The sequence below is a fragment of the Delftia sp. UME58 genome (assembly GCF_014170385.1).
Lineage (GTDB): Bacteria > Pseudomonadota > Gammaproteobacteria > Burkholderiales > Burkholderiaceae_C > Comamonas > Comamonas acidovorans.
This window is the reverse complement of sequence record NZ_LZZV01000011.1, coordinates 115,344-226,842: the sequence shown is the minus strand read 5'-3', so window position 1 is coordinate 226,842 and position 111,499 is coordinate 115,344. Positions and strand designations below refer to the sequence as shown.

106 protein-coding genes, 1 tRNA gene and 1 riboswitch (1 of these 108 running past the window's edge) are annotated in these 111,499 nt (G+C 67.8%); of the genes, 55 read left to right on the top strand and 52 right to left on the bottom strand.

What is annotated here, in order from left to right; genetic code table 11:
- From A9976_RS02995 to A9976_RS02985, 3 genes are all read right to left on the bottom strand, one after another.
- Positions 1 to 322 carry the beginning of a multidrug efflux RND transporter permease subunit gene (locus tag A9976_RS02995; protein ID WP_183017745.1) on the bottom strand. Its footprint begins 2,840 nt before the window's first position, so only the first 322 of its 3,162 coding nucleotides appear in the window; it begins with the start codon at positions 320 to 322; its stop codon lies off the left edge, out of view.
- A 345-nt stretch (positions 323 to 667) separates the two neighbouring features.
- Positions 668 to 3,805: an MdtB/MuxB family multidrug efflux RND transporter permease subunit gene (locus A9976_RS02990; RefSeq protein WP_183017744.1), complete on the bottom strand. Its 3,138-nt coding sequence runs from the start codon at positions 3,803 to 3,805 to the stop codon at positions 668 to 670.
- Between the two features lie 46 nt (positions 3,806 to 3,851).
- Positions 3,852 to 5,495, bottom strand: coding sequence for an efflux RND transporter periplasmic adaptor subunit (locus tag A9976_RS02985; RefSeq protein ID WP_183017743.1), 1,644 nt, complete (start codon positions 5,493 to 5,495; stop codon positions 3,852 to 3,854).
- Positions 5,496 to 5,917: 422 nt separating this feature from the next.
- Between A9976_RS02985 and A9976_RS02980 the strand changes: the two genes are divergently transcribed.
- Positions 5,918 to 6,304 (top strand): nuclear transport factor 2 family protein, encoded by a 387-nt coding sequence (locus tag A9976_RS02980; RefSeq protein WP_183017742.1) that lies wholly within the window; start codon positions 5,918 to 5,920, stop codon positions 6,302 to 6,304.
- Here A9976_RS02980 and A9976_RS02975 read toward each other — a convergent pair.
- The 7 genes from A9976_RS02975 to A9976_RS02945 form a co-directional block, all read right to left on the bottom strand.
- Positions 6,301 to 7,371, bottom strand: a complete 1,071-nt coding sequence (locus A9976_RS02975) for an XdhC family protein (RefSeq protein WP_183017741.1) — start codon at positions 7,369 to 7,371, stop codon at positions 6,301 to 6,303. The two genes, A9976_RS02980 and A9976_RS02975, sit on opposite strands and share 4 nt — an antisense overlap.
- Positions 7,372 to 7,667: 296 nt before the next feature.
- The gene (locus tag A9976_RS02970) at positions 7,668 to 8,399 is read right to left on the bottom strand and encodes a CoxG family protein (RefSeq protein WP_043824113.1); all 732 of its coding nucleotides are present in this window, start codon (positions 8,397 to 8,399) and stop codon (positions 7,668 to 7,670) included.
- A gap of 38 nt (positions 8,400 to 8,437) precedes the next feature.
- On the bottom strand, positions 8,438 to 9,694 hold the full coding sequence (locus A9976_RS02965; RefSeq protein WP_183017740.1) for a VWA domain-containing protein: 1,257 nt from the start codon (positions 9,692 to 9,694) through the stop codon (positions 8,438 to 8,440).
- Positions 9,691 to 10,632: a MoxR family ATPase gene (locus A9976_RS02960; protein WP_096915597.1), complete on the bottom strand. Its 942-nt coding sequence runs from the start codon at positions 10,630 to 10,632 to the stop codon at positions 9,691 to 9,693. Before A9976_RS02960 ends, A9976_RS02965 begins: the two co-directional genes overlap by 4 nt.
- 157 nt (positions 10,633 to 10,789) lie before the next feature.
- Entirely contained in the window at positions 10,790 to 11,581 is a 792-nt protein-coding gene (locus A9976_RS02955; protein ID WP_183017739.1) for a xanthine dehydrogenase family protein subunit M, read from the bottom strand.
- Between the two features lie 10 nt (positions 11,582 to 11,591).
- Positions 11,592 to 13,982: a xanthine dehydrogenase family protein molybdopterin-binding subunit gene (locus tag A9976_RS02950; protein ID WP_183017738.1), complete on the bottom strand. Its 2,391-nt coding sequence runs from the start codon at positions 13,980 to 13,982 to the stop codon at positions 11,592 to 11,594.
- Between the two features lie 29 nt (positions 13,983 to 14,011).
- Positions 14,012 to 14,488, bottom strand: a complete 477-nt coding sequence (locus tag A9976_RS02945; RefSeq protein ID WP_013803615.1) for a (2Fe-2S)-binding protein — start codon at positions 14,486 to 14,488, stop codon at positions 14,012 to 14,014.
- 265 nt (positions 14,489 to 14,753) lie between these two features.
- Here A9976_RS02945 and A9976_RS02940 point away from each other — a divergent pair, with 265 nt between their 5' ends.
- The 3 genes from A9976_RS02940 (at position 14,754) to A9976_RS02930 (ending at position 18,552) form a co-directional block, all read left to right on the top strand.
- Positions 14,754 to 15,920 (top strand): helix-turn-helix domain-containing protein, encoded by a 1,167-nt coding sequence (locus A9976_RS02940; protein ID WP_183017737.1) that lies wholly within the window; start codon positions 14,754 to 14,756, stop codon positions 15,918 to 15,920.
- A 176-nt stretch (positions 15,921 to 16,096) separates the two neighbouring features.
- Positions 16,097 to 16,705, top strand: a complete 609-nt coding sequence (locus A9976_RS02935) for a TRAP transporter small permease subunit (protein WP_183017736.1) — start codon at positions 16,097 to 16,099, stop codon at positions 16,703 to 16,705.
- Between the two features lie 17 nt (positions 16,706 to 16,722).
- On the top strand, positions 16,723 to 18,552 hold the full coding sequence (locus tag A9976_RS02930) for a TRAP transporter large permease subunit (protein WP_183017735.1): 1,830 nt from the start codon (positions 16,723 to 16,725) through the stop codon (positions 18,550 to 18,552).
- 146 nt (positions 18,553 to 18,698) lie between these two features.
- Here the strand turns inward: A9976_RS02930 and A9976_RS02925 are convergent, their stop codons facing one another.
- From A9976_RS02925 to xseB, 5 genes are all read right to left on the bottom strand, one after another.
- A complete protein-coding gene (locus A9976_RS02925) occupies positions 18,699 to 19,778 on the bottom strand; it encodes a TRAP transporter substrate-binding protein (protein ID WP_126311788.1) in 1,080 nt (359 codons plus the stop codon).
- 366 nt (positions 19,779 to 20,144) lie between these two features.
- The gene (locus tag A9976_RS02920; RefSeq protein ID WP_183017734.1) at positions 20,145 to 21,227 is read right to left on the bottom strand and encodes a TRAP transporter substrate-binding protein; all 1,083 of its coding nucleotides are present in this window, start codon (positions 21,225 to 21,227) and stop codon (positions 20,145 to 20,147) included.
- A 234-nt stretch (positions 21,228 to 21,461) separates the two neighbouring features.
- Entirely contained in the window at positions 21,462 to 23,342 is a 1,881-nt protein-coding gene (gene dxs, locus A9976_RS02915; protein WP_183017733.1) for a 1-deoxy-D-xylulose-5-phosphate synthase, read from the bottom strand.
- Between the two features lie 203 nt (positions 23,343 to 23,545).
- Positions 23,546 to 24,496 (bottom strand): polyprenyl synthetase family protein, encoded by a 951-nt coding sequence (locus tag A9976_RS02910; protein ID WP_183017732.1) that lies wholly within the window; start codon positions 24,494 to 24,496, stop codon positions 23,546 to 23,548.
- 8 nt (positions 24,497 to 24,504) lie between these two features.
- Positions 24,505 to 24,741: an exodeoxyribonuclease VII small subunit gene (gene xseB / locus A9976_RS02905; RefSeq protein WP_012204163.1), complete on the bottom strand. Its 237-nt coding sequence runs from the start codon at positions 24,739 to 24,741 to the stop codon at positions 24,505 to 24,507.
- A gap of 340 nt (positions 24,742 to 25,081) precedes the next feature.
- On the opposite strand from xseB, the gene A9976_RS02900 reads away from it, so the two are divergent.
- From A9976_RS02900 to flhC, 5 genes are all read left to right on the top strand, one after another.
- A complete protein-coding gene (locus tag A9976_RS02900; RefSeq protein ID WP_183017731.1) occupies positions 25,082 to 26,221 on the top strand; it encodes an aromatic ring-hydroxylating dioxygenase subunit alpha in 1,140 nt (379 codons plus the stop codon).
- A 300-nt stretch (positions 26,222 to 26,521) separates the two neighbouring features.
- Positions 26,522 to 27,427: a DMT family transporter gene (locus tag A9976_RS02895; RefSeq protein ID WP_183017730.1), complete on the top strand. Its 906-nt coding sequence runs from the start codon at positions 26,522 to 26,524 to the stop codon at positions 27,425 to 27,427.
- Between the two features lie 93 nt (positions 27,428 to 27,520).
- Positions 27,521 to 28,435, top strand: coding sequence for a sulfurtransferase (locus A9976_RS02890; RefSeq protein WP_183017729.1), 915 nt, complete (start codon positions 27,521 to 27,523; stop codon positions 28,433 to 28,435).
- A 318-nt stretch (positions 28,436 to 28,753) separates the two neighbouring features.
- On the top strand, positions 28,754 to 29,080 hold the full coding sequence (gene flhD / locus A9976_RS02885) for a flagellar transcriptional regulator FlhD (protein WP_012204159.1): 327 nt from the start codon (positions 28,754 to 28,756) through the stop codon (positions 29,078 to 29,080).
- A gap of 27 nt (positions 29,081 to 29,107) precedes the next feature.
- Positions 29,108 to 29,650 carry a flagellar transcriptional regulator FlhC gene (gene flhC, locus A9976_RS02880; protein ID WP_183017728.1) on the top strand — a complete coding sequence of 181 codons (543 nt, stop codon included), beginning with the start codon at positions 29,108 to 29,110 and terminating at the stop codon, positions 29,648 to 29,650.
- Between the two features lie 51 nt (positions 29,651 to 29,701).
- On the opposite strand, the gene A9976_RS02875 is transcribed toward flhC, so the two are convergent.
- Entirely contained in the window at positions 29,702 to 31,810 is a 2,109-nt protein-coding gene (locus tag A9976_RS02875) for an EAL domain-containing protein (protein ID WP_183017727.1), read from the bottom strand.
- Between the two features lie 102 nt (positions 31,811 to 31,912).
- Positions 31,913 to 34,762, bottom strand: coding sequence for a phosphoenolpyruvate carboxylase (gene ppc, locus A9976_RS02870; protein WP_183017726.1), 2,850 nt, complete (start codon positions 34,760 to 34,762; stop codon positions 31,913 to 31,915).
- Between the two features lie 111 nt (positions 34,763 to 34,873).
- Between ppc and hemC the strand changes: the two genes are divergently transcribed.
- From hemC to A9976_RS02835, 7 genes are all read left to right on the top strand, one after another.
- Positions 34,874 to 35,812 carry a hydroxymethylbilane synthase gene (hemC, locus tag A9976_RS02865; protein ID WP_013803628.1) on the top strand — a complete coding sequence of 313 codons (939 nt, stop codon included), beginning with the start codon at positions 34,874 to 34,876 and terminating at the stop codon, positions 35,810 to 35,812.
- Between the two features lie 13 nt (positions 35,813 to 35,825).
- Positions 35,826 to 36,635 (top strand): uroporphyrinogen-III synthase, encoded by an 810-nt coding sequence (locus tag A9976_RS02860; protein WP_183017725.1) that lies wholly within the window; start codon positions 35,826 to 35,828, stop codon positions 36,633 to 36,635.
- Positions 36,632 to 37,774: a uroporphyrinogen-III C-methyltransferase gene (locus A9976_RS02855; protein WP_183017724.1), complete on the top strand. Its 1,143-nt coding sequence runs from the start codon at positions 36,632 to 36,634 to the stop codon at positions 37,772 to 37,774. Before A9976_RS02860 ends, A9976_RS02855 begins: the two co-directional genes overlap by 4 nt.
- Positions 37,775 to 37,793: 19 nt before the next feature.
- Entirely contained in the window at positions 37,794 to 39,101 is a 1,308-nt protein-coding gene (locus A9976_RS02850; RefSeq protein ID WP_183017723.1) for a heme biosynthesis HemY N-terminal domain-containing protein, read from the top strand.
- 246 nt (positions 39,102 to 39,347) lie between these two features.
- Positions 39,348 to 39,941 (top strand): cytochrome b, encoded by a 594-nt coding sequence (locus tag A9976_RS02845; RefSeq protein ID WP_183017722.1) that lies wholly within the window; start codon positions 39,348 to 39,350, stop codon positions 39,939 to 39,941.
- Between the two features lie 81 nt (positions 39,942 to 40,022).
- Positions 40,023 to 40,595, top strand: a complete 573-nt coding sequence (locus A9976_RS02840; RefSeq protein ID WP_034391259.1) for a YceI family protein — start codon at positions 40,023 to 40,025, stop codon at positions 40,593 to 40,595.
- A 69-nt stretch (positions 40,596 to 40,664) separates the two neighbouring features.
- Positions 40,665 to 41,243, top strand: coding sequence for a YceI family protein (locus A9976_RS02835; protein ID WP_012204149.1), 579 nt, complete (start codon positions 40,665 to 40,667; stop codon positions 41,241 to 41,243).
- A gap of 64 nt (positions 41,244 to 41,307) precedes the next feature.
- Here A9976_RS02835 and A9976_RS02830 read toward each other — a convergent pair whose 3' ends face one another.
- Positions 41,308 to 42,816 carry a PLP-dependent aminotransferase family protein gene (locus A9976_RS02830; RefSeq protein ID WP_259649084.1) on the bottom strand — a complete coding sequence of 503 codons (1,509 nt, stop codon included), beginning with the start codon at positions 42,814 to 42,816 and terminating at the stop codon, positions 41,308 to 41,310.
- A gap of 101 nt (positions 42,817 to 42,917) precedes the next feature.
- Between A9976_RS02830 and A9976_RS02825 the strand changes: the two genes are divergently transcribed.
- The 3 genes from A9976_RS02825 to A9976_RS02815 are packed head-to-tail and all read left to right on the top strand — an operon-like array spanning position 42,918 to position 44,357.
- Entirely contained in the window at positions 42,918 to 43,547 is a 630-nt protein-coding gene (locus A9976_RS02825; RefSeq protein WP_088166766.1) for an FMN-binding negative transcriptional regulator, read from the top strand.
- Between the two features lie 34 nt (positions 43,548 to 43,581).
- Positions 43,582 to 43,953 (top strand): antibiotic biosynthesis monooxygenase, encoded by a 372-nt coding sequence (locus A9976_RS02820; protein ID WP_183017720.1) that lies wholly within the window; start codon positions 43,582 to 43,584, stop codon positions 43,951 to 43,953.
- Positions 43,950 to 44,357 (top strand): DUF2809 domain-containing protein, encoded by a 408-nt coding sequence (locus A9976_RS02815; RefSeq protein ID WP_065346821.1) that lies wholly within the window; start codon positions 43,950 to 43,952, stop codon positions 44,355 to 44,357. Before A9976_RS02820 ends, A9976_RS02815 begins: the two co-directional genes overlap by 4 nt.
- Positions 44,358 to 44,372: 15 nt before the next feature.
- Here A9976_RS02815 and A9976_RS02810 read toward each other — a convergent pair whose 3' ends face one another.
- The 3 genes from A9976_RS02810 to A9976_RS02800 are packed head-to-tail and all read right to left on the bottom strand — an operon-like array spanning position 44,373 to position 45,925.
- Positions 44,373 to 44,726, bottom strand: coding sequence for a hypothetical protein (locus A9976_RS02810; protein WP_183017719.1), 354 nt, complete (start codon positions 44,724 to 44,726; stop codon positions 44,373 to 44,375).
- A 19-nt stretch (positions 44,727 to 44,745) separates the two neighbouring features.
- A complete protein-coding gene (locus A9976_RS02805) occupies positions 44,746 to 44,994 on the bottom strand; it encodes a DUF1272 domain-containing protein (protein ID WP_183017718.1) in 249 nt (82 codons plus the stop codon).
- A gap of 37 nt (positions 44,995 to 45,031) precedes the next feature.
- The gene (locus tag A9976_RS02800) at positions 45,032 to 45,925 is read right to left on the bottom strand and encodes a cation diffusion facilitator family transporter (RefSeq protein ID WP_183017717.1); all 894 of its coding nucleotides are present in this window, start codon (positions 45,923 to 45,925) and stop codon (positions 45,032 to 45,034) included.
- A gap of 248 nt (positions 45,926 to 46,173) precedes the next feature.
- Between A9976_RS02800 and A9976_RS02795 the strand changes: the two genes are divergently transcribed.
- From A9976_RS02795 to galU, 3 genes are all read left to right on the top strand, one after another.
- Positions 46,174 to 46,803 carry a VOC family protein gene (locus A9976_RS02795; protein ID WP_183017716.1) on the top strand — a complete coding sequence of 210 codons (630 nt, stop codon included), beginning with the start codon at positions 46,174 to 46,176 and terminating at the stop codon, positions 46,801 to 46,803.
- Positions 46,804 to 46,969: 166 nt separating this feature from the next.
- Positions 46,970 to 49,882 carry a valine--tRNA ligase gene (locus tag A9976_RS02790; protein WP_183017715.1) on the top strand — a complete coding sequence of 971 codons (2,913 nt, stop codon included), beginning with the start codon at positions 46,970 to 46,972 and terminating at the stop codon, positions 49,880 to 49,882.
- Positions 49,883 to 50,120: 238 nt separating this feature from the next.
- The gene (gene galU / locus A9976_RS02785) at positions 50,121 to 51,008 is read left to right on the top strand and encodes a UTP--glucose-1-phosphate uridylyltransferase GalU (protein ID WP_012204138.1); all 888 of its coding nucleotides are present in this window, start codon (positions 50,121 to 50,123) and stop codon (positions 51,006 to 51,008) included.
- 84 nt (positions 51,009 to 51,092) lie between these two features.
- Here the strand turns inward: galU and A9976_RS02780 are convergent, their stop codons facing one another.
- The 3 genes from A9976_RS02780 to cysM all read right to left on the bottom strand — a co-directional run bounded on the left by A9976_RS02780 (position 51,093) and on the right by cysM (position 52,932).
- Complete coding sequence (locus A9976_RS02780; RefSeq protein WP_012204137.1) at positions 51,093 to 51,320, bottom strand: sulfurtransferase TusA family protein; 228 nt, start codon at positions 51,318 to 51,320, stop codon at positions 51,093 to 51,095.
- Between the two features lie 26 nt (positions 51,321 to 51,346).
- Positions 51,347 to 51,949: an NUDIX domain-containing protein gene (locus A9976_RS02775; protein ID WP_183017714.1), complete on the bottom strand. Its 603-nt coding sequence runs from the start codon at positions 51,947 to 51,949 to the stop codon at positions 51,347 to 51,349.
- A 77-nt stretch (positions 51,950 to 52,026) separates the two neighbouring features.
- Positions 52,027 to 52,932 carry a cysteine synthase CysM gene (cysM, locus tag A9976_RS02770; protein WP_017407070.1) on the bottom strand — a complete coding sequence of 302 codons (906 nt, stop codon included), beginning with the start codon at positions 52,930 to 52,932 and terminating at the stop codon, positions 52,027 to 52,029.
- Between the two features lie 39 nt (positions 52,933 to 52,971).
- Between cysM and A9976_RS02765 the strand changes: the two genes are divergently transcribed.
- A tRNA-Leu gene (locus A9976_RS02765) sits at positions 52,972 to 53,056 on the top strand.
- Positions 53,057 to 53,700: 644 nt separating this feature from the next.
- Here the strand turns inward: A9976_RS02765 and A9976_RS02760 are convergent.
- A complete protein-coding gene (locus A9976_RS02760; protein ID WP_183017713.1) occupies positions 53,701 to 53,922 on the bottom strand; it encodes a hypothetical protein in 222 nt (73 codons plus the stop codon).
- Between the two features lie 252 nt (positions 53,923 to 54,174).
- Between A9976_RS02760 and A9976_RS02755 the strand changes: the two genes are divergently transcribed.
- Both A9976_RS02755 and A9976_RS02750 read left to right on the top strand, forming a co-directional pair.
- Entirely contained in the window at positions 54,175 to 54,552 is a 378-nt protein-coding gene (locus tag A9976_RS02755) for a CidA/LrgA family protein (protein WP_183017712.1), read from the top strand.
- On the top strand, positions 54,549 to 55,295 hold the full coding sequence (locus A9976_RS02750) for an LrgB family protein (protein WP_183017711.1): 747 nt from the start codon (positions 54,549 to 54,551) through the stop codon (positions 55,293 to 55,295). Before A9976_RS02755 ends, A9976_RS02750 begins: the two co-directional genes overlap by 4 nt.
- 120 nt (positions 55,296 to 55,415) lie before the next feature.
- Here A9976_RS02750 and A9976_RS02745 read toward each other — a convergent pair whose 3' ends face one another.
- Positions 55,416 to 56,363: a LysR substrate-binding domain-containing protein gene (locus A9976_RS02745; RefSeq protein ID WP_183017710.1), complete on the bottom strand. Its 948-nt coding sequence runs from the start codon at positions 56,361 to 56,363 to the stop codon at positions 55,416 to 55,418.
- A 240-nt stretch (positions 56,364 to 56,603) separates the two neighbouring features.
- Here A9976_RS02745 and A9976_RS02740 point away from each other — a divergent pair, with 240 nt between their 5' ends.
- The 5 genes from A9976_RS02740 to A9976_RS02720 all read left to right on the top strand — a co-directional run bounded on the left by A9976_RS02740 (position 56,604) and on the right by A9976_RS02720 (position 61,080).
- Positions 56,604 to 57,800: an acyl-CoA dehydrogenase gene (locus A9976_RS02740; protein ID WP_183017709.1), complete on the top strand. Its 1,197-nt coding sequence runs from the start codon at positions 56,604 to 56,606 to the stop codon at positions 57,798 to 57,800.
- A gap of 189 nt (positions 57,801 to 57,989) precedes the next feature.
- On the top strand, positions 57,990 to 59,237 hold the full coding sequence (locus A9976_RS02735; protein WP_013803646.1) for a CaiB/BaiF CoA-transferase family protein: 1,248 nt from the start codon (positions 57,990 to 57,992) through the stop codon (positions 59,235 to 59,237).
- Between the two features lie 137 nt (positions 59,238 to 59,374).
- Positions 59,375 to 60,349 (top strand): tripartite tricarboxylate transporter substrate binding protein BugE, encoded by a 975-nt coding sequence (locus tag A9976_RS02730; RefSeq protein ID WP_012204128.1) that lies wholly within the window; start codon positions 59,375 to 59,377, stop codon positions 60,347 to 60,349.
- A 160-nt stretch (positions 60,350 to 60,509) separates the two neighbouring features.
- Complete coding sequence (locus A9976_RS02725; protein WP_183017708.1) at positions 60,510 to 60,779, top strand: type II toxin-antitoxin system RelB/DinJ family antitoxin; 270 nt, start codon at positions 60,510 to 60,512, stop codon at positions 60,777 to 60,779.
- Positions 60,751 to 61,080, top strand: a complete 330-nt coding sequence (locus A9976_RS02720) for a type II toxin-antitoxin system YafQ family toxin (protein ID WP_183017707.1) — start codon at positions 60,751 to 60,753, stop codon at positions 61,078 to 61,080. Before A9976_RS02725 ends, A9976_RS02720 begins: the two co-directional genes overlap by 29 nt.
- On the opposite strand, the gene A9976_RS02715 is transcribed toward A9976_RS02720, so the two are convergent.
- Positions 61,077 to 61,943 carry a LysR family transcriptional regulator gene (locus A9976_RS02715; RefSeq protein WP_183017706.1) on the bottom strand — a complete coding sequence of 289 codons (867 nt, stop codon included), beginning with the start codon at positions 61,941 to 61,943 and terminating at the stop codon, positions 61,077 to 61,079. The genes A9976_RS02720 and A9976_RS02715 overlap by 4 nt on opposite strands.
- A 117-nt stretch (positions 61,944 to 62,060) precedes the next feature.
- Between A9976_RS02715 and A9976_RS02710 the strand changes: the two genes are divergently transcribed.
- Together A9976_RS02710 and A9976_RS02705 are read left to right on the top strand one after the other, a co-directional pair.
- On the top strand, positions 62,061 to 62,522 hold the full coding sequence (locus tag A9976_RS02710) for a nucleoside deaminase (protein ID WP_183017705.1): 462 nt from the start codon (positions 62,061 to 62,063) through the stop codon (positions 62,520 to 62,522).
- 4 nt (positions 62,523 to 62,526) lie between these two features.
- Positions 62,527 to 63,765: a cyanate transporter gene (locus A9976_RS02705; RefSeq protein ID WP_183017704.1), complete on the top strand. Its 1,239-nt coding sequence runs from the start codon at positions 62,527 to 62,529 to the stop codon at positions 63,763 to 63,765.
- A 6-nt stretch (positions 63,766 to 63,771) separates the two neighbouring features.
- Here A9976_RS02705 and A9976_RS02700 read toward each other — a convergent pair whose 3' ends face one another.
- The 3 genes from A9976_RS02700 to A9976_RS02690 all read right to left on the bottom strand — a co-directional run bounded on the left by A9976_RS02700 (position 63,772) and on the right by A9976_RS02690 (position 66,215).
- A complete protein-coding gene (locus tag A9976_RS02700; RefSeq protein WP_183017703.1) occupies positions 63,772 to 64,995 on the bottom strand; it encodes a sugar transporter in 1,224 nt (407 codons plus the stop codon).
- 97 nt (positions 64,996 to 65,092) lie between these two features.
- Positions 65,093 to 65,482, bottom strand: a complete 390-nt coding sequence (locus A9976_RS02695) for a VOC family protein (protein WP_016448965.1) — start codon at positions 65,480 to 65,482, stop codon at positions 65,093 to 65,095.
- Between the two features lie 79 nt (positions 65,483 to 65,561).
- Entirely contained in the window at positions 65,562 to 66,215 is a 654-nt protein-coding gene (locus tag A9976_RS02690) for an NAD(P)-dependent oxidoreductase (protein ID WP_183017702.1), read from the bottom strand.
- 123 nt (positions 66,216 to 66,338) lie between these two features.
- Here A9976_RS02690 and A9976_RS02685 point away from each other — a divergent pair, with 123 nt between their 5' ends.
- A complete protein-coding gene (locus tag A9976_RS02685; protein ID WP_183017701.1) occupies positions 66,339 to 67,274 on the top strand; it encodes a LysR family transcriptional regulator in 936 nt (311 codons plus the stop codon).
- Positions 67,275 to 67,342: 68 nt separating this feature from the next.
- Here A9976_RS02685 and A9976_RS02680 read toward each other — a convergent pair whose 3' ends face one another.
- Together A9976_RS02680 and A9976_RS02675 are read right to left on the bottom strand one after the other, a co-directional pair.
- Complete coding sequence (locus A9976_RS02680; protein ID WP_071954671.1) at positions 67,343 to 68,482, bottom strand: branched-chain amino acid ABC transporter substrate-binding protein; 1,140 nt, start codon at positions 68,480 to 68,482, stop codon at positions 67,343 to 67,345.
- A gap of 175 nt (positions 68,483 to 68,657) precedes the next feature.
- Positions 68,658 to 69,200 (bottom strand): 6,7-dimethyl-8-ribityllumazine synthase, encoded by a 543-nt coding sequence (locus A9976_RS02675; protein WP_183017700.1) that lies wholly within the window; start codon positions 69,198 to 69,200, stop codon positions 68,658 to 68,660.
- A 109-nt stretch (positions 69,201 to 69,309) separates the two neighbouring features.
- Positions 69,310 to 69,478: riboswitch (FMN riboswitch) on the bottom strand.
- 278 nt (positions 69,479 to 69,756) lie between these two features.
- Here A9976_RS02675 and A9976_RS02670 point away from each other — a divergent pair.
- Both A9976_RS02670 and A9976_RS02665 read left to right on the top strand, forming a co-directional pair.
- Positions 69,757 to 70,416 carry a hypothetical protein gene (locus A9976_RS02670; protein WP_183017699.1) on the top strand — a complete coding sequence of 220 codons (660 nt, stop codon included), beginning with the start codon at positions 69,757 to 69,759 and terminating at the stop codon, positions 70,414 to 70,416.
- A gap of 96 nt (positions 70,417 to 70,512) precedes the next feature.
- Positions 70,513 to 71,217: a DUF4124 domain-containing protein gene (locus A9976_RS02665; protein ID WP_183017698.1), complete on the top strand. Its 705-nt coding sequence runs from the start codon at positions 70,513 to 70,515 to the stop codon at positions 71,215 to 71,217.
- A gap of 1 nt (position 71,218) precedes the next feature.
- Here the strand turns inward: A9976_RS02665 and A9976_RS02660 are convergent, their stop codons facing one another.
- Positions 71,219 to 72,238 (bottom strand): SDR family oxidoreductase, encoded by a 1,020-nt coding sequence (locus tag A9976_RS02660; protein ID WP_183017697.1) that lies wholly within the window; start codon positions 72,236 to 72,238, stop codon positions 71,219 to 71,221.
- 69 nt (positions 72,239 to 72,307) lie between these two features.
- Between A9976_RS02660 and A9976_RS02655 the strand changes: the two genes are divergently transcribed.
- Positions 72,308 to 73,360 (top strand): CDP-6-deoxy-delta-3,4-glucoseen reductase, encoded by a 1,053-nt coding sequence (locus A9976_RS02655; RefSeq protein ID WP_012204115.1) that lies wholly within the window; start codon positions 72,308 to 72,310, stop codon positions 73,358 to 73,360.
- A gap of 91 nt (positions 73,361 to 73,451) precedes the next feature.
- Entirely contained in the window at positions 73,452 to 74,420 is a 969-nt protein-coding gene (locus A9976_RS02650) for a tripartite tricarboxylate transporter substrate binding protein (RefSeq protein ID WP_180288371.1), read from the top strand.
- Between the two features lie 9 nt (positions 74,421 to 74,429).
- Here the strand turns inward: A9976_RS02650 and A9976_RS02645 are convergent, their stop codons facing one another.
- The 5 genes from A9976_RS02645 to hda form a co-directional block, all read right to left on the bottom strand.
- Positions 74,430 to 76,055 (bottom strand): glycosyltransferase family 39 protein, encoded by a 1,626-nt coding sequence (locus A9976_RS02645; protein ID WP_183017696.1) that lies wholly within the window; start codon positions 76,053 to 76,055, stop codon positions 74,430 to 74,432.
- A 145-nt stretch (positions 76,056 to 76,200) separates the two neighbouring features.
- Positions 76,201 to 76,740 carry a 2-amino-4-hydroxy-6-hydroxymethyldihydropteridine diphosphokinase gene (folK, locus tag A9976_RS02640; protein ID WP_183017695.1) on the bottom strand — a complete coding sequence of 180 codons (540 nt, stop codon included), beginning with the start codon at positions 76,738 to 76,740 and terminating at the stop codon, positions 76,201 to 76,203.
- On the bottom strand, positions 76,715 to 78,304 hold the full coding sequence (gene pcnB, locus A9976_RS02635) for a polynucleotide adenylyltransferase PcnB (RefSeq protein ID WP_012204111.1): 1,590 nt from the start codon (positions 78,302 to 78,304) through the stop codon (positions 76,715 to 76,717). Before pcnB ends, folK begins: the two co-directional genes overlap by 26 nt.
- Positions 78,301 to 79,002: an HAD family phosphatase gene (locus A9976_RS02630; protein ID WP_043824060.1), complete on the bottom strand. Its 702-nt coding sequence runs from the start codon at positions 79,000 to 79,002 to the stop codon at positions 78,301 to 78,303. Before A9976_RS02630 ends, pcnB begins: the two co-directional genes overlap by 4 nt.
- A gap of 88 nt (positions 79,003 to 79,090) precedes the next feature.
- Positions 79,091 to 79,789 (bottom strand): DnaA regulatory inactivator Hda, encoded by a 699-nt coding sequence (gene hda, locus A9976_RS02625; protein WP_026062235.1) that lies wholly within the window; start codon positions 79,787 to 79,789, stop codon positions 79,091 to 79,093.
- 323 nt (positions 79,790 to 80,112) lie between these two features.
- Between hda and purM the strand changes: the two genes are divergently transcribed.
- A complete protein-coding gene (gene purM / locus A9976_RS02620) occupies positions 80,113 to 81,165 on the top strand; it encodes a phosphoribosylformylglycinamidine cyclo-ligase (RefSeq protein ID WP_013803658.1) in 1,053 nt (350 codons plus the stop codon).
- 17 nt (positions 81,166 to 81,182) lie between these two features.
- Positions 81,183 to 82,241 carry an AI-2E family transporter gene (locus A9976_RS02615; RefSeq protein ID WP_012204107.1) on the top strand — a complete coding sequence of 353 codons (1,059 nt, stop codon included), beginning with the start codon at positions 81,183 to 81,185 and terminating at the stop codon, positions 82,239 to 82,241.
- 30 nt (positions 82,242 to 82,271) lie between these two features.
- On the opposite strand, the gene A9976_RS02610 is transcribed toward A9976_RS02615, so the two are convergent.
- Entirely contained in the window at positions 82,272 to 83,117 is an 846-nt protein-coding gene (locus tag A9976_RS02610) for a SirB1 family protein (RefSeq protein WP_183017694.1), read from the bottom strand.
- A gap of 58 nt (positions 83,118 to 83,175) precedes the next feature.
- Entirely contained in the window at positions 83,176 to 84,765 is a 1,590-nt protein-coding gene (gene murJ / locus A9976_RS02605) for a murein biosynthesis integral membrane protein MurJ (RefSeq protein WP_183017693.1), read from the bottom strand.
- Between the two features lie 157 nt (positions 84,766 to 84,922).
- On the opposite strand from murJ, the gene rpsT reads away from it, so the two are divergent.
- A complete protein-coding gene (gene rpsT, locus A9976_RS02600) occupies positions 84,923 to 85,222 on the top strand; it encodes a 30S ribosomal protein S20 (protein WP_220808475.1) in 300 nt (99 codons plus the stop codon).
- Positions 85,223 to 85,451: 229 nt separating this feature from the next.
- Here rpsT and A9976_RS02595 read toward each other — a convergent pair whose 3' ends face one another.
- Positions 85,452 to 85,769 (bottom strand): DUF3579 domain-containing protein, encoded by a 318-nt coding sequence (locus A9976_RS02595; RefSeq protein WP_012204103.1) that lies wholly within the window; start codon positions 85,767 to 85,769, stop codon positions 85,452 to 85,454.
- Positions 85,770 to 86,117: 348 nt separating this feature from the next.
- Here A9976_RS02595 and A9976_RS02590 point away from each other — a divergent pair, with 348 nt between their 5' ends.
- Together A9976_RS02590 and argF are read left to right on the top strand one after the other, a co-directional pair.
- Entirely contained in the window at positions 86,118 to 87,314 is a 1,197-nt protein-coding gene (locus tag A9976_RS02590) for an aspartate aminotransferase family protein (RefSeq protein ID WP_183017692.1), read from the top strand.
- A gap of 10 nt (positions 87,315 to 87,324) precedes the next feature.
- On the top strand, positions 87,325 to 88,257 hold the full coding sequence (argF, locus tag A9976_RS02585; protein ID WP_183017691.1) for an ornithine carbamoyltransferase: 933 nt from the start codon (positions 87,325 to 87,327) through the stop codon (positions 88,255 to 88,257).
- An 86-nt stretch (positions 88,258 to 88,343) separates the two neighbouring features.
- Here argF and A9976_RS02580 read toward each other — a convergent pair whose 3' ends face one another.
- Genes A9976_RS02580 through A9976_RS02570 form a run of 3 tightly spaced genes read right to left on the bottom strand, consistent with a single transcriptional unit; the run spans position 88,344 to position 90,828 of the window.
- Positions 88,344 to 88,538: a hypothetical protein gene (locus A9976_RS02580; RefSeq protein WP_034391191.1), complete on the bottom strand. Its 195-nt coding sequence runs from the start codon at positions 88,536 to 88,538 to the stop codon at positions 88,344 to 88,346.
- 14 nt (positions 88,539 to 88,552) lie between these two features.
- On the bottom strand, positions 88,553 to 90,490 hold the full coding sequence (locus tag A9976_RS02575; RefSeq protein WP_183017690.1) for a ferrous iron transporter B: 1,938 nt from the start codon (positions 90,488 to 90,490) through the stop codon (positions 88,553 to 88,555).
- Positions 90,487 to 90,828, bottom strand: a complete 342-nt coding sequence (locus tag A9976_RS02570; RefSeq protein ID WP_183017689.1) for a FeoA domain-containing protein — start codon at positions 90,826 to 90,828, stop codon at positions 90,487 to 90,489. The genes A9976_RS02575 and A9976_RS02570 overlap by 4 nt, the downstream gene beginning before the upstream one ends.
- Positions 90,829 to 91,033: 205 nt before the next feature.
- On the opposite strand from A9976_RS02570, the gene A9976_RS02565 reads away from it, so the two are divergent.
- Entirely contained in the window at positions 91,034 to 91,354 is a 321-nt protein-coding gene (locus A9976_RS02565; RefSeq protein ID WP_183017688.1) for a YkgJ family cysteine cluster protein, read from the top strand.
- A gap of 47 nt (positions 91,355 to 91,401) precedes the next feature.
- On the opposite strand, the gene A9976_RS02560 is transcribed toward A9976_RS02565, so the two are convergent.
- Entirely contained in the window at positions 91,402 to 91,872 is a 471-nt protein-coding gene (locus A9976_RS02560) for an Lrp/AsnC family transcriptional regulator (protein ID WP_012204096.1), read from the bottom strand.
- Between the two features lie 138 nt (positions 91,873 to 92,010).
- Between A9976_RS02560 and A9976_RS02555 the strand changes: the two genes are divergently transcribed.
- The 9 genes from A9976_RS02555 (at position 92,011) to kynU (ending at position 101,193) form a co-directional block, all read left to right on the top strand.
- Positions 92,011 to 93,426, top strand: a complete 1,416-nt coding sequence (locus tag A9976_RS02555) for an amino acid permease (RefSeq protein ID WP_183017687.1) — start codon at positions 92,011 to 92,013, stop codon at positions 93,424 to 93,426.
- 74 nt (positions 93,427 to 93,500) lie between these two features.
- Complete coding sequence (locus tag A9976_RS02550; RefSeq protein ID WP_183017769.1) at positions 93,501 to 94,706, top strand: amino acid aminotransferase; 1,206 nt, start codon at positions 93,501 to 93,503, stop codon at positions 94,704 to 94,706.
- Complete coding sequence (gene kynA, locus A9976_RS02545) at positions 94,703 to 95,563, top strand: tryptophan 2,3-dioxygenase (protein ID WP_183017686.1); 861 nt, start codon at positions 94,703 to 94,705, stop codon at positions 95,561 to 95,563. The genes A9976_RS02550 and kynA (A9976_RS02545) overlap by 4 nt, the downstream gene beginning before the upstream one ends.
- A 172-nt stretch (positions 95,564 to 95,735) precedes the next feature.
- Complete coding sequence (locus tag A9976_RS02540) at positions 95,736 to 96,113, top strand: RidA family protein (protein WP_013803668.1); 378 nt, start codon at positions 95,736 to 95,738, stop codon at positions 96,111 to 96,113.
- 105 nt (positions 96,114 to 96,218) lie between these two features.
- Positions 96,219 to 96,839, top strand: coding sequence for a LysE family translocator (locus tag A9976_RS02535; RefSeq protein ID WP_183017685.1), 621 nt, complete (start codon positions 96,219 to 96,221; stop codon positions 96,837 to 96,839).
- A 24-nt stretch (positions 96,840 to 96,863) separates the two neighbouring features.
- Positions 96,864 to 97,649 carry an AraC family transcriptional regulator gene (locus A9976_RS02530; RefSeq protein WP_183017684.1) on the top strand — a complete coding sequence of 262 codons (786 nt, stop codon included), beginning with the start codon at positions 96,864 to 96,866 and terminating at the stop codon, positions 97,647 to 97,649.
- Positions 97,650 to 97,778: 129 nt separating this feature from the next.
- The gene (locus tag A9976_RS02525) at positions 97,779 to 99,176 is read left to right on the top strand and encodes an amino acid permease (RefSeq protein WP_183017683.1); all 1,398 of its coding nucleotides are present in this window, start codon (positions 97,779 to 97,781) and stop codon (positions 99,174 to 99,176) included.
- Positions 99,177 to 99,180: 4 nt separating this feature from the next.
- Positions 99,181 to 99,813, top strand: a complete 633-nt coding sequence (gene kynB / locus A9976_RS02520) for an arylformamidase (RefSeq protein ID WP_183017682.1) — start codon at positions 99,181 to 99,183, stop codon at positions 99,811 to 99,813.
- A gap of 75 nt (positions 99,814 to 99,888) precedes the next feature.
- Positions 99,889 to 101,193 carry a kynureninase gene (gene kynU / locus A9976_RS02515; protein WP_183017681.1) on the top strand — a complete coding sequence of 435 codons (1,305 nt, stop codon included), beginning with the start codon at positions 99,889 to 99,891 and terminating at the stop codon, positions 101,191 to 101,193.
- 18 nt (positions 101,194 to 101,211) lie between these two features.
- On the opposite strand, the gene A9976_RS02510 is transcribed toward kynU, so the two are convergent.
- Positions 101,212 to 102,198, bottom strand: coding sequence for a DNA-3-methyladenine glycosylase (locus A9976_RS02510; RefSeq protein WP_183017680.1), 987 nt, complete (start codon positions 102,196 to 102,198; stop codon positions 101,212 to 101,214).
- Positions 102,195 to 103,115 (bottom strand): bifunctional DNA-binding transcriptional regulator/O6-methylguanine-DNA methyltransferase Ada, encoded by a 921-nt coding sequence (gene ada / locus A9976_RS02505; RefSeq protein ID WP_183017679.1) that lies wholly within the window; start codon positions 103,113 to 103,115, stop codon positions 102,195 to 102,197. Before ada ends, A9976_RS02510 begins: the two co-directional genes overlap by 4 nt.
- 163 nt (positions 103,116 to 103,278) lie before the next feature.
- On the opposite strand from ada, the gene kynA (A9976_RS02500) reads away from it, so the two are divergent.
- Together kynA (A9976_RS02500) and A9976_RS02495 are read left to right on the top strand one after the other, a co-directional pair.
- Complete coding sequence (gene kynA / locus A9976_RS02500; RefSeq protein ID WP_012204084.1) at positions 103,279 to 104,154, top strand: tryptophan 2,3-dioxygenase; 876 nt, start codon at positions 103,279 to 103,281, stop codon at positions 104,152 to 104,154.
- A 91-nt stretch (positions 104,155 to 104,245) separates the two neighbouring features.
- A complete protein-coding gene (locus A9976_RS02495; protein ID WP_183017678.1) occupies positions 104,246 to 105,547 on the top strand; it encodes a nitrate/nitrite transporter in 1,302 nt (433 codons plus the stop codon).
- Positions 105,548 to 105,565: 18 nt separating this feature from the next.
- Here the strand turns inward: A9976_RS02495 and A9976_RS02490 are convergent, their stop codons facing one another.
- The 4 genes from A9976_RS02490 to A9976_RS02475 form a co-directional block, all read right to left on the bottom strand.
- Positions 105,566 to 106,774 (bottom strand): FAD-dependent monooxygenase, encoded by a 1,209-nt coding sequence (locus A9976_RS02490; RefSeq protein ID WP_183017677.1) that lies wholly within the window; start codon positions 106,772 to 106,774, stop codon positions 105,566 to 105,568.
- A gap of 45 nt (positions 106,775 to 106,819) precedes the next feature.
- On the bottom strand, positions 106,820 to 107,029 hold the full coding sequence (locus A9976_RS02485; RefSeq protein WP_183017676.1) for a hypothetical protein: 210 nt from the start codon (positions 107,027 to 107,029) through the stop codon (positions 106,820 to 106,822).
- A gap of 123 nt (positions 107,030 to 107,152) precedes the next feature.
- Positions 107,153 to 107,443 carry an H-NS family nucleoid-associated regulatory protein gene (locus A9976_RS02480; protein WP_183017675.1) on the bottom strand — a complete coding sequence of 97 codons (291 nt, stop codon included), beginning with the start codon at positions 107,441 to 107,443 and terminating at the stop codon, positions 107,153 to 107,155.
- A gap of 100 nt (positions 107,444 to 107,543) precedes the next feature.
- A complete protein-coding gene (locus tag A9976_RS02475) occupies positions 107,544 to 108,857 on the bottom strand; it encodes a hemolysin family protein (protein WP_183017674.1) in 1,314 nt (437 codons plus the stop codon).
- 24 nt (positions 108,858 to 108,881) lie between these two features.
- Here A9976_RS02475 and A9976_RS02470 point away from each other — a divergent pair, with 24 nt between their 5' ends.
- On the top strand, positions 108,882 to 109,727 hold the full coding sequence (locus A9976_RS02470) for a symmetrical bis(5'-nucleosyl)-tetraphosphatase (RefSeq protein WP_183017673.1): 846 nt from the start codon (positions 108,882 to 108,884) through the stop codon (positions 109,725 to 109,727).
- 172 nt (positions 109,728 to 109,899) lie between these two features.
- Here the strand turns inward: A9976_RS02470 and A9976_RS02465 are convergent, their stop codons facing one another.
- On the bottom strand, positions 109,900 to 111,408 hold the full coding sequence (locus A9976_RS02465; RefSeq protein ID WP_183017672.1) for a DEAD/DEAH box helicase: 1,509 nt from the start codon (positions 111,406 to 111,408) through the stop codon (positions 109,900 to 109,902).
- Between the last annotated feature and the right edge of the window lie 91 nt (positions 111,409 to 111,499).

The following is a 111,499-nucleotide window of genomic DNA, read 5'->3' as shown; positions in this document are numbered from 1 at the left end:
CGCTGTCCACCGTGCGCGACAGATCGAACTGCAGCGTGATGCGCGTACTGCCCAGGCTGGAGCTGGACGTGATCTCATTGACCCCCGCAATCGCCCCCAGCGCCCGCTCCAGCGGCGTCGCCACCGTGGCAGCCATGGTGTCGGGGCTTGCACCCGGCAGGCTGGCCGACACCGAAATCGTCGGATAGTCCACCTGCGGCAGCGGCGCCACCGGCAGCAGGAAGTACGACACCGCCCCCGCCAGCGCCAGGCCGATGGTCATCAGCATGGTGGCAATGGGCCGGAAGATGAACGGCGCCGAGAGATTGGACAGCTGGCTCATGATCCAGCCCCAAAAATCCCAGGCCGAGCGAAGCGATGGCCCGAGCAAACTCCCCTTCTGCCCGCGCCTGCGTCGTGGTGCTTGCGGGGTTGCAGTCCTGCCGAAGGACAGGACTGCTTCGTCATCTGGCTCGCCGTGATTGTCTGAACGCAGCGCGCCAGCGCGAAGTGAGTTTCACGGCGAACCCCGCAAGCACCACGACGCAGGTGGCCCCGCAGCGAAGCGAAGGGGTCGCGGGCAGTGGGGCGCGCTTCTTTGCCTACTTTCTTGTCGCGCGACAAGAAAGTAGGTCGGCCGCCGGGCCGAACCCCGGCCAGCGGCGCCAGCCAAAAGCGCAGATCAAGCTCAAGCATGGGCCTGCTCCGAAGAAGCACCCCGACGATCCCGCCACCTCTGCGCCCACCCCTCAAACGTCAAATAAATCACAGGCGTAGTGAACAGAGTCAGCAACTGACTCACCAGCAAGCCCCCCACCAACGTCACCCCCAACGGATGCCGCAACTCACTGCCCACCCCCGTCCCCAGCATCAACGGCAAGGCCCCCAGCAAAGCAGCCAAGGTCGTCATCAAGATAGGCCGGAACCGCAGCAGGCAGGCCTGGTAGATGGCCTCGCGCGGCGTATGCCCCTCCTCGCGCTGCGCCTCCAGCGCGAAGTCGATCATCATGATCGCGTTCTTCTTGACGATGCCGATCAGCAGCACGATGCCGATGATGGCGATGATGTCCAGGTCCAGCCCCGCCAGCAACAGGGCCAGCAGCGCGCCCACGCCGGCCGAGGGCAGCGTGGACAGGATGGTCACCGGGTGGATGGTGCTCTCATAGAGCACGCCCAGCACGATGTACATGGTGATCACCGCCGCCAGCACCAGCAGCAGCGTGTTGGACAGCGAGGCCTGGAAGGCCAGGGCCGCGCCCTGGAAGGCGGCGTCCACCGACAGCGGCATATGGCCCTCGGTGCGCAGCTGGGCCATCAGGTCCTGCACGGCCTTGACCGCATGGCCCAGCGACACGCCGGGCGCAGTGTTGAACGAAATGGTGGCGGCCGGCAGCTGGCCCACATGGTTCACAGCCAGGGCCATGGGCCGCTCGCTGACCGTGGCCACCGAGGACAGCGGCACGGGCGCGCCCGCGCTGGAGGCCACATAGATGGCCTGCAGCGACTCGGGCCCGATCTTGAACTGCGGCGCCACTTCCAGCACCACGCGGTACTGGTTGGACTGCGTGAAGATGGTGGAGATCAGCCGCTGGCCGAAGGCGTTGTACAGCGCCGTGTCGATGGCCGCGACCGTCACGCCCAGCCGGCTGGCCTGGGCCCGGTCGATCTGCACGAAGGCCTGCAGGCCCTGGTCCTGCAGGTCGCTGCCCACGTCCACCAGCTCGGGCAGGTCGTGCATGCGCTCGACCAGGGCCTGGGTGCTGGTGGTCAGCTGCGCCATGTCGGGCGAGGACATCAGCAGCTGGTACTGGGTGCGTGCCACGCGGTCCTCGATGGTCAGGTCCTGCACGGGCTGGGCATACAGGCGTATGCCGGGCACCTGCTGCGCATCATCGGACAGGCGGCGCAGCACGGCGGGTGCGCCGTCGCGCTGGCCGTGGGGCTTGAGGTCGATCAGCAGCCGGCCCGTGTTCAGCGTGGTGTTGCTGCCGTCCACGCCGATGAAGGACGAGATGCTCTGCACGGCCGGGTCCTTGAGCAGCAGCTCGGCCAGGGCCTGCTGGCGCTCGGCCATGGCGGCAAACGAGATGGACTGGTCGGCCTCGGTCGTGGCCTGGATGGTGCCCGTGTCCTGGTCCGGGAAGAAGCCCTTGGGCACGGCAAAGTACAGCAGCACGGTCACGGCCAGCGTGGCCAGGAAGACGATCCAGGTCAGGCCCCGGCGGTCCAGCACCCAGGTGAGGATGCGGCCGTAGCCCGCGATGGTGCGGTCGAAGAAACGGCCCGTGGCGTGGTACAGGCGGCCATGCCGTTCTTCCTGGGCCCCTTCGGGCTGGTGGCGCAGCAGCCGCGCGCACAGCATGGGCGTGAGCGTCAGCGAGACCACGGCCGAGATCAGGATGGCCACCGCCATGGTGATGGCGAACTCGTGGAACAGCCGCCCCACCACGTCGCCCATGAACAGCAGCGGGATCAGCACGGCGATCAGCGAAATCGTCAGCGAGATGATGGTGAAGCCGATCTGCCTGGCGCCCTTGAGCGCGGCCTGCATGGGCGGCTCGCCCTTTTCCACGTAGCGCGCGATGTTCTCGATCATCACGATGGCATCGTCCACCACGAAGCCCGTGGAGATTGTCAGCGCCATCAGCGTGAGGTTGTTGATGGAAAAACCGGCCAGGTACATCACGCCGAAGGTGCCGATCAGCGACAGCGGCACGGCAAAGCTCGGTATCAGCGTGGCCGAGGCGCTGCGCAGGAAGACGAAGATCACCGCCACCACCAGGGCGATGGCCAGCATCAGCTCCAGCTGCATGTCGTTGACCGAGGCGCGGATGGTCACCGTGCGGTCGGTCAGCACCTGCACGTCCAGCGAGGCCGGCAGGGTCTCCTTGAGCTGGGGCAGCAGCGCCTTGATGCGGTCCACCGTCTCGATCACGTTGGCGCCGGGCTGGCGCCGGATGTTGAGGATCACGCCCGCGCGCGAACCACCCTCGGGCGTGCCGGCCCAGGCGGCCAGGCGCGTGTTCTCGGCATCGTCCACGGTCTGGGCGATGTCGGACAGGCGCACGGGCAGGCCGTTCTTGAAGGCGATGATGAGGTTGCGGTACTCGGCCGCCGACTGCAGCTGGTCATTGGCATCGATGGTGGAGGCGCGCGCCGGGCCGTCGAAGCCGCCCTTGGCCTGCTTGACGTTGGCTGCGGCGATGGCGGTGCGCACATCGTCCAGCGTCATGCCCAGGCCGGCCAGCGCCGTCGGGTTGGCCTGGATGCGCACGGCAGGCCGGCGCCCACCGGCAATCGCCACCAGCCCCACGCCGTTGACCTGCGAGAGCTTGGGCGCCAGCCGGTTCTCCACCAGGTCATTGACGCGGATTACCGGCAGCGAGGGCGAGGTGATGGCCAGCGTGAGGATGGGCGCGTCCGCCGGGTTGACCTTGCTGTACAGCGGGGGCATGGGCAGGTCGCTGGGCAGCAGGTTGGAGCCCGCGTTGATGGCGGCCTGCACCTGCTGCTCGGCCACGTCCATGGCCATGTCCAGCGCAAAGCGCAGCGTGATCACCGAGGCGCCGCCCGAACTGGTGGACGACATCTGCGACAGCCCCGGCATCTGGCCGAGCTGGCGCTCCAGCGGCGCCGTGACGTTGGAGGTCATCACGTCGGGGCTTGCACCGGGGTATAGCGTGGTGACCTGGATGGTGGGGTAGTCCACCTCGGGCAGGGCCGAAATCGGCAACAGCCGGTAGGCCAGCAGGCCGGCGATCAGCACCGCCACCATCAGCAGCGAGGTGGCGACGGGTCGCAGGATGAAGATGCGGGAAAGATTCATGGGGCCGCCTGGAAGGGCTTGCAGTCTTCAGGTGCCGGGGCGCTGCTCAGCGCCCGGCCGGAGCGGGAGCTGCGGGAGCTGCGGGAGCCGCCGGAGCAGCAGGCGCAGAGGGCGCAGCAGGTGCCGGGCCGGGCGAAGGCTGGGGCGATCCGGGCGACGGTGCCGGCGACCGGCCTGCGGGCGCGGAGCCTTCGGCCGCCGGCGCGGTCACGTTGCCGCCGTTGCCGCCGTTGCCGCCGTTACCGCCACTGCCACCGTTACCACCATTGCGCTGCCCACCGCGCTCGGCACGCAGCTTTTGCAGGTAGGCCTTGCGCTCGTCGGGGTTCATGGTCGCCAGCTTGGCGCGCACATCGGGCGGCAGGTTGCGCATGCCGCGCGGCTGGCCGGAGGCATCCTGCACGGCCTGGTCCACCTTCTGCACCTTGTCAGGCTCGATCACCGTGACCTTGGCGCCTTCGCGCAGGCGGTCAATGCCATCGACCACCACCTGCTCGCCAGGCTTGAGTTCGCCCTTCACGCTGACGCGGTCGCCATCGGTCACGCCCACGGCGATGCGCCGCTGCGTCACCGTGCCATCCTCCTGGACCAGGTAGACGTAGTTGTTCTGCACGGCCGTGGTCGGCACGGTCAGCGCCTGCTCCAGCCGGTCCACTTCCAGCTTGACGTTGACGAACTGGTTGGCGAACAGCCGGCCCTCGGCATTGTCGAAAGCGGCCTTGGCCTTGATGGTGCCGGTGGCGATGTCGATGCTGTTGTCCACCGCATTGAGGCGGCCGCGCCCCAGTTGCTGCTTCAGGTCACGGTCCCACAGCTCCACGGGCAGCTCGCGCCCCTCGGCCAGGCGCCGTGCCAGCGTGCCCACATGGGCCTCGGGCACGGAGAACACCGCATCGATGGGCTTGACCTGGGTGATGGTGACGATGCCGTTGGCATCCGAAGGGTTGACCACATTGCCCCGGTCGGCCTGGCGCAGGCCCAGCCGGCCCGCAATGGGCGCCGTGATGCGCGTGTAGCTCAGTTGCAGCCTGGCCGCATCGGCCTGGGCCTGGTCGGCGGCCACCGTGCCCTGGTACTGGCGCACCAGCGCAGCCTGGGTATCGACCTGCTGGCCGGCAATGGAATCCTGTGCCTGCAGCTCCTTGTAGCGCTGCAGGTCCAGCTGGGCGTTCTTGAGCAGCGCCTGGTCGCGCTGCAGCGTGCCCTGGATCTGGTTGAAGCTGGCCTGGAAGCTGCGCGGATCGATCTCGGCCAGCAGCTGGCCGGCCTTGACCTCGTCGCCTTCCTTGAAATGCAGGCGCAGCAACTCGCCCGACACCTTGGCGCGCACCACGGCCGTGGCGCGCGGGTTCATGGTGCCGATGGCGCTGATCAGCACGCGCATGTCGCGCCGCTCCACCACGCCCACGGACACCGGCTGCGCCTGGGCACCCATGGCGCCGGGGCCGCCAGGCCCACCCGGCCCGCCGGGGCCGCGCCGGCCGCCTCCCGCACGCCCGCCACCCGGGCCGGGCGCACCGGCCGAGGCCTGCTCGCCCTGCGCCGGCGCCCGCTTGTTCCACCACCACAGCCCGCCCCCCGCCACCAGGGCCAGAGCCACCACGCCCCACATCAGGGCGGGTCGTACCCGGCCACGCTGGCGTACGCCGTGGGCATCTGCAACAAAGGGGCTGCTTGACAGGCGTTTCATGGTCACTGCGGGAAGTCGTGGGAGGAAACCGTGGGTCCGGCCCCGGAACAGGGAACGGCGGCGGATGCGGCTATGGTAGCCAGTCCCATGCTCTCCAAAACGAGGCAGATCGCCGTTTTACGCAGGCATTACCCCCGCTTTACCCCGGCTTTACCCGCTCTGGCCAGAGCGTTTTCGGAAACAGGTCGGCCACCCGACGGCAGGGTCTCAGACAAGGCATGGCGCTCAAAACACTGTTGACCCAGGCACGGCCAATGCGGGGCGCATCGGCCGAAAAATCCATTGAAAACAAGGCATTGCACCGCACCCCGGCGCGGGCCGCGCCTCGCCCCCGGTTGGACTGCTCCCCGCGCTTGTGGCTACGATGCGCGGCCGCCGGCCTGCAGGCGCAGGCCGCCATCCATCCGTCACAGGAGAACACCATGACGACTGCCAACCCACGCCTGACCGACCACCCCGAAGAAGCCGCCGTGCGCGTGCCGCTGGAGCTGTACATGCGCGGCCATGCCGAGGACGACAGCGCCCACATGCGCGCCGCCTTCATGCCCACCGCCCGCATCGAAAGCGTGCGCGAAGGCCCGCTGACCTCCTGGGACATCGACACCTACTGCGCCCGCTTCAAGGGCCAGCCCGCAGCCGACGAGGCCACGCGCCGCCGCAGCATCGACGCCATCGACATAGCCGGCACGGCGGCCAGCGCCAAGATCACCCTGGTGCACGGTGCCATCACCTTCATCGACTACTTCGTGCTGCTCAAGACGGAAGCGGGCTGGAAGATTGCCAACAAGGCCTTCCATGCGGTGGTCTAACCCACCCCGCACACCAGCGGCGTGATGCCCTCGGGCCCGTCATCCTCCAGCGGCTGCGGGGGCTGGGCTGCGGCGAGCTTGCCTTCTTCCACGGTCATGCCGCGTGGCAGGGCCACGCCGTTCTTGGCGGCCAGGACCTCGGCCATGATGCTGACGGCGATTTCGGGAGGCGTCTTGCTGCCTATGTACAGGCCGATGGGGCCGCGCAGGCGCGCCAGTTGCGCGTCGCCCAGGCCGAAGTGCTCGCTCAGGCGCTGCAGGCGCAGCGCGGTGTTGCGGCGCGAGCCGATGGCGCCCACGTAGAAGGCCGGGGATTCCAGGGCCTCCATGAGGGCCAGGTCGTCGAGCTTGGGGTCGTGCGTGAGGCCGATGATGCAGGTGCGCGCATCGGCGCGCATGGCGCGCACGAGGTCGTCGGGCATCTCGCGCGACAGCTGCACGCCGGCCACGCTCCAGTGGCGGCTGTATTCCTCGCGCGGGTCGCAGACGGTGACCGCAAAGCCGTTGAACAGCGCCATGGTGGCCAGGTATTCGGACAGCTGGCCTGCGCCGATGAGCAGCATGCGGTACTCGGGCCCGAAGCTGTTGGCGACCTGCAGCGCATCGTGTACCAGCGGCTCGGGCGCTTCGCTGAGCTGCTGGGCGACCTGGCCCGTGGCCTTGTCCACGGTGCGCCGCACCATGCGGCCTTCGTCCAGCCATTGCACGAGCTGCTGCAGCGCAGCAGCGTCGGGATCGAATTCGAGCAGCAGCTCCAGCGTGCCGCCGCAGGGCAGGCCGAAGCGGTGGGCCTCGTCGGCGCTGACGCCGTAGCGCAGCAGCCGGGGCGCGCCGTCGCGCAGGGCGTCGGTGTCCGAGGCGTGGCTGTAGCGGGCGATCAGGTCGTCCTCGATGCAGCCGCCGGACACGGAGCCCACCACGGCGCCCGAGGCCCCCAGCGCCATGATGGAGCCGATGGGCCGGGGCGACGAGCCCCAGGTACGCACCACCGTGGCCAGCAGCGCGCGCTCGCCCTGAGCGCGCCATTGCGCGAGGTGGCGCAGAACATGAACATCCAGGTTTTCCATTGCAAATCTCCACGCCCGCACCTGGCTTGCCTGTGCAGCTGGGCGCCTGGCGTTTTCGGCGGCTATTGTCTCTCTGCATCAAGAAGGGTGCAGCAGCATGTAAAAAGGGCTTGGTAGCGCGGGGCGAAGCATAGAAGCCACAACAAATCCGAGGCCAAAGGCGCCGAGCAAGAGCCGCCTCGCGGCGGGGGCGCCCAGCCGAGGGCGTCGCCGGCTGCCCGTATGCCCCCTCCCGCGAAGCGAGAGAGGGCGCCGTGCACACGGGGGAAGCGGCGCAGCCGCTCAGGGGGAGCGCCCTAGTACCGCGAGAGCAGCCAGCCAGCCCCGAGAACGACGACGATGGCCAGCCCCCAGCACCACAGCGGGATGGCGCGGCGCGAGCGTTCCTCGGCCTCGGTGGCCGGTGCGGCATCCAGCGGCGTGGCCACGCCGGCTGCGGCGTCGTGCTCCCAGGCCTGGGCGTCCACGGTGGGCTCGATGTGGCCGGTTTCATCGGCCAGGCCGGCAGGCAGGTGGGACAGGTCGGCGGTGTCGCCTGCATCGGCAGGCGCTGCCGGCGCGCGAGGGTGGCGCTGCTGCATCAGCGTGTCGAATCGCGCGAAGAAGTCGTCGGCCATGTTGCGGGCGGCGCCGTCGATCAGCCGCTGGCCCAGCTGGGCGATCTTGCCGCCGACCTGGGCCTGCACGCTGTAGCTGAGCAGGCAGCGCGGCTGGCCTGCGGCGTCATCGGGCTCGGGGGTGAGGGTGACGTCGGCCTCGCCCTTGCCGAAGCCGGCCACGCCGCCCTGGCCTTCAAAGGCGATGCGGTAGCGCTCGGGCGGCGTGATGTCGGACAGCGTGACCTTGCCGCTGAACTTGGCCGATACCGGCCCCACCTTGACCGCCATGCCCACGGCGTACTGGTCATCGCCCAGGGGTTCGAAGCGGTCGCAGCCGGCCAGGCAGGCCTTGAGAGTTTCTGGATCGTTGAGCGCCTCCCAGGCCTGCTGCTGGCTGACGGCAAGGGAACGGCTGGCTTGCATTTCCATGGCAATTCCTTTCTGCGATGGGGGTGGCCGCAAGCGGCTCAGCGGCCGGGTGCCGCCAGCAGCCGCGCCAGGTGACCGGCCAGTTGCTGCAGCGATTCCAGGTTGTGTACCGCAAGCATGGCATGGGCATGACGATGCAGCACGGCCGCCCCCTGGGCCAGTGGGGCATACCCGTCAAAGCGCAGCAGCGGGTTGAGCCACAGCAGCCGCGCGCTGTGGCGGCGCAGCCAGGCCAGTTCGCGGTCCAGCTCGGCGGCATCGCCGGTGTCCAGGCCGTCGCTGATGATGAGCACCAGGGTGCGCCGGCCCACCAGGCCTGAAACCCGGTGGCGCGCATGCAGGCGGCGCAGTTCGCCCAGGCTGCTGCCCAGGCGCGTGCCGCCGCCAAAGTCGGCAATGGCGGCGTTGGCGCGCTCCAGCATGGCGTCGGTATCGGCCTGGGCAAAGGCCGGACCCAGGTCGCGCAGCTCGGTGCCGAAGCTGAAGACCTGGCGGCGCAGGCCCGCATGGCGCTGCGTGCTGGTGGCCGCGTGCAGGAAGGCCAGCAACAGCCGCGCATAGCGCTCCATGGAGCCCGAGACATCGACCAGGGCCAGCCAGGGCAGCGGCAGGCGCCGGCGTTCGCGCCGCAGCAGCTGCAGCATTTCGCCGCCATGGTGCGATGCCGCACGCAGGCTGGCAGCCCAGTCGGGCACCGCGCCGCGCTGGCCAGTGCGCGTGCGGCGGCTGCGGTAGCGGGGCAAGGGAAGGGCAATGTCCCGGGCCAGGCGCTGCACCAGCAGGTATTCGCTGGCGCTGAGCTGGTTGAAGTCGGCATGGCGCAGGCGGTGGCGCTCGCTGGCCGTCATGGCGGCGTCCAGCTTCAGCTCTTCATCGACGGCGGCCCTGCCCTCGCCGGCCTGGCGGGGCGACAGGGCTTCCTGCACGCGCGGGCGGTGGCGCGGCGCGGACGGCCGGGGCGCCTGCGGCAGCAACTGGGCCAGCAGTTGCCGCGCCACATCGGGATTGCGGAAGTAGGCGTCGAACAGTTCGCGGAACACGGCGCGGTCCTGGGCGTTGCTCACAAATACGGCCTCCAGCGCTGCGGCCATGTCCTCGCGCGCCAGGCCGACCAGGGACAGGGCCTGCTGGGCCAGCGCCATGCGCCCGCCGTCCACAGGCACGCCCGCACGGCGCAGCGCACGCGCAAAGCCGACCAGGTTGCCGGCGAGCTTGCCGCTGCGCGCATCGCCCAGCCAGCTGGTGCGCCCGCCCCCGTCGGCGACACCGGCGGCACCGGCTGCACCAGCCTTCACGGCGCGGGCTCCGGCGCCAGCAGTTGCTGCAGCCGCTCGGGCGTGAGCGCGGCCACGTCCTCGCGCTGCTTGAAGAGGATGCCGGCCGTGTCGTGCACGACTTCGGGATCGACCACCAGGGTGTCCAGCGCCACCAGGGCCTTGGCCCATTCCACGCTTTCGGCAATGCCGGGCACGCGCTGGAAGGCGTCGGCAAAGGGCTGGCTGCGCAGCCGTCCCACGAAGCTCGCCACCTGGGCGGTCAGGGCCTGCCCGGCCCCGGGCACCAGGGCGCGCACGATGGCCAGCTCGCGCTCGCGCCCGGGATAGTCCAGCCAGTGGTAGAGGCAGCGACGCTTGACGGCATCGTGCAGGTCGCGCGTGCGGTTGCTGGTCAGCACGGTCACGGGCGGCACGCGCGCGGCCACCGTGCCCAGCTCGGGTATGCTGACCTGGTACTCGCCCAGGTATTCGAGCAGAAAGGCCTCGAAGGGCTCGTCGGCGCGGTCGATCTCGTCGATCAGCAGCACGGCGCCGGGCTCGGGCTGCTGCAGGGCCTGCAGCAGCGGGCGGCTCACCAGGTAACGCTCCTGGTACACCTCCTGCTCGGCGCGCTGCAGGCGGTCCTGCTCCGGTGCGGCCGCGGGCTGCGCCGAGGCCAGCTCGGCCGCGCGCAGGTGCAGCAGCTGGGCCGCGTAGTTCCATTCATACAGCGCCTCGCGCTGCTCCATGCCGTCATAGCACTGCAGCCGGATCAGGCGGCGCGCCAGCACGCGCGCCAGCGCCTGGGCCAGCGCGGTCTTGCCCACGCCGGGCTCGCCCTCCAGCAGCAGCGGCCGCTGCAGCCGCAGGGCCAGGAAGACGGCCGTGGCCAGGCGCCGGTCGGCGAAATAGCCTTCGGCCTGCAGCGCGGCGACCAGGGCGTCTATGGAGGCAATGGCTTGCTCGGGAACCTTCATTCAGTCCTTATCCAATCGTCATGGAACTGCGCTTCGTCTGCGCTGCGCAAAACTGGCGCAATCCAACTCAGGGACACCGAGGAAGGGCCGCCCCGCACCGAGGGTGTCGTCCCCCTTCAAGGGGGAAGGCGCGAAGCGACTCAGGGGGTCACCATAGTCACCCCAACATTTGAGAGACAGCCCTTTGCGTCTGCACGCTGATCAACTGCGCCCGGTAGCGCGCGCTGGCATGCAGGTCGCTGTTGAGGTCGGCATGGTCGATCAGCACCTGGGCGGCCGCGTCGGGCGTGAAGCTCTGGTTGAGCGCGGCCTCCAGCCCCGCGTGGCGGAACACGCTGAGCCCGGCGCCCGTGACGGCCACGCGCACGCCGCTGTCGGTCTGGGCGACGAAAACGCCCACCAGGGCGAAGCGCGAGGCGGGCTGCTTGAACTTGAGGTAGGCGGCCTTCTTCGGCACGGGAAAGCGCACGGCCGTGATCAGCTCGCCGCTGCCCAGCGCCGTGGTGTACATGCCCTGGAAGAAGTCGTCGGCCGCGATCTCGCGCCGGTCGGTGACGACGGTGGCGCCCAGGCCCAGCACGGCGCTGGGGTAGCAGGCCGCAGGGTCGTTGTTGGCCAGCGAGCCGCCGATGGTGCCGCGCGCGCGCACCTGGCGGTCGCCGATGCCGCCGGCCAGCTCGGCCAGGGCCGGGATGGCGGCCTGGACCTGCGGGTTGGCGGCCACGTCGGCATGGCGCGTCATGGCGCGGATTTCCACGGTCTGGCCGTTGACGGCGATGCCGGCCAGGCCCTGGACACGGTTCAGGTCCACGATCTGCTCGGGCCGCGCCAGGCGCAGGCGCATCGATGGCAACAGGCTCTGGCCACCGGCCAGGTACTGGCCGCCCTGCGCGGCCAGCGCGGCGGCGTCGGCCGTGGTGCCCGGGGCTTCATAGGTGAATGCGTACATGGCGCTCTCCTCAGGAGGTGGCTGCGGCGTCGATGGCCGACCAGACACGGTGCGGGCTGGCCGGCATGTCCAGGTCCCTGACACCCAGGGGATGCAGTGCGTCGAGCACGGCATTGATGACGGCGGGCGGCGAGCCTATGGCCCCCGCCTCGCCACAGCCCTTGGTGCCCAGCGGGTTGTGCGTGCAGGGCGTGCAGACGGTCCCGAGCCTGAACTCGGGGAAGTCGTCGGCGCGCGGCATGGCGTAGTCCATGAAGCTGCCGGTGAGCAGTTGGCCGGTCTCGCGGTCGTAGACGCAGTTTTCCAGCAGCGCCTGGCCTATGCCCTGGGCCACGCCGCCGTGCACCTGGCCCTCGACGATCATGGGATTGATGATGGTGCCGAAGTCGTCCACGGCGCTGAAGCGGTCCACGCGCACCACGCCCGTGGCCGGGTCCACCTCGACCTCGCAGATGTAGGTGCCTGCGGGGAAGGTGAAGTTGGTGGGGTCGTAGAAGGCGGTTTCGTTGAGGCCGGGCTCCAGTTTGTCCAGCGGGTAGTTGTGCGGCACATAGGCGGTGAGCGCGATCTGGGCGAAGGGGATTTTCTTGTCCGTGCCACGCACCGTGAACTCGCCACCCGCGAAGTCGATGTCGGCGTCGCTGGCCTCCATCAGGTGGGCTGCGATCTTCTTGGCCTTGGCCTCGATCTTGTCCAGCGCCTTCATGATGGCCGCGCCGCCCACGCTGATGGAGCGTGATCCGTAAGTGCCCATGCCGAACGGCACACGGCCCGTGTCGCCGTGGACGATGTCCACGTTCTCCACGGGTATCCCCAGGCGCGCGGCCACCACCTGGGCAAAGGTGGTCTCGTGCCCCTGGCCGTGGCTGTGCGAGCCCGTGAACACGGTGACGCTGCCCGTGGGGTGCACGCGCACCTCGCCGCATTCGAACAGGCCTGCCCGCGCACCCAGGGCGCCCGCGATGTTGCTGGGCGCCAGGCCGCAGGCCTCGATGTAGCTGCTGTAGCCCAGGCCGCGCCTGAGGCCCCGTGCCTCGCTGTCGGCGCGCCGCGCGGCAAAGCCTGCCACGTCGGCCAGGGCCTCGGCCTTGTCCATGCAGGCGCCATAGTCGCCCACGTCGTACTGCAGGGCCACGGGCGTCTGGTAGGGGAAGCTGGTGACGAAGTTGCGCCGCCGTATCTCGGCCTGGGACAGGTTCAGCTGCCAGGCGCAACGGCTGACCAGGCGCTCCAGCAGGTAGGTGGCCTCGGGCCGGCCCGCGCCCCGGTAGGCATCGACGGGGGCGGTGTTCGTGAACCAGGCATCGACCTCCACGTAGACCTGGGGCGTGGCGTACTGGCCTGCCAGCAAGGTGGCATAGAGGATGGTGGGCACGGCGCTGGCGAAGGTGCTCAGGTAGGCGCCCAGGTTGGCGTCCGTGTGCACGCGCATGGCCAGGAACTTGCCGCTGGCGTCCATGGCCATCTCGGCATGGCTGACGTGGTCGCGGCCATGCGCGTCGGTGAGGAAGGACTCGCTGCGGTCGGCTGTCCACTTGATGGAACGATTGAGCTTGCGCGCGCCCCAGGTCAGGCAGACGTCCTCGGCATACAGGAAGATCTTGGAGCCGAAGCCGCCGCCCACGTCGGGCGCGATCACGCGCACCTTGTGCTCGGGCAGGCCCATGACGAAGGCCGTCATCAGCAGCCGCTCGACGTGCGGGTTCTGGTTGGCCACGTACAGCGTGTACTCGTCATTGGCACGGCTGTAGCTGCCGATGGCCGCGCGCGGCTCCATGGCGTTGGGAATCAGGCGGTTGTTGACCAGGTCCAGCTGGGCGATGTGGGCGGCGCCCGCGAACACGGCATCCACGGCGGCCTTGTCGCCGATGGCCCATTTGTAGCAGTGGTTGTCGGGGGCGATGTCGTGCACCACCGCGCCGGGCACCCTGCCCGCCGCCGCGTCGGCCACCAGCACCACGGCGGGCAGCGGGTCGTAGTCCACCTCCACCAGCTCGGCCGCGTCGCGCGCCTGCTCCAGCGTCTCGGCCACGACCATGGCCACCTGGTCGCCCACGTAGCGCACGGTGTCCAGCGCCAGGATGGGATGCGGCGGCTCCTTCATGGGCTCGCCGTTGGTGCTGGTGATCAGCCAGCCGCAGGGCAGGCCGTTGATCTTGTCGGCCGCCACATCGGCGCCCGTGAGCACGCCGATGACGCCGGGCGCGGCCTTGGCCGCATCGGTGGAAACGGAGCGCACACGCGCATGCGCATGCGGCGAGCGCACGAACACCGCATGGGCCTGGGCGGCCAGCGCGATGTCGTCGGTGTACTGGCCCGCGCCCGTGAGGAAGCGGTAGTCCTCCTTGCGCTTGACGGGCTCGCCGATGTGGGGGAGCTTGGAAAAGTCGGATGCACCCATGGCTGTCTCCTTGTGGTGGCCTGCGGCGCTCAGGCCGCAGGCCCTGCCATGGCCTGGCTGCCCTTTTTCACGGCGGCCACGATGTTCTGGTAGCCCGTGCAGCGGCACAGGTTGCCCTCCAGCGCCTCGCGGATCTCGCGATCGCCCGCGCACGGCTGGCGCTGGCACAGGTCCACGGCGCTCATGACCATGCCTGGCGTGCAAAAGCCGCATTGCAGGCCGTGGCACTCCTTGAAGGCCGCCTGCATGGGGTGCAGGCCGCCGTCGATATCCGCCAGCCCTTCGATGGTGCGCACCTCGCAGCCTTCGGCCTGCACGGCCAGCATGGCGCAGGACTTGACGGCGTGGCCGTCGACGATGACGGTGCAGGCCCCGCACTGGCTGGTGTCGCAGCCCACATGCGTGCCGGTCAGGCGCAGGTGCTCGCGCAGCGCATGCACGAGCAAGGTGTTGGGAGGAACGTCGATGCGCTGCGCGCGCCCGTTGACGGTGAGCTGGACATTCATCGTGCTGTCTCCTGCCTGTGATCGGCGGTGATCTGGAACGTGGGGGAACGCCGGGAACCTCGCCTGCCATGGTCGCCCTGCCCGCAGGCGCCCGTTCTAGGGTTGACCCGCAAGCCCGGGCCGGACGGCGCGGATATTCTCAAAATGACACAGTTGCCTGCGCAGCCTCCGCCATCAGCGGCCGGGTCTTCGCCTGCGCCAGCTTCTGCCCCCCTGCCAGCCCGTTCGCAATCCCTTGCCAGCCAGCCACAGGAGTTTCCGCCCCATGTTCGCCCTGAGCCCCGATGCCGTGCAGCCCTGCCCCGCCGGTCCGCGCCACCAGCAGGTCGCGCGGGCCCGCAGCCTGGCTTTCGGCGATCAGGCGCTGGCCGGTTCACCACCCGGCATCGCGCCCTGGCTGTGGCGCTCCTGGCAGCGCTGCCTGGCGGCAGGCCGCCGCCCGGACGAGCGCGTGGTCTACGAAGCGCTGGGGCCGCATGCGCTGCGCCAGACATGCGATGGCCATGAGGCGCTGCTGCAGGCCGCGCACCCCGTGATGGCCCAGCTGGTGGGCGCCGTGGGCGCCATGCGCTACTTCAGCCTGCTGACCGATGCACGCGGCACCGTGCTGGAGGTGCAGGGGCCGCTGGACCGCAGCGACATGCGGGTGCAGGCGATCGCCCGCGTGGGCGTGGACCTGTCCGAGCAGGGCGTGGGCACCACGGCCATCGGTGCGGCCCTGGCCGAGCATGGCCCCGTCTGGCTGCACCAGGCCGAGCATTTCTTCGAGGCCAACCGCCACTACAGCTGCGCGGGCGCGCCGCTGTTCGGCCCGGACGGTGGCTGCCTGGGCATGCTGGACATCACGGGCGTGGATGTGTCCGAGCGACCCGAACTCGTGCACCTGGCGCTGCGCTGCGCCCGCGCCATCGAGGACCGCCTGCTGCGCGCCCTGCCCCATGCGCTGCTGCTGCACCTGAACTGGCCCGGCGGGCCGCTGGGCCAGGAGGGCGAAGGCCTGCTGGCCGTGGACGCCGAAGGGCATGTGGCGGGCGGCAATACCCTGGCCCGCCAGCTCGTGCCCCAGCCGCTGTCGCTGCCGGGCCAGCCGCTGCACTGCAGCGAACTGCTGGCCATGCCCTGGTCGGCGCTGGTGGACCATGCGCGCCAGCGCCCCAACGAGCCGCTGCGCCTGCCGCTGTGGTCGGGCCTGCGGCTGCAGGCGCTGGTGCAGCCCGGCCCCCAGCTGCGCCAGCTGCTGCCAGCGCTGGGCACGGCAGCGCCGGCCACGGTCGCCCAGGCCAGCCCGCTGCGCGCCAGCGAGGGCGTGCTGATCGAGCAGGCACTGCAGGACGCCCAGGGCAATGTGGCCCGCGCCGCCCGCGCGCTGGGCATCAGCCGGGCCACGCTGTACCGCAAACTGGGGGCGCGCAAGCCCCGCACGACAACCTGAACGGGACGTTTCCTCGGGTTCACACGGATTTCTTTTAGGGGAAGCAGGCCGCCTGCGGCAGCCTGCTCTCCGTAGAATTGGCGGCTTTGGTCCATGCGCCGACAAGAGCGCTGCGCGCCGGCCTACAGGCCGGCGTACGGCGACGGACCCAATACAGCCTACTTTTTGGAGACACCATGCAGGCTTTGCTCAAATTCTCAAGGGGGGTCGACTGGCTCAACAGCCTGGTCGGGCGATGGCTTATCTGGCTGATCCTGGCCTCCACGGTCATCAGCGGCATCAATGCCATCGTGCGCAAGGTGTTCCACACCAGCTCGAACGCCTACCTCGAAGTGCAGTGGTACCTGTTCGCGGCCTCCTTCCTGCTGGCCGCCGGCTACACGCTGCTGCAGGGCGAGCATGTGAAGGTGGATGTGATCGCCAGCCGCCTGTCCAAGCGCACGCAGATCTGGATCGACATCTTCGGCTTCGTCTTCTTCCTGACCCCCATGGCGCTGGCCATCCTGTGGTTCGGCACGCCCTTCGTGATCCAGGCCATGCAGACCGGCGAGATGTCGGGCAACGCAGGCGGCCTGGTGCGCTGGCCCGTCTACCTGATGATCCCCATCGGCTTCGGGCTGCTGCTGCTGCAGGGCATGTCGGAGCTGATCAAGCGCATCGCCTTCCTGAAGGGCCTGATCGACGATCCCACGGCCAAGAAGGGCGAGAAGACCGCCGAGGAAGACCTGGCCGAAGCCCTGCGCGGGCTGGCAGGTGCCAAGGACAAAAGCGGGCAAAGCGCCTGATCGGGGAAACAGACATCATGGAATTCGTGATCCACAACCTGGCCCCGATCATGTTCGCGGGGCTGATACTTTTCCTGCTCGTGGGTTTTCCCGTGGCATTCAGCCTGGGCGCCTGCGGACTGTTCTTCGCCTTTGTCGGCATCGAACTGGGCGTGCTGCCCGAAGCCCTGCTGCAGGCCCTTCCGCTGCGCATCTTCGGCATCATGCAGAACGAGACGATGCTGGCCATACCGTTCTTCACCCTCATGGGGCTGATACTGGAGCGAAGCGGCATGGCCGAGGATCTGCTGGAGACCGTGGGCCAGCTCTTCGGCCCCGTGCGCGGCGGCGTGGCCTTTGCGGTGATCTTCGTGGGCGCGCTGCTGGCGGCGACCACGGGCGTGGTCGCGGCATCGGTGATCTCCATGGGCCTGATTTCCCTGCCCATCATGATGCGCTACGGCTATGACCGCCGGGTGGCCTCGGGCGTGATCGCGGCCTCGGGCACGCTGGCGCAGATCATTCCGCCCTCGCTGGTGCTGATCGTGCTGGCCGACCAGCTGGGCCGCAGCGTGGGCGACATGTACAAGGGCGCCTTCCTGCCGGGCCTGATGCTGACGGGCTTCTATGCGCTGTTCATCGTCGTGCTGGCCATCTTCAAGCCCGCCATGGTGCCCGCCCTGCCGCCCGAGGCGCGCACGCTGCGCGAGCCCAATGGCAATTCCGGCCTGCCCTCCACCCTGGTGCTGACCGTGCTGTGCGTGGCCGCCTCCATCGTGGTCGGTCAGTACATGCCCCAGCTGCACACCTGGTGGTCCGGCGAGGTGGTCGAGAAGGTCGCGCTGGACGAGACCATCGTGGTGTCCATGTGCTTCGGCGTGGCCCTGGCCTTCATCGCCGCCATGTTCAACAAGCTCACGGGCCTGCACCTGCTCAGCCGCATGGCCGAGCGCGTGACCTTCGTGCTGATCCCGCCGCTGCTGCTGATCTTCCTGGTGCTGGGCACCATCTTCCTGGGCGTGGCGACCCCCACCGAAGGCGGCGCCATGGGCGCGCTGGGCGCGGCCATCATGGCCTTCGTGCGCGGCCGCCTGAGCATGGACCTGCTCAAGCAGGCGCTGATGTCCACCACCAAGCTGTCGTGCTTCGTGATGTTTATCCTGATCGGCGCGACCATGTTCGGCCTGACCTTCCAGGGTGTGGACGGCCCCAAGTGGGTGGAGGAACTGCTGGTGTCCCTGCCCGGCGGCGAGATCGGCTTCCTGATCGTGGTCAACATCATGATCTTCGTGCTGGCCTTCTTCCTGGACTTCTTCGAGCTGTCCTTCATCGTCGTGCCGCTGCTGGCCCCCGTGGCCGACAAGCTGGGCATCGACCTGGTCTGGTTCGGCGTGCTGCTGGCCGTGAACATGCAGACCTCGTTCATGCACCCGCCCTTCGGCTTCGCGCTGTTCTTCCTGCGCAGCGTGGCCCCGGCCAAGGCCTACGTGGACAAGGTCACCAAGAAGATGACCGAGCCCGTGACCACCATGCAGATCTATGCGGGCGCCATCCCTTTCCTGCTGATCCAGCTGTTCATGGTGGCCCTGATCATCATCTTCCCAGGCATCGTCTCCAGCGGGCTGGACAAGAAGGTGGAGTACGACCTGGACAAGGTGCGCCAGGAGATGGAGGCATCCATGCCCGAGGCCATCGACTTCAACGACCCCATGTTCAACGGCGACGGCGCGAACCAGCCGCCTGCACCCGAGGGCACCCCTGGCGAGCCATCGGCCCCGGGCAGCGAGGACGATGCGCTCAAGGCGCTGCAGGACCAGTTGCAGCGCGAGCAACCGGCCACGCCGGGCGAGAGCAAGTCCGGCAGTTGATCGCAGGCGCCCTCAAGGACAGCAAAGGCCCCGCAACCGCGGGGCCTTTTTTCATTCGGGCCCTGGCGTGCGCCGGTCCCCTGCACTCATGAAAAAAGCCGGGCAGTGCCCGGCTTTCCCGCATGACGCCCGAGGGCGCCGCGACTTCACAGCTTTTGCGCCGACATGAAGGCGTCGTAGCGCGCCTCGGCAAAGCGGAACCACAGCACCTCGTCGCGCTGGAAGTTGCGGTAGTCGCCGTAGATCTTCTTCCACGCAGGATTTTTCTCGGCCAGCTCCGCATAGACCGCCATGGTGGTCTTGTAGGAAGCATCGAGCACGGTCTGCGGGAAGGCCAGCACCTTGGCCTTGCTGGCCACCAGTTGCTTGAGCGCGCCGGGATTGCGGGCGTCGTAGCGGGCCTGGGTGACCACGTGGGCCTCGTGCGAGGCGGCCTGCACCATGGCGCGCTGCTCGGGCGTCAGCGCGGCCAGCGCCTTCTGGTTCACGTAGAACTCGAGGTTCAGGCTGCCTTCCCACCAGCCGGGGTAGTAGTAGAACGGCGCGACCTTGTTGAAGCCCAGCTTGAGGTCGTCATAGGGACCGATCCATTCGGCCGCATCGATGGTGCCCTTCTCCAGCGCCTGGTAGATTTCGCCGCCCGGGATGTTCTGGGGCACGCCGCCCATGCGCTCGATGATCCGGCCCGCGAAGCCGCCGATGCGGAACTTCAGCCCCTTGATGTCCTCGGGCGTCTTCACCTCCTTGCGGAACCAGCCCCCCATCTGTGCGCCCGTGTTGCCGCCCAGGAAGTTGACGATGCCGTATTCGGCATAGAACTCGCGCATCAGCTTGCCGCCGTTGCCGTCCACGATCCACGCCGTGAGCTGGCGCGAGTTCATGCCGAACGGAATGGCGCCGCCGATGGCGAAGGCCTCGTTCTTGCCGAAGAAGTAGTAGGGCGCCGTGTGCGCGATCTCCACCGTGCCGTTCTGCACGCCATCGACCACGCCGAAAGCGGGCATCAGCTCGCCGGCCGCATGCACCGAGACCTCGAACTTGCCGCCCGACATCTCCTTGATCGCCTTGGAAAACACCTCGGCCGAGCCGTAGATGGTGTCCAGCGAGCGCGGGAAGCTCGACGCCAGGCGCCAGCGCACCGCCGCCTGCGCGTGAACGGCCGGTGCCGCCGCGGCAGTCAATACACCGGCCAGACCGGCGTGCTTGAGTGCTTTTCTTCTGTCCATCACTGTCTCCTCCTGGTTCGCTCTGCTTGAGAGCATTCAAAAAAGGCCGGACTGCTCTTGGCAGTTCGGCCCACATACATCATCGGAACAAAAAAGCCCCCACGCTACCCTTGCTGCGCAAGGTCCGCTGCCCCCCAAGGGGGCCGCTTTTTGCCTTGGGGCGGCCCGGCGGCAAAAAAGCCCCCACGCTACCCTCGCTGCGCAAGGTCCGCTGCCCCCCAAGGGGGCCGCTTTTTGCCTTGGGGCGGCCCGGCGGCAAAAAAGCCCGCCGTCCCCGCTGCATTTGGCAGAGGGGACGCGGGCTTGGCCTGCAGGCTTGGAGGGCATGGACCGTCCTTGTGCGTGCTGCTGGCTGCAGACCTGGCCTTACAGCTTGGCCGTGGTCATGTAGCTGTTGTAGCGGAACTCCGAGAAGCGCTCCCACAGCAGCTGGTCGCGCTGGAAGGTGCGCAGGCTCTGGTTGATCTTCTTGAACATGGGCGACTTGGCGTCATGCTCGGCCATGATCTCCATGACGGCCTTGTAGCCGGCATCCATGAAGTCCTTGGGGAAGGCCTTGAGCTGGGTCTTGTCGGCCACCAGCTTCTTGAGCGCCACGGGGTTGTTGGCATCGTACTTGGCCGTCATGTCGCGTGCCGCCACGTTGCAGGCCGCATCGACCATGGCCTTGTACTCGGGCGACAGGGCCGCATACGCCTTGGTGTTGATGAAGAACTCCAGCTCGGCGCCGCCTTCCCACCAGCCGGGGTAGTAGTAGTAGGGAGCGACCTTGTTGAAGCCCAGCTTCTGGTCGTCGTAGGGGCCCACGAATTCCACGGCATCCAGCGTGCCCTTTTCGAGCGCCTGGTAGACCTCGCCCACGGGCATGTTCTGCGCGACCACGCCAAGCTTGAGCATGGCGTCGCCGAACAGGCCACCGCCCAGGCGCATCTTCAGGCCCTTGAGATTGGCCACCGACTTGATTTCCTTGCGGAACCAGCCGCCCATCTGCGTGCCCGTGTTGCCGGCGCTCTGGCTCTTGATGTTGTACTGCGCATAGAACTCGTCCATGAGCTTGCGGCCGCCACCGTGCTCCATCCAGGCATCCATCTGGCGCGCGGTCAGGCCGAAGGGCACGGCGCAGCCGAAGGCGAAGATGTAGTCCTTGCCGGTGAAGTAATAGGGCGCCGTCAGCGCCATCTCGATGGTGCCGTTCTGGATGCCGTCGACCACGCCGAAGGCGGGCATCAGCTCACCGGCCGCATGCACCGAGACCTCGAACTTGCCGCCCGACATCGCCTTGAGCGTCTTGGAGAACATTTCGGCCGAGCCGAAGATGGTGTCCAGCGACTTGGGAAAGCTCGCGGCCAGACGCCAGCGGATCGCCTCCTGGGCGTGGACTGCGGGTGCGGCTCCCACAGCCAGCACGCCAGCGATTCCCGCATGTTTGATGATCGAACGACGGTCCATGAATGTCTCTCCGCGATGTGTTGTCAGTCAGATAAAGCCACCACCACCCCCTTGCTGTGCAAGGTCCGCGCCCCCCGAGGGGTCGCTGCTGCCTTGGGGGGCCCGGCGGCAAAAAAAACGCACGTTCGCACGTGCATTCACACTGTATCAGGTGGTATCGATTCTAAAAACGCCGCAAAGCAAGCGCGGACGGGGTTTTCCCCCGCGTAGTCCTGCTCGGCTGCCCGGCGCCGCTCAGGCCACGGCGCGCTCGGGCGCCAGGTGGGCGCGGACCGAGGCCTCGATGCCCGCCGCGTCCAGGCCCTGCAGGGCCAGCAGCCTGGCGGGATCGCCGTGCTCGATGAACTCGTCGGGCAGGCCCAGCTGCAGCAGCTGGCGCGTGATGCCCGCGGCCTGCAGCGACTCGGCCACGGCGCTGCCTGCGCCGCCCATGATGCAGCCCTCTTCCACGGTGACGATGAGCTCGTGCGTGGAGGCCACCTGGCGCAGCAGTTCCTCGTCCAGCGGCTTGGCCCAGCGCATGTTGACCACGGTGGCGTCCAGCGCCTCGGCCGCGGCCAGGGCCGGGTACAGCAGGGTGCCGAAGGCCAGGATGGCGACCTGCTTCTTGGCAGACTCGCGGCGCACCTCGCCCTTGCCGAAGGGCAGGCCCTCCAGGCTCTCCAGCGGCGCCACACCCACGCCCGCGCCACGCGGGTAGCGCACGGCCACGGGATGGTCCTGCTCGTAGGCCGTGGTGAGCAGCTGGCGGCATTCGCGCTCGTCGGCCGGGCAGGCCATGCTCATGTGCGGAATGCAGCGCACGAAGGCGATGTCATACGCACCTGCGTGCGTGGCGCCATCGGCGCCGACCAGGCCGGCACGGTCCAGCGCAAAGACCACGGGCAGCTTTTGCAGCGCCACGTCGTGGATCAACTGGTCGTAGCCGCGCTGCAGGAAGGTCGAGTAGATGGCGACCACGGGCTTGAGGCCCTCGCAGGCCATGCCCGCGGCAAAGGTGACGGCATGCTGCTCGGCGATGCCCACGTCGTAGTAGCGGCCCGGAAAGCGCTTGTGGAATTCCACCATGCCCGAGCCCTCGCGCATGGCGGGGGTGATGCCCACCAGGCGCTGGTCCTTGTCCGCCATGTCGCACAGCCAATGGCCGAAGACCTGGGTGAAGGTCTGCCTCGGGGGCGTGGCCGGCTTGACCAGGCCCACGCTGGGGTCGAACTTGCCGGGGCCGTGGTAGGCCACGGGATCGGCCTCGGCCAGCTTGTAGCCCTGGCCCTTCTTGGTGACCACGTGCAGGAACTGCGGGCCCTTGAGGCTCTTGATGTTCTCCAGCGTGGGGATCAGCGAATCGAGGTCATGCCCGTCGATGGGGCCGATGTAGTTGAAGCCGAAGTTCTCGAACAGCGTGGCCGGCACGACCATGCCCTTGGCCTGCTGTTCCAGCCGCTTGGCCAGCTCCAGCAGCGGAGGCACCTGCTTGAGCACGCTCTTGCCCATGTCGCGCGCCTTGGCGTAGAACTGCCCGCTCATGAGCTGGGCCAGGTAGCGGTTGAGCGCGCCCACGGGCGGGCTGATGCTCATGTCGTTGTCGTTGAGGATGACCAGCAGGTTGGCATCGGTCACGCCGGCGTTGTTCAGCGCCTCGAAGGCCATGCCGGCCGTCATGGCGCCGTCGCCGATGACGGCGATGGCGCGGCGGTCCTCGCCCTTTTGCTTGGCGGCCAGGGCCATGCCCAGGGCGGCCGAGATGCTGGTGGAGGAGTGCGCCGTGCCGAAGGTGTCGTACGGGCTCTCGGCGCGCTGCGGAAAGCCCGACAGGCCGCCGAACTGGCGCAGCGAGGCCATGCGCTCGCGCCGGCCCGTGAGGATCTTGTGCGGATAGGTCTGGTGGCCCACGTCCCAGACCACGCGGTCGTAGGGCGTGTCGAACACCGCATGCAGCGCCACCGTCAGTTCCACCGTCCCCAGGTTGGAACTCAGATGCCCGCCGGTCTTGGAGACGCTGTCCAGCACATAGGCACGCAGTTGCTGGGCCAGGGTCTTGAGTTCGGCACGCGACAGACGCCTCAGATCCGAGGGATCGTCTATGGTCTGCAGCAGGGAGTAGGTGTTCGTGGTCATGCTAGATATCTTGATGGCCGCAAGACCATCGCCCATATTTTCGTATCAGTTGCCTGTGGCATCGAACGCCACCCTTGCAAGTGGCGCGCCCCCACCAAGGGACACCGAGCAAGGGCCGCCCCGCAGCGAGGGTGTCGTCCCCCTCCCCCGTGAAGCGGGTAGAGAGGGGGAAGGCGCGAAGCGACTCAGGGGGTGCTTCATTGTCAGTGGGTGCGGCTCACGACCATGTCGGCCAGTGCCGCCAGGGCCCGCGTGTCCGGCAGGCCGCTGCGCGCCAGCGCCGCGTGCGCCAGGGCGCACAGCTCGTCGGCATGGGCGCGGGCCTGGTCCAGGCCCAGCAGCGAGACGTAGGTCGGCTTGTCGTTGGCCGCGTCCTTGCCGGCCGTCTTGCCCAGGGTGGCCGAGTCGGCCACCACGTCGAGGATGTCATCCACCACCTGGAAGGCCACGCCCAGCGCCTGCCCGTAGTCGGACAGCGCCTGCCAGGCCTGGGCATCCACGCCCTCCTTGCAGGCCGCTCCCATGAGCACGCTGGCATGCAGCAGGGCGCCGGTCTTGAGGCGGTGCATCTCGCGCAGTTGGGCCTCGCTCAGTTGCAGGCCCACGCTGGCCAGGTCGATGGCCTGGCCACCGGCCATGCCCTGCGCGCCTGCGGCACGGCCCAGCAGCCGGCACAGCCGCGCCTGCAGGGCGTCCGGCATGCTGCCGGCCTGATCGGGCTCGGGAACGAGCAGCTCGAAGGCCAGCGCCTGCAGCGCATCGCCAGCCAGCAGGGCCGAGGCTTCGCCGAACTGCACATGCACCGTGGGCTTGCCACGGCGCAGCACGTCGTTGTCCATGCAGGGCATGTCATCGTGCACCAGCGAATAGGCATGGATCAGCTCCACCGCGCAGCCGGCGCGCACGGCGGCGGACTGCAGGCCATCGACGGCCTCGGCGGCGGCCCAGACCAGCAGCGGGCGCAGGCGCTTGCCGCCATCGAGCACGGCGTAGCGCATGGCCTCGCCCAGGCCCGCGGGCGCATCCACGCCCACCCATTGCGACAGTGCGCTTTCGGTGCGCGCAAGGCGATCGGTCATCCAGCAGGGAAAATCCAGCGCGCCGGGGACGGTCGGCTGGGAAACATCGGAAGCGCAAGTCATCACGGCACTCATGGCAATCTTCAATCCTGGCTCCATGGGGCCAGCGTCCCCTCGTCAAGCACCTTGACCTGTTCCTGCACCGCGTCGAGCTGGCCGCGGCAATAGCCGAGCAACTGCGCCGCGCGCTGGTAGCCTGTCAGCATCTGCTCCAGAGGCAGCTGGCCCGACTCGATCTGCGCGATGAGCTGCTCCAGCTCCTGCAGCGCGGATTCGTAACTGGTGGGCTCGGCAAGAGCCTTGGGAGCAGCCTTGGGCATGGTGCGATGGCGGTGCGTTGTAGGGAACCGACGATTCTAGGCGCCCCTCCATGACCGTGCCGCCAATAACCGGACAGCCCTTGACGGGCGGCATCCGGCGCGCGCAATACACGTACCGGGCATCCGGAAATAACCCCACGGGCTATAATCCCATTCCCCGTCAAACCGGCCCCTTGCCTGGGCATACGGTCGGGCTCATCGACAAGACACAGCGCCTCGGGCGCCGCTTCTTTTCACGTCGTGAAGCCTGCCTCCATGTCCAGGAACGGCCGGTTTCGCTTTTTCCAATCCCGTGCGCACGCGCACCCTCCCTGTGGGGAGTCTTTAGGTCAGGTCACCCATGTCTGATTTAAGTCTTCAACTGCAGCAGGCCGCAAGCCAACTACCAGTTTCCAGTTACTTCGACCCTGCGTTGTTCCAGCGCGAGTTGGAGACCATCTTTCAACGCGGCCCACGCTACGTGGGCCATCAACTGGCCGTTCCCGAGATAGGCGACTACTACGCCCTGCCCCAGGAAAAGGAAGGCCGTGCGCTGGTGCGCAATACCCGGGGGCAGGTGGAGTTGATCTCCAACGTCTGCCGCCACCGCCAGGCCGTGATGCTCAAGGGCCGGGGCAACCTGATGACCGAAGGCAAGGGCCACGCGGGGGGCAACATCGTCTGCCCGCTGCACCGCTGGACCTACAGCACCAGCGGCGAGCTGCTGGGCGCACCGCACTTCAGCCACGATCCCTGCCTGAACCTGAACAACTACCGGCTGCGCGAGTGGAACGGCCTGCTGTTCGAGGACAACGGCCGCGACATCGAGTCCGACCTGGCCGGCATGAAGCTGCGCGAGCAGCTGAGCTTCGAGGGCTTCGTGCTCGACCATGTCGAGATGCACGAGTGCAACTACAACTGGAAGACCTTCATCGAGGTCTACCTCGAGGACTACCACGTGGGCCCCTTCCACCCGGGCCTGGGCAACTTCGTGACCTGCGATGACCTGCAGTGGGAGTTTGCCAAGGAGTACTCGGTACAGACCGTGGGCGTGGCGCCCGGCTTTGCCCAGCCCGGCTCGGACACCTACAGGAAGTGGCACGACGTGCTGCTGGCCTACCGCAACGGCGAGCTGCCCGATCGCGGCGCGATCTGGCTGACCTACTACCCGCACATCATGGTGGAGTGGTATCCGCACGTGCTCACGGTCTCGACCCTGCACCCGCTGGCGGTGGACCGGACGCTGAACGTGGTCGAGTTCTACTACCCCGAAGAGATCGCGGCCTTCGAGCCCGAATTCGTGCAGGCGCAAAAGGCCGCCTACATGGAGACCTGCATCGAGGACGACGAGATCGGCGAGCGCATGGACGCCGGCCGCAGGGCGCTGTACGAGCGCGGCGACAACGAGGTCGGCCCCTACCAGAGCCCCATGGAAGACGGCATGCAGCACTTCCATGAGTGGTATCGCGGCGTGATGGGTGACGCAGTGCCCCGGCGCTGACCCCCCGCGACTCCCGCACTCCATGCAAACGGCCCGCCTGCGAAGCGGGCCGTTTGCATTGTGCGATGCGCCGGCAGCACGGCCCCTCGGGAAACAAGTGGCCTGTCGTGCCCGATGGGTGGGGCTGGCGGCGGCAATTCATTCCGAGGCGACTCCAATGTCTTGGCGGATGCAATACAGTTCCCTGGCCCATGTCCCCGCCACGGCCCCGAGCCGCCTGCGGCGAGGACGGCATGCGCCCAACCAACCCCCTTTTCTGTCCAGCGCCGCCGTCTTGCGCGGCACTATCCGATCATTAATATGCAAGCCCTGTGGATGGTGGCGGCCGCGTTCGTTTTCGCGGTCATGAGTGTGTGTGTGAAGTTCGCCTCCCAGGATTTCAATGCGGCGGAAATCGTCTTCTACCGGGGGCTGGTGAGCATGGTGGCGCTGTGGTGGCTGGCACGCCACCAGGGCATCTCGCTGGCCACGCGCTATCCGCGCGAGCATGCCTGGCGCAGCTTCGTGGGCGTGACCTCCATGGGCGCCTGGTTCTACTCCATCGGCCATCTGCCGCTGGCCACGGCGGCCACGTTCAACTCCATGAGCAGCATCTGGATGGCGGTCTTTCTGATCGGCCAGGGCCTGCTGCTGCGCCACCAGCTGCGCCGCGAGCCCGAATCGCATGCGCTGCGCGCGCTGCCGCCGTTTCCGTGGAGCCTGGTCGGCACCGTGGCCCTGGGTTTCGTGGGCGTGGTGCTGGTGCTGCGCCCCAGCGCGGCGCCACAGGAGTTCGTGGCCAGCGCGGGCGGCCTGGTCGGCGGGGTGTTCGCCGCCATGGCCTATATGCAGGTCGCCACGCTGTCGCGCATGGGCGAGCCCGAGGCGCGCGTGGTCTTCTATTTCGCGCTGGGCTCGGCCGTGGCCGGCGCCCTGGCCATGTGCTTCACGGGCGTGTCCGCCTGGCCGGGCTGGCGCGCGCTGTGGCTGCTGCCCGTGGGCGTGCTGGCCGCCGTGGCCCAGGTCTGCATGACGGCGGCCTACGCCTCGGCCGGCAACAGCCGCAACACTCTGGTCGTGGCCAACCTGCAGTATTCGGGCATCGTCTTCGCGGCCCTGCTGAGCCTGGCGATGTTCGGCGAAAGCGTGCCGCTGATCGGCTGGGCCGGCATTGCCCTGATCGTGGCCAGCGGCGCCCTGGCCACGGCCCTGCGTTCGCGCGGCTGACGCTGCCAGCCTGCCCGGGGCCGTCGCATAATGGATCGGATCTTTTGCCGCAGGCACCCCGCCGCCTGCACAGGCCTTCGGAGTTCCGCATCCATGACTTCCAACACCACCTACCAGACCCACCAGACCCTGATCTCCGTCCAGGAGCTGGCCGCGCTGCAGGCCGGTGGCCGTCCGCTGATGGTCTTCGACTGCAGCTTCGACCTGGCCCAGCCTGCGGCCGGCAAGGCCCAGTACCTGCAGGCCCATGTTCCAGGCGCCGTCTTCGCCGACCTGGACCATGACCTCAGCGCCAAGCATGGCGTGCCCGGCGCCCATGGCAGCGTGGCGGCCAGCGAGCAGGCCGCCTCGGGCGGCCGCCATCCGCTGCCCAACCGCGAACGCTTTGCCGTGTGGCTGTCCAGCATCGGTTTTTCCAACGACATGCAGGCCGTGGTCTATGACCGCAACGGCGCCAACTACTGCGGGCGCCTGTGGTGGATGCTGCAATGGGCCGGCCATGGCGATGTGGCCGTGCTCGACGGAGGCCTCCAGGCCTGGCAGGCCGCAGGCCAGCCCGTGGCATCGGGCGAGGAAAGCGCGCGCTTCCAGTCCAACTTCGAGCTGCGCGAGCCGCTGCAGCAACTGGCAACGGCGCAGCAGGTGCTCGATGCACTGGGCAACGCCGGCCAGACCGTGCTCGATGCACGCGCCCCGGCCCGCTACCGCGGGGAGGTCGAGCCGCTGGACCCGGTGGCCGGCCATATCCCGGGCGCGCTCAACCGGCCCTTCACCGAGAACATCGCCGCCGACGGCCGCTTCAAGCCCGCGGCCCTGCTGCGCGCGGAGTTCGACCAGCTGCTGGCAGGCCGCGATCCGGCCAGCGTGGTGCACCAGTGCGGCAGCGGCGTGAGCGCGCTGCCCAACCTGCTGGCCATGCGCATTGCGGGGCTGCCGCCTGCAAGGCTGTTCGCGGGCAGCTGGAGCGAGTGGTGCAGTGACCCGAAGAGGCCGGTGGAGCGCGGCTAATTCGGCTTATGCCTCCCCTTGGGAGGCTGCACAATGACAGCACTGTGTCAAAAGACCGACATACAACACAGTTGCCGCAACAGCGTCCCGGCAAGCGCCGTTCGGCAGAAGCCGGTGAAACCCAAGTCATCCAAACCTTGCTACAGATGTAAGGTAAATCTTACAAACGCCGTCTCACAACCAGACATCCGGCGCAGACCTGCCCCGACTTCAACGGCGAAGGGCCCTCCTCCACAATCCATCTCAACAGATCGCAACAGGTTGAACATCTTGTTTCTTCCCGGGCGTTGCGGCTGCCGAGATGCAAAGGATGGTCCTATGAACAATGAACAGCTGCTTGCCGAAATCCGCGAAGCCAACCTCACTTACCTGATGCTGGCCCAGACCCTGATCCGCCAGGACAAGGCCGAAGCGGTGTTCCGCCTGGGACTGAACGAAGAATCGTGCGACCTGCTGGCCGCACTGTCGGCAGCCCAGGTGCTGAAGCTGGCCTCGCGCAACACCTTGCTCGCCAGCTTCCGGGTGGACGACGAAATGGTCTGGAGCTTGCTGACCAACCACAGCAGCAACAAGATCGGCAACGGTGCGACCAATACGCTGCATGCCAACATCCTGATGGCCAGCCGCGTCTCCGAAGTCCTCTGATCCGCCTGAAGAACTCTGGAGCCCGCCATGTCCACCACCGCCAAAAGTGTCCTGAACGAGTCCAAGCAGATCGAGCGTGCCGCCATGCTCATCGAGATGGGTGCACGCATGCAGGTGCTCGAATCCGAGACCACGCTGTCCTACGAGCGCCTGATCCGCCTGTACAAGGAGATCGCCGGCAAGTCGCCTTCCAAGGGCCAGCTGCCGTTCTCGACCGACTGGTTCCTGACCTGGCAGGAGAACATCCACAGTTCGCTGTTCCTGAACATCTACGAATACCTGTCCAAGGGCGCCGAGCTGGACGCCGTTGAACAACTGACCAAGGCCTACCGTCTCTATACCGAGCAGATCCAGGCCGCCGAGCTGGAGGCGCTGCTGTCCTTCACCCGCGCATGGCGCCTGGTGAAGTTCGTCGACGCGCAGATGCTGACCCGCACCCAGTGCACGGTGTGCAAGGGCCAGTTCGTGACCGAGCCCTACGAGAACGAGCGCCACTACCAGTGCGGCCTGTGCAATCCGCCCGCACGCGCCGGCAAGAGCAAGAGCGCCGGCTCGCTGATGCTGCACTGATGATCCGCGCTGCGCATCGCGCCCGCGATGCCGCCACAGGAATCCAGGAATCTAGACCGTCCCGCCGCCTGCCCTGGCGGCGCAGTCCCTGGCGAACTGCGGCAGTTTCTCGCCCGGCAGGGCGCGGCTGAAGTACCAGCCCTGCACCAGCAGCTCGCCCTCGAAGCCCAGGGCCTGCAACTGCGCCTCGGTCTCCACGCCTTCGGCCACCACGTTCAGCTGCAGCGCCTCGCAAAAGCGCAGCAGGCCGTCCAGCACCAGCTCGCCCTTGGCATGGCCGCTGGCCACGACGAAGCTGCGGTCGATCTTGATGGCATCCACGTCGAACTGGTGCAGGTAGCTCATGGACGAGAAGCCGGTGCCGAAGTCGTCGATGGACACCTTGGCGCCCAGCGCATGGATCTGCCCTATGGCGCGGCGGATCGCCTCCACGTCGCCCACCATTTCTTCCTCCGTGATCTCCACGCCGACCTGCCCCCTGGCCTGGGCCAGCAGCAGCATCAGGCGCGAGCAGTACTCGGGCGAGGTCAACGTGGCACCCGACACATTGATGCTGATCGGCATGGCAAAGCCCTCCTGGCGCCAGTGCCGGCTCTGGCGCACGGCTGCGCCCGCCACCCACAGGTCCACCTCGCGCATCAGCCCCGCATCGGCCAGCCAGCGCAGGAAACTGCCGGGCTGCTGCAAGCGGCCCTGCGCGTCCCGCGCGCGCAGCAGGGCCTCGCAGCCCAGGCACAGGCCGCTGCGGTGCGAGACCTGGGGCTGGAATTCCAGGTGGAACTCGTACTCGCTGATGCGCCGGATATGCGCCAGCATGGTCTCGCGCCGGGCCTGCGCCTGGTGCGCCTGCACCAGCGGATCGCGCGCGATCAGGCCGGCCTCTTCGGGCAGGCGCGAGAACGTGGTGTCCAGCGCGTGCAGCACGATGGGACCATCGTCCTGGCCCAGCCGGTCGATGGCCCGCACGTAGGGCGCATAGATCAGCGCGCCCAGGGCCGTCAATGCCAGCTGCAGCACCACGGCCGCCATGTCCCCGCCCGTGCTCACATAGGCATTGAAGACCACGGGCGCGGTCAGCGGCAGCACCATGGAGGCCGGTGCCACCCAGCCGGCCTGCACCACCGTGACGGCCACGACCAGGTTGATGGCGGGTACCGCGAGAAACGGCACGAGCAGGCGCAGGTTCAGGATGATCGGCAGCCCGAACAGCAGGATCTCGTTGACGTTGAGCAAGGAGATGGGCAGCGCCGCCAGCGCCAGCACGCGCAGGCCCCGCCCCCGGCAAAACAGCAGCACGGCCAGCGCCAGCGACAGCGTTGCACCGGAGCCTCCGATGAAGACGAAGGAGCCCATCAGCCCGCCGCTGAGCGCCCACGGCGCCTGCAGCCCCTGCGCCATCGCGGCGGCATTGGCCACCACCGCCTGGTCCAGCACCTGGAAGAAGGGCTGCATGGCGTAGTACCCCTGGACGCCGAAGAACCAGAACACGGAATTGAGCAGTGCCAGCGTCAGCCCGCTGCGGTAGGGGTTTTCGGGGCCCGCGATGGCCAGCGGCAGTTCGGCCTGCGAGATATCCGGCAGCACCAGGTGCAGGCCCAGCAGCAGCAGCACGAGCAGCACGGCGACAAGGGCGCCGGGAACGACGAGGTTCATGACCTCGCGCACGTTCTCGCTCACGAAGCCGGTGCGCGCGATGCGCGTCCAGCGCAGCCGGCTCAGGCGCGCCATCAGGGGCACGGTGATCAGGGGGGAGGCGATGGAGATGAACAGCACCAGGGTGGCCGCAGCGCGCGGATGCTCGCGCAACAGGAAGATGGCCATCTGCACATGGGCAAAGCACAGAAAGGTCACCGGCAGGCGCGGCAGCCGGTGGCGTATGGAGAGCATGTAGCCGATGGACGCGGCCACCAGCAGCGGCAGGATGCTGCCGATCTCCGCGTGCAGGCCCGCCAGCACCCGCACCACGGATTCAGGCTGGCCGGACATCTGCGCCAGCGCCGACAGGATGAGGAACAGGGCCGAGACCAGCAGGCATGGAACCAGCCAGAGCAGGCCCTCGCGAATGGCCCGCATGGAGTTGGCGCCGGCCAGCCTGGCCAGGCGCTGCGTCAGGAACAGTTGCACGTCCGGAAAGCCGGCCCGTGGCGTCTTGTTGCCCATGGCTCCCACCCTTTTGTTCCCGGCAGAAGTCAGGCGCTCCTGTCCGGGGCACATCGTACAACGCCGGCCGCAAGGGGGCTGTCACGCCCCCTGCGCGCGGGATCAGCCCGTGTTGCGCACCCCGGCCGCGATGCCGTTGATGGACAGGTGGATGCCGGTCTTGATGCGCTCGTCGGTCTGGCCTGCGCGCCAGCGGCGCACCAGTTCCACTTGCAGATGGTGCAGCGGATCGATGTAGGGGAAGCGATGGCGTATGGAGCGCGCCAGCGCTTCGTTGTGGGCCAGGCGCTGCTTGTCGCCCGTGATGCGCGCCAGCGCATCGACGGTGCTGTGCCACTCGGCCTCGATGGCGCTGAAGATACGGCGGCGCAGGCGCGCGTCCGGGACCAGGTCGGCATAGCGCGAGGCCAGGTTCAGGTCGCTCTTGGCCAGCACCATGTCCATGTTGGACAGCAGGGTGCGGAAGAACGGCCACTGGCGGTACATCTTCTGCAGCAGGGCCAGCTGGGCCTTGCCATCCTTGCCCGGCTGGTCGATGAAGGCCTTGACCGCCGCGCCGAAGCCGTACCAGCCCGGCAGCGTGAGCCGGCACTGGCCCCAGCTGAAGCCCCAGGGAATGGCGCGCAGGTCCTCGATCTTCTGCGAGGGCTTGCGCGAGGCCGGGCGCGATCCGATGTTCAGCTCGGCGATCTCGCGGATGGGCGTGCTGCTGAAGAAGTAGCTGGTGAAGCCGGGGGTCTCGTACACCAGGGCGCGGTAGGCACCCATGCTGGCCTCGGACAGGAAGGCCGCCGCATCCAGGAAGGCGCGCGTGGCCGGCTTGGTCGGCTGCAGCAGCGTCGCCTCCAGCGTGGCGGCCACCAGGGTCTCCAGGTTGCGCCGGCCGATCTCGGGGTTGGCGTACTTGGAGGCGATGACCTCGCCCTGCTCGGTGAGGCGGATCTGGCCGCGCACCGTGCCCGGGGGCTGGGCCAGGATGGCCTGGTAGCTGGGGCCGCCGCCCCGGCCCACGGTGCCGCCGCGGCCATGGAACATGCGCAGGCTGATGCCATGGCTGTCGGCCAGCTCGTCGAACAGCTCGACCAGCGAGATCTCGGCGCGGTACAGCTCCCAGTTGCTGGTGAAGATGCCGCCATCCTTGTTGCTGTCGCTGTAGCCCAGCATGATGTCCTGCTCGCCGCCGCTACGCTGCACCATGGCCGCCACGCCCGGCAGCTGGAAGTAGCGGCGCATGATGGGCGAGGCGCTGCGCAGGTCGCCAATGGTCTCGAACAGCGGCACGACGATCACATCGCAGATGGCGCCGTCGTCCAGCGTGCCGCGCAGCAGCCCGGCCTCCTTTTGCAGCAGCAGCACTTCCAGCAGGTCGCTGACCGATTCGGTGTGGCTGATGATGCAGTGGCGTATGGCCTCGGCCCCCAGGGCGGCGCGCAGGCGGCGCGCGGTCTCGAAGATGGCCAGTTCGCCGCGCGCATGCTCGGAATAGTCGGCGCCCACCACGCGCAGCGGCCGCGCCTCTTCCAGCAGGCGCACCAGCAGGGCGCACTTGGCGTCTTCCTGCAGGCCCGAGTAGTCGGGCTCCAGGCGCGCGGCAGCCAGCAGCTCGGCCACCACTTCCTCATGCTTGTCCGAGCTTTGGCGCAGGTCCACCGTGGCCAGGTGGAAACCGAAGACCTGCACGGCCCGCATCAGCGGGCGCAGGCGCTGGGGCGCCAGCACCTCGCCGTGGTTGCGGCTCAGGGAATCATCGATGACGCGCAGGTCGGCCAGGAACTCCTCGGGCGAGGCATAGGCGTTCTGCGGCGCCACGGCATGGCGCGCGGCCTCGCCGCCCGTCAGGCCCTTGAGCGTGGCCGCCAGGCGTGCGTAGATGCCGGTGAGCGCGCGGCGATAGGGCTCGTCGGAGCGGTGCTCGTTGGTGTCGGGCGAGCGCTCTGCCAGGGCCTGCATCTCGGGCGAGACATCGGTCAGGCGCTGGGACAGCGACAGCTCGCCGCCCAGGTAGTGCACCTCGCGAAGATAGTGGCGCAGGGCCACGTCGGCCTGGCGCGACAGCGCCAGCTCCAGGCTCTGGGCCGTGACATTGGGGTTGCCGTCACGGTCGCCGCCGATCCAGTGGCCCATGCGCAGGAAGCTGTGCACGGGAAGGGTGTTGCCCAGCTCCTGCTCCAGTTGCGCATACAGCTTGGGGATCTCGCGCAGAAAGGTGGCTTCGTAGTAGGACAGCGCGTTTTCGATCTCGTCGGCCACGGTGAGCTTGGAGTAGCGCAGCAGGCGTGTCTGCCACAGCTGGCTGACACGGGCGCGCAGCTGGGCCTCGTTGCGCTCCAGTTCGCGCGGGGTGAGCGCGTCCTTGGCGCTGTTGTACAGCTGGGCGCGGGCCACGATGTCCTCGCGCGCGGCCAGCAGTTGGGAGATGTCGCGCTCGGCCACCAGAATGCTCTGGCGCTGCACTTCCGTGGGGTGGGCCGTGAGCACGGGCGCCACATAGCTCCTGGCCAGCGTCTGCGCCACGGTGCCGGCCGAGATGCCGGCCCAGCGCAGGCGCGCCAGCGCCACTTCGATGCTGCCTTCCTGGGTGTTGCCCGCGCGCTCGTGCACGGCGCGGCGGCGGATGTGGTGGCGGTCCTCGGCCAGGTTGGCCAGATGGCTGAAATAGGTGAAGGCGCGGATCACGCTCACCGTCTGGTCCGTCGTCAGGCCCTTGAGCAGGCGCTTGAGCGCGCGGTCGGCGGTCTCGTCGGCATCGCGGCGGAAGGTCACCGACAGCTGGCGCACCTGCTCGATCAGCTCGAAGGCCGCCACGCCTTCCTGCTCGCGGATCACATCGCCCAGGATGCGCCCCAGCAGGCGTATGTCCTCGATCAGCGGCAAATCCTTGTCCGTCTTGCGGGCAGGCTTGTCATCACGCCTGTCATCTCGCGCATTGCTCTTGCGGGGGGCGGTGGCCATCAACGAATCTCCTGGAATCGGTCAGCGTATCGGTTTGCTTGGGCTTCGGTCCTGGTGCCGGTTTACTGCGGCGCAGCATGCTAGCATCCCGCGCTCCCCCCGAGGCTCCTGATGAACACCAAACCACTTCTCCCCCACTCCATCGTGATCGCCACGCGCGAGAGCCAGCTGGCACTGTGGCAGGCCGAGCATGTCCAGGCGCTGCTGCGCGCCCGGGGGCATGAAGTGGAATTGCTGGGCATGACCACCAAGGGCGACCAGATCCTGGACCGCACGCTGTCCAAGGTCGGCGGCAAGGGCCTGTTCGTCAAGGAGCTGGAGGTGGCGCTGGAAGAAGGACGCGCCCACATCGCCGTGCACTCGCTCAAGGACGTGCCCATGGAGCTGCCCGAAGGCTTTGTGCTGGCCTGCGTGATGGAGCGCGAAGACCCGCGCGACGCCTTTGTCTCCAATCGCTACGCCACGCTGGCCGAGCTGCCGCAGGGCGCCGTCGTCGGCACATCGAGCCTGCGCCGCCAGGCACTGCTGCAGGCCCTGCGCCCCGACCTGAAGATAGAGCCGCTGCGCGGCAACGTGAACACCCGCCTGCGCAAGCTGGACGAAGGCCACTACGACGCCATCGTGCTGGCCGCCGCAGGCCTGATGCGCCTGGGCCTGGCCGACCGCATCCGCGCCAGGTTCGAGCCCACCGGCATGCTGCCGGCCGCCGGCCAGGGCGCGCTGGGCATCGAGGTGCGCGCCGACCGCCAGGACCTGATCGACGCGCTGGCCCCGCTGGCACACCAGACCACCTGGCTGACCGTGACCGCCGAGCGCGCCGTCAGCCGCTGCATGGGCGGCAGCTGCTCCATGCCGCTGGCGGCGCACGGCACATTCGACGGCCAGCAACTGCGCCTGGACGCGGCCTGGGGAGACCCGGAAGGCCGGCTGCCGCTGGTGCAGGTGCACGCCGACGCCACCGTCACCGACTTCGCCAGCGCCGACGCGCTGGGCCAGCACGTGGCTGCGCTGCTGCAGGCGGCGGGCGCCCAACCGGCCCCCAAGCTCTAGACGGCACGCCCACATGCCACCGCGCATACTCGTCACCCGCCCGGCCCATGACGCAGCCGCGTGGGTGGATGCGCTGCAGGCCCGGGGCCTGCCGGCCCAGCCGCTGGCGCTGATGGCCATAGGCCCCTGTCGCGATGCGGCCACGCAACAGGCCTTGCAGGCCGCCCGCAACGCGCTGCGCGAAGGCCCAGGCTACCGCGCCGTGATGTTCGTCAGCGGCAATGCCGTCCAGCACTTCTTCGGCACCGACCCCGCACAGCTTCCGGCCTCCACCCGCGCCTGGACGCCCGGCCCCGGCACGGCCCAGGCGCTGCTGGCCCTGGGCATTGCGCCAGCACAGATCGACGGCCCGCCCCCGGACGCCGCCCAGTTCGAATCCGAAACGCTATGGCAGCGCGTGCATGGGCAGATCCATGCGGGCGACCGCGTGCTCATCGTGCGCGGCGACAGCCAGGCAGGAGCGCCCAGGACCGTGCCGGCCACGGCAGGCGCCGGCCGCGAGTGGCTGGCCGCCCGGCTGCGCGAGGCAGGTGCCCAGGTCGAAATGCTGGCCGTCTACCAGCGCGAACTGCCTGCCTGGGATGCAGCCCAGACCGCACTGGCACGCCTGGCGGCCGAAGATGGCTCGCTCTGGCTGCTCAGCAGCGCCGAATCCGTTGCCAACCTGCAACAGCTCCTGCCGGGCCAATCGTGGCAAAAGGCGCGAGCGCTTGCTACGCACGAGCGAATCGCCGCCCAGGCCAGACAACTGGGATTCGGATATGTCAAGCAATGTCGGCCGGCTCTGGAGGACGTGGTTGCGTCGATAGAATCGACGCCATGAGTTCCGACGCAGCGCAAGACCGCCCCACCCCGCAGGACCTGACGCCCCCAGCCTCCGCCGCAGCATTCGCTGCCGGCTCCGCCCAAAGCAGCCCCGCTGCAGACCTGCGCAGCGGCTCCTCTGCCCTGGTCCTGGGCGTGGGCGCCGTGGCCGTGGCGGCGCTCATTGCCTGCGGCATGCTCTGGCAGCGCCTGGGCAATATCCAGGAACAATTGGCCCGCCAGTCCGCGCAGTCCGGCTCCCAGTCGGTCGAGGCCCGCACCCTGGCGCGCGACGCCCAGGACCTGGCCCGCGACAGCGCGGCGCGCACCTCGGTCATGGAAGCGCGCATTGCCGAGCTGTCGCTGCAGCGCACCCAGCTCGACGAACTCCTGCAAAGCATGTCGCGCTCGCGCGACGAGAACCTGGTGGTGGACATAGATTCCTCCATCCGCCTGGCCCAGCAGCAGGCCGAGCTGTCCGGCAGCCTGCAGCCGCTGGTGGCCACGCTCAAGAACGCCCGCCAGCGCATAGAGCGCGCTGCCCAGCCCCGGCTGGCTCCCGTGATGCGGGCGCTGGACCGCGACCTGGAGCGACTGGCCCGCATGAGCGTGACCGACACGGCCGGCCTGCTCACGCGCATCGAGGACCTGGTGCGCCTGGTCGACGAGATGCCCCTGCTCAATGCCGTGGCCCAGCCGCGCGCCAGCCGCCATCGCGGCGTGGCCGGCCAGGCGGCGCGCCAGCCAGAGCCAGCCCCCATCGAGGGCAGCCCCACCGAGTGGAGATGGTGGCAGTCCTGGGGCGAGCGTGGCTGGACGGCCGTGCGCGAGGAGGCCCAGGACCTGCTGCGCGTCAGCCGCATCGACCATCCGGACGCCATCTTGCTGGCGCCCGAGCAGGCCTATTTCCTGCGCGAGAACCTCAAGCTCAAGCTGCTGAACTCGCGCCTGGCCTTGCTGTCGCGCCAGTGGGATGCGGCGCGTGCCGACCTGGCTGCCTCGGGCATGGCCGTGAACAAGTACTTCGATCCCGCCGCGCGGCGCACCCAGATCGTGCAGGCCCAGCTGCAGCAGATCCAGGCCAATCTGCGCACCACCGAACAGCCGGCGCTGCAGGAAACCCTGGCGGCGCTGGCAACAGCCGCCGCAGGCCGCTGAGCAGCCGGGAGACAGACGAATGCGCGCTGCACTGTGGTTGATCGGTTTGTTCGGCATGGCCGTGGCGGCCGCCTTGTTCGCGGGCTCCAACCAGGGCACGGTGACCCTTTTCTGGGCGCCCTACCGGCTGGACCTGTCCCTGAACCTGGCCATTGCCATCATCGTGCTGGCCTTCGTGCTGCTCTATGCAGCGCTGCGCGCACTGGCCGCGCTGCTGCAGATGCCGCACCAGGCGCGGCGCTGGCGCAGCCAGCAAAAAGAGCGCGCCATGCACCACAGCCTGCTGGAAGCCCTGTCGCACCAGCAGGCCGGCCGCTTCCTGCGCGCGCGCAAGTCGGCACTGGCAGCGCTGGCGATGGAGGAGTCCCTGGCCGAGGCCCATGCCGCCGTGCCACACGGCACGCGGCTGCGTGCGGCCGCCCACATGGTGGCCGCCGATGCCTCCCACGCCCTGCAGGACAGCCCGCAGCGCGACCACCACTGGCGCGAGGTCCTGGCCAATGCACCGGCCCAGGGCAATGCCCAGGAGCAGGAAATGCGCGAAGGCGCCCAGATGCGCGCCGCGCGCTGGGCCCTGGACGACCGCGATGCCCCCGACGCGCTGCGCCGCCTGGCCGAACTGCCCCTGGGTGCGGCACGCCGCACGATTGCGCTGCGCATCCGCCTGAAGGCCTCGCGCCTGGCAGGCCAGACATCGACGGCACTGGACACGGCGCGCCTGCTGGCCAAGCACCGCGCCTTCTCGCCAGCGGCCGCCGCCAGCGTGGTGCGCGGCCTGGTGCTGGAGAGCATCAACGAGGCACGCGACACCACGCAGCTGCAGCACTTCTGGCTGTCGCTGGACGGTGAGGAACGTGCCATGCCCGAGATCGCGCTGCCGGCCGCATCGCGCCTCATGGCCCTGGGCGGCGAGGCCGCGCAGGCCCGCGCCTGGCTGCTGCCCGTGTGGGAACGCCTGCTGTCCCATGCCGGCCCGCGCAGCGAATCGCATCTGCCGCGCCTGGTCCAGGTGCTGGAGCCCTGCCTGGACGGCCTGGACGGCACCTGGCTGGCACGCATCGAGGCAGCCACCAACAGCCATCCGCGCGAACCCCGCCTGCAGTACCTGGCCGGCATGGCCTGCGTGCAGCGCCAGCTCTGGGGCAAGGCCCAGCAACTGCTGCTGCGCGCTGCGCCCCATCTGCAGGAAAGCGCACTGCGCACCCGTGCCTGGCAGCGCCTGGCCCTGATGGCCGAGCACCGGGGCGATGCCGACGCAGCCGCAGCCGCCTGGAAGCAGGCGGCGCAGGCCGTGGTCATGCTGCCCGCCGATCCCGCCCGGCCCTGAACTCCCGCAGCCCGCGCGTAGTGCGGGTACTGCGGATACTGCGGGTACTGCGGGTGCCACGGATGCTGCGGCCTTCATCTTTTTTGAATAGAGCCGTCAATACCGCTGAACTCTTTTGGATTTGCCGCTTCCTACACTGCACGTTGTCCGCAGTGCACGAAGTCCTCGCAGAGCGCACCGCACCCTTTTTGCCATCCAGGGCCCCTTCGCAGGGGCCCTGAACGGTTCCAAAGCCTGCCGCCATCCATGACAGAGTCCTCAGCCCGCGCCAACGCGCCAGCAAAATCCTCCTCCAGAGCCACGCGCTATACCGGCGTGGCCATGGCTGCCCACTGGCTGCTGGCCCTGGGCCTGATCGCCGCCCTGGGCCTGGGCTGGTACATGACCGGCCTGCCGTTCTCGCCCTCGCGCCTGAAGCTGTACAACTGGCACAAGTGGCTGGGCGTCACGCTTTTGTCGCTGAGCCTGCTGCGCCTGCTCTGGCGCGTCACCCACCGCCCGCCCGAGCTGCCGCCCGCCGTGGCCCGCGCCATGCCGCAATGGCAGCACTGGGCCCACAACGGCACCCACCACGCCATGTACCTGCTGTTCTTCGCCGTGCCCCTGCTGGGCTGGGCCTACAGCTCGGCGGCCGGCTTTCCCATCGTCTTCCTCGGCATGCTGCCCCTGCCCGACTTCGTGAGCGCCAGCCCCGAACTGGCAGAGACCCTCAAGCCCCTGCACGGCTGGGCGGCCTGGGCCCTGGTGGTGCTGATCGCCATGCATGTGGGCGCCGCCCTCAAGCACCAGTTCATCGACCGCGACGGCCTGATCTCCCGCATGCTGCCGGGCCGCGCCTGAACCTCTCGCCAGCCAGGGCCGGTGTCCATCCGGCCCCAGCCACCCCCTGACCGGACCTTCCCGACCCCTAGGAGTCTCGCCATGCGCTTTTCCTCCACGCTGACCACCATCGCCCTGGCCGCTGCGGCCCTGGCTTCCCAAGCGGCACTGGCCGAGCAAAAGCTCGTCCCCGCCCAGAGCGCCGTGAACTTCACGGCCAAGCAGATGGGCGTGCCCCTGCAGGGCCACTTCAAGAAGTTCGATGCCCAGGTCCAGTTCGACACGGCCAAGCCCGACACCAGCAAGATCCGCTTCACCGTGGACACCGGCAGCGCCACCATGGGCGCCAAGGAAACCGACGCCGAACTGCCCAAGGCGGACTGGTTCAACGTCGCCAAATTCCCGCAGGCCGTGTTCGACTCCACCGCCGTCAAGGCGCTGGGCGGAGGCAAGTACCAGGTGGACGGCAAGCTCAGCATCAAGGGCCAGGTCCAGAACGTGAGCATTCCCGTGCAACTGGCCCAGTCCGGCACCACGACCACGGCCACCGGCACGCTGCCGCTCAAGCGCCTGCAATTCAAGATCGGCGAAGGCGAATGGGGCGATACCTCCATGGTGGCCGACGAGGTGCAGGTGCAGTTCAAGCTGGCATTGACCGGCGTGGGCAAGCTGTAAGCCGCGTCCCTGCCCAAGATCGGCCATTTTCCTTCCCGTTTCGTGCAACCCCAACCTAGGAGTTCTTTCATGCGCACTTCCGTGTTTGCCCTGGCCATTGCCGGCCTGTTCGCCACCGCTGTCCAGGCTGCTCCCGCAACCTACGCCATCGACCCGACGCACACCTTCGCCACGTTCGAGATCGACCACAACGGCGCCTCGACCAACCGCGTGCGCTTCGACAAGAAGAGCGGCACCGTGGAATTCGACCGTGACGCCAAGGCCGGCAAGGTCGAAGTCGTGCTGGAAATGGAATCGCTGAGCTCGGGCACCGCCGCCTTCGACAAGCATCTCAAGAGCGCCGACATCTTCAACGTGGCCAAGTTCCCCCAGGCCAAGTTCGTCTCCGACAAGTTCGTCTTCGACGGCGACAAGCTCAAGGAAGTCACCGGCCACCTGACCATCCTGGACAAGACCCAGCCCGTGACCATCAAGGCCAACAAGTTCACCTGCTACCCCAACGCCATGCTGCAAAAGCGCGAGACCTGCGGCGGCGACTTCGAGGCCGTGATCGACCGCACCGCCTTCGGCGTGAACTACGGCGTGGACTATGGCTTCCCCAAGCAAGTGCGCCTGGTGATGTCCATCGAAGCGGTCAAGCAGCAGTAAAACCGCATCCGCCGCGGTGCCTTCCGGGGCGCTGCAGCCCAAAAGCCCGTGAACCGGAAATCGGTCACGGGCTTTTTTGCGTCGTTGACCGTGCCTGCCAATCCCGCACCAGGACTGCCAGCCTGCGCACCCCTTGCTCGATGGCCTCCGGCTCCAGGCTCGCATAACCCAGGACCAGCCCAGCGCAGGATTGACGGCGATGGGCATCGCCCGCCGCATAGAGCGGCGAGATGGGGCGAACGCCCACGCCACGCTCTCGCGCCAGCCGCACCAGGGCGAACTCGTCGCGCTGGTGCACGGCAAGCATCCAGGCCACCACATGCAGGCCGGAGGCCGAGCCTTCGACCTGCACCGCGCCCGGCAGGTGGCGCTCCAGCGCCTGCAAGAGGGCTGCCCGGCGGCCTTCATTGCGGCGGCGGGCGGCGCGCACGTGGCGCTCGTAGCTGCCTTCCTCGATCAGCGCGGCCAGCACCAGCTGGTCCAGGCGCGGTGCATGCCGGTCGGCCAGCCGCCGGGCCTCGCGGAACACAGGCACCAGGGCCGGCGGCAGCACCAGGTAGCCCATGCGCATCTGCGGCGACAAGGCCTTGGAGAAGGTGCCCACGTGGATGACGCAGCCCGCCTCGTCAATGGACTGCAGGGCGTCGATGGGGCGCAGCCCGTAGCGGAATTCGCCGTCGTAGTCGTCCTCCAGAATCCAGGCACCCGTGGCGCGCGCCCAGGCCAGCAGTTGCTGCCTGCGGCCTATGGGCAGCACGCCGCCCAGCGGAAACTGGTGCGAGGGCGTGACATAGGCCAGCCGCGCCTCGCGCCCGGCCAGCGCCGAGGTATCCAGGCCCTGTTCATCGACGGCCATTTCCTTCAGGCATGCGCCCTGGGCCTCGAACACGCGGCGCGCCATCAGGTAGCAGGGCTCTTCCATCAGCACGGTCTCGCCCGGATCGACCAGCACGCGCGCGCACAGGTCGATGGCCTGCTGCGAGCCCTGCACCACCACGATCTGATCGGCCGAACAGACAAGCCCCCGCGCCCGGCGCAGATAGCCCTGCAGCGCCGTGCGCAGCGCCGGCTCGCCTTCGGGCGCGTCGTAGGACAGGGAAGACTGGCGCTGCACGATGGCGCGGTTGTAGGCGCGCCGCCAGGCCAGCGTGGGAAAGTCGTCAAAGGCCAGGGCGCCGTAAAGAAAGTCGATCGGGGCCGGCCCACCATCGCCTGCTGCCGGTGGCAGGGCTGACGCCAGCGCATCCACCCGCTGCCCATAGGAAGACAGCCGGGGACGGCCATGCTGCAGGGCCGCTGCCGGCATGCTGCGCGCACGGCTGCGCTGCGCCGCGCCAGCCGCCACGCGCGCCCTGCTGCCTGGAGCAGTCTCCAGATAGCCTTCGGCCGCAAGCTGCTCGTAGGCGGCCGTGACGGTGGTGCGCGACACGCCCAGGTCCAGCGCCAAGGCGCGGGTGGAAGGCAGGCGTGCGCCCACGGCCAGGCTGCCGTCGGCCACCTGTGATTTCAGCCATTCGTGGAGGGTGCGGGCGCCGGGCGCTGCGCCGGCATGGCGGGTGAAAGCGGATTTCAACTGGTCTGCCAAAAAAACACGAAACTGGATTTTTCATTGTGCCAGGGATGGTGGATAGTCCGGTTTCCCCCGATGCCGGCACACCAGCCCAGGAAGCGCCCATGTACACGCCCGCCCATTTCTCCCTCACCGATTCCGACAGCCTGCACGGCCTGATCCGCAGCCACCCCCTGGGCACGCTCGTCACCCAGGCCAACGGCGTGCTGGACGCCAACCACCTGCCGTTCCTGCTGGATGCGGACCCAGGGGAGATGGGCACGCTGAGCGCCCATGTGGCCCGCGCCAATCCGATCTGGCAGCAGTGCCGCGACGGCGCCGAGGTGCTGGTCGTCTTCCGTGGCGCCGAGGGCTATATCTCGCCCAGCTGGTATCCAAGCAAGCACGAGACGCACCGCCTGGTGCCCACCTGGAACTACGAGGCCGTGCATGTGCACGGGCAAATCAGCATCCATGACGACGAGAAATTCGTGCGCGGCCTGGTCGGGCGGCTCACGCGGGTCCATGAGGCATCGCAGGCCCAGCCCTGGAAGATGTCCGACTCGCCGCGTGAATTCATCGACGGCATGCTGCAGGCCATCGTCGGCCTGCAGATCCGCATCACCCGCCTGGAGGGCAAGGCCAAGCTCAGCCAGAACCGGCAGGCCCGCGACCTGGAAGGCGCCATCGGCGCGCTGCGCGAGCGTGGACAGGAGCCGCTGGCCGGTGCCATGGATGCGGCGCCGCGCCTCTAGCGCCTGCCACCCTCACACAGATTGCCAACCACCGATGTACACATCCACCTTCACCTTCGCGCCGGGCGAATATGACGCGCCATTCCATGCCCTTGACGGCCGGATCGCCGAGATCGCCCGCGCCATCCCCGGCTACCTGGGCGAAGAGGCCTGGGAGAACCCCGCCACAGGCCTGGTCTCCAACGTCTACTACTGGCAGACCTGGGAGGCGCTGCAGCAACTGATGCGCCACCCTGCGCACCTAGAAGCCAAGCAGCAGCAGGCGCGCTGGCTCAGGGGCTACCAGGTGGTGATCGCCCAGGTGGTGGGCAGCTACGGCGACGGCGGCATAGCGCACCCGCTGGCCACCACTGCGCAAGGCACCGCGCACCCGGCTCGCTGGCCGCACCCGCTTTTGGCCCGATGATGGCGGCCATGCGATGGCGTTTTGATCCTGTTTCCCTGGCGTGGGCGGTGGCCCTGTTTGTCTTGCTCGTGCTGCTGGCCACCGTCGGCGCGCGCTGGGGCTGGGTGCGCAGCTTCTTCGGCGACGTGATGGCCGTGGCCTGGGTCTATGCCGTGTTCAAGACCGTGATCGCCGCGCGCGTGCTGCCGCTGGCATCGGCCGCACTGTGCGTGGGCCTGCTGGTGGAGCTGGGCCAGTTCCTGGCATCGACCTTCCAGTTGCACATTCCCAACCGCGCTTTGCGCATCGTGCTGGGCAGCACGGCCGACTGGTGGGATGTGCTGGCCTATGTGATGGGTTTTGCAGCCGTGCTGGCGGTGGAGGCTGCGTTCCGTGGCCGCAGGCGCCCCGCCTTCACGGCATAAACCCGCAGCGGTCCGCTACGGCTCTGGAACAAGCTCCTCGACAACGGATTCGCAGTGGATTTTCAGCCGCCCATAGTGGGACAGCTGCAAGAACAGATGCTGCGCCCTTGCTGACGAAGGCCTCTTCGTATCCCGCTGCAGCACTTCGCAGCGGTCCAGGCAGTCATCCATCTCTGCGGCTGCGTCGCGCTGGACGTTGGCAAAGTACGCCTGCACGGCCGGAAAATTGGCGATCCGTTCAAAGCGAATGGCTACCCTGGCCTGCGGCCTGTCGAACACGGCATAGAGAAAGAAGCACAGTTCCACGCTCCGGGCCGCCACATCCAGGCGCACCTGCTCCAGCAATCCATCGTGGTACTGGTACTGCAATCGATGGCTCCGCGCCGGATCAGGCCCGTACAGCGCAACCGCCGGCCTTGAGCACCCGCTTCGTCGAGGCCGGATACCGCTCCAGCTTGTCCGCCGGCCGGCGCGGCCTGGCCACCAGCTCGCCGCCGCAGTTGGGGCAGGCGCCCTGCAGCACGTGATCCGCACAGCCGGCACAGAACGTGCACTCGAAGGTGCAGATGCGAGCCTCGGCGGACTCTGGTGGCAGGTCCTTGTCGCAGCATTCGCAGTTGGGTCGAAGCTCAAGCATCGGTGCACTCCGGGTGTGGTCCATGAAGACTGGCATCCTAGTGGATGTGCTCTGCCGGGGAGCGGTCCTCGCGCTCCATCTGCAGCGTCGTATGGTGCAGGTCGAAGCCGGCCTGCAGCCTGTCTTCGATGGCGCGGCGCACCTGCTCGCCGTCCGCGCCGGGCAGCAGCACCACATGGCCGGTCAGCATGGGCTTGCTCTGCGTGACCGCCCACAGGTGGACATCGTGGATGGCGGCCACGCCCGCCGTGCCCGAGATCGCCTCGCGCACCGCCTGCAGGCTCATCCCCGAGGGCACGCCTTCCAGCAGGATGTTGATGCACGCGCGCAGCAGGGTCCAGGTCCGCGGGAACACCATGAAGCCGATGCCCACGGCCACCGCCGAGTCGATCCATCGCCAGCCCGTCAGCCAGATCAGCGCGGCACCGGCGAGCACGCCGATCGAGCCCAGCATGTCCGCCCATACCTCCAGGTACGCGCCCTTCACGTTCAGGCTCTCGTCCTTGCCGCCAGACAGCAGGCGCATGGAGACCAGGTTGATCACCAGCCCCACGGCCGCCACCGCCATCATGCCCAGCGACTGGATTTCCGCGGGCGCCGACAGGCGGCGATAGGCCTCATACAGGATGTAGAAGGCCACGCCCAGCAGCACCAGTGCGTTGACGGCGGCGGCCAGGATCTCGAAGCGCGCATAGCCGTAGGTGCGCAGCAGGTCCGCCGCCTTGCGGCCGGCGCGTATGGCCACCAGGGCCAGCAGCAGCGCCATCGCGTCGGTCAGCATGTGCATGGCGTCGGAGATCAGGGCCAGGCTGCCCGTGACCATGCCGCCGATGATCTCCACCACCATGAAGCTGCCGGTCAATCCGAAGGCAAACCAGAGACGGGATTCCGGCAGGGCGCGCACGTCGCCGTGCTGATGGCTGTCGCTCATGAGGTTCCTCGACTTGAAAACGGTTGTGAACAGAAGGCCGCTGCCCATGGCGATCATGGTTGCGCACGGACGCAGGCAGCCTCCATGAGAAAGCGTGAAGTGACTTGAAGGTCAAGTACTGCCGGCAAGTTGCGACCGCAGGTGGCCCGGACACGGCGACGCGCATATCCCTGCATTCATCGCAACATTTCATTTAGGTAAATTGATTACGAATAGTAGAATAAATCCATCCACCAAGGAGACATTCGATGAACACAAGCGCCCGCCCCGACCTGTCCACGCTGCCGCCGCCCGCCGCCGTGCAGCAGCTGCACCACTACGCCTACAAGGCCCGCGATGCGGAAGAAACCCGCCACTTCTACGAGGACATCCTGGGCCTGCCGCTCTATCACATCATCCAGAGCGACTACGTGCCCAGCACGGGCGAGTACTGCCCCTACACGCACTTCTTCTTCCGCCTGAAGGACGGATCGTTCATCGCCTTCTTCGACATCGGCGACGACGAGGCGGCCCTGCCATCGCCCAACACGCCGCTGTGGATCAACCACATCGCCTTCCGCGTGGACACGGTGCAGGAGCTGGAGAACGCCAAGGCGCGCCTGCAGGCCCATGGCGTGGAGGTGCTGGGCGTGACCGACCACCACATCTTCAAGAGCATCTACTTCTTCGATCCCAACGGCATCCGCCTGGAGCTGTCGGCCCAGCTGGCCGACGAAGTGCAGATGGCGCGCGAAAGCACCACGGCCCACGCCCGCCTGAACGAGTGGACCGCGCGCAAGGAGCAATGGCGCAAGGAACGCGCCGAAGGCAAGGCCGCCCAGCCGCTCAAGCCCCAGAGCAACGACCGGCCCGAGTTCGTCCCCGGCGCGGGCGCTTAAAAGTGCACAACACGCTCTCAATAAAACCCGGCGAACAGGCAGGCGGACGGGGTCGGTAGAATCCCCGTCAAACCGTCATCCATTTCGCATATGCAGACGGCATCCCTTCAACGGATGCCGTTTTCATTTGCCAAACGCCATTCGCACAATTCCCCGCAAGCAAGCCATGAGCGACACCATTGCCCAGCCAGGCCTCGACAGCCTGTCCAAATCGTTTGAACCCGCCGCCATCGAGGCCCAATGGGGCCCTGAATGGGAAAAGCGCGGCTACGGCGCAGCCGGCGTGCGCGGCACGGGCCAGGCAGATGCATCCCAGCCCTCGTTCTCCGTCCAGCTGCCGCCGCCCAATGTGACGGGCACGCTGCACATGGGCCATGCGTTCAACCAGACCATCATGGACAGCCTCACGCGCTACCACCGCATGAAGGGCCACAACACGGTCTGGGTGCCCGGCACCGACCACGCGGGCATCGCCACGCAGATCGTGGTGGAGCGCCAGCTGCAGGAGCAGGGCATTGCCAGCCGCCACGACATGGGCGCCACGCCTCCCGAGGCGCGCAAGAACTTCGTGGGCAAGGTCTGGGAGTGGAAGAACCAGAGCGGCAACACCATCACCGGCCAGATGCGCCGCATGGGCGACAGCGTGGACTGGAGCCGCGAGTACTTCACCATGGACGACAAGCTGTCGTCCATCGTCAACGAGACCTTCGTGCGCCTGTACCAGCAGGGCCTGATCTACCGCGGCAAGCGCCTGGTGAACTGGGACCCGAAGCTGATGTCCGCCGTCTCCGATCTCGAAGTCGAGAACGAGGAAAAGGACGGCTCGCTGTGGCACATCGCCTACCCGCTGTCCGATGGTTCGGGCCAGCTGGTGGTGGCCACCACGCGCCCGGAAACCATGCTGGGCGACGCGGCCCTGATGGTGCACCCCGAGGACGAACGCTACCAGGCGCTGATCGGCAAGACCGTGATCCTGCCCCTGGTGGGCCGCGAGATCCCCATCATTGCCGACGACTACGTGGACCGCGAGTTCGGCACGGGCGTGGTCAAGGTCACGCCTGCGCATGACAACAACGACTACGCCGTTGGCCAGCGCCACGGCCTGCCGATGATCTGCGTGCTCACGCTGACGGCCACCATCAACGACGAGGCGCCCGAGAAGTACCGCGGCATGGACCGCTTCGTGGCGCGCAAGGCCATCGTGGCCGACCTGGACGCGGCCGGCCTGCTGGTCGAGACCAAGAAGCACAAGCTCATGGTGCCCATCTGCACGCGCACGGGCCAGGTGATCGAGCCCATGCTGACCGACCAGTGGTTCGTGGCCATGAACAAGGTGGGCGAAGGCGATGCCACGGGCAAGTCCATCGCGCAGAAGGCCATCGATGCCGTCTCCAGCGGCCAGGTGCAGTTCGTGCCCGAGAACTGGGTCAACACCTACAACCAGTGGATGAACAACATCCAGGACTGGTGCATCTCGCGCCAGCTGTGGTGGGGCCACCAGATTCCCGCCTGGTACGACGAGGACGGCAAGGTCTACGTGGCCCGCACCGAGGAAGAAGCCCGGGCCCAGGCCCCCGGCAAGACGCTCACCCGCGACGAGGACGTGCTGGACACCTGGTACTCCTCGGCCCTGGTGCCGTTCTCCACCATGGGCTGGCCGAACCAGACCGAGGCGGCCGACGATGACTACAACCTCTACCTGCCCAGCTCGGTGCTGGTCACGGGCTACGACATCATCTTCTTCTGGGTCGCCCGGATGATCATGATGACCACGCACTTCACGGGCCGCGTGCCCTTCCGCCATGTCTACATGCATGGCCTGGTGCGTGACGCCCAGGGCAAGAAGATGAGCAAGTCCGAGGGCAACGTGCTCGACCCCGTGGACCTGATCGACGGCATCGACCTGGACACCCTGCTGGACAAGCGCACGCAGGGCCTGCGCCGCCCCGAGACCGCGCCCCAGGTGCGCAAGAACACGCAAAAGGAATTCCCCGAGGGCATTCCCGCCTACGGCGCCGACGCGCTGCGCTTCACCTTCGCGGCCCTGGCCTCGCTGGGCCGCTCCATCAACTTCGACAGCAAGCGCTGCGAGGGCTACCGCAACTTCTGCAACAAGCTGTGGAACGCCAGCCGCTTCGTGCTGATGAACTGCGAAGGCCATGACTGCGGCCTGCTGCCCCACACCAAGGAGCAATGCCAGGCCGGCGGCGAGTTCGCGGGCTACATGCAGTTCAGCCAGCCCGACCGCTGGATCGCCTCGCAGCTGCAGAAGGTCGAGGCCGAAGTGGCCAAGGGCTTTGCCGAGTTCCGCCTGGACAACGTGGCCAACGCGCTGTACGACTTCGTCTGGAACGAGTTCTGCGACTGGTACCTGGAAATCGCCAAGGTGCAGATCCAGACCGGCAACGAGGCCCAGCAGCGCGCCACGCGCCGCACGCTGATCCGCACGCTGGAGGCCATCCTGCGCCTGGCCCACCCCATCATCCCGTTCGTGACCGAAGCCCTGTGGCAGAAGGTCGCCCCGGTCGCCGGCCTGCCCGGCGAGTCCGTGGCCGTGGCCCGCTATCCCGAGGCCCAGCCCGAGAAGATCGACGAGGCCGCCATCGCCTACGTGGGCCGCATCAAGCAGATGATCGACGCCTGCCGCACGCTGCGCGGCGAGATGGGCGTGTCGCCCGCACAGCGCCTGCCGCTGCTGGCCGTGGCCAGTTCGGCCGATGAGGCACAGTTCCTGCGCACCAATGCCGCCGTGCTGCAAAACCTGGCCAAGCTCAGCGAGGTCAAGGTGTTCGACGACGAAGCCGCCTGGGCCGAGGCCGCCCAGGCCGCGCCGGTCTGCGTGGTGGGCGAGGCGCGCCTGGCGCTGTTCGTGGAGATCGACGTGGCCGCCGAAAAGGCCCGCCTGTCCAAGGAGGCCGCACGCCTGGAAGGCGAGATCACCAAGGCCAATGCCAAGCTGGGCAACGAGGCCTTCGTGGCCAAGGCGCCCCCGGCCGTCATCGACCAGGAAAAGAAGCGCGTGGCCGACTTCGGCGCCACGCTGATCCGCATCCAGGAACAACTCGCCCGACTGGGTTGACATGGAATCTCCCCCTGAGCGGCTGCGCCGCTTCCCCCTCTCTCGCTTCGCGGGAGGGGGACGACCCCCTCGGCGCGGGGCGGCGCGGCCGGCTCAGGCCCTTCCTCGGTGTCCCTGATCTTGGGCTGCGCCAGTTTCATCGTCCGAGGGCATCAAGTCGCACAATGAAAGCTGAGACACTTAGCGAAGAAGACGCAAAGCCGCACGCTTTTTCCATCACCTGAATCCCAAGATTTTCATGAGTAATCAGACCCGTGTCCGCAAAGCCGTGTTTCCCGTTGCCGGGCTCGGCACGCGCTTCCTTCCCGCCACCAAGGCCTCTCCCAAGGAGATGCTGCCGGTGGTGGACAAGCCGCTGATCCAGTACGCCGTGGAAGAGGCCTACGAGGCCGGCATCCGCGACATGATCTTCGTCACCGGCCGCAGCAAGCGCGCCATCGAAGACCATTTCGACACCGCCTACGAGCTGGAAAACGAACTGGAGAACGCCGGCAAGCAGGCCATGCTGGAACTGGTGCGCAGCATCAGCCCGGCCGACATGAACTGCCTGTTCGTGCGCCAGCCGCGCTCGCTGGGCCTGGGCCACGCCGTGCTGTGCGCCGAGCCGCTGGTGGGCAACGAGCCCTTTGCCGTGCTGCTGGCCGACGACCTGATGGTGGGCGAGCCTGGCGGCCCCGGCGTGATGGCGCAGATGACATCGGCCTTCCACAAGCAGGGCCGCTCCCTGCTGGCCGTGCAGGAAGTGCCGTTGGAGCAGACCAAGCGCTACGGCATCGTGGCAGGCGAGCCGGCCGGCGGTTCGCTGATGCGCATCGAGAAGATCGTCGAAAAGCCCGCGCCCGAGAAGGCCCCCTCGCGCATGGGCGTGGCTGGCCGCTACGTGCTGACACCGGCCATCTTCGAGGAGATCCGCAACCAGCCCAAGGGCGTGGGCGGCGAGATCCAGCTGACGGACGCCATTGAACGCCTGATGGCCCATGAAGCCGTCTACGCCTTCCAGTACCAGGGCAAGCGCTACGACTGCGGCAGCAAGGAAGGCTTTTTGCAGGCCACGGTGGAACTGGCGCTGCAGCACGAGGATGTGGGCGCGAGCTTCCGCGAATACCTGCAGGGCCTGAGCATCTGAGGCCCGGCCTCGGAGCCGCCCTGCCCCATGCAAAAGGCCTGCGAAAGCAGGCCTTTTTCTTTGGAGCGAACCGCGTGCAGCCGCTCAGCGCCGGCGCAGGATATGGATGAACTCCGCACCCACGGTCTGCTGCTCCACCAGTTCATTGCCGGTCTGCTTGGCAAAGGCCTGGAAGTCGCGCAGCGAGCCCGTGTCGGTGGCCACCACCTTGAGCAACTGGCCGCTGTCCAGTTCGGCCAGCGCCTTCTTGGCCTTGAGAATGGGCAGCGGGCAGTTGAGCCCGCGCGTGTCGATTTCCTTGTGAATTTCCATCGGATGCACCTCTTGAGCCTGGGATTCTAGGCGGCATCGCGGCTGAGGCCGGCAGCAGTGTCTTCATCGGTGCGACTTGCCTCAGCCTCCTGGGCCTGCTCGGCACGCTTCCAGAAGTCACGGATCACGGGATCATGTCCCCGGCTGCGCAGCCACTTGGCCAGCGCCATGCCGGTGCCCGAGGGCCAGGCCTGGACTTTCTCGGGCTCCAGCAGGCGGTATTCGAGCAGTTCGGGCGACAGCCGCACCTGGCCGCTGGCGCGCACATGGAAGGCGATGATGACCTGGTTCATGCGCAGGAACTCATGCACGCTGATCAGCTCCAGCGACTCGGCCTGCAGGCCGGTTTCCTCCGCCACCTCGCGCGCCACGCCCTCCTCGGGCGACTCGCCGGCCTCCATGAAGCCCGTGATCAGCCCGAAGACCTTCTCGGGCCAGGCCGCATTGCGCGCCAGCAGCACCTTGCCATCCAGCTCCACGATGGCGGCCAGCACCGGCGTGGGATTGTTCCAGTGCGTCCAGCCGCACTCGGGGCAGCGAAGGCGCGATACATCGCCGCCGTCCTCGGCCTGGATCACCCACTGCAGGGGCGTGGCGCAGTGCGTGCAATAGCGGGTCTCATAGTGCATGGGGCTGTTCCTGGTTTTTTGCTGTCCTGGCTCTACGCAAACAGGAAGGCCCGCCTGAAGGCGGGCCTGTCGCTGCGTCAGGCGGGGAAGACGCCCGTGGACAGATAGCGGTCGCCGCGGTCGCAGACCACGAAGACGATGGTGGCGTTGTTCTCGCGCTCGGCAATCTGCTGGGCCACCCAGCAGGCGCCAGCCGCAGAGATGCCGGCAAAGATGCCTTCCTCGCGCGCCAGACGGCGCGCCATGTCCTCGGCATCGTCCTGGCCCACGAGCACGGTCTCGTCGATCAGCGAGGCGTCGTAGATCTTGGGCATGTATTCCTCGGGCCACTTGCGGATGCCGGGGATGCGCGAGCCCTCGGCCGGCTGGGCACCCACGATGCGGATGGCCGGGTTCTTTTCCTTGAGGAACTTCGCCACGCCCGTGATCGTGCCCGTGGTGCCCATGGCGCTCACGAAATGCGTGATCTCGCCGCCCGTCTGCTCCCACAGCTCGGGGCCGGTGGTCTCGTAGTGGATGCGCGGGTTGTCGGGGTTGCCGAACTGGTCGAGCACCACGCCCTTGCCCTGGGCCACCATCTGGTCGGCCAGGTCGCGCGCGTATTCCATGCCGCCGCTCTTGGGCGTGAGGATCAGCTCGGCGCCATAGGCCTTCATCGTCTGGGCACGCTCGATGGAAAGGTCCTCGGGCATGATCAGCACCATCCGGTAGCCCTTGATCGTGGCGGCCATGGCCAGCGCAATGCCGGTATTGCCCGAGGTGGCCTCGATCAGCGTGTCGCCGGGCTTGATGTCGCCGCGCTCTTCGGCGCGCCGGATCATCGACAGGGCCGGCCTGTCCTTGACCGAACCGGCCGGGTTGTTGCCTTCCAGCTTGCCCAGCACCACGTTGCCACGTTCCTGGCGAGACTGCGCACCGATGCGCTGCAATGCCACCAGGGGCGTGCGGCCGATGGCGTCTTCGATGGTCGGATAAATTTTCATAGCCTCACACTGTGCCATAATTCGCCCCTGCGCTAAGTAGCCCGGGTGGTGAAATTGGTAGACGCAGGGGACTCAAAATCCCCCGCCGCAAGGCGTGCCGGTTCGATTCCGGCCCCGGGCACCAGAGATTACGTAGCCGAAAAAGCAGTCCCCTGCTTTTTCGGCTATTTCTTTTCCGGCCGCTGTCTTTACAGCGTCCGCACAAACCTCAAGCCCCTTTGCATCCAGCCGTGTTCAACGGCTGCACTGCATTTCAAGGCCTTCCAGCCTGCACCGATCCTGCGTCCTCATGCCTTGGGCGGGATGACGCCTGCGCGCTTTTCGCCGCACCGGGCCCAACCTGTGTACAACTTTGGCATCGACCGCCTCGCAAGGCCTGCCAGGCCTGGACCTTGGCCCATGCTGAAGCCTCCTTGAAGCAGCACCATTCCAGCCCGCAGGCAGGGCTGCAGCTCTGCGTCAAATTCAGCATCTTCCCTCTGAAAAGCGGCACTTGCACCACCGTCATGCAGCCCTTGCCCAGCGCGGGCACCAGCCCGGTGCGCCCACGGCTCGGGCCTGTAAAAGCCCATGAAAAAAGCCACCCTGAGGTGGCTTCTTTTCTCCACAGATCCATTGAACAACCCTGTGGATAATCAGTGAACAGCAAGTGAACGAGGCGTCCAAGTGCTTGCATTCACTGGCCGCAGGCTAAGCTGCCTGCAAATCAGGCAACCTCCAAATCCAAGGGAAAACCCTCGAATCGGAAGACACCTGACCCACCTCGCCTCAGGCATCCGTGCGACGGATCTGCGCGCGCCCAGCCGCCGTGATGTGCCATTGACGGCTGCTGTCCACTTCGACCAGTCCACGCTCGCGCAGCCTCTTGGACAGATGCTCGCGCGCCGCGCTTTCCAGCGACACGGGCTCGCCCATTTCCAGCTTCTTGAGCACTTCGAGTTCATCCACGGTCGGCTCGTACACGGGTGCGTGATATGTGGTTTCGGCCATCGCTACTCCTTCGCTATTCAAAGTCTCATGCCCCAGGACTCTAGGGGGCACGGACCCAAACATAGCCTTGGCCCGGAAGCCGCGCAATCGGTGGCCGCACCTTTTTTCGGGTTGTGGGCGATGATTGCACGCTTTGCGGCGGCGTCCCACAGGCGCCAGGGCGCTGCCCCGTCCGGGAAACGGGCGGCTCGCGCTCTTGTCGCCGCCCTCTGCTCACCGCTTTTGCCATCTGCTCCAGGGATTCAGGTTTTCATGTTGTACGCCATCACCGCCTTGTTCGCCTTCCAGTTGCTGGGGGAGGCCATCGTCCAGCTCACGGGGCTGCCGCTTCCGGGCGCGCTCGTGGGCACGCTGCTGCTGCTGGGGGGGCTGCTGATGCACGGCCGCCTGCCCGAGTCACTGGAGAAGGCCGCCGGCGTGCTGCTGCAGAACATGATGCTGCTGTTCATTCCCGTCATTGCGGGCGTGATGCTGGAGTTCGACCGGCTGTCGCGCGAATGGCAGCCCTTCGTGATCGCCTGCGTGGCGGGTGCGGCCATTACCTTCCTGGCCACGGCCTTCACCTTCCGCTGGTGCCTGGAACGCCAGCGCGCCCGCGAAGCGGCCGCCAGCCAGGGAGACAAGGCATGAGCGCGCTGGCCACCACTTGGCACACTGCCTGGCAATCCCTGTCCGGCAACGCCGGCACCGCCCATCTGCCCTGGCTGGTGCTGACCATGGCCGTCTACCTGGCTGCCATGGCGCTGTACCGCCGAAGCGGTAACCATCCCCTCCTGATCCCCGTGTTCACGGCCGTGGTCGTGATCGTGGGCGTGCTGCTGGCCACGGGCACCTCCTATGCCAGCTACCGCAGCGGCGTCTCTCTGCTGGGGCTGCTGATCGGCCCGGCCACCGTCGCGCTGGCGATTCCGCTGTACGCCCAGCGCGAGCGCATCCGCGCGCTGTGGCTGCCCATCAGCGTGGCCCTGGCCGTGGGCTGCGTGGTGGCGTTGCTGTCGGCACTGCTGATCGGCTGGAGCCTGGGCGCCACGGTGCAGACGCTGGTGGCGCTGGCCCCCAAATCGGCCACCATTCCCATCGCCCTGCCCATGGCCGAGCGCTTTGGCGGGCCGGCCTCGCTGGCGGCCGTGGCCGTGGCCATCACCGGCATTGCGGGCACGATGATGGCGCCGCTGCTGATCCGCCTGGTGCGCAGCGATGATCCGGCCGTGCAGGGCTTTGCCCTGGGCCTCACGGCCCATGCCATCGGCACGGCACGCGCGCTGCAGGTGAATCCGACCATGGGCGCCTTCTCGGCCCTGGCCATGGGCCTGAACGGCGTGGCCACGGCCGTGGTCATGCCGCTGTGCCTGGCCGTGCTGCCCTGGTTCTGAGCGCGATTGCGGGTTTTCCCCAGAGACACCCCCACAAGCCTGTGGACAAGCGCCGCCGGCAACAAGGATAAGTCGGTTAAGTGACTGTCATCGTTGAACAATCCAAAGCCTGCTTAATTTTCAGGCAGGCCGGTGCTCCCTGGCGCGCTGCTGCAGCCATGAAGAGAACACGCGCAAGGCGGGCGCGGGCTGCGCATCGGGTGCCAGGGCCGGCGTGACCAGGTAGTAGGCACGGTTGCCGCGCAGCGGCTGGGGGCAGGCAATGATGAGGTCGCCACGCGCCAGCTCCTGCTCGATCAGCATGGGCGGCATCAACGCCACGCCCAGGCCCTGGCTGGCCGCCACGGCCAGCATGGAGAACAGCTCCAGCCGCATGCCGTCCAGCGCGCGCGGCGCGGCAACGCCCATGGCATCGAACCACTGCTGCCAGCCGTAAGGCCGCGTGCTTTGCTGCAGCAGCGGCATCCGGGCCACGATGTCCGCCCCCACGGGCAGCCAGGCGCGGCCTGGATCGCGCGCCTGCGCCGTGGCCAGCAGATGCGGGCTGCATACGGGCACCACCTCTTCGTCCATCAGCCATTGCGCCTGCACACCGGGCCAGCGCGCCACCTGCTCGGGCGTGCCGGCATAGAGCGCGGCGTCGAACACGGTATCGGCAAACAGGAAGGGCCGCGTCTGCACGTCGATGTGCACCGTGACCTCGGGATGCTCGCGCGCCAGCTGGGGCAGGCGCGGCAGCAGCCAGCGCGTGGCGAAGGTGGGCACGGCAGCCAGGTTGAGCGGGCCGCCTTCGCCCTGGTGGGCCATGATGTCCAGCGTGTCGCGCTCCAGGCCGTGCAGCCAGCGCGAGACCTGCTGGGCGTACTGCGTGCCCGCCTCGGTCAGCAGCACGCCGTGGCGCGTGCGCCGGAACAGCTGCACACCCAGGAACTCCTCCAGCGAGATGATCTGGCGCGAGACGGCGCTCTGCGTCAGCGACAGCTCCTGCGCCGCACGCGTGTAGCTGATGTGGCGGGCGGCCGATTCAAAGCAGGCCAGGGCTTGGGTGGATGGCAGGGCTCTACGCATATCTCATGAATTCAACGCACTCCAATGGCAAACATCATAGGGAATAACCCGCAGCATGAAGTCCATACATGCGCTTTACGCATTCATGGATGAACAAACATCGTTTGCGCCACGCCCAGGCCCGCTTCTAAGATGCAGCGCAACGACGCTACACGGCGGCGGCCTGCCCGGCACCGCGTTGACACCGCACGTGGCAGCGGCTCCCGCCCTTGACCTCTTTGTTTTTGGAGATACGACACCATGGCCCGCAACAGCTTCCAATGGGATGACCCCTTCCAACTCGACCAGCAACTGAGCGAGGACGAGCGCATGATCCGCGATGCGGCCCATGCCTACTGCCAGGAGAAGCTGGCACCCCGCGTGCTGGAGATGTTCCGCCACGAAAAGACCGACGTGAGCATCTTCCGCGAGATGGGCGAGCTGGGCCTGCTGGGCCCCACCATTCCCACGCAATACGGTGGCGCCGGCCTGAACTACGTCAGCTACGGCCTGGTGGCACGCGAGATCGAACGCGTGGACTCGGGCTACCGCTCCATGGCCAGCGTGCAAAGCTCGCTGGTGATGGTGCCCATCAATGAATTCGGCACCGAAGACCAGAAGAACCGGTACCTGCCCAAGCTGGCCAGCGGCGAGTTCATCGGCTGCTTCGGCCTGACCGAGCCCGACCACGGCTCCGACCCCGGCAGCATGTCCAGCCGCGCCTACAAGGTGGACGGCGGCTACCGCCTCAAGGGCAACAAGATGTGGATCACCAACAGCCCCGTGGCCGACGTGTTCGTGGTCTGGGCCAAGGAAGTGACCGAGGACGGCCATGTGGGCGAGATCCGCGGCTTCATCCTGGACAAGGGCATGAAGGGCCTGTCGGCCCCGGCCATCCACGGCAAGGTGGGCCTGCGCGCCTCCATCACGGGCGAGATCGTGATGGACGACGTCTTCGTTCCCGAGGAAAACGCCTTCCCCGAGGTGCGCGGCCTCAAGGGCCCCTTCACCTGCCTGAACAGCGCACGCTTCGGCATTGCCTGGGGCGCCCTGGGCGCAGCCGAGTTCTGCTGGCACACGGCGCGCCAGTACACGCTGGACCGCAAGCAGTTCGGCCGTCCCCTGGCTGCCAACCAGCTGATCCAGAAGAAGCTGGCCGACATGCAGACCGAGATCACCCTGGGCCTGCAGGCCGCGCTGCGCGTGGGCCGCATGAAGGACGAGCACCAGAACGTGATCGAGATCACCTCGCTGATCAAGCGCAACAACTGCGGCAAGTCGCTGGACATTGCCCGCATGGCGCGCGACATGATGGGTGGCAACGGCATCAGCGACGAGTTCGGCGTGGCCCGCCACTTGGTCAACCTGGAAGTGGTCAACACCTACGAAGGCACGCACGATGTGCATGCGCTGATCCTGGGCCGTGCTCAGACTGGCATCGCAGCTTTTGCCAACTGACCCCCTGAGGCGCTTCGCGCCTTCCCCCTTCTCGCTTCGCGGAGGGGGACGACGCCCTCGCCGCGAGGCGGCTCTTGCTCGGCGTCTCTCGCTTGGGCAGCGTCCGTCTCGCACGCTATGGGGGATGGAAGCTCAAGCACTCAGTTGAACTACCAGCGGCATCGGGCGCGCTCATATTTCTTCCCTCTCATGTCCTCCACATCCTCCGCGCCGGCTGCATTGGCTGGCATCAAGGTGCTTGATCTTTCCCGCGTGCTGGCCGGGCCCTGGTGCACGCAGACGCTGGCCGACCTGGGTGCCGATGTGATCAAGGTCGAGCGGCCCGTGGCCGGCGACGACACGCGCCACTGGGGGCCTCCATTCCTGCCGCGCGACGATGGGCAGGCCACGCAGGAGGCCAGCTATTTCACGGCCTGCAACCGCAACAAGCGCTCGGTCACCATCGACATGTCCACCCCCGATGGCCAGCAGCTGATTCGCCAGATGGCGGCAGGGGCCGACGTGCTGGTGGAGAACTTCAAGGTCGGTGGCCTGGCGCAGTACGGGCTGGACTACGAAAGCCTCAAGGCGCTCAACCCGCGCCTGATCTATTGCTCGGTCACGGGTTTCGGCCAGACCGGCCCGTATGCCGAGCGCGCGGGCTACGACCTCATGGTGCAGGCCATGTGCGGGCTGATGAGCATCACCGGCCATGCCGACGAGGCGCCCGGAGGCGGCCCGCTCAAGGTGGGCGTGGCCGTGATCGATGTCTTCACGGGCCTGTATGCCAGCAATGCCATCCTGGCCGCGCTGCATGCGCGCCAGGCCTCGGGCCGGGGCCAGCACATCGACATGGCCCTGCTCGACGTGGGCATGGCCGTGCTGGCCAACCAGGCTGCCGGCTTTCTGGCCACGGGCGAATCGCCGGGCCGCGCCGGCAACATCCACCCCAGCCTGGCGCCCTACCAGGACTTCGCCACGGCCAACGGCAACGTGCTGCTGGCCATTGGCAATGACGGGCAGTTCGCGCGCTTTTGCGCCGCCGTCGGCGAAGCCGGCTGGGCGCAGGACGAGCGCTTTGCCACCAACACCGCCCGCGTGCGCAACCGCCAGGCGCTGCTGGAGCGGATGGTGCCCCTCATGAAGACACGCGGCACGGCCGAATGGATTGCGCTGCTGGAAGACAAGGCCGTGCCCTGCGGCCCCATCAACACCATCGCCCAGGCCTTCGACGACCCGCAGGTGCGCGCACGCGGCATACGCGTCGAGCTGCCGCGCGAGGCCGGCGACGGCATCTCGCGCATCGCCGGCGTGGCCAGCCCCATGCGGCTGAGCGACACCCCGCCCGTGCTGCGCAGCGCACCGCCCTCCCTGGGCCAGCACACCGATGAAGTGCTGGGCGAACTGGGCATTGCGCCCATGGCCATCCAGGCGCTGCGCTCGCGCGGCGTGGTCTGATCGCCAGCGCCGCGCAACACCGCCTCAACATCCCTCAGCTCAAGCACCGTCATACGTATGCCCTAACGAATCCTGCTTTCCTGCCCGTCGGTGCCTCACAACAAACGTCCACAACATCCATTCAAGGAGACAACACCATGACTCACACCTCCCGCATCGCGCTCGCCGGCATCCTCGGCGCCCTCGCGCTTTCGGGCGCAGCCCATGCCCAGGGCTACCCCACCAAGCCCATCAAGCTGCTCGTGCCCTTCGCGGCCGGCGGCACCACCGACCTGATCGCGCGCATCGTGGCCGAGCCGCTGGGCCGCGCCCTGGGCCAGCCCGTGGTGGTCGAGAACAAGGGCGGCGGCGGCGGCAGCATCGGCGCGGCCGAGACGGCGCGCTCCCAGCCCGATGGCTACAGCCTGGGCATCGCCACCGTGTCCACCACGGCCACCAACCCGGCGATCAACCCCAAGATCCCGTACAACGTGCTGACCGACTTCACGCCCATCGTGAACATCGCGGCCACGCCCAACATCATTGCGGCCAACCCCAAGTTCGCGGGCAAGAACTACCAGGAGTTCCTGGCCGAGGTGAAGAAGAACCCCGGCAAGTACTCCTACGCCTCGCCCGGCAACGGCAGCATCACCCATCTGATGATGGAGATGTTCAAGCTGTCCACGGGCACCGACATCACCCACGTGCCCTACCGCGGCAGCGGCCCCGCGCTGAACGACGCCGTGGCGGGCCAGGTTCCGCTGATCTTCGACAACCTGCCCTCGGCCCTGGGCTTCGTCAAGGAAAAGCGCCTGGTGCCCATCGTGGTGGCCGCGCCCCAGCGCCTGGCCGCCCTGCCCGATGTGCCCACCTTCAAGGAAGTGGGCCTGGCCCCCGTCAACCGCATGGCCTACTACGGCATCGTCGGCCCCAAGAACCTGCCGCGCGACATCGTGGACAAGGTCAACGCCGCCACGCGCAAGGTGCTGCAGGACCCCGCCATCAAGAAGCGCATCGAGGAAACCGGCTCGCTGATCGTGGCCGACACGCCCGAGCACTTCTTTGAAGAGATCAAGGCCGAACTGGCGGTCTACAAGGACGTGGTGCAAAAGCAGAACCTGACGATGGATTGAGCCTGCGCGTCACCCACCGCCCCTCCCCGCCACGGCGGGGATTTTTGTTGCAGGGATCGAAGGCTGGAGCCGCCAAGCGACATCCCACCAACATGCCTGCTTACCTGTCTTTTGCTCTGCGAGATACAATGTATCTCACCCCTTTTTGCAGAAGCACACCATGGCAACCACCACCATGATCCACGTGCGCGTGGATGAAGAGATCAAGGCACAGGCCGCCGAAACCCTGGCCAGCATGGGCTTGACGGTGTCGGATGCCGTACGTGTCTTCCTGATGCGCGTGGTGACCGACCAGCAATTGCCCTTCGACCTCAGGGCACCCAACGCCGAGACGCGCGCAGCCATGCAGGAGGCACGCGCCATGCGCAAGGCACGCTTTGCCACCGCGGACGATTTGCTCCATGACCTCGAAAAAGGCAGCGGGCAGTAAGCGCGCAGTCCTTCCCCGCGCATCGGACCGGACCAAGGCTTTCGCCAAGGACTGGGTCCGGCTGTCTCATTCCGGCCGCCATGACATGAAGCGGTTGAAGGAGGCCATGCTGCGGCTGATTGCCAACGACGCCCCCCTGGAGCCTCAGTGGCTGGACCATGCCCTCACCGGCGACTGGGCCGATCACAGGGAGTGCCACGTGGGGGGCGATTTCCTGCTGATCTACCGGCTCGATGGCCAGGGCACCAACGAATCGATCATTTTCGTGCGAGCCGGCACGCACGCCGAGCTGTTCGACTAAGACACACCCAGCAACGCCTCACACACCTCGCACAGGCGCTCAGCCAGACGCCGGCCCGGCGCCGACAACTGGGCGCGCACGTGCAGTGCCACTTCCACATCAGGCACGGAGGCGAAGCCGGTCATGTCGTCGAGCAGGCGGTGGCCGGGCCCGACCAGCCTGCGCGGCAGCAGGCTCACGCCCAGGCCCTGCTCCACGGCGGCTTCCAGGCTGGCCAGGCTGGCGCTCACATAGGCCAGGCGCCAGCGCCGGCCGGCGGCATCCAGCGCATGCGTCATCTCGCTGCGGTACAGGCCGCCCTGCGGAAATACCACCAGGGGCAAGGGATCCATCCCGTGGCAGGGATGCGGCGCACTGTCTATCCAGGCCAGCGGTTCGGGCCAGCGCGCCATGCCGGGCGTGCTGCCGCTGCGCTGCTTGACGATGGCCAGGTCCAGCTCGCCGGCCTGGAACTGCTGCCATATCGCCTGCGACAACCCGCTGGTCAGCTCCAGGCGCAACTGCGGCTGGCTGCGCGCCAGCGCGCCCAAGGCGGGCATCAAGGCATTGCCGGCAAAGTCCTCGGGAACACCGATGCGCAGCACGGCTTCGGTGGCGCCAGCCAACTGCTCCACGGCCTCGTCCATGAGGGCGAGGATGCGCTGCGCATAGGCCAGCAAGCGCTCTCCTTCCAGCGTGCATTCCACATGGCGCCCGCTGCGGTCCAGCAGCGTGCAGCCCATTTGCTCCTCCAACCTGCGGATCTGCTGGCTGACCGTGGACTGGGTGAGGTGCACGCCCTGAGCCGCACGCGTGAAGCTGCCGGTTTCGGCCACGGCGCAGAAGCTGCGCAGCAGGGTGGGGTCTATGGAAGAGGGCTGCATGGGGCTTGGATGGGTTCCAGTGGCTTTGTCACTGCCCAGCATTTGATCATTTAATTTTCCAATTGATGGCTCCCGTCCTAGACTGCGGCCTCAGCTCCCGATTGCCCAGCCATCCCCATGCAAGAACAAGAACACATCCGCCTGCTGCGCCATGCCGTGCAGCTGGCGCACGACAACCGCCTGCGGGGCGGCCGGCCCTTCGGCGCCCTGCTCGCGCGCGAGGGGCAGATCCTGTCCACGGGCGTCAACGAGATCGTGCAAAGCCATGATCCCAGCGCCCATGCCGAAATGCAGGCGCTGCGCGCAGGCACGCGCGCCCAGGCCAACCCCAGCCTGGCTGGCTGCACCATCTACGCGAGCGGCCACCCCTGCCCCATGTGCCTGGCCGCGCTGGTGATGGCCGGGGCCGAGCAGGTTTTCTTCGCCTTCGACAACGCGGATGCCCAGCCCTACGGCCTGTCCAGCGAAGGCGCCTACCAGCGGCTGCGCATGCCGCTGCAGCCGCCACCGTTGCCCCTGACGCGGCTGGACACGGGCATCACGGCGGCCCAGCTGTATGGCAACGTCCCCTGGGCCTGAAGCCATGTCGTCCATTGCGCCCGCGCGCACCGAGGCGCCTGCCGCAGCGCACGCCATTCCAACGGCGCTGTGGCTGGCCACCGTGGTCCTGGTCACGCTGAACCTGCGCCCGTTTCTCACGGCCATCGGCCCGCTGGGCCCGCAGATACAGTCCGCCACCGGCATGGATCTGTCCACGCTGTCCTGGCTGACGCTGCTGCCCATGGCGTTGATGGGCGTGGGCGCCTGGCTGGCCCCGGCCGCGCTGCGGCGCCTGGGTCCGCGTCGCGCCGTGGTCGGGTCCTTGGCGGTGATTGCGCTGGGCTGCGCGCTGCGCGTGGCGGGCTCCAGTGCGGCCACCCTGCTGGCCACGGCCGCGCTGTGCGGCGCTGGCGTGGCCCTGGTGCAAGGCGTGCTGCCGGGCCTGATCAAGCGCCAGTCGCCCGCACGCATGGCCCAGATGATGGGGCTGTACTCGGCTGCGCTCATGGGCGGCGGGGCGCTCGGTGCCCAGATTTCGCCGCTGGCCGTGCAATGGGGGCTGGACTGGCGCTTTGCGCTGGCGCTCTGGACTGCGCCCGCCCTGCTGGCCCTGGTGTTGGCGCGGCATGCGCTGAGCACATTGCCGGGTCCGGCGCTCATGACCGGAGCCAACGCCCCGCAAGACACCGGCTGGCTGCGCCGGCGCCCGCGCACCTGGCTGCTGATGGCCTGCTTCGGCCTCATCAACGGCGGCTATGCGGCCATGGTGGCCTGGCTTGCGCCCTTCTATCAGGCCCATGGCTGGAGCCCCGCGCAAAGCGGCGGCCTGGTCGCCCTGCTGTCGGTGGCCCAGGCCAGCGCAGCTCTGGGACTGCCCGTGCTGGCTTCGCGCCATGCCGACCGGCGGCCGTGGCTGGGGTTCACGCTGCTGTGCCAGATCATCGGCCTGGCCGCGCTGGCCTGGTGGCCCGATGCGGCGCCGCTGCTCAACATCGTCATCCTCGGCATCGGCCTGGGTGGCTGCTTCGCGCTGATGATGGTGGTGGCGCTGGACCATCTTCACCACCCCACGCAGGCCGGTGCGCTCAACGCGCTGATGCAGGGCGGCGGCTTTCTGATTGCGGCGCTGGCGCCCTATGTGATCGCCCGGCTGCACCAGTTCACGGGCGGATTCGGCGCCGGCTGGCTGGCCCAGATGGCCGCCGTGCTCGTGGTCTGCGTGCTGGTGTCCCGCCTGGCGCCGCAGCGCTACGCCCAGGCCATGCGGGCACCCGGCGACTGACCCGCTTCAGTGCGCGGCCTGGAAGCCGGCCGACCAGCGCACGAAGGCCCAGATGCACCAGGCCAGGCCCAGCGCCACCAGGCCGCCGCCGATCCAGCCGATGTTCTGCATGCCCGCGTGCATGCTGACCTGGCTGCCCAGCAGCGCACCGCCGCCAATGCCGATGTTGAAGATGCCCGAGAACATGGACATGCCCACGTCGGTGGCGTCGGCCGCCAGCTTGAGCACCTGGGACTGCATGGCCAGGGCGAAGCAGATCATGGCGACACCCCAGACCGAGCTCATCACGTAGAGCGATGCCTCATGGCCCGAGGCCGGCACCAGCATCAGCAGGCTGGCCGACAGCATGCCAATGGCGGCCAGCAGAAAGCCGCGCGGATGGCGCAGGCCCCACCAGCTGAACATCACGCTGCCCACGATGCCCATGCCGCCGTACAGCAGCAGCACGGCCGTGGTCACCTTGCCCTCGAAGCCCGCGATGTCCTGCACGAAGGGCTCGATATAGCTGTAGGCCGTGAACTGCCCGGTGATCACGACCACCAGCAGGATATAGATGGACAGCAGCGCCGGGCGGCTCAGCAGCATGGGCACGCTGGCCAGGTTGCCCGCGTTCTCGCTGGGCAGGCGCGGCAGCAGCCGCGCCAGGGCCACCATCACGATGGCGGCCACCCCGCCCACGGCCAGGAACGTCGTGCGCCAGCCCAGCCATTCGCCCACGATGCGGCCCAGCGGAATGCCCAGCACCATGGCCATGGAGGTACCGGTGGCCAGCAGGCTCAGCGCCACGGCCTTCCTGCCGGGCGGCGCCACGCGCACGGCCAGCGAGGCGGTGATGGACCAGAACACCGCGTGCGACAGCGCAATGCCGATGCGGCTGACCATGAGCGAGGCAAAGCTCCAGGCCACGCCCGACAGCACGTGGCTGGCCACGAACAGCGCGAACACGCCCATGAGCAGCTTGCGCCGCTCCACGTTGCGCGTGAGCAGCATGAAGGGCAGCGAGGCCAGGGCCACGATCCAGGCGTAGATGGTCAGCATCAGCCCGACCTGCTCGGTGGGCATGGAAAAGCTCGCGCCAATGCTGCTGAGCAGACCCACGGGCACGAACTCGGTGGTATTGAAGACGAAGGCGCCCAGCGCCAGGGCGATCACGCTGAGCCAGGCCTGGGCAGCCGTGGGAGTGGAAGACGCGGGAACGGAACCGGCCGCAGCGGAAACGGAAGGGGGCATGAAAGCGTGGGGCTGTTTGTTGCAGCGCAATATTGTGCTGCGCCATGCGACGGCCTGATGTCAGCCGCCGCGCAAGCCCCAGTGCCGCCAGGGAGACTCAGGCGGGTGGCAGGTGGCAGACGGCCTCGATGTTGTGACCGTCGGGGTCGAGCACGAAGGCCGCGTAATAGTCGTCGTGGTAGTGCGGTCGCAGGCCCGGCTCGCCATTGCAGCGCCCGCCGGCGGCCAGGGCTGCCGCGTGGAAATCATCGACCATGTTGCGATTGTCCACGCGAAAGGCCACATGGATGGGCGGCTGGTTGGGCTCGCCGCCGGTGATCCAGAAGTCGGGCTTGGGCGGTTCGCCAAAGCCCGCAGTGTCGCCGTGGCCCGTGAGCTCGGCGGACAGCTCCATCAGGATCTCGTAGCCCAGGGGAGCCAGCGCCCGCGCGTAAAACTCCCGGCTGCGGTCGAAGTCCGATACGAGGATTCCCGTGTGGTCGATCATGGCTGTGCTCCTGCCTGTTCATGACGGACACCAGCATGCCATGGAGACCGCTGCGGCACCAGCGGACTGGCGCAGGTGTTCAGTAAGCGACAGTGAAGCGCTGGCGCAGGTGCAGTCCCTTGTCCAGCGCATCGACCAGGGCCACGGCCAGGTCCGCTGCCGAAATCGTGCCGGGCTGGCCATCGGCCTGCATCAGCGGCTCATCCTTGCCCGTGCGGTATTGGCCTGTGCGTTCGCCATGGTCGCCCAGGTGCAGGGCAATGGGCGGGCTCAGCATCGTCCAGTCCAGGCCCTGCTCCTTTTGCAGATCGTCGAGGGCATCGCGGGCAGCCGAGGCGCCGGGCTTGATGGCGGCCGGGAACTCGGGCGTGTCCACCAGTTGCTTGCCGGGTGCGATGTAGAGGCTGCCTGCGCCGCCGACCACCAGGTAGCGCTTGATGCCGGCCGCCTTGGTGCCCGCCACGATGGCGCGCGAGCCGCGCATGAAATCCTCATAGATGTCGGGATTGCCCCAGCCCGCGTTGTAGGCGCTGACCACGGCGTCCGCGCCCGCCACGGCGCGCTGCACGGCGGCGGCGTCCAGTACATCGGCCTGCACGGCCTGCAGCCGCGGCTGGGCCGCCAGCTTGGCGGGGTCGCGCACCAGGGCCACGACCTCATGGCCGCGCTGCAGCAGCTCCTTCAATACCGCCGAACCCACAAAGCCGGTTGCGCCAATCAATGCCACTTTCATCTTCGGTCCTTTATGGCGCCAGGGCGCCTGTTCACGATGGCATTGAGATTACGCCGTTCACAATGCATGCGGTAGACGGCAATTTTTACCAAGACCTTGAAGCACAGCTTCACAATACAACCCATGGACGACTACAAACGCATGGCCGTTTTCGCCGCCGTGGTGCAGCACGGCTCCATGAGCGCCGCCGCGCGTGCCCTGGGCATGAGCCCCTCGGCCGTGAGCCAGCAGGTACGCCAGCTCGAACGCGATGGCGGCGTCACCCTGCTGCACCGCTCCACCCGGCAGATCGCGCTCACCGACACGGGCGAGCGCTACTACCAGCAGTGCGCCGCCATGGCCCAGGCCGCCAGCCAGGCGCGGGCCGAGCTGGCCGCCGCGCGCGACGAGCCCGGCGGCGAGCTGCGCCTGTCGGCCACCGTGGGATTTGCGCGCCACATCGCGCCGGCCCTGGGCCACTGGCTGGCCCGGCACCCTGCGCTGCGCCTGCACCTGGATGTGGACGACGCGCCCATCGACCTCATTCAGAGCCGCATCGACCTGGCCTTGCGCTTTGGCCGGCTGGCCGATTCCGGCTGGGCCGCCCGGCGCCTGGGCGCCATGCGCAACTGGCTGTGCGCCTCGCCCGCATGGATGCAGGCCCAGGGTGGCGGCGCGGCCTGGCGCCACCCGGCACCGCTGGCCAGCATGCGCTGGCTGGGCCTGGCGCGCGAGGGCCAGGGCCAGGCCCTGCGTGCCGAGGCGCGCCACCCTGACACGGGCGAGACCTACAGCCTGCAGGTGCTGCCCCATGTGGCCAGCAACAACCAGCTGTCCATCCAGCAGATGTGCGAGGCCGGCCTGGGCCTGGCCCTGCTGGGCAGCATGGACGTGGCCGACACCGTGGCCGAAGGCCGCCTGGTGCGCCTGCTGCCGGACTGGGACTTCGGCGGCCTGGACATCTGGGCCGTCACCCCGCAGCGCCAGGCCCAGCCCGCCAAGGTGCGCCAGGCCATCGCTGCCTTGCAGGCCTATCTGGCCCGGTTGCCGGGCGTGGTCGATGCGCCTGCCCCGGCCTGAGGAGCATGGACAGCGGACGAAAAAAAGCCCGCACGGGGCGGGCATGAAAACGAAGGGGGGACAGGCTCTCAGTCGAGGGCTGTCTTCTGGCCGTTCTTGAACACGCTCAGCGTGTACGAGGGGTTCTTCATCTCGCCGTTCTTCTCGAAGGCGATCTTCGAGGTCACGCCCGAGTAGTCGGCCTTCTGCAGGAAGGGGATGTAGACCTTGGGGTCCCAGGAGTTGGCGCGCTTCATGGCGTCGGCCAGCATCATGGTGGCGTCGTAGAAGTACGGGCTGTAGACCTGGAACTGGCCGGGGTACTTGGCGTCGTAGCGCTTCTTCCATTCCGTGCCGCCGGGCATCTTGGCCAGCGAGGCGCCGCCATCGGCGCAGATCACGTTGTCCAGCGGCTTGGCACCGGCGGCCACCTTGGCCAGCTCGGGCACGCACAGGCCGTCGCCGCCGAAGTACTTGGCATCGTTCAGGCCCAGCTGGGCCATCTGGCGCAGCATGGGGCCGGCCTGGCCGTACATGCCGCCGTAGAAGATGCCATCGGGCTTCTTGGCCTTGATCGAGGTCAGGATGGCCATGAAGTCCGTGGCCTTGTCGTTCGTGAACTCCGAGGCCACGACCTTCACGCCCAGCTTTTCCGCATCCTTCTTGAACACATTGGCCAGGCCCTGGCCATAGGCCGTGCGGTCATCGATGATGGCCACGGTCTTGAGCTTGAGCGTCTGCGCCGCGTACTTGGCCAGTGCCGCGCCCAAGGCGTTGTCGTTGGCGATCACGCGGTAGGTGGTGTTCCAGCCGGGCTTGGTCAGGTCGGGGTTGGTGGCCGCGCCCGTGATCATGGGAATGCCGCAGTCCTGGAAGACCTTGGACGAGGGAATGGCCACGCCCGAGTTGAGGAAGGCCACGGCGCCCGCGACCTTGTCGTCGCACAGCTTCTGCGAAGCGGCCGTGCCCTGCTTGGGATCGGCCACATCGTCTTCGGCGACCAGCTGGAACTTGACCTTCTTGCCGGCGATCTCCATGCCCTTGGCATTGAGCTCGTCGATGGCCATGCGCACGCCGTTTTCGTTGTCCTTGCCGAAATTGGCCTGGGGACCGGACACGGGGCCGATGTGGCCGATGCGGATCACCTGCTCCTGGGCCATGGCCACGCCACCCATGCCGGCCACGACGGCCACGACGGCCGCAATACACAACTTCCGGGACATCTTCATCGCGCACTCCTCAGTTGAAACAGGCCGTCACGTTATTCCCGTCATCGCGGCTTGGCAATGCCGCGTGACGGGGCCGCGACACTCGGCACCAACTCAGTGTTTACGAGCATCCGTCCCCACCCAAAGCTGTGCTGGGTGGCGCGCCGCAACCGGCGACGCAGGCGATGCTTGCAACTCAGGCCGCGCGCGCCTGGCCCAGCGCCTGCACCTGGGCCAGCTGGTCCAGGGCCGCCAGGCAGGCATGGGCCACCTCCACGCCCTTCTTCACGAAGTGGGCGCGGAAGAACTCCACATGGTCGCCATGTTCATGGAAATCGCGCGGCGTGAGCACGGCGGAGAACACCGGCACTTCGGTATCGAGCTGCACGCGCATCAGGCCGTCGATCACGGCCGAGGACACGAACTCATGGCGGTAGATGCCGCCATTGACCACCAGAGCGCAGGCGACGATGGCGTCGAAGCGGCCAGTGTCGGCCAGCTTCTTGGCCAGCAGCGGGATCTCGAAGGCGCCGGGCACGTTGAAGTGGCTGATGTTCTGCGCAGCCACGCCCTGGGCCTGCAGCTCGGCCACCATGGAGTCGCGCGCCTGATGCACGACATCGGTATGCCAGCTCGCGCAGATGACGGCCACGCGGCTGCGGCCCGCGACGGCCCTCCACGGCGTGCCCGAGGCCGTGCCGTGTGCGGAGAAATTCAAGGAGACAGGAGTCTGATTCATGGTGCTCTTTCAAGATGAGACAAATGAATCAGGGCGCGCGCCATGGCGCCGCATGGCGCGGCGCAGCCCATGGGAAAACCATGGGCATGGCGCCTGCCATGCAGGTGCTGCGCGATCTCTTTCATCCGGACTGTGACCGTCGGCTCTGGCATCTCACCAGATCTGCTGACCCCGGCCGGCCTTGCGGCTTGCCGGGCGCTCGCGGGCTCCTGGACACATGCCGAAAGACAGATCCAGATACCGCCGGTGGGGAATTTCGCCCCGCCCTGAGAACGCTGCTTTGCGGCGCACGGACTGCGCGCCGCCAAAGACAGAGGCCATTGTAGCCGTGCCCGCAAGCCATTGCCGCAGCCGGGACAGCGGCCACCATCGCGCACCACGCCTGCACAATTCATCTGGCGACACCTACAGAATATGGGCGAATTGCTATCAAAATAGAAGCTTCGCTGTCGCCCTTGTTGCCTTGCCAGTACGACCCAGGTCAACCGATACGGCCTGTCAAACGTCATAGGAAGAGATCCAGACAGGAAACACGCCTTTGCCCGGACCCCATACCATGCCCCGTTCCAACGCCCCCACCGCGCAGCCACACCAGCAGCGTGACCTGCGCCCCCTGCGCATGCTGCGCCTGCTGGCCGGCCTTGGCCTCGCCGCCCTGGTCACCGCCTGCGCCGTGCCGCCCGATGGCTACTCGGACATGGGCTCCGGCTACCCCAGCTATCCCAGCTACCCGACCTACCCCAGCTACCCCTCTGGCGGCGGTGTCATCTACCCCTCCTATCCCACGCAGCCCGCCTATCCCGACAACGGCTGGTACGAGCGCCAGCGCCTGCAGCGTGAGCGCGATCGCCTGCAGTACGAGCGCGAGCGCATTCAGCAGGAGCGCAACCGCGACGCCTGGCGCGACCGCCAGGAGCGCGAGCGTGAAATGCGCGAGCGCGACCGGGACCGTGACCGCCAGGCACAGGACCGCGACCGCCAGTTGCGCGAACGCATGCAGGAGCAGCAGCGCCGCGAAGCCGAGCGCCAGCAGCGGGAGCGGGAGCGCGAACGCGACCAGGGCCAGCAGCAACGCGATCGTGAGCGCCAGCAACGCGACCGGGATCAGCAGCAGCGCGACCGCGAGCAGCAGCAACGCGCCATCGAGCGCATGCAGCGCGAAAGCCAGGGCAGCGGCAACCCCTACCCCACCCAGGATCCGCGCCACTGGCGTTGAACGGCTGACCGGCGGCATTTCCAGCCCCCGGGGGCCGCACCATAATCGGCAATGCACCACATCCCTGTGCCGCTTGTGATGGGAAAGGAAACCGCCATGCACCGCACCCGAGACCTTTGCCAGCGCCCGGCACACGGCCGCCGTTCATCGGCTGCCGTGCCCCGGGCGCTGGCCGCGCTGACGGCGCTTGTTCCCCTGGTGGCGGCCTTGGCCGCAGGGTCGGCCTCGGCCCAGGTCATCCGCTGCACGGATGCCAAGACCGGCCGCGTCACCTACACCAACAGCAGTTGCAAGGACGGCGAAAACCGCGTGCAGGTGCAGGAAGCCCCCAGCCCTGAAGAGCTGGAGCGCGAGCGCGCGCAGTCCGCCGCCGCCATAGAGCGCAAGAACCAGCAAATGGCCCGCGAAGAGGCCGAGCGCCGCACACGTGCCCAGCAGCAGGAGCGCGAGGCACGCAGCCGGCGCGAGCGCGAGAACTCGGCCCAGCGCGACAGCGGCGACTCCCCTGCCTGCCAGCAGGCGCGCCGCCGCCTGGACACCATCCTGGCCGAGGCCGACCCCGATCCCGCCACCTGGGGCCCGCGCAGCCAGGCCGCCCAGCAGCAGATGGAAATGGCCTGCCTGGGCCCCAAGGCCTATGAACAGCTGCAGCAATCGCGCGCACTGCAGCCCAATGCCATCAACCGGCCGTGGATCGTCGGGCGCCCCGTGCCGCCGCAACCGCTGCCGCCTTCGGCGCCCATCTCGCACTGCAACGTATTCCGCTGCTACGACACCAACGGCGGCATCCATCCGCGCTGATTCACGCGCGCAGGCCCTGCTCCACGGTGGGGTAGCGCAGGCGCAGGCCCAGCTCGGCCTTCAGGCGCTGGTTGCGCAGGCGGCGTGACTCCCCCATGAAGCTCAGCAGGCTGGCCGGCAGCTCGCGCTGTGCCTGCTCGCGCGTGATGCGTGCGGGGCGCGGCAGGCCGTAGAGATCGGCCGCAAAGTCGAAATAGTCCCCCATGCGCAGCTGCGTATCGTCGCTGGCGTGGTAGATGCGCTGCGGCCGGCCGCGCCACAGTGCCCGCACGCAGGCGCGGGCGAGGTCGTCGGCATGGATGTGGTTGGTGTAGACATCTTCTGCGGCGCACAGCAGTGGCGTGCCGCGCAGCAGCCGTCCACGCGGCGTGCCGTTTTCCCGGTCGGGCGCATAGATGCCCGGAATGCGCAAAATGCTGGCGCGCAGCCCGCCGCGGCCGGCAAAGCGCACGGCACGCTCGGCGTTCACGCGGCGCTGGGCACGCGCCGTGGCCGGTGCGGGCGGGCGGCTTTCATCGACCCAGGTGCCCTCGCAGTTGCCGTAGACGCCGGAGGTCGAGCCATAGACCAGGCTCGCCGGCCGGCCGCGACGGCGCAGCACGCGCAGCAGGGCCGTGGTGCGCGGGTCCAGCCACCAGCCCTCTTGGCCAGCGGGCGGATTGGGCGGCGGCGCCAGGTGGACGACGCGCGTGGCCAGGCCGGCCAGACGGCGCAGCGTGGCAGGCGCGTCCAGATCGCCCGGCAGCGGCGTGATGCCGCGCCCGCGCAGATCCTGCAGGCGCTCGGCGCCACGCGTCAGGGCCAGCACGCGCGGGCCCCGTCGTGCGGCACCGGAGCGCGCGCCGGGCGCGCCCGCCAATGCACCAGCCACGCGCAGCCCCACGTCGCCGCAGCCGACGATGAGCACGCGTTCGCGTCGAAAGCGCGCCGGCAGCGCGCCCAATGGGTTTTGGTTTGAGGGCAAAATCCTGGCCTGTTGCGAGGGCGGCCACCCGCGCGCCGCCGGTCGCGGCAGCGGCATGTCCGTCCGGGAAAGAAGATCGCCGGCGCGCTCCACGCGCCCGCCAGCGCCCCCGAGGATACCGAGAACATGACCGAGATAGCCAACGCTTCCCACGAAATCACCGTACAGCCCAGCGGCCGCGCCTTCGCCACGCAGGGCAGCGAGACCATCCTGGCCGCCGCCATCCGCTCCGGCGTGGGCCTGCCCTATGGCTGCAAGGACGGTGCCTGCGGTTCCTGCAAGTGCAAGAAGCTCAGTGGCGATGTCACCCATGGCCCGCATGCCGACAAGGCGCTGACCGCCCAGGAAGAGGCCGACGGCTATGTGCTCACCTGCTGCGCCAGGCCGGCCACCTCGGTGGTGCTGGAGTCGCGCCAGGTCACCGATGCCAGCGCCTTTCCCATCAAGAAAATGCCCGTGCGCGTGGCCACGCTGGAGAAGAAGTCGCACGACGTGATGCAGGTGCGCCTGCAACTGCCCGCCGCAGACAAGTTCCGCTACCACGCAGGCCAGTACGTGGAGTTCATCCTGCGCGACGGCGCCCGCCGCGCCTACTCCATGGCCACGGCCCCCCACGTGCAGGACACGGCACCGGGGCTGGAGCTGCACATCCGACACATGCCGGGCGGCAAGTTCACCGACCATGTGTTCGGCGCCATGAAGGAAAAGGAAATCCTGCGCGTGGAAGGACCGTTCGGCAGCTTCTTCCTGCGCGAGGACAGCGACAAGCCCGTCATCCTGCTGGCCTCGGGCACGGGCTTCGCGCCCATCAAGGCGCTGCTGGAGCACATCCGCCACAAGGACATCCACCGCTCCGTCACCCTGTACTGGGGCGGCCGCCGCCCCGAAGACCTCTACATGGACGCCTGGGTGCGCGAACAGGCCGAAGCCATGCCGCAGCTGTGCTACGTGCCCGTGGTCTCGGATGCCCTGCCCGAAGACGCCTGGACCGGCCGCACGGGCTTCGTGCACCAGGCCGTGCTGGACGATTTTGCCGACCTCTCGGGCCACCAGGTCTATGCCTGCGGCGCGCCCATCGTGGTCGATTCCGCGCACCAGGCCTATGTGCACCAGCGTGGACTGCCCGACGAAGAGTTCTACGCCGACGCATTCACCACGGAAGCCGACAAGGCTGCCTGAAGCCAGGGCAGATCAATCAATACGCAGAAAAACTGCTCTGCATACCTGCGTACCGCCAGGTGTCGCAATTTTTTTGCACAATAGCGCCCCTATGAACCGTAGAAACAGCCTTCTCTCGGTCATGGCGGCCGCTGCTGCCCTGGCCTCCCCGCTTGCCCTGGCGCAAGAGCCCATCCGCCTGATCGTGCCCTATGCGCCCGGCGGACCGCTGGACATCACCTCGCGCGCGCTGGCCGAGCGGGTGCGTGATTCCCTGGGAGTGGTGATCATCGACAACAAGGCCGGCGCCGGCGGCAACATCGGCGCCGACGCCATTGCCCGTGCCACGCCGGATGGCATGACCATCGGCCTGGCCGCCACGGCCACCCATGCCGTCAATCCCTGGCTGTACGCCAAGATGCCCTATGACGCGGGCAAGGACTTCGCCGGCATCACCCAGATGGTGCGCGTGCCCAATGTGCTGGTGATGAACGCGGCCCGTGCCGAGCAGCTCAAGATCCACAGCGTGGCCGACCTGATCGCCTACGCCAAGGCCAACCCCGGCAAGCTCAACTACGGCAGCGGCGGCAACGGCAGCGCGGGCCACCTGGCCGGCGAAATGCTCAAGCAAAAGGCTGGTATCTTCGCCCTTCACGTGCCCTATCGCGGCGCCAACCCGGCCCAGCTGGCCCTGCTGTCGGGCGAGGTGGACTTCAACATCGACAACCTGGCCGCCGCAGCGCCCAACATCCGCTCCGGCAAGCTCAAGGCGCTGGCCGTGACCTCGCTGAACCCCACCACGCTGCTGCCCGGCGTGCCCGCATTGTCCAAGACCTTCCCCGGCTTTGCCATCGACACCTGGTGGGGCCTGGTGGCCCCGGCCGGCACGCCCAAGCCCGTGCTGGACAAGCTGAGCCGGGCCTTTGGCGATGCACTGGCCGCGCCCGAGACCAAGACCCGCTTCGAGACCCTGATGGCCGAACCCGTGTCCTCCACGCCCGCCGAATTCGACAGGTTCATGGCCGCCGAGCGCGCCAAGTACCAGCCCATCGTCAAGGCCTCCGGCGCCAAGGTGGACTGACGCCCGGCCTCAGGGACGGGTGCCGCAGCCCAGCGCTGCGGCCATGCCGGGCTCCCGGCTGTCCACGCGCCACAACGCTGCAGCCTGGTCCCTCGCCAGGGGCTGCTGCACCAGAAACGGATAGTTGCGGCGCGCGTTCTGGTCCCCCACGACCCAGCTGACCCCGGCCGCGCACAGCCGGGCCGGCAACTGCTCAGGCTGCGGCAGCAGACAGCGCCCCAGTTGCGGCGCAAAGCCTGCGGCATCCTTCATCTCCTTGCGCCAGTTGTCATGCAGGTCGATGGACGCCTCATCCCAGCGCCCCACCACGGGGACGGGCTCGCGCAGCCGCGCATAGAACGGCACGTCATACCAGTAGCCGTCCAGCATGTAGACAGGCTCGCCCATATGGCGCTGGGACTTCAGGGCAAGGCCCAGTTCGCGCGATGAATGCACATGGCTGACGGCCAGGCCCGCCACGGCCGCCAGCCCCAGGGCCGCGCTCAGGGCCATGCAGCCCAGCCAGGCACGCCGGCGCCCCGCCGGGCCGGAGGAGCCTGTGGCCGCCAGGCTGGCATCCGCCATCAGCCATGCCAGCGGCGGCACGGCCGGCAGGATGTAGCCAATGAGCTTGGACTGGGGCAGCGAGAAGAACACCAGCACGCAGCCAGCGGCCACGGCCATCAGCAGGCGCACCGATGCGAGGAGCCCGTCGCCACCGGCGCGCCAGTAGTCCCGCTGCAGCAGGGCGCGCGACCACAGCAGGCCGGGCAGGCCCATCACCACCAGCACGGCAACGTAGAACCACCAGGGCTGCACGTTGTTGAAGCCAGAGGATGCAAAGCGCTGCAGATGCTGCACCACGAAGAAATAGTGGAAAAAGCCATCAAAGCGCTGCTGCATGGCAAGAAACCAGGGCACGGCAATGGCAGCGAACAACGCAAAACCCGGCAGCGACAGCAGCGAAGGCAGCAGCCGCCACCGCCCGCGCAGCAGCAGCCAGCTGCCGATGACCAGCGCGGGCAGCACAAAGCCTATGAGGCCCTTGGCCAGCACGCCCAGGGCCGCCAGTGCATACGCCAGGACCAGCACATGCCGGGCAGGCAGGCCACGCTCCAGGCACAGCGCCACATGGGCCAGGGCCAGGACCGTCGCGACGATGATCCCGGCCACCAGCATGTCGAGATTGGCGAACTGGCCGCCGACGAAAAACAGGGGCTGCACCGCCAGCACCAGCAGCACCCGGCGCGCCAATGCCCGGCCCAGCCAACGCTGCGTGAACGCATACAGGGCCAGCGCGCCCAGCGTCGCACCCAGGATGGGCGCCGCACGCGCGGCCAGCTCACCCATGCCGAACAGCTTCAGCGAGGCGGCCGTGATCCAGTAGAAAAGCGGTGGCTTGTGGAAAAAGGGCAGGCCGTCCAGCGTGGGCGTGAGCCACTGTCCCGAATGGAGCATTTCCCAGGCGGCTGCCACATAGCGCCCCTCATCGGGCAGCATCAGCGGACGCGCCCATGCCGTGGCAGCCAGCCATGCCAGCACCAGCAGGGCCATGCAGGCGAGGTCACCGACCAGCCCGCTGGCGTCCCTGGTCCGGTGCGACAGATCCGGCACGGGCAGCGCCTCGGCCATGCCGGCTGGTGAGAAGAACCTCATTGCCACAGCCCGCCCCCGGCCCCAGCCCTTGCAGCCTCATACACACGCTGGCGCGCCAGCCTTCCGAATCCATGATGCATATCGTGCTCCCGGCCCGCCGATTGCGGGCCCGCGCACAATGTCGTGGCCGGCTCTTAAATCCGCCTTAACGGGAGCCGTTCGCCAGGGCCCCGCCATCCCGAAGATGCCAGCCGGGCCCGGCGCTGCGCACGATGCCCTGCCCCGCCACGGCCTGCAGCTGCGCGGGCGTGATGCGCTCAGGCGCGATCTCGGCCAGCGGCACGAGCACGAAGGCGCGCTCGTGCATGCGCGGGTGCGGCACGCTCAGGCGCGGCAGCGCGATGCGCTCGTCGTCCCACAGTTCGATGTCCAGGTCCAGCGTGCGCGGCGCGTTGCGGTAGGGACGCTCACGGCCGGCCGCCAGTTCGATGGCCTGCAGCGCATCGAGCAGGGCCAGCGGCTGCAGCGTGGTGTGCACGGCGGCCACGGCGTTCAGATAGTCCGGACCGCTGGAATCGACGGGTGCCGTGCTGTAGAGGGAGGACACGGCCACAAGGCGCGTGCCCGGCAGGCCACCAATGGCCTGCAGCGCCTGGGCCAGCGCCTGGCCCCGGTCGCCCAGATTGGCGCCCAGGCCAATGGCGACCCAGTGCCCTGACTCAGTCATCCCCGCCCACGGCGCCATCACCACCGCCCTGTGGCTTGCGGCGACGGCGGCGGCGCTTCTTGGGCGCTGACCCTTCCTCACCCTCCACCTGGGGCAAGGCGGCGGCAGGTGCGTCGGCCTGCTGCGCTTCGCCAGCGCCGGCGTCCTCGCGCGCAGGGCGGGCCTTGGCCACGCGGTGCACCTTGGGCTCGGCGCTGCGCTGGCGGGCGCGCTGCTCGTCGCGGGCCTGGGCGATCAGGTCGTCGCGGCGCGCGTCGTCGGCGTTCTGGAACTCCTGCCACCAACTGGCCAGGCTTTCATCGACCTCGCCGATGTCGGCGCGCAGGCGCATGAAGTCGAAGCCCGCGCGAAAGCGCGGCTGGGCCACCAGGCTGAACGGCGTGGCGCCCGTGCGCTTGTCAAAGCGCGGCTGCATGACCCAGATCTCGCGCATGTCGGCGGCCAGCTTGCCGCGGCCCGAGACATCGCCGATGCGCTGGTCGAACACTTCGTCGATGGATTCCTGCAGCGCGGGGAAGGGGTGCTGGCGCTGGTTCAGGCGGCGCTCCCAGCCGGTCTTGACGTCATGCCACAGCACGCAGGCCAGCAGGAAGCTGGGCGCCACGGGCTTGCCTTCCTCGACACGGCGGTCGGTGTCGGTCAGCGCGGCGCGCACAAAGGGCTGCTCCGCGCGCTCGACCACCACATCCAGCAGCGAGTAGATGCCGCGTGCCAGGCCCAGGCCACGCAACTGCTCCACCGAGGCCAGCGCGTGGCCGGTCTGCAGCAGCTTGAGCATTTCATCGAACAGGCGGCTTTGCGGCACATCGGCCAGCAGCGGCTCGCACTCCACCAGCGGCTTGGCGGTCTTGGGCTCGATCTTGAAGCCCTTGCCCGCCAGCTTGGCCGCGAAGCGCACGGCGCGGATGATGCGCACCGGGTCTTCGCGGTAGCGCGTGGCCGGGTCGCCGATCATGCGCAGCATGCGCTTCTTGGCGTCGTCGATGCCCTTGTGATAGTCCACCACGATCTGCGTGCGCGGGTCGTAGTACATGGCGTTGATGGTGAAGTCGCGGCGCGTGGCGTCCTGGTCCTGCGGGCCCCAGACGTTGTCGCGCAGCACGCGGCCGCTGGCGTCCACGGCATGGTGCATGCCGGCGAGCTGGGCCTTGCTGGTGCGCTCGTTGCCGCTCACGGCCTCGGCCGCGCTGTTGTCCAGGAAGGCGCGGAAGGTGGAGACTTCGATGACTTCGTTCTCGCGCCCGCGGCCATAGACCACGTGCACGATGCGAAAGCGCTTGCCGATGATGAAGGCGCGGCGGAACAGGCCCTTGACCTGCTCGGGCGTGGCATTGGTGGCCACGTCGAAGTCCTTGGGGCGCAGGCCCAGCAGCAGGTCGCGCACGGCGCCGCCGACGATGTAGGCCTCGTAGCCCGCGTCCTGCAGCGTCTCGACCACGTCGATGGCACGCCGGTCCACCAGGTTGGGGTCGATGCCGTGCACCTGCACGGGCACTTCCTGGCGCTTGCCGAAGGGGGACTTGCGGGCGCGGGGGGCAGCCGAGGTCTTGCCCAGCAGCTTGTCGATGATGTTCTTGATCATGGTGCTTCGCCAAACAGGTCCAGAATGCGCCAGCCACGTTCCTGGGCCAGGGCGCGCAGCCGTGCGTCGGGGTTGGTGGCCACGGGGTGGTCCACACGTTCGAGCAGGGGCACGTCGTTCCAGGAGTCGCTGTAGAAGAAGCTCTCCACGCCGCCCCAGTCCAGGCCACGCGCATCCAGCCACTGCTGCATGCGCCGGACCTTGCCGTCGCGCATGCTGGGCGTTCCACGGATCTCGCCCGTGAACCAGCCCTGGGCGTCGCGCTCCAGTTCCACGGCAATCAGCTCCTGCACGCCCAGCGCGGCGGCGATGGGGCGCGTCACGAACTCGTTGGTGGCCGTGACGATGATGATCTGGTCGCCCGCCTGCTGGTGCGTGCGCAGCAGCTCCAGTGCCTGGGGGCGGATCGCGGGGGTGATCACCTCGCGCATGAAGCGCTCATGCGCCTCGCCGGCCTGTTGCGCGCCACGGCCGCAGAAGGCCTCGGTGGCAAAGCGCACATAGTCGTGCACGTCGAGCGTGCCGGCCTGGTAGTGCGCGAAGAACTCGGCGTTGCGGCGGCCGAACTCGGCCGGATCGGTCCAGCCGATGCGCGTCGTGAACTCGCCCCACTCGTAGTCCGAATCGAGCGGCAGCAGCGTATGGTCCAGGTCGAACAACGCCAGCCGGGGCCGGAGTTGCTTCTGATCAGAGGTCATGCATATCCTAAAAAAATGGGTCCCGCGCCGCCCTTGCAACGCAGGCTCCGCCGGCTCCCGCAGTCCCTGCCCACACGAGAATGTGGGCTCATTCGGTTTCCAGCATCGTCTTGAGCAACGGGATGGTGATGGCGCGCTTGTTGCGAAGCGCAAAGCCGTCGAGCATGTCGAGCAGCTGCATCAGGCTGCCCAGGTCGCGCGAGAAGCGCTTGAGCATGTAGTCCATCACATCGTCGCCCAGAAAAACGCCACGGGCATCGGCCTCCTGGCGCAGCACCGCGCGGCGCGCGGTTTCATCGAGCAGTTGCAGCTGGAACACATGGCCCCAGCCCAGCCGCGTGCGCAGATCCTCGCGCAGCTTGAGGTCGGCCGGCGGCAGGGGGCCGGCTCCCAGCACCCAGCGCGGCGAGCCCGTGGCCGGGCTCGTCGCATTCACGAACCAGTTGAAGGCCCGCGCCTGCTGCAGCGGAGTGTAGATGTCCACGTCGTCCATCAGCACCGCCGCCCAGCGCTCGTCGAACGGCGGCGGGAACAGGGTGGATGCATCCATCCAGCCCACCATGGCGCCCTGCTCGCGCAGCGCCTCGCGCACGGCCTTGAGCAGGTGGGTCTTGCCCGAGCCCGACTCGCCCCAAAGATAGGTGGGCACCGGCGTGCGGGCGGTCTGCATGCGGCCGTCGCCCACCCAGTGGCGCAGATGATCGATCACCGCGGCATTGGGACCGACGAAAAAGCGCGACAGCGTCGGACTCGACGCCATGCTGATATCCAGAGCCAGCTGCTTCATCTGCGACATACGCGCAGCGCCCCCTTTCCTGTGTCCAGGCGGGTCCATGCGGCAAAAGCAGGCAGAGGAATCGGCAACGGCATTGGGTTGAGAGCAAAGACAGGCCCGCCTCGGCGCAGCGCTGCGGCAAGGCGGACAACGCCCGGGAGCTCCCGGGCGGACGATGGATTTTAGTCTGCGCGGCGCCCGGCACGGCGGCAGCCGGCCCGCATGTGCAACGAAAGCCCCCTCGAAGCCCACTGGCGCGCGCGCCTGCCGGCGGCCGGCGCCGTAGAATCCCGGGGTTCCAGCCCGGCATCGGGCCTACCGCACCGTACCCATCCATGAGCTCTTCTGCCCCCTCCTCTACCCCGATTTCCTACAAAGACGCCGGCGTCGACATCGTCGCTGGCGATGCGCTGGTCGAGCGCATCAAGCCGCTGGCCAAGAAGACCATGCGCGAAGGCGTGATGGCCGGCATCGGAGGCTTCGGCGCGCTGTTCGAGGTGCCCAAGCGCTACAAGGAACCCGTGCTGGTCTCGGGCACCGATGGCGTGGGCACCAAGCTCAAGCTGGCCTTCGAGTGGAACATGCACGACACCGTGGGCATCGACCTGGTGGCCATGAGCGTCAACGACGTGCTGGTCCAGGGCGCCGAGCCCCTGTTCTTCCTCGACTATTTCGCCTGCGGCAAGCTGGACGTGGACACGGCCGCTGCCGTGGTCGGCGGCATTGCACGCGGCTGCGAGCTGTCGGGCTGCGCACTGATCGGCGGCGAAACCGCCGAAATGCCCGGCATGTACCCGGCCGGCGAATACGACCTGGCGGGCTTTGCCGTCGGCGCCGTCGAAAAATCCAAGATCCTCACGGGCCAGAGCGTGGCCGCAGGCGACGTGGTGCTGGGACTGGCCTCGGCCGGCGTCCACTCCAATGGCTTCTCCCTGGTGCGCAAGTGCATCGAGCGCGCCGAAGCCCAGGGCAGCCTGCCCGAATCGCTGGACGGCAAGCCGTTCAAGCAGGCCATCATGGAACCCACGCGCCTGTACGTGAAGAACGTTCTGGCCGCACTGGAGCAGCACCCCATCAAGGCGCTGGCCCACATCACCGGCGGCGGCCTGCTGGAGAACATCCCCCGCGTGCTGCCCGAGGGCCTGGCCGCCCACCTGGATGCCGGCAGCTGGCCCCAGACCGAGCTGTTCGCCTGGCTGCAGAAGACGGCCGGCATCGACGCCGTGGAAATGAACCGCACCTTCAACAACGGCATCGGCATGGTCGTTGTCGTGCCAGCCGAAGCGGCCCAAGCCACGGCCGCCACGCTCAAGCAGCTGGGCGAGACGGTCTACACCATCGGACGCATCGCCGCACGCGGCGAGGGCGAGCCTGTCGAGGTCCGCTGACCACGGGCCCGCAGCGCATGACCCAGCACCTGCCCTCGCCCATCATCTCCCCGCAGCCCGCGCCCACGCGCGGCGTGACGCTTTCCAGCTATGTGCTGATGGCAGGCGCCCTGCTGCTGATCATGTGGCAGGGCCTTTTGCCGGGCATGCTTTGCGTCTGCGTGGGCTTTCTGGTCACGCGCGCCCTTGCCGGGCTGCTGGCACGCGCCCAGCCCAAGGCCCGGCGCGGCTCGCTGCCGCGCTGGACCCAATTGGTGGCAGCCACCATCGTCATTCTTGCGCCGCTGGCCCTGCTGAGCGGCGCGCTCTCGCATACACGCACCTACATCACCGACGCGCCGCAGCAGTACCGCGAGCTGCTCGACTACCTGGCCCACACGGTGCTGGAGCTGCGTGACAAGCTGCCCGCCGACATGGCCGACCAGCTGCCCGACGGCGCGCAGGAAATCCAGCACCTGCTGGCCAGCTACCTGGCAGCCAAGGCCGGCGCCCTGGCCCATGCGGGCCGCGCCTGGCTTACCGGCCTGCTCTACGCCTATGTGGGCCTGATCATCGGCGCGCTGGCCGCCGTGCGCCCCATCACCACGCGCCGCCCGCCCCTGGTGGCTGCGCTGCGCGAACGCATCCGGCTCATGGGGCTGGCCTTCCGCCAGATCGTGGCGGCGCAGTTCTGGATTGCGGCCTTCAACACCTTCCTGACGGCCATCTTCCTGCTGGGCGTGCTGCCGCACTGGAACCTGACCCTGCCCTACACGCCAGCCCTGATCACGCTGACCTTCATCGCGGGCCTGGTGCCCATCGTGGGCAACCTGCTGTGCAATGCGGTGATCACCATCGTGGGGCTGTCGGTCTCCCCCGTGGCCGCCGCGGCCTGCCTGGGCTTTCTGATCCTGATCCACAAGGCCGAGTACGTGATCAACGCCAAGGTGGTGGGCCAGCGCACGCACATGGGCGTGTGGGAGCTGCTGGCCGTGATGTTCGTGGCCGAGTCGGTGTTCGGCCCCGCAGGCCTGGTGGCGGCGCCGCTGTTCTACGCCTATCTCAAGAAAGAGCTGGAAGCCGTCCGGCTGGTCTGAGCAGCACCCCGGCCCTGGGGGTTGCCGCCGCTACAGGCCCCTGAGCCGCCGGATCACCTCGCGCACGGCCACGGCCTGCGCGCCCTGCTGGGAATGCAGGAAGCGCTCCAGGTCTTCGAGCGCACGCTCGGTCACTCCCCATTGCGCATAGGCCAGCCCCCGGTCCCGGAAGATCTCCGGCATGTCGGGCCGCAGCACGGCCAGCCGATCGAGCACGGCCACCAGCAGCGGCCAGTCGCGCCGCGCATGGTGGATCTCCTGCAGATTGCGCAGCATGCGCTCCAGAATGTCGCGCGGCGATGCGCCCTGAAGGTACATGCCCAGCGGAGCCGCCTCCTCGGCGGACAGGCCGGCGTTCTGCCAGAAGGGCTCCAGCCGCTCGGCCAGGCTGTTGGCCGAGAAGGACTCGCCGCTCAGCGGGTCCATCACCACCTGCCCCTGGGGCAGGCGCAGCTTGACCAGGAAATGCCCGGGAAAGCTCACGCCCTGAGCCGGCAGATCGATGGCCGCAGCCAGCTCCAGCCAGATCAGCGCCACACTGATGGGAATGCCGCGCCGCGTCTGCAGCACATGGTGGATGTAGCTGTTGGCCGGGTCGTAGTAATCGTTGAGATTGCCGCCAAAGCCCAGCTCGCCATAGAAGAACTGGTTGAGCACGCGCAGGCGCTGCAGGGAATCGGTTTCGCCGGCCAGGCGCTGGAGCAGGCGCACCTGAAGCCGGTCCAGCTCGGCGCTGGCCGCCTGCAGATCGAGATCGGGCACGGCATCCTGGGCGATGCTGATGGCCGCCTCCATCAACGGCAGGTGGTCATCGCTTTGCACCAGCGCTGCAAAGTACTGCAGGGCCGTTGGCGTGTCTTCGTAGCTCCAGCTCATGATGCTTTGTATATTGCAGCGCCCAAGCCTGCGATTATGCGGGTTCGGGCGATACCTCTCAGCGCCGCAGCAGTGCGCGCAGCTTGAGCCCCGCCGCCCACAGCGCACCGAAGTACAGCAGCACCGAGGCGGCCATCAGCGCGGCGAGCAGGCCCACGCGCTGCCACCCGTGGGCGCGCAGCGCGATCCAGTCGAAATGCTGGCTGCCCCAGGTCAGCAGCACGGCCAGCAGGCTGCTGGCCGCGACCACCTGCAAGGCCAGCCGGCCCCAGCCCGGCTTGGGACGGTAGACGCCCCGGCGCAGCAGACCCCAAAGCAGCCAACCCGCATTGACCAGGGCCGCCAGGCCGATGGACAACGCCAGGCCGGTATGCGCCATGAAGGGCACCAGGACCAGGTTGAGCAGTTGGGTGATGACCAGCACCACGATGGCGATCTTGACGGGCGTGCGGATGTCCTGGCTGGCGTAGTAGCCCGGCGCCAGCACCTTGATGGCCACCAGGCCCACCAGGCCTGCGCCGTAGCCGACCAGTGCCAATGCGATCTGGCCCACGTCACTGTCCTGCAGCGCGCCGCGGTGGAACAGCGTGGCCACCAGCGGCTCGGCGAAAGTGAGCAGGCCCACGGCGCACGGCACGGACAGCAGCACCACCAGGCGCAGCCCCCAGTCCAGCATGGCCGAGTAGCGCTCCGAGTCGTCGGCCGCCTTGGCAGCGGCCAGTTGGGGGGTGAGCACCACGCCCAGCGCCACGCCCAGCAGCGCCGTCGGAAACTCCATGAGCCGGTCGGCATAGAACAGCCACGTCACGCTGCCCGGTTGCAGATAGGAGGCGATCTGGGTGTTGATCATCAGCGAGACCTGGGCCACGCCCACGCCCAGCAGGGCCGGCGCCATCAGCTTGAGGATGCGGCGCACGCCGGCCTCGGCCCAGGCCTCGCGCAGCGCGGCCGGCGAAAAGCCGATGCGCGGCAGCAGGCCCAGGCGCGCCAGCGCAGGCAGTTGCACCGCCAGCTGCAGCACGCCGCCCAGCATCACGCCACCGGCCATGGCATAGATGGGCTCGATGCCGCGCGCCTGCAGCCAGGGCGCACCCCAGAAGGCGGCGGCGATCATGGCCAGGTTCAGCAACACCGGCGTGGCGGCCGAGACGGCAAAGCGACGCCAGGTATTGAGCACGCCGGCCGACAGCGCCACCAGCGACATGAAGCCGATGTAGGGGAACATCCAGCGTGTCATCAGCACGGCGGCGTCATAGCCCTCGGGCGACTGGCGCAGGCCGCTGGCCAGCAGCCAGACCAGCAGCGGCGCGCCGACCACGCCCAGCACGCAGGTCACCAGCAGCACCCAGAACAGCAGCGTGGCCACGTGCGAGATCAGCGTGCGCGTGGCCTCGTCCCCCTCCTTGGCCTTGCTGGCGGCCAGCACCGGCACGAAGGCCTGGCTGAAGGCCCCCTCGGCGAACAGCCGCCGAAAGAGATTGGGAATCCTGAAGGCGACATTGAACGCATCGGTCAGCGCATTGGCTCCGAACATGGAGGCCATGAGCAGATCGCGCACCAGCCCGGTGATACGGGAGGCCAGCGTCAGCAGGGATACGGTGGAGGCGGCTTTGAACAGTGACACCGTGGGGAGTGTATGCGCTGGCATGCCCCGCCCGGCCGGCGCTCCAGGCGGGCCTGGCCGCTCTTGCACTCCGTTGCAACAGGCCGGCCCGCGCGGCCCGGGCCACAAGGGCCCCGTACTGACTGCGTGCTATAATCCCGCGCTTCGCCGACAACATCCTCAGACACCAGGAATACATATCATGGCATCCAAGCCCGTAAAGAAGAACCCCCGTCTCGCCTCCGGCCGCAAGCGCGTCCGCCAGGACACCAAGCTCAATGCAGCCAACACCTCGCTGCGTTCCAAGTACCGCACCGCCGTCAAGAAGGTCGAAAAGGCCGTTCTGACTGGCGACAAGGCCAAGGCAACCGAACTGTTTGCCGCAGCCCAATCCGTTCTGGACACGATCGCCGACAAGGGCATCTTCCACAAGAACAAGGCCGCTCGCGACAAGAGCCGCCTGTCCGCCAAGGTCAAGGCCCTGGCCGCCCCCGCCGCCTAATCCGATTAGGCAACCGCACGGATGGCTCCGGCCATCTGCCGTTTGTAACGGGTGCGCTGTCAGCGAACGAGAAAACCGCCTTCGGGCGGTTTTTTTGTGCCTGAACAATGCCGCTGCATCCGCATGGCCCAGCAAAAAAGCCCCACCCTCCGGAGCACAGGCGAAAAAAAACGCACCCCAGGCGCGCTTCACATCGGACGGGAACGACCCGCAAAAAAAGAAGCCGGCCTCAGCGGGCCGGCTCGTCCGGTATCAGGCAGGCCTCGGCAACCTGCAGGTTGTTGTCCTTGGCGAAGTTCAGGCAGAAATCCCAGGCCATGGGCTCGTAGTCGCGCAGGTCGCGGTGCACGACCACGCACTTGACGCCATTGAGCGTTGTGGGAACACACCAGGGCGAGTAGCTCAGGTGGCTGCCGCGCTGGGCACCACCGGGGCGAAACTGGCTCATGACGCCTGCCAGCCGCTCAGCCCAGTCGCTGGGCCGGAAAGTCTTGCCTTCGTGGGTGATGCCCTGGATGAACAGTTCTTTGCTGGAGGGAGAGACCATCAGGATGCACGCCAAAATACGGCTTGCGCAACGAGGAACAGGCCCGGCGGTATGCCGTGGGGCATGGCGCCTGCCGCGTCCTGCTTGCGCAAGTCCTTCAAACAATCTGCGCCCGCAGGCAGGATCGCTGCCGGCAGGCCAAGCTGGCATTTTATCTCTTATATAAGAGCTGAGGCCTTGTTGCAGCGCACTACCCAAGTGTGGCGTAGGCTCATTGCATGGCTGTGATGCGCAAACCGCAACGGTGGGCCATCGCGCGGCCCCTAGAATCGGGCTTCGCTGTTTTTCAGGCATCTGCGGCGGCAACGCCCGGATGCCGTTTACTTTCCAGCTCAGGAGATTTTTGCAATGACCGCTTTCATTGAGGCTGCCTCGCCCCACGTGATGAACACCTATGGCCGCGTACCGATCGCTCTGGAGCGAGGCCAGGGCTGCCGCGTGTGGGACGTCAACGGCAAGCAGTACCTCGATGCGCTGGGCGGCATTGCAGTGAACACGCTGGGCCACAACCACCCCAAGCTGGTGCCTGCGCTGCAGGACCAGGTGGCCAAGCTCATCCACACCTCCAACTACTACCACGTGCCCGGCCAGGAAACGCTGGCCAAGCTGCTGACCGAGCGCGCGAAGATGACCAACGTCTTCTTCTGCAGCACGGGCCTGGAGGCCAACGAGGCCGCCATCAAGATCGCGCGCAAGTACGGCGTGGACAAGGGCATCGCCAAGCCGGTGATCGTGGTCTACGAGCATGCCTTCCACGGCCGCTCCATCGCCACCATGACGGCCACGGGCAACCCCAAGGTGCGCGACGGCTTCGGCCCGCTGCTCGACGGTTTCCTGCGCGTGCCGGTGAACGACTTCGAGGCGCTCCAGCAGGCCACGGCCGGCAACCCCGACGTGGTGGCCGTGATGATGGAGCCCATCCAGGGCGAAGGCGGCCTGCACCCCATGCGCATCGAGTACATGCAGCAGGTGCGCGCCCTGTGCGATGCCAACGGCTGGCTGATGATGTTCGACGAAGTCCAGGCCGGCATGGGCCGCACGGGCAAGTGGTTCGCCCACCAGTGGGCCGGCATCATCCCCGACGTGATGACCCTGGCTAAGGGCCTGGGTTCGGGCGTGCCCATCGGCGCCGTCGTGGCCCATGGCAAGGCGGCCACCGTGCTGCAGCCGGGCAACCACGGCTCCACCTTCGGCGGCAATCCGCTGGCCATGCGTGCGGGCATCGAGACCATCCGCATCATGGAGGAGGACGGCCTGCTGGCCCACACCACCCAGGTGGGCGACCACCTGAAGGCTGCGCTGCAAAAGGAACTGGCCGACGTCAAGGGCGTGGTCGATGTGCGCGGCCAGGGCCTGATCATCGGCATCGAGCTGAACAAGCCCTGCGGCGCCCTGCTGGGCCGTGGCGCCGAAGCCGGCCTGCTGTTCAGCGTGACCGCCGACACCGTGGTGCGCCTGGTGCCGCCGCTGATCATGACCGAGGCCGAAGCCGACGAAGTGGTCGCCAAGCTCAAGCCCCTGATCGTGCAATTCCTGTCCGAATGAGTACCTGCCTATGACTGCCATCAAGCACTATCTGCAGTTTTCCGACTTCACGGCCGACGAGTACGCCTATGTGCTCGAACGCGCGGCCCTGATCAAGAAGAAGTTCAAGGGCTACGAAAAGCACCACACGCTCAGCGACCGCACGCTGGCCATGATCTTCGAGAAGGCCAGCACGCGCACCCGCGTGAGCTTCGAGGCGGGCATGTACCAGCTCGGCGGCTCGGTGGTCCACCTGACCACGGGCGACAGCCAGCTGGGCCGCGCCGAGCCCATCGAGGACAGCGCACGCGTCATCAGCCGCATGACCGACCTGGTGATGATCCGCACCTATGGCCAGGACAAGATCGCGCGTTTTGCCGAATACTCGCGCGTGCCCGTCATCAACGGCCTGACCAACGAGTTCCACCCCTGCCAGATCCTGGCCGACATCTTCACCTTCATCGAGCACCGCGGCTCGATACAGGGCAAGACCGTCGCCTGGGTCGGCGACGGCAACAACATGGCCAACACCTGGCTGCAGGCGGCCGACCTGCTGGGCTTCACCGTCCACGTCAGCACGCCGGGCGGCTACGAGGTGGACGAGAAGCTGGCCTTTGGCGGCAAGACCCCGCGCGAGGGCTGCTACAAGGTCTTCAAGGACCCGCTGGACGCCTGCAAGGGCGCCGACCTGGTGACCACCGACGTGTGGACCAGCATGGGCTACGAGGCCGAGAACGAAGCCCGCAAGAAGGCCTTTGCCGACTGGTGCGTGGACGCCGAGATGATGGCCGCCGCACGTGGCGATGCCCTGTTCATGCACTGCCTGCCCGCCCACCGCGGCGAGGAAGTGGAGGCCGAGGTCATCGACGGGCCGCAGTCCGTGGTCTGGGATGAGGCCGAGAATCGGATGCACGTGCAAAAGGCACTCATGGAGTACCTGCTGCTGGGCCGCCAGCCGAACTGATAGCGCAGTCCGCTCAAAAAAGAATGCCTGCAGGCTTTGCGCCTGCAGGCATTCTTTTTTTCCTGGCGGAAGTTCGGGCCGTGGCCTTACGGCCCCCGCTTGTCCGGTGCGCAGCTGTCCCCGCCGCAGGCGCTGCAGCCGCCACAGCCGCCCCCATCCTTGGGCGCCAGTGCCGGATGCATCTGCCCGGCCTTCTGGCGCCAGCGCGCGGGCAGATAGCGCCAGACCAGAGACATGCCGGCCAGGGCCACGATCAGTCCCACGATGATGTTCTGCCACATGGTACGTGCTCCTTTCAGCCTGCGCCCAACGCGACGGCCACACGGTAGGTGATGAAGCTGGCCAGGTAGGCCAGCGCGAACAGATAGCCGGTCATCAGCAGCGGATAGCGCCAGCCGTTGGTCTCGCGCCGCACGGCCGCCAGCGTGGAGATGCACTGGGGCGCGAAGACGAACCAGGCCAGCAGCGACAGCGCCGTGGCCATAGACCAGGTGTGGGCGATCAGCGGGCCCAGTTGCTCGGCCATGGCCTCGTCGCTGGCGGCGGACAGGGCATAGACCGTGCCCATGGCGCTGACGGCCACCTCGCGTGCGGCCATGCCGGGCACCAATGCAATGGCTATCTGCCAGTTGAAGCCGATCGGCGCCAGCACCACCTCCAGCCAGCCGCCGATGCGGCCCGCAAAGCTGTAGCGGATGGCCGCCTCGGTGACGCCATCGGGCGGCGCCGGGTAGCTGGCCAGGAACCACAGCACGATGCTCACGGTCAGGATGATGCCGCCCACGCGGCGCAGGAAGATCATGGCGCGCTCGTACAGGCCCAGGGCCAGGCTGCGCGGGCTGGGCCAGCGGTAGGAGGGCAGCTCCATCAGCAGCGGCGTGGGTCCGGCGCTGCGGCCGGCCAACTTGGCCACGCCGGCCACGGCCATGGCGCTGACGATGCCGGCCACGTACAGCGCGAACAGCACCAGGCCCTGCAGGTTGAAGATGCCGCCCACCGTGCGCTCGGGGATGAAGGCGCTGATCAGCAGCGCATAGACCGGCAGGCGCGCCGAGCAGGTCATCAGCGGCGCAATCATGATGGTCACCAGGCGGTCGCGCCAGCTGGTGATGGAGCGCGTGGCCATGATGCCGGGCACGGCGCAGGCGAAGCTGGACAGCAGCGGAATGAAGGAGCGGCCCGACAGGCCGACCTTGCCCATGATGCGGTCCAGCATGAAGGCGGCACGCGGCAGGTAGCCCGAGTCCTCCAGCGCAAGGATGAACAGGAACAGGATCAGGATCTGCGGCAGGAAGACCAGCACGGCACCCGTGCCCGCGATCACGCCGTCGGCCAGCAGGCTGCGCAGCGCGCCTTCGGGCATGTGCTCGTTGACCAGGGCCGAGACGGCCGAGACGCCGCCCTCGATGCCATCCATCAGAGGCTGCGCCCAGCTGAACACGGCCTGGAACATCAGGAACAGCGTGGCCGCCAGCAGCAGCATGCCCCACAGCGGGTGCAGCACCACGGCGTCGATGCGGTCATCGCGCCGGGTGTCCACCACGGGCTCCTTGACGCAGTCGGCCATGATGCGGGCCACCTGCTGGTGCAGCGCCAGCACCTGCTCGCGCGCATCGCCCGGGCGGGCCGGGGCCTGCAGCTGTGGCGCGACCAGGACACGTGCCTCGGGGCCGTCCAGCCATTGCAGCAGTTCGCGCGCGCCGTCCTGGCGCACGCCCACGGTGGACAGCACGGGCATGCCCAGGGCGCGTGAAAGCGCCTCGCGGTCGATATCGATGCCCTGGCGCCTGGCCATGTCGCTCATGTTGAGCACCAGCAGCATGGGCAGGCCCAGGCGCTGGGCTTCCAGCACCAGGCGCAGGTTCAGGCGCAGGTGGGTGGCGTCGGTGACGCAGACCAGCAGTTCGGGAGGCGCCTCGCGCGCGTGGCGGCCCGAGACGATGTCGCGCGTGATGCGTTCGTCCTCGCTGTGGGCATGCAGGCTGTAGGTGCCCGGCAGGTCCAGCACGCGCACGCGCCGGCCGCTGGCCGTGCTCAGCCAGCCTTCCTTGCGCTCCACGGTCACGCCAGCGTAGTTGGCCACCTTCTGGCGTGCGCCGGTCAGCAGGTTGAACAAGGCTGTCTTGCCGCAGTTGGGGTTGCCCAGCAAGGCCAGGCGCAGTGCGGAATCACCGCTGCCGCCCTGGGCAGGCTGCAGCGGCTGGATGAGTTTGGGAGAGGACGACGCGCTCATGCCACCGCCTCCGGCGCCACGCGCACCAGGGCCGCCTCATGGCGGCGCAGTGCGAACGTGGCCTGGCCCACGCGCACGGCCAGCGGGTCGTCGCCCGGAAAGCCTGCGGCCAGGATTCGAACGGGCTCGCCCGGCAGGAAACCGATTTCCATGAGACGCAGCAGCAGTTCCTGCTCGGCCGTGTCGCGCGCCGCATGGAGCTCGACCACGCGCGCCGGAACCTGGCGCGGCAGCGCATCCAGGGTGATGGCCGCAGCGGTGGCCAGGCTGGGGGAATGGGGAGGCGCGGGCAGCGCAGACGGAGCCGTGGCGTCCGTCCCGGGATTCATCGAATGCATGGCGTGTTGTATCAACTGATTTTTATTCTCATTTTGATTTTGATCGAATCCCGGCGGGAAGCCCGCGCATGGTATCGGAGTAAGGGACAGGGTCTTGCCAAATGGCCGTCATGGTTTTTGGCCGGTTCCAGGCGCCTCGCGCGCGTGCGCGCGACAATCGCGCTCCCACGATCCGCACCTGCACCTGCTCCTGCTTGCCCACGCCATGACCCATCCCTGCCTGAGCTGCGGCGCCTGCTGCGCGTCGTTCCGCGTGGACTTTTCCGTGCACGAGTCGCAGGAGCATGGCGGCCGCGTGCCGGCCGGGCTGATCGAGGAAGTCACCGACCACACCTGCCGCATGCGCGGCACGGACTGGTCGCGCCCGCGCTGCGCAGCGCTGGTGGGCAAGGTGGGCGAGAAGGCCTATTGCGGCATCTATGAATGGCGGCCTTCGCCGTGCCGCGAATTCGCGGCCGGCAGCGATGCCTGCAACCGCGTGCGCGTGCGCCATGGCATGCAGGCGCTGGACAGCGGCCTGCTGTAGCAACCAGCCAGGCGCAGCCGGCCGCCAGCAGCCGCCACCACCAGCCGTTATTCCACGGGCAGCCCCGCCAACTGCCCCTTGAACTCCTGCAGCGAGAAATGCGTGTGCACCTGGCGCACGCCGGGCAGCCGGTGCAGGCGGGTGAGCAGCAGGTCCGAATAGGCATCGAGATCGCGCGCCACGACGACCAGCAGGAAGTCCTCCGGCCCCGAGATGCCGTGGAACATCACGACCTCGGGAATGGCGCAGACCGCTTCCTGGAAGTGGCGCGAGGACTCCTCGTTCTGGTGGTCTATGCCCACCATCACGAAGGCCAGCACGCCAAAGCCGATGGCGCGCCGGCTCAGCGCGGCGTGGTAGCCGGTGATCACGCCCTCATCCTCCAGCCGCTTGATGCGCCGCCACGACGGCGATTGCGACAAGTGCACGCGTTGCGCCAATTCGCCCGAGGTCAGCCGCGCGTTGTCCTGCAAGGCGCGGATCAGCAGCCGGTCCGTTCTGTCGATCTCGATTGACATAAACCACCTATGAATTCATGTTTCACAGAATAACTTATCCAAGATCAAGCGCATTTAGGGATAACTACTAAACGCCCTGCGAAGGCCGTAACTAGCATCCGCCTCCGAAGCCCCCCACAGCAACGGAGACAACAACCCATGCCAGCCTTCGAAGACATCGTCCAGCGCGAAGCCGGACTCCAACAGCAGCTGTCCGCAGGACAGATGACCATGATCGCCATCGGCGGTGCCGTCGGCACCGGCCTGTTCCTGGGCAGCGGCTTTGCCATCGGCTTCGCCGGGCCCAGCGTGCTGATCAGCTATGCCATCGGCGCGCTGATCTCGCTGCTGCTGATGGGCTGCCTGGCCGAGATGACGGTGGCCCACCCGACCTCGGGCTCGTTCGGCGCCTATGCCGAGCACTACATCGCCCCCTGGGCCGGCTTCGTGGTGCGCTATGCCTACTGGGCCTGCGTGGTGCTGGCCGTGGGCACCGAGGTGACGGCCGTGGGCCTGTACATGGGCTACTGGTTCCCCGAGGTGCCGCGCTGGGCCTGGGTGGTGATCTTCTCGGGCGCGCTGATCGGCGTGAACATGATGAGCGTCAAGGCCTTCGGCGCCGTGGAGTACAGCTTCTCCATGATCAAGATCATCGCCATCGTGGCCTTCATCGTGGTCGGCGCCTGGGTGGTGTTCGGCACCCGTCCGGTCGGCGTGGGCTTTGCCAACTACGTCAACAACGGCGGCTTCTTCCCCAACGGCCTGTGGGGCACCTGGGTGGGCGTGATCATCGCCATCTTCAGCTACCTGAGCATAGAGATGATCGCCGTGGCCGCCGGCGAGGCCAAGGACCCGCAGCGCGCCGTCACCAGCGCCTTCCGCTCCACCATGGTGCGCCTGGTGGTGTTCTACCTGGCCACGATCGCGCTGATGCTGGCCATCGTGCCGTGGTCGGCCGCCGGCAAGGACGGCAGCCCCTTCGTGAAGGTGATGGAGATCATCGGCCTGCCCGGCGCGGCCAGCGTGGTCAATTTCGTGGTGCTGGTGGCGGCCCTGTCGGCCATGAACAGCCAGCTGTACATCACCACCCGCATGATGTTCAGCCTCTCGCGCGCCGGCCATGCGCCCGCCGTGCTGGGCCGCGTGAACTCGCGCGGCGTACCTCTGCCGGCGCTGCTGCTGTCCTGCCTGGGCATTGCCGTGGCCACGCTGTTCAACATCATCAATCCCGAGCAGTCCTTCATGCTGATGATGGCCGTGGCCATGTTCGGCGCCATGTTCACCTGGTTCATGATTTTCGTGACCCACCTGTTCTTCCGCATCCACTGGGTGCGCCAGGGCAACAAGCCGCTGGCCTTTCGCATGTGGGGCTTCCCGGTGCTGACGCTGCTGGGCGCGGCTCTGATGCTGGCTGCCCTGGTGTCCACGCTGTTCACCGACGTGTTCCGCCTGACCGTGCTCACCGGCCTGCCCTTCCTGCTGCTGCTGGGCGCCATCTACGCCATCTGGTACCGCAGGCCGGCCGGACAGACCGCAACCGCACCTCAAGCCATTGCCCCAACCCAGGCCCGGTGACATCCGGCTCCCGTTTTTCTCCCTCCCTTAGAAACATGACGACTCTTGCCCCCCTCGATACCGCCCGCGCCTCGATGTTCAGCCACGTCCCGCCCTACCCCGGAGATCCCATCCTGTCGCTGATGGAAGCCTTTCAGCAGGACCCGCGCGCCGACAAGGTCAGCCTGAGCATCGGCCTGTATTTCGACGAGGCTGGCCGCCTGCCTGTGCTGGACTCCGTGCGCCAGGCTGGCGATGCCCTGGCCCGCGAGCACAGCCCCAGCGGCTACCTGCCCATCGAAGGCATCGCCCCCTACCGCCAGCTGGTGCAGAACCTGGTGTTCGGCGCTGAGCACGAGGCCGTGCGCGCGCAGCGCATCGCCACCGTGCAGACCCTGGGCGGCTCGGGCGCGCTCAAGCTGGGCGCGGACTTCATCAAGCACTATTTCCCCGACGCCGAGGTCTGGCTCAGCGATCCCACCTGGGACAACCACCTGGCCATCTTCCAGGGCGCGGGCCTGCGCACCCACAGCTACCCCTACTACGACGCGGCCACGGGCAGCCTGCGCTTCGACGCCATGCTGCAGACACTGCGCGAACTGCCCTCGGGCAGCGTGGTACTGCTGCATGCCAGCTGCCACAACCCCACGGGCGTGGACCTGTCGCGCGAGCAGTGGCAGCAACTCATCCCCGTGATCGTGGAGCGCGGCCTGATCCCCTTCGTGGACATGGCCTACCAGGGCTTTGGCGACGGCCTCGATGAAGACGCCTGGTCCGTGCGCGCGCTGGCCGATGCGGGCGCCCAGGCCTTTGTGGCCAATTCGTTTTCCAAGAACTTCTCGCTGTATGGCGAACGCGTGGGCGGCCTCAGCGTGGTCTGCAACGATGCGGCCACGGCCGGCAATGTGCTGGGCCAGCTCAAGGCCACGGTGCGCAGCAACTATTCCTCACCCCCCACCCGTGGCGCGCGCCTGGTGCAGCAGGTGCTGGCGTCGCCCGAACTGAGCGCCCGATGGGCGCAGGAGCTGGCGCAGATGCGCGGCCGCATCAAGGACATGCGCGCCCAGCTGCACGGCGCGCTGCATGAACGCTTTGGCGAGCGACGCGACTTCGGCTTCCTGCTGACCCAGCGCGGCATGTTCAGCTACACCGGCATCAGCGAGCCCCAGGTCCACCGCCTGCGCGACGAGCACGGCGTGTACCTGATCCGCTCCGGCCGCATGTGCATGTCGGGCCTGTCCGGTGCCAACGTGCAGTACGTGGCCGACGCCATCGCCCGGGTGCTGGAGTCGCCGCAATGAGCGGCTGCCCCGTCCATGGCGGCCTGACCGAGCGCATCGTCGCCGAGGAAAGGGCGCAGCTGGATTTCAGCCAGTCCATGAGCTATGGCGACTACCTGCAGCTGGACGCCATCCTCGGCGCACAGCAACTGCTGTCGCCCACGCATGACGAGTTGCTGTTCATCATCCAGCACCAGACCAGCGAGCTGTGGATGAAGCTCATGCTGCACGAGCTGGGCGCGGCCACGGCCGCCGTGGCGACCGACCGCCACGCCGATGCCTTCAAGATGCTGGCCCGCGTGAGCCGCATCATGGAGCAGCTGGTGGGCGCCTGGTCGGTGCTGGCCACCATGACGCCCACCGAGTACACGGCCATGCGCCCGTATCTCGCCAGCTCCAGCGGCTTCCAGAGCTACCAGTACCGCTGCATCGAGTTCGCGCTGGGCAACAAGAATGCCGCCATGCTCCAGCCCCATGCCCACCGCCCGGACCTGCTGGCCCGGGTGGAGGCCGCATGGCGCGCACCTTCCCTGTACGACGAGGCCCTGCGCCTGCTGGCACGCCAGGGGCTGGCCATTCCTGCCGGGCACCTGGAGCGCGACTGGACCCTGCCCTACACGGCCAGCCCCGAGGTCGAGGCCGCCTGGGCGCAGGTCTACCGCGACCCGCAGTCGCACTGGGACCTGTACCAGCTCGGCGAAAAGCTGGCCGACATCGAGGACGCCTTCCGCCTGTGGCGCTTCCGCCATGTGACCACGGTCGAGCGCGTCATCGGCTTCAAGCGCGGCACCGGCGGCACGGGCGGCGTCAGCTACCTGCGCAAGATGCTGGACGTGGTGCTGTTCCCCGAAATCTGGTCCGTAAGAACGAAACTGTGACCCCTGAGCGGCTTTGCCGCTTCCCCCGCTCTCGCTGCGCGGGCGCGGGACGACACCATCGCTGCGGGACGGCCCTTGCTCGGCGTCCGCCGATGGGCCGCGCCAAGTTTCCGACGCAAGAACACCATGCCTTCGCATGTGGTCAAGACACAAGGAAAACACAAGGAAATCCATGAAGCAAATCATCGACGTGGGACTGCCGCCGCTCAAGCAGCCCTTCTCCTGGGCCGTCAAGGCCAGCGGCCAGATGCTGTTCACGGCCCACGGCCCCGTGCGGCCCGACGGCAGCATCGACACCGGCCCCATCGAACAGCAGGCGCGCCTGACCTTCACCAACCTGCGCAACGCGCTGCAGGCCGCAGGCGGCACGCTGGCGCATGTGACCCAGGTGCTGATCTACATGACCGACGTGGCCGACATGCCGGCCATCGACGCCGTGTACCGCGAGTTCTTCGAGGCGCCCTATCCCAACCGCTCCAGCATGGGGATTTCGGCGCTGGTGGTGCCGGGCATGAAGCTGGAGATCGTGGCCTACGCCATGCTCCCCTAGAGGATGTGACGGACATGCCGGCGCCCCGCAATTGCGTTCAATACAGGGGCGGCGTGCGGGGGGAGACTGCGGGCCTTGTGCAGTCCTGCGTCCGCGCGAAATCTCATGTCCTCCTCGCTGCTCGCCATGGGCGTCTTCACCCTCGTCGGCGCCATCACGCCCGGCCCCGTCAATGTGCTGGCCCTGCGCCACGGCGCAGCCCGCTCGCGCCTGGTCTCTGGCGCCTATGTGCTGGGCGCCAGCGCCAGCTATGCGGCCGTGGTCTGGGTCATGGGCCAGGGAGCACAGTGGCTGCTGCAGACGCTGCCGCAGCTGTCCACGGCCGCACAGTGGCTGTGCGCCGCCTATCTGCTGTGGCTGGCCTGGCGGCTGGCCAACGCGCCTGTGGGCCAGGCCGGTGCGCAGCAGCAGGCCGGATCGCAGCGCCCGCTGCAGGCCCTGCTGCAAGCGCTGTTGCAGGGCACGGCCGTGCAGACGCTCAACCCCAAGGCCTGGCTGGTGGCGCTGGCCGGCGTGGGCCTGTTCGTGCTGCCCCACGCGAATGCCCCGTGGGCGCTGCTGCAGTTTTGCGCCATTTCGCTGCTGGCCTGCCTGGTGGGGGTCGGCAGCTGGGCGCTGCTGGGGCAGCTGCTTTCGGGCTGGCTGCACACCGCGCAGCGCCAGCGGCTGTTCCACCGCCTGCTGGCCCTGCTGCTGGTCGCCAGCGTGGCCGCCATGCTGGCATGATGGCCGCCAGCCATTGCAGATGCCATGACCTCGACCTCTCCCCACCGCATCCACCGCCACCCGGCCGCCCCCTGGGCCGAGCTGCGCGACAGTGCGCGCTCGGCGCACTGCTTCCGGCTGCACATGCATGCCGAGTACTCGATCGGCATCGTGGACGCCGGCCGCACCATGTTCCACCATGCCCACGGCCCGCAGCCCGTGGAGACTGGCGGCGTGGTGCTGATCGAGCCCGGCGCCTGGCATGCCTGCAATCCCGAGCCGGGCGCGCCGTGGTCCTACCGCATGCTGTTCATCGATGCCGACTGGCTGCATGCACGGCTGGCCGTGGCTGCGCTGCGCTTTCCCCGTCGCACGCTCACGGATGCGGATATGACTCGCCTCGTAGATGGCCTGTGCCGCCCCGTCGATGGCACGGCGGCCGCCGACCGCCTGGCCCTGGGCCTGGAGCACCTGCTGGACCGCTGTGCCCAGCCCGCAGCCTTGCCCCTGCCCGGCGATGCGGCGGCCCTGGCCCCCGCGTTGCAGCGCCTGCACGCGGGACCCGATGCGGGCCTTACCGTGCAATCGCTGGCCCAGGAATGCGGCATGAGTGCCACGCGCTTCATCCGCCGCTTCAAGGCGGCCACGGGCATGACGCCCGGCAGCTACCGCCTGAACCTGCGCATCAACGGCGCGCGCCGCCTGCTGGCCACGGGCGCGCCACTGTCCGAGGCGGCCTATGCCATGGGCTTTGCCGATCAGGCGCACCTGCAGCGCGCCTTCAAGGCCCACCATGCGCTGACGCCGGGCTGCTACGCACGCGGCGCCTGAGCCGGCCGCGCCTGGGCCGGCCGCGCCTGGGCCGGACCCTCCCATGGTTTTGCTGCGGCCAGCCCGGGGCCGGCGGTGAAAGCGCAGATACTTACGCCTTCCGCTTTCAGCCCCCACCTGCCGCGCACCATGGCCGCCTTCCAAGACATTCAGCAACGAGAAACCGGCCTGCGCCAGCAGCTGTCCGCCGCCCAGATGGTGATGATCGCCATTGGCGGCGCCATCGGCACCGGCCTGTTCATGGGCAGCGCCTTCGCCATCGGCTTCGCCGGCCCCAGCGTGCTGGTCAGCTATGCCATCGGCGCGCTGATCTCGCTGCTGCTCATGGGCTGCCTGGCCGAGATGACGGTGGCCCACCCGACCTCGGGCTCGTTCGGCGCCTATGCCGAGCACTACATCAGCCCGCTGGCCGGCTTCATGGTCCGCTATGCCTACTGGGCCGCCGTGGTGCTGGCCGTGGGCATGGAGGTGACGGCCATAGGCATCTACATGGGCTACTGGTTCCCGGACGTGCCGCGCTGGATCTGGGTGCTGGTGTTCTCGGGCGCGCTGGTGGCCGTCAACGCCAGCAGCGTCAAGGCCTTCGGCCAGGTGGAGTACGGCTTTTCCATGGTCAAGATCATCGCCATCGTGGCCTTCATCCTGATCGGCGCCTGGGTGGTGTTCGGCTCGCAGCCCCAGGGCATCGGCTTTTTCAACTACACGGCCGATGGCGGCTTCTTCCCCAAGGGCCTGTGGGGCACCTGGGTGGCCGTGATCATCGCCATCTTCAGCTACCTGAGCCTGGAGGCCGTGGCCGTGGCGGCCGGCGAGGCCGAGGACCCCAGGCGCGCCATCACCCGGGCCTTTCGCACCACCATGGCACGCCTGGTGATCTTCTACCTGGCCACGATCGCGCTGATGCTGGCCATCGTGCCCTGGCAGCAGGCCGGCACGGACAAGAGCCCCTTCGTGAAGGTGATGGAGATCATCGGCATCCCGGGCGCTGCCAGCATCATCAACTTCGTGGTGCTGGTGGCCGCGCTGTCGGCCATGAACAGCCAGCTGTATGTGACCTCGCGCATGATGTTCAGCCTGTCGCGCGGCGGCTATGCGCCCTCGGTGTTCGGTCGGCTGAACAGCCGTGGCGTGCCCGTGGCGGCCATTGCCATCTCCTGCCTGGGCATTGCCGTGGCCGTGGCCGTGAACCTGTGGAAGCCCGAGGGCTCGCTGCTGTGGATGATGTCCGTGTCCATGTTCGGCGCCATGTTCACCTGGTTCATGATCTTCGTGACCCATCTGTTCTTCCGCGCGCGCTGGTCGCGCGAGCATCCGGGCCAGCGCCTGCAGTTCCGCATGTGGGGCTTTCCGCTGTTCACGCTGGCCGGCGCCGCGCTGATGCTGGGCGTGATCGTCACCACCTATTTCACCGAGGTCTTCCACATGACGCTGCTCACGGGCCTGCCCTTCCTGGGCCTGCTGGCCCTGGTCTACATGCTGTGGTACCGGCCCCGCGCGCAAGCAGCCCGCACATCCCCCAAGGAATGAAGCCATGACACGCAGGCTCTGGGACATCTCTCCCGCCATCCAGGCCGCCAGTGCCGTCTTTCCCGGCGACACGCCCTACAGCCAGCAATGGTGCGCCACCATCGGCCCCGGCTGCCCTGTCAATGTCAGCGCCATCACGCTGTCGCCCCATGTGGGCGCGCATGCCGATGCGCCGCTGCACTATGACGCGGACGGCGCCAGCATCGGCCACGTGGACCTGGACGCCTTCCTCGGCCCCTGCCGCGTGATCCACGCCATCGGCAAGGGTGGGCTGATCGAGTGGGAACACATTGCCCACGCGGTGACGGGCAGCCTGCCGCCACGCGTGCTGGTGCGCACCTACGAGCGCGCCCCCACCACCTGGGACCAGGAACTGGCCGCCTATGCGCCAGCCACGGTCGAGCGTCTGGCCGACCTGGGCGTCAGGCTCATCGGCATTGACACGGCCAGCATCGATCCGGCCAGCAGCAAGAGCCTGGACAGCCACCAGGTGATCCGCCGGCGCGGCCTGCGCGTGCTGGAGAACCTGGTGCTCGACGAGGTGGCCGAGGGCGACTACGAGCTCATCGCCCTGCCGCTCAAGCTGGTCGAGGCCGATGCCTCGCCCGTGCGCGCCGTGCTGCGCGCCCTGGCCTGATCCCTGCCCGCATTGCGGCGCCGGCCCTGCCCGCGCTTTTCGCCTTTTCGCCTTTTCGATACCCAAGGAGACCCCGTGACGAGCCTGCAAGACTGCCTCACCCTCGATGCGCAAGACCCGCTGCGCGCCCTGCGCGACCAATTCACGCTGCCCGAAGGCGTGATCTACCTTGACGGCAATTCGCTGGGCGCCAGCCCCCGCGCCGCCGCCGCGCGCGTGGCCGAGGTGGTGCAGCAGGAATGGGCGCAGGGCCTGATCCGCTCGTGGAACGATGCGGGCTGGATCAGCCTGCCCCAGCGCCTGGGCGACCAGTTCGCCCCCTGGCTGGGCGTGGGCGCGGGTGAGCTGGTGTTCACCGACACGGCCTCCATCAACCTCTACAAGGTGCTGTCGGCGGCGGCCCGCATCGCGCGCGAGGACGCGCCGCAGCGCAAGCGCCTGATCAGCGAGCGCAGCAACTTCCCCACCGACCTCTACATCGCCCAGTCGGTCTGCCAGGAATACGGGCTGGAGCTGGTGCTGCTCGAACCCGAGGAGATTGGCGGTGCGTTGACCGACGAGGTCGCCATCTGCATGCTCACCCATGTCAACTACCGCACGGGCGCCATGCACGACATGGCTGCCGTGACGGCTGCCGCGCAGGGCAAGGGCATTCTCTGTATCTGGGACCTGTGCCACAGCGCAGGCGCCGTGCCTGTCGATCTCAAGGGCGCCAATGCCGACTTCGCCATTGGCTGCAGCTACAAGTACCTCAACGGCGGCCCCGGTGCGCCGGCCTTTGTCTGGGCCCATCCGCGCCTGATCAACCGCTTCTGGCAGCCGCTGTCGGGCTGGTTCGGCCATGCCGAGCCCTTCAAGTTCGTGCCCGACTACCACCCGGCCCAGGGCATACAGCGCTACCTGTGCGGCACCCAGCCCATGGTCAGCCTGAGCGTGCTGCAGTGCGGCCTGGATGTGTTCACGGCCGTGGAGCCGCTGGGCGGCATGGACGCGCTGCGCAACAAGTCGCTGGCGCTGACCGACCTGTTCATCGCCCTGGTCGAGGAACGCTGCCAGGGCCACGGCCTGGGCCTGGCCACGCCGCGCGAGCACGGCCGGCGCGGCTCCCAGGTCTGCCTCACGCGCGAGGAGGGGCTGGGCGTGGACGGCAAGGACAGCGGCGCCTATGCCATCGTGCAGGCGCTGATCGCGCGCGGCGTGATCGGCGACTTCCGCAAGGGCGACGGCACGGGCCTGCACAAGGACATCCTGCGCTTCGGCTTCACGCCGCTGTACGTGGGATTCGAAGATGTCTGGCATGCCGTGGAGCACCTGCGCCAGGTGCTGGAATCGGGCGAATGGCGCAAGCCGGAGTTCAACCGCGTCAATGCGGTGACCTGAAAGCCTGAAGCCCGGCGCTCAGAACGCCGTGGACGACAGCGAGGCCCAGAGATGGGCGGCGACCAGGGCGCGCCAGGGCGCGAAGTCCCGCAGCCACAACTCGGTCTGCGCCGCATCCATGGCGTCCGTCTTCAGCAGCAGGGCCAGGGCCCGGCGCACGGCCACATCGCCGTGCAATGGGCCGTCCAGGTGGCCATAGCCGCGCAGCAGCATGTAGTTCACGGTCCACGGGCCTATGCCCTTGAGGGCCAGCAGCCGCTCGCGGATCTCGGCCACCGGCAGTTCAGGCAGGGCCGCCCAGTCGTCCAGCGGCAATTCACCCGACTGCACGGCCTGGGCCAGCAGACGCAGCGTGTGCGTCTTGCTCCGCGAAAAGCCGGCAGCGCGCAAATCCTCCTCGCCCAGCTGCGCCAGCTGGGCGGCCTCCGGCATGCACCACAGCTGCTGCGGCGCGTCGGCATGGCCATCGTGCAGCGCCACCGGCTGGCCGGCTGCGGCGATCAGGCGGCGGCGCAGCGACACGGCTGCAGCCACGCTGATCTGCTGTCCGGTGACGGCCCAGCTCAGCGCCTCCCAGGGCGTGCAGGCCGCGGGTACATGCAGGCCACGCTGGCGCGCCAGCAGCGGCCCCAGCCGCGCATGGCGGCCAAAACGGCGCTCGAATTCGCCCACATCCTGGGACAGACCGAACATGCGCCGCAGCATGGCGGCCAGCACGTCGTCCATACCGGTGATTGCGCCTGCCTCGGCGGGCAGGCGCCAGCGGGCCTGCACCACGGCCGCCCCTTCGCAATGCTGCGTCAATTCCAGGGTCAGCAGCGTGGGAAGGCCTTTCCACATCAGGCCCTTGTGCATGCGGATGGTGGCGCCGTCCTGCAGATCGCATTCGGACAGGCGCTGGGAATCGCGCCGGTGGAAACCCCAGAACTCGGTCATGCGGTAGCCGGCCGGCAGCGTCAATTGCTGCTCTGCGCCATGGCTGTGACCGGTGCGCCGCCCGATCATGCCTTGCCGGCCTGGCGCAGCGGGGCTCGGCCGCTCTCCCGCCCTGTCTCCGGGACAGCGGCCTCCTGCGCCTGGCGCGCCTCGCGCAGCAGCAGGGCACGCTTGCGCTCCACGCCCCAGCGGTAGCCGGAGATGCTGCCGTCGTTGCGCACCACGCGGTGGCAGGGCACGGCCACGGCAATCGGGTTGGCAGCGACGGCGCTGGCCACGGCGCGGGCGCCCGTGGGCATGCCCAGGCGCAGGGCCAGTTCGGAATAGCTCAGGGTCTGGCCGGCCGGAATGGCGCACAGCGCCTGCCACACGCGCTGCTGGAAGACCGTGCCCTGCACATCCAGCGGCAGCGCCAGGCCGCGGCGCGGCTGCTCGACCAAGGCCACGACCTGGGCCACGGTGTGCTCGAAGCCCGCATCGCCACCCACCAGCTCGGCCAGCGGAAAGCGCTGCTGCAGGTCCTGCACCAGGGCCTCGGCGTCGTCGCCCAGCAGCACGCAGCACACGCCGCGCTCGGTGCAGGCCACGAGGATGCTGCCCAGCGTGCATTCGGCCACGGCAAAGCGGATGGTCTGGCGCATGCCGCCGCGCCGGTAGTCGCCGGGCGCCATGCCCAGCATGGCGCCTGCGTCGCGGTAGAAACTGCTGCTGGCCGCATAGCCGCTGGAGTAGGCCGCATCGGTGACCGAGTCGCTCTGGCCCGGCTGCAGCGCCGCGCGCAGCGCGCGGGCCCGGTGGGCCTTGGCGTAGGCCTTGGGCGTGAGGCCCGTGGCCTGCTTGAACAGGCGGTGCAGCTGCCAGGGGCTCAGCCCGGAGCGCTCGGCCAGCGATCCCAGGGCCGGGGGAGGCTCCTCGGTTTCCAGCCAACGGCAGCATCGGGCCACCAGGGCCGCTGGGTGGGCGCAGGCATCGCTGGATGGATTCATGGCTTTGTTGGACACGGCGCGTCTTTCGGAGTCATCGGATGCCCTACTCTACGCAGCCCGGTGCGCCCGCGCATCCCGCTTCTTGCAAGCCGCAGGATTTCAGCGCGGGATTCGGTTACGCTGCGCCCTGCATTTTCCGCGTCGAGACTTGCGAGACTCCCACATGACCACCGAACACTCCGGCTGTCCCATGAACAGCCCCGGCCGCACCGAATCCATCGTCAAAGAGGAGCGCGCCCAGCTGGACTTCAGCCAGTCCATGAGCTATGGCGACTACCTGCACCTGGACCAGATCCTCACGGCACAGCATCCGCTGTCGCCCGCGCATGACGAGATGCTGTTCATCATCCAGCACCAGACCAGCGAGCTGTGGATGAAGCTGATGCTGCACGAGGTCCGCGCCGCCACGGCCGCCATCGCAGGCGGCACGCGTGCCGACGCCTTCAAGATGCTGGCCCGCGTGAGCCGCATCATGGAGCAACTGGTCAGCGCCTGGACCGTGCTGTCCACCATGACCCCGCCCGAGTACACGGCCATGCGTCCCTACCTGGCCAACTCCAGCGGCTTCCAGAGCTACCAGTACCGCTGCATCGAGTTCTCGCTGGGCAACAAGAACGCCGCCATGCTCCAGCCCCATGCCCACCGGCCCGACCTGCTGGCCCAGGTGGAGACGGCATGGCGCTCGCCCTCGCTCTACGACGTGTCCCTGCAGCTGCTGGCGCGCGAGGGCATCGACGTGCCCGCCGACCGGCTGGAGCGCGACTGGACCCAGCCCTATGAGGCCAGCGAGGGCGTCAAGCAGGCCTGGATCACCGTCTACCGCGATCCCCACAAGCACTGGGACCTGTATCAACTCGGCGAAAAGCTGGCCGACATCGAGGACGCCTTCCGCCTGTGGCGCTTCCGCCACCTGACCACGGTGGAGCGCGTCATCGGCTTCAAGCGGGGAACGGGCGGCACGGGCGGCGTCAGCTATCTGCGCAAGATGCTGGACGTGGTGCTGTTCCCCGAGATCTGGGCGCTGCGCACCGAGCTGTAAGGACTGGCGGGCGCCACCGACGGCAGACCGCTGCGGTGGCGACAGCGCGCATGCGCGCAAACGGGTAAGCTGCGGCGCCAGGAGAAATACCGTGTCCGCAGCGCCACAACAGCCCCCACACAACAACACACACACAGAGGCTTCGCAGACCTCCCCCGCAGCACCGCCGCCGCGCAGCCAGCTGCTGTGGGCCATGCTGCTGTCCCTGCTCTCGGCCTTTGCGCTGAGCCAGGCCTTTCGCACCATCACCTCGGTCATGGCCACGGGTCTTCAGCAGGATTTCGGGCTCACGGCGCAGTCGCTGGGCGCCTTCGCCGGCCTGTTCGGCCTGTCCTTCGGCGTGGCCCAGCTGCTGATGGGCATTGGAATGGACCTCTACGGCCTGCGGCGCACGGTGCTGCTGTCGTTTCCGCTGGCGATCGCGGGGTCGGCACTGTCCGCCGCCGCACCCAACTACGGCTGGCTGATGGTGGGCCAGTTGCTGATCGGCGTGGGCTGCTCGCCCGCCTTCCTGGCCTGCACCATGTTCATCTCGCGCCACTTCCCCATCGATCGCTTCGCCTTCCTGTCAGGCGTGGGCATGGGCGTGGGCGGACTGGGGCTGCTGTTCACGGGCACGCCGCTGGCCTGGCTGGTCCAGCACTACGGCTGGCGTTCGGGCTTTGCCCTGCTGGCCGTGATGGCGGCCGCTTCATGGCTGCTGATCTGGTGGCGCGTACATGAGCCTGTACGCACCGGCGCGCAGGCCGGTCCCAAGGAAAGCTGGGGCGTGGCGGCGCGCCGCCTGGCCGAGCTGTTCACGCTGCCGCACACGCTGGGCATCGTCCTGCTGGCCATGGCCTGCTATGCGTCGTTTCTGGCGCTGCGCGGCCTGTGGCTGGGGCCGCTGCTCATACACCGCTACGGCTTCTCGCTGGTGGAAAGCGGCAATGTGGCCCTGGTGGTCTCGATGATCTCGCTGTTCAGCCCCGCGATTTTCGGCCGCATGGACCCCGGTGCGGGCCGGCGCCGGCGCTGGCTCAACAACTACTCCCTGCTCATGGGCAGCCTGTTCATGGTCATGGCCTTCCTGCACCACGCCTGGGCCAATGTGGCGCTGATATTCGCCATGGGCCTGCTGTCCGGCTACTCCGTGCTGCAATACGCCGATGTGCGGGCCTCCTACCCGCCCGAGCTGACCGGCCGCGCGCTGTCGCTGTTCACCATGGCCATGTTCCTGGGCGTGGCCCTGGTGCAGTGGTTCACGGGCTGGGTCGCCGCCTGGGCCGAAGCCTGGGGCGTGGAGCCCTACAAGGCGGTGATGATCTCGATTGCCGCCACCCTCGTCGGTGCGTCGACCGCGTTCCGTTTCCTGCCATCCTCACCACTGCTGCGCCAGGCATCCGCCGCCTAGCGGCCGCAGTCTCTGTCTCTACAAGGCGTTGGCGGCCGAGCCGTCGCCACGGTACAGCCAGGGCAGATCCATCAGCCGGGAGCCCAGCAGGCGCAGCGACAGGTCACGCCCCCAGCGCACCGGACCCGTGGCATGGAAGATGCGGCCATTGCGCTGCGAGCGTGCCTGCACGCGCGCATTGCGCTGCCAGCGATTGAGCGCATAGCGGCGCAGGCGCATGTTGACGTCCAGGTCATGCATGGACAGGGCGCGCTGCAGCTCCGCTGCATCTTCAATCGCCATGCCGGCGCCCTGGGCCAGATAGGGGCGCATGGGGTGGGCGGCATCGCCCAGCAAGGCCACCACGCCGCGCGCCATCTGCGCGGCCGATTGCACGGGGGGACGATCCCCCACCGGCCACAGCCGCCAGTCACCGCCGGCTGCAGGCACATGCTGCACCAGGTCCAGCAGCTGGGGGCAACTGCCCTGCAGCACCCGCACCAGATCATCGAGATTGCCCGCGTGGTCCCAGTTCGCCAGATCCTCAGGCGCCGGGCCCTGGATGATGATCACCAGGTTCTGCAGCTCCCCGCGGCGCACGGGGTACTGAATGGCATGCATGCGCGAGCCCAGCCAGGCCGTGACATCGGTGGCCCGCAGGCGCTTGGGCAACTGGGCCTGGTGCACCAGGGCGCGGTAGGCCAGGTGTCCGGTGACACGCGGCGGGCCGTCGCCCAGCAACTGCTGGCGCAGAACGCTGCGCACGCCATCGGCGGCGACCAGGGCATCGCCTTCGATCAGCTTGCCGGCCCGGGTTCGCACGGTGACCACGCCGTCGGTCTCGGAAAAGCCCTCGATGGGCTGGCCCAGGTTCAGGTGCATGCCCGGATAAGTCTGAGCAGCTTCCTGCAGCAATTGCTGCAGATCGGCCCGGTGGATGGTGGCGTAGGCCGCGCCATAGCGTTGTACGGACTCGCTGCCCAAGGGCATATGCGCCAATTCCTGCCCGGTGACTGCGCTGCGCACGCGCAGGCTGCCCGGCAGTGCCACCACCTGCTGCAGCGGTTTTTGCAGGCCCCAGGCCTGAAGCCGCCGCACGACATTCGGACCGATCTGGATTCCGGCGCCCACTTCACTGAGCGCGGCCGCCTGCTCGAAAAGACGCACCTCCCAACCCGCCCGCGACGCACCGATGGCGGCGGCCAGGCCACCAATGCCGCCGCCGGCAATCAACACCTGCTTGTTCATGTGCGTATTGTGCCTCTGCGGCCCCCCATGGTGGCCGGGGCCTGATTATTCAAGTCGGACACCGCTGAAGAAAATCAACAAAATGCTCGGAATTTTCTGAGGCATGCGCGCATCCCCGGGGGCATTGAGACGCATCAAGATCCCAAAAACAGGCATCTCGACATGCACCAACTGCCATAAAGGACATCGCCCCGCCATCACCTGTGCGGCACGGCCAAGAATCCGCCTTTGCATCGCCGCTCTGGAAATGTCCATGCACGGTTGCACACTTGACGCCGAAGATGATAGCGATTCTCACCTGAGACAATCTTTGGACAAATGGCTGTGCCAATGAAAAAAGCCCGCACAGGGCGGGCTCTTTCATGCGCGACGGGAAAATCAGATGACAAATTTCTCACGGTCCTGATTCTGAATCCACTTTGGCGGCTTGCCACGTCCGGTCCAGGTTTGGCCGGTTGCGGGATCGCGGTACTTGGGAGCCACTTTGGCGCCGCTTGTGCCAGCGGTACGACCACGAGTTGCAGGAAACACATCATCGGCAGTCAGTCCGTATTCGGCAATCAAGTTGCGAACCTGTCCCACGGCGTCGGCAAGCTCGCGCTTGCGTGCTTCCTGGATCTGTTGCTCCAGTTCCTGTCGCTGCTTCAGCAGTTCCTTGTAAGAGCTCATGGTATGCGCCTTGAAAGTAGTTTAAGAGCTTTCATTATAAAAACATAATCGCCCCATGACGCAACATGCATGTAAGCAAAACCCACAATATCGCCGCTGCCTATTGCGAAGAATAGTTCTCGGATAAATCCGATATGGCCAGCACCTTGTCAATGCGTTTGCCATCGAGATCGATGACCTCGAAGATCCAGCCCGCACAGCTGACGCGTTCCCCCAGAATGGGCAAATGGCCGCTTTCTGCCATGAGAAGGCCCGCCACGGTGTTGTATCGACCGCGGTGCTCATCAGGCAGATCCCGAATATCGAGGCGCACCTTCAGCTCCGATATGGGCATCAGGCCATCCAATAGCCAGGAGCCATCCTCACGCTGCATGGCCCAGGCTTCTGCCTCGGTCACAGGCTGTAACTCGCCGGTAATCGCCTCTAGCAAATCCCGGGGTGTCATGATGCCCTGCACCACGCCATATTCATCCACCACAAACACCATGCGCCCGGACCGGGCACGCAATTGCTCCAGCAACTCCATGGCGCTGAGCGTCTCGGGCAGGAAAGATGCCGGCAGCACATGTTCGTAAAGCGTGGTGCCCGCGGCATCCGAGCCCAATGCCAGCAGGCGCGCCACGCTGATGATGCCGACCACGTCATCCAGCGAATTGCGGCACACCGGGTACCAGGAATGCCCGCCCTTCGAGTGGTCGTCGGCCGAGGCCTGCAATGCCTCGGTGACGGTCATGTCGGCATCCAGCCATTGCACGTCGCCGCGCGGGACCATGATCGACGTCAGTGAGCGGTCATCGAGGTGAAAGACGTTTTGCACCATCTGGTGCTCGTTGGCCTCGATCACTCCGGCATCCCGCCCTTCGGCGAGGCTTGCCACGATTTCCTCTTCGGTCACGGAGCGCGCTGCGGATTCATTGATGCGCAGCAGGGTCAGCATGGCGCGCGTGGAAAAGGCCAGCAGCCGCACAAAGGGCTTGGCGGCCGAAGCCACCCAGGTCATGGGCCGGGAAACCACCGTGGCCACGGTTTCGGGATAAAGCTGGCCTATGCGCTTTGGCACCAGCTCTCCGAAGACGATGGTGACGAAGGTGATCACGGTCACGACCAGCGCCGTGGCAGAAATGCTGGCCGCGCGTTCCGGAACGCCCAGGCCCAGCAGCCATGCGGCCAGCCCGTCACTGAAGGCCGCCTCTCCCAAAATGCCGTTGAGCAGGCCGATGGAGGTGATGCCAACCTGCACCGAAGAAAGAAATTGCGTGGGGTTTTCGAGCAAGGCCAGTGCCGCCACCGCACCCTTGTCGCCTGTTTCAGCCAGTGCCACCAACCGAGCCTTGCGGCTGGAGGCCAGTGCCAATTCGGACATTGCAAACACCCCATTGAGCAGCGTAAGCAACGCGATCAGCAGAAAATCCATGGTTCGTATATCAGAAAGAAGACCATGGCACTTTACTGTATCGGCGATATCCAGGGATGCCACGACGCCTTTGAGCGCCTGCTGCGCCGCGTGGATTTTTCCGCCAGCCGCGATACCTTGTACATCCTGGGCGACCTCGTGAACCGCGGTCCGGAATCGGACAAGGTGCTGCGCACCTGCATGGCCGCTGGCGATTCCATGCGCGCCCTGCTGGGCAACCACGACCTGCACCTGCTGGCCGCCGCCCAGGGCGTGCGACGCAGCAGCCGGCGCGACACGCTGGCCCGGGTGCTGGATGCGCCCGATCGCGATCAGCTGCTGGACTGGCTGCGCCACCAGCCGCTGGCGCGCAGCCACCGCACGGCGCATGGCGAGGAACTGCTGATGGTGCATGCCGGCGTGCTGCCGCAGTGGAGCAGCCAGGACGTGATGGCGCTGGCGGGCGAGGTGCATGCGGTACTGTGCAGCAAGCAGTTGCCCGATTTCTTGCAGGCCATGTACGGCAACCAGCCCGATCGCTGGTCACCCGACCTGCTGGGATGGGAGCGCCTTCGCGTGATCGTCAACGCCTTGACCCGGCTGCGCTTTTGCACCGCACAGGGTGTCATGGATTTCGACAGCACCGAGTCGGCCGAGCAGGCGGCACCCGGCCTCATGCCCTGGTTCGATGTGCCGGGCCGCGCCACGGCGAGCGCAACAATTGCGTTTGGCCACTGGTCCACGCTGGGCCACATCAACCGGCCCGATCTGGTGGCGCTGGACACCGGCTGCGTCTGGGGCGGATGCCTGAGCATGATGCGTTTCGGCGATCACCTGGCAGACCGGGAACTGATCCAGGTGGACTGCCCGCAGGCTCAGGCCCCGGGCTGACCTGGACGACGCCGATGAGCGAGCGCCCATGAAAAATGGCCCCCACGCTCCCCTTGCTGCGCAAGGTCCGCTGCCCCCCGAGGGGGGAGCTTTTTCATCTTGGGGCGGCCCGGCGATGAAAAAACGCCTGCAAGGCAGGCGTTTTTCGTGAGGCAGGCGTCTTGCGCGGTGCTCAGACCTCGGAAGTGGCGGCGGGTGCCACAGGCGGGACAGGCGCGACGGGCGCCTTGAACAACGCGGCCAGCTTGCGCTTGGGCTTGATGCCGCCGCCCGCCTTGGGCGCGGAAGCAGCACCCTGGCTGTCCCAGCTCGCATCGACGCTGGCGGCTGCCTCGTAGGGCTTGTCGAAGAACGGGTCCGAGTGCGCCGGGCGCTGGGCCATGCGCGAGCCGCGATGGCCAAAACCTGCACTGCCCCGCGACGCATCACCGCCGCGATCGCCACGCTCGGCGCCGCGATCCCGTTCACGACCGTAACCGCCGCTGCCTTGGCGCGGCAGCTCGTCAAAACGATGACCACGCGGCGCGCTGCCACGGAAATCTTCCATGGGGCAGGCCTCGACGTCGATCTTCTTCTTGATGAGCTTCTCGATCTCGCCCACCAGGCGCGCATCGTGGTTGGTCACCAGGGTCACGGCAATGCCGGAGGCGCCTGCACGGCCCGTGCGGCCAATGCGGTGCACATAGTCTTCGGCGTTGAAGGGCACGTCGTAGTTGAAGACGGCCGGCACGTCCTTGATGTCCAGGCCACGGGCCGCGACATCGGTACACACCAGCAGATCTACCTCGCCGCGCTTGAAGGCTTCAAGCGCCTTCAGGCGCTCGTCCTGGCTCTTGTCGCCGTGCAGCGCCGTTGCGCGCAGGCCATCACGCTCCAGGGCACGCGTCAGGCGCGCACAGCCCAGCTTGCTGTTGGAGAAGACGAAGGCCTGGCGGATGCCGCGCTGCTTGAGAAGGGAGCGCAGCGCATAGCGCTTGTCGTCGTCGCTGACGCTGTAGAAGCGCTGCTCCACCGTGGAAGCCGTCTCGTTGGGGCGGGCCACCTCGATGGTGACGGGGTCCTGCAGGTAGCTGCTGGCCAGGCGCTTGATCTCGGGCGAGAAGGTGGCGCTGAACAGCAAGGTGGTGCGTGTCTTGGGCAGGTGCGACAGGATGCGCTGCAGATCGGGCAGGAAGCCGATGTCCAGCATGCGGTCTGCCTCGTCCAGCACCACGTACTCGACCTGGTTGAGCACGGCGTTCTTGGCTTCGATGTGGTCAAGCAGGCGGCCCGGCGTGGCCACCAGCACCTCGACCCCCTTCTTGAGCTCCAGCGTCTGCGGCTTCATGTCCATGCCGCCGAACACCACGGTGCTGCGCAGCTTGGTGTACTTCGCATACTGGGCGATCTGCTGGGCCACCTGGTCCGCCAGTTCGCGTGTGGGCAAAAGCACCAACGCCCGCACGGGGTGGCGTGCAGGCGAAGCGGAGGTATTTTCGTGGCGCATCAGCCGCTGCAGCAACGGCAGCGAGAACGCCGCCGTCTTGCCGGTGCCGGTCTGGGCGGCGCCCATGACATCCTTGCCGGTCAGAACGACCGGAATGGCCTGTGCCTGGATGGGCGTCATGGACTCGTAGCCCATGTCGGCCACGGCGCGCGCCAGGGACTCAGCCAGCTGGAGATTGGAGAAAGAGCTTGTCATTGAGAGCGCTATTGTCGCACCTAGCGCGATTTGTGCGTTGCAATAACGCCAATTGGCACCTGGACAAGCATGGCGTTGTGTGAGCGCAACC

Coding starts and splice junctions, on each gene's coding strand:
- A9976_RS02510 (WP_183017680.1), bottom strand. CDS start 102,198: ATGATCGGGCGGCGCACCGGTCACAGCCATGGCGCAGAGCAGCAATTG.
- A9976_RS02715 (WP_183017706.1), bottom strand. CDS start 61,943: ATGCAGCCCTCTTCCATAGACCCCACCCTGCTGCGCAGCTTCTGCGCC.
- A9976_RS02795 (WP_183017716.1), top strand. CDS start 46,174: ATGAACACAAGCGCCCGCCCCGACCTGTCCACGCTGCCGCCGCCCGCC.
- kynA (WP_012204084.1), top strand. CDS start 103,279: ATGACCACCGAACACTCCGGCTGTCCCATGAACAGCCCCGGCCGCACC.
- A9976_RS02550 (WP_183017769.1), top strand. CDS start 93,501: ATGTTCAGCCACGTCCCGCCCTACCCCGGAGATCCCATCCTGTCGCTG.
- A9976_RS02805 (WP_183017718.1), bottom strand. CDS start 44,994: ATGCTTGAGCTTCGACCCAACTGCGAATGCTGCGACAAGGACCTGCCA.
- A9976_RS02580 (WP_034391191.1), bottom strand. CDS start 88,538: ATGTGGCAGAACATCATCGTGGGACTGATCGTGGCCCTGGCCGGCATG.
- A9976_RS02970 (WP_043824113.1), bottom strand. CDS start 8,399: ATGGAAATGCAAGCCAGCCGTTCCCTTGCCGTCAGCCAGCAGCAGGCC.
- A9976_RS02690 (WP_183017702.1), bottom strand. CDS start 66,215: ATGAAAGTGGCATTGATTGGCGCAACCGGCTTTGTGGGTTCGGCGGTA.
- folK (WP_183017695.1), bottom strand. CDS start 76,740: ATGGCGCCGTGGGCGGGGATGACTGAGTCAGGGCACTGGGTCGCCATT.
- A9976_RS02775 (WP_183017714.1), bottom strand. CDS start 51,949: ATGCACTATGAGACCCGCTATTGCACGCACTGCGCCACGCCCCTGCAG.
- A9976_RS02820 (WP_183017720.1), top strand. CDS start 43,582: ATGTACACATCCACCTTCACCTTCGCGCCGGGCGAATATGACGCGCCA.
- A9976_RS02485 (WP_183017676.1), bottom strand. CDS start 107,029: ATGGACATTTCCAGAGCGGCGATGCAAAGGCGGATTCTTGGCCGTGCC.
- A9976_RS02470 (WP_183017673.1), top strand. CDS start 108,882: ATGGCACTTTACTGTATCGGCGATATCCAGGGATGCCACGACGCCTTT.
- ada (WP_183017679.1), bottom strand. CDS start 103,115: ATGAATCCATCCAGCGATGCCTGCGCCCACCCAGCGGCCCTGGTGGCC.
- kynB (WP_183017682.1), top strand. CDS start 99,181: ATGACACGCAGGCTCTGGGACATCTCTCCCGCCATCCAGGCCGCCAGT.
- A9976_RS02650 (WP_180288371.1), top strand. CDS start 73,452: ATGAACCGTAGAAACAGCCTTCTCTCGGTCATGGCGGCCGCTGCTGCC.
- A9976_RS02910 (WP_183017732.1), bottom strand. CDS start 24,496: ATGAGTGCCGTGATGACTTGCGCTTCCGATGTTTCCCAGCCGACCGTC.
- A9976_RS02680 (WP_071954671.1), bottom strand. CDS start 68,482: ATGAAGATGTCCCGGAAGTTGTGTATTGCGGCCGTCGTGGCCGTCGTG.
- xseB (WP_012204163.1), bottom strand. CDS start 24,741: ATGCCCAAGGCTGCTCCCAAGGCTCTTGCCGAGCCCACCAGTTACGAA.
- A9976_RS02980 (WP_183017742.1), top strand. CDS start 5,918: ATGACGACTGCCAACCCACGCCTGACCGACCACCCCGAAGAAGCCGCC.
- A9976_RS02780 (WP_012204137.1), bottom strand. CDS start 51,320: ATGGAAATTCACAAGGAAATCGACACGCGCGGGCTCAACTGCCCGCTG.
- A9976_RS02990 (WP_183017744.1), bottom strand. CDS start 3,805: ATGAATCTTTCCCGCATCTTCATCCTGCGACCCGTCGCCACCTCGCTG.
- pcnB (WP_012204111.1), bottom strand. CDS start 78,304: ATGATCAAGAACATCATCGACAAGCTGCTGGGCAAGACCTCGGCTGCC.
- A9976_RS02725 (WP_183017708.1), top strand. CDS start 60,510: ATGGCAACCACCACCATGATCCACGTGCGCGTGGATGAAGAGATCAAG.
- A9976_RS02815 (WP_065346821.1), top strand. CDS start 43,950: ATGATGGCGGCCATGCGATGGCGTTTTGATCCTGTTTCCCTGGCGTGG.
- A9976_RS02790 (WP_183017715.1), top strand. CDS start 46,970: ATGAGCGACACCATTGCCCAGCCAGGCCTCGACAGCCTGTCCAAATCG.
- A9976_RS02560 (WP_012204096.1), bottom strand. CDS start 91,872: ATGTCAATCGAGATCGACAGAACGGACCGGCTGCTGATCCGCGCCTTG.
- A9976_RS02655 (WP_012204115.1), top strand. CDS start 72,308: ATGACCGAGATAGCCAACGCTTCCCACGAAATCACCGTACAGCCCAGC.
- A9976_RS02720 (WP_183017707.1), top strand. CDS start 60,751: ATGACCTCGAAAAAGGCAGCGGGCAGTAAGCGCGCAGTCCTTCCCCGC.
- A9976_RS02835 (WP_012204149.1), top strand. CDS start 40,665: ATGCGCACTTCCGTGTTTGCCCTGGCCATTGCCGGCCTGTTCGCCACC.
- A9976_RS02760 (WP_183017713.1), bottom strand. CDS start 53,922: ATGGCCGAAACCACATATCACGCACCCGTGTACGAGCCGACCGTGGAT.
- A9976_RS02750 (WP_183017711.1), top strand. CDS start 54,549: ATGAGCGCGCTGGCCACCACTTGGCACACTGCCTGGCAATCCCTGTCC.
- A9976_RS02645 (WP_183017696.1), bottom strand. CDS start 76,055: ATGAGGTTCTTCTCACCAGCCGGCATGGCCGAGGCGCTGCCCGTGCCG.
- A9976_RS02660 (WP_183017697.1), bottom strand. CDS start 72,238: ATGCCGCTGCCGCGACCGGCGGCGCGCGGGTGGCCGCCCTCGCAACAG.
- flhD (WP_012204159.1), top strand. CDS start 28,754: ATGAACAATGAACAGCTGCTTGCCGAAATCCGCGAAGCCAACCTCACT.
- A9976_RS02935 (WP_183017736.1), top strand. CDS start 16,097: ATGCAGGCTTTGCTCAAATTCTCAAGGGGGGTCGACTGGCTCAACAGC.
- A9976_RS02800 (WP_183017717.1), bottom strand. CDS start 45,925: ATGAGCGACAGCCATCAGCACGGCGACGTGCGCGCCCTGCCGGAATCC.
- A9976_RS02565 (WP_183017688.1), top strand. CDS start 91,034: ATGACCCATCCCTGCCTGAGCTGCGGCGCCTGCTGCGCGTCGTTCCGC.
- A9976_RS02475 (WP_183017674.1), bottom strand. CDS start 108,857: ATGGATTTTCTGCTGATCGCGTTGCTTACGCTGCTCAATGGGGTGTTT.
- galU (WP_012204138.1), top strand. CDS start 50,121: ATGAGTAATCAGACCCGTGTCCGCAAAGCCGTGTTTCCCGTTGCCGGG.
- ppc (WP_183017726.1), bottom strand. CDS start 34,762: ATGGCCACCGCCCCCCGCAAGAGCAATGCGCGAGATGACAGGCGTGAT.
- A9976_RS02670 (WP_183017699.1), top strand. CDS start 69,757: ATGCCCCGTTCCAACGCCCCCACCGCGCAGCCACACCAGCAGCGTGAC.
- A9976_RS02610 (WP_183017694.1), bottom strand. CDS start 83,117: ATGAGCTGGAGCTACGAAGACACGCCAACGGCCCTGCAGTACTTTGCA.
- A9976_RS02695 (WP_016448965.1), bottom strand. CDS start 65,482: ATGATCGACCACACGGGAATCCTCGTATCGGACTTCGACCGCAGCCGG.
- A9976_RS02950 (WP_183017738.1), bottom strand. CDS start 13,982: ATGGGTGCATCCGACTTTTCCAAGCTCCCCCACATCGGCGAGCCCGTC.
- A9976_RS02845 (WP_183017722.1), top strand. CDS start 39,348: ATGACAGAGTCCTCAGCCCGCGCCAACGCGCCAGCAAAATCCTCCTCC.
- A9976_RS02855 (WP_183017724.1), top strand. CDS start 36,632: ATGAGTTCCGACGCAGCGCAAGACCGCCCCACCCCGCAGGACCTGACG.
- argF (WP_183017691.1), top strand. CDS start 87,325: ATGACTGCCATCAAGCACTATCTGCAGTTTTCCGACTTCACGGCCGAC.
- A9976_RS02480 (WP_183017675.1), bottom strand. CDS start 107,443: ATGAGCTCTTACAAGGAACTGCTGAAGCAGCGACAGGAACTGGAGCAA.
- A9976_RS02745 (WP_183017710.1), bottom strand. CDS start 56,363: ATGCGTAGAGCCCTGCCATCCACCCAAGCCCTGGCCTGCTTTGAATCG.
- A9976_RS02525 (WP_183017683.1), top strand. CDS start 97,779: ATGGCCGCCTTCCAAGACATTCAGCAACGAGAAACCGGCCTGCGCCAG.
- A9976_RS02595 (WP_012204103.1), bottom strand. CDS start 85,769: ATGGTCTCTCCCTCCAGCAAAGAACTGTTCATCCAGGGCATCACCCAC.
- A9976_RS02755 (WP_183017712.1), top strand. CDS start 54,175: ATGTTGTACGCCATCACCGCCTTGTTCGCCTTCCAGTTGCTGGGGGAG.
- A9976_RS02530 (WP_183017684.1), top strand. CDS start 96,864: ATGACCTCGACCTCTCCCCACCGCATCCACCGCCACCCGGCCGCCCCC.
- A9976_RS02960 (WP_096915597.1), bottom strand. CDS start 10,632: ATGAAGGTTCCCGAGCAAGCCATTGCCTCCATAGACGCCCTGGTCGCC.
- A9976_RS02890 (WP_183017729.1), top strand. CDS start 27,521: ATGACTTCCAACACCACCTACCAGACCCACCAGACCCTGATCTCCGTC.
- A9976_RS02875 (WP_183017727.1), bottom strand. CDS start 31,810: ATGGGCAACAAGACGCCACGGGCCGGCTTTCCGGACGTGCAACTGTTC.
- A9976_RS02920 (WP_183017734.1), bottom strand. CDS start 21,227: ATGGACCGTCGTTCGATCATCAAACATGCGGGAATCGCTGGCGTGCTG.
- A9976_RS02945 (WP_013803615.1), bottom strand. CDS start 14,488: ATGAATGTCCAGCTCACCGTCAACGGGCGCGCGCAGCGCATCGACGTT.
- A9976_RS02925 (WP_126311788.1), bottom strand. CDS start 19,778: ATGGACAGAAGAAAAGCACTCAAGCACGCCGGTCTGGCCGGTGTATTG.
- A9976_RS02490 (WP_183017677.1), bottom strand. CDS start 106,774: ATGAACAAGCAGGTGTTGATTGCCGGCGGCGGCATTGGTGGCCTGGCC.
- A9976_RS02575 (WP_183017690.1), bottom strand. CDS start 90,490: ATGAGCGCGTCGTCCTCTCCCAAACTCATCCAGCCGCTGCAGCCTGCC.
- A9976_RS02730 (WP_012204128.1), top strand. CDS start 59,375: ATGACTCACACCTCCCGCATCGCGCTCGCCGGCATCCTCGGCGCCCTC.
- A9976_RS02675 (WP_183017700.1), bottom strand. CDS start 69,200: ATGAATCAGACTCCTGTCTCCTTGAATTTCTCCGCACACGGCACGGCC.
- A9976_RS02840 (WP_034391259.1), top strand. CDS start 40,023: ATGCGCTTTTCCTCCACGCTGACCACCATCGCCCTGGCCGCTGCGGCC.
- A9976_RS02955 (WP_183017739.1), bottom strand. CDS start 11,581: ATGTACGCATTCACCTATGAAGCCCCGGGCACCACGGCCGACGCCGCC.
- A9976_RS02860 (WP_183017725.1), top strand. CDS start 35,826: ATGCCACCGCGCATACTCGTCACCCGCCCGGCCCATGACGCAGCCGCG.
- A9976_RS02615 (WP_012204107.1), top strand. CDS start 81,183: ATGACCCAGCACCTGCCCTCGCCCATCATCTCCCCGCAGCCCGCGCCC.
- purM (WP_013803658.1), top strand. CDS start 80,113: ATGAGCTCTTCTGCCCCCTCCTCTACCCCGATTTCCTACAAAGACGCC.
- A9976_RS02900 (WP_183017731.1), top strand. CDS start 25,082: ATGTCTGATTTAAGTCTTCAACTGCAGCAGGCCGCAAGCCAACTACCA.
- rpsT (WP_220808475.1), top strand. CDS start 84,923: ATGGCATCCAAGCCCGTAAAGAAGAACCCCCGTCTCGCCTCCGGCCGC.
- kynA (WP_183017686.1), top strand. CDS start 94,703: ATGAGCGGCTGCCCCGTCCATGGCGGCCTGACCGAGCGCATCGTCGCC.
- A9976_RS02590 (WP_183017692.1), top strand. CDS start 86,118: ATGACCGCTTTCATTGAGGCTGCCTCGCCCCACGTGATGAACACCTAT.
- A9976_RS02825 (WP_088166766.1), top strand. CDS start 42,918: ATGTACACGCCCGCCCATTTCTCCCTCACCGATTCCGACAGCCTGCAC.
- A9976_RS02895 (WP_183017730.1), top strand. CDS start 26,522: ATGCAAGCCCTGTGGATGGTGGCGGCCGCGTTCGTTTTCGCGGTCATG.
- A9976_RS02665 (WP_183017698.1), top strand. CDS start 70,513: ATGCACCGCACCCGAGACCTTTGCCAGCGCCCGGCACACGGCCGCCGT.
- A9976_RS02740 (WP_183017709.1), top strand. CDS start 56,604: ATGGCCCGCAACAGCTTCCAATGGGATGACCCCTTCCAACTCGACCAG.
- A9976_RS02630 (WP_043824060.1), bottom strand. CDS start 79,002: ATGACCTCTGATCAGAAGCAACTCCGGCCCCGGCTGGCGTTGTTCGAC.
- A9976_RS02940 (WP_183017737.1), top strand. CDS start 14,754: ATGTTCGCCCTGAGCCCCGATGCCGTGCAGCCCTGCCCCGCCGGTCCG.
- A9976_RS02705 (WP_183017704.1), top strand. CDS start 62,527: ATGTCGTCCATTGCGCCCGCGCGCACCGAGGCGCCTGCCGCAGCGCAC.
- A9976_RS02685 (WP_183017701.1), top strand. CDS start 66,339: ATGGACGACTACAAACGCATGGCCGTTTTCGCCGCCGTGGTGCAGCAC.
- dxs (WP_183017733.1), bottom strand. CDS start 23,342: ATGACCACGAACACCTACTCCCTGCTGCAGACCATAGACGATCCCTCG.
- flhC (WP_183017728.1), top strand. CDS start 29,108: ATGTCCACCACCGCCAAAAGTGTCCTGAACGAGTCCAAGCAGATCGAG.
- A9976_RS02465 (WP_183017672.1), bottom strand. CDS start 111,408: ATGACAAGCTCTTTCTCCAATCTCCAGCTGGCTGAGTCCCTGGCGCGC.
- A9976_RS02850 (WP_183017723.1), top strand. CDS start 37,794: ATGCGCGCTGCACTGTGGTTGATCGGTTTGTTCGGCATGGCCGTGGCG.
- A9976_RS02535 (WP_183017685.1), top strand. CDS start 96,219: ATGTCCTCCTCGCTGCTCGCCATGGGCGTCTTCACCCTCGTCGGCGCC.
- cysM (WP_017407070.1), bottom strand. CDS start 52,932: ATGAAAATTTATCCGACCATCGAAGACGCCATCGGCCGCACGCCCCTG.
- A9976_RS02930 (WP_183017735.1), top strand. CDS start 16,723: ATGGAATTCGTGATCCACAACCTGGCCCCGATCATGTTCGCGGGGCTG.
- hemC (WP_013803628.1), top strand. CDS start 34,874: ATGAACACCAAACCACTTCTCCCCCACTCCATCGTGATCGCCACGCGC.
- hda (WP_026062235.1), bottom strand. CDS start 79,789: ATGAAGCAGCTGGCTCTGGATATCAGCATGGCGTCGAGTCCGACGCTG.
- A9976_RS02700 (WP_183017703.1), bottom strand. CDS start 64,995: ATGCCCCCTTCCGTTTCCGCTGCGGCCGGTTCCGTTCCCGCGTCTTCC.
- A9976_RS02555 (WP_183017687.1), top strand. CDS start 92,011: ATGCCAGCCTTCGAAGACATCGTCCAGCGCGAAGCCGGACTCCAACAG.
- A9976_RS02975 (WP_183017741.1), bottom strand. CDS start 7,371: ATGGAAAACCTGGATGTTCATGTTCTGCGCCACCTCGCGCAATGGCGC.
- A9976_RS02540 (WP_013803668.1), top strand. CDS start 95,736: ATGAAGCAAATCATCGACGTGGGACTGCCGCCGCTCAAGCAGCCCTTC.
- A9976_RS02985 (WP_183017743.1), bottom strand. CDS start 5,495: ATGAAACGCCTGTCAAGCAGCCCCTTTGTTGCAGATGCCCACGGCGTA.
- A9976_RS02710 (WP_183017705.1), top strand. CDS start 62,061: ATGCAAGAACAAGAACACATCCGCCTGCTGCGCCATGCCGTGCAGCTG.
- A9976_RS02735 (WP_013803646.1), top strand. CDS start 57,990: ATGTCCTCCACATCCTCCGCGCCGGCTGCATTGGCTGGCATCAAGGTG.
- A9976_RS02570 (WP_183017689.1), bottom strand. CDS start 90,828: ATGCATTCGATGAATCCCGGGACGGACGCCACGGCTCCGTCTGCGCTG.
- murJ (WP_183017693.1), bottom strand. CDS start 84,765: ATGCCAGCGCATACACTCCCCACGGTGTCACTGTTCAAAGCCGCCTCC.